Source organism: Pradoshia sp. TA40_28, from assembly GCF_059694525.1.
On sequence record NZ_JCATZO010000008.1, the window covers coordinates 57,672 to 173,014 of the forward strand.

Consider the following 115,343-nt stretch of genomic DNA (forward strand, 5'->3'; position numbering starts at 1 on the left):
TTTCCATAGCGACCATTTGTGTGGAGTTATAAGGTCCACCAGCTGTTAAGCTTAAGTTTTGATCATATAATTTAAACGTATTGGAAAGCGTCAAGAACATACTAACGGTAAATGCCGGTGCTACGAGCGGAAATATAATTGCGCGTAGTTTTTGGAAGTAGCTCGCCCCATCAATCTCGGCAGCTTCAGTTAATTCTTCTGGAACACCCTCAAGATACGAAATATAAATGATCATGATATAACCAGCCATTTGCCAGCTCATCAGGATGACTAATCCCCAGAATCCAGTATTTGTAGTAGACAACCAGCCTTGTAACCCTTCATAACCAAGGGCCACGCCAACTGCGTCAAATGCTTTTGTGAAAATAAACTGCCAAATGAACCCTAAAATCAGTCCGCCAATCAAGTTTGGCATGAAGAAGATTGTACGTAAGATATTATTTGTTTTAATTTTTGACGTGACAATTAAGGCTAATACTAAACCGATCACATTAATTAAAATAATCGATACGACTGAAAATTTAACTGTGAACCACAAAGCGTCCATGAATTCTTTTTCTTGGAATATACCAATATAGTTTTGAAAACCAACAAAAGCGGTTGTTTGAATGCCATTCCAGTCCGTAAATGAGTAAAATATACCAAGTCCCAGTGGAACGAGGACTACAAGAAACAGCGATACTAGAACCGGTGTAAGGAATAACCAGTAGGAAAAACTGCGAGTTCGCATTATTACCCCTCCAAAATTGTGACAAAATTGTTGACCTCATCCATTATTTATGTAGCAAAACAAAGTAGCCCAACACTACTTTGTTTTGCAGTTATCACCTATACGTAAAGAATATTAGCGTGATTCAGTCCAAGATTTTTGAGATTCTTTGATAAGCTCATCCCAAGACATTTCATCACTTAAATATTTTTGGATGTTCACACCTAATTTATTTTCTCCCCAACCAGTTGGATAGCCCATAAATACCCATCCAATTGTTTTTCCTTCAGTTGCATATTCATATACTTCTCTAGAGATTGGATCTGCAATTTTACTGGAATCATATCCTTTGTAAGCAGGAATGAAGCTGAAATCTTCAAGAACGGTCTTTTTACCTTCTTCAGATGTATATAACCAATCCAAGAAATCCTTGGAAGCTTCAACAACTTTCTCATCATTGTTGCTATTTACTCCCCAGTACATTGGAATACCAACTGGTAGGGAATCTTCTTTATAACTTTCTACAGGAATTGGTAGAATGCCAACGTTTTCTTGTGCAAATTCTTCATCAATACCTGCGATGGACCCATATACCCAGTTACCTTGTTGAATCATTGCTACTTTTCCAAGAGAGAAGTTTTCTTCTACTTGTTGTGAGTAGTCAAGGCTAACAGTTGGCTGAATAGAATATTTATTGGATAAATCAATGTATGTTTTGTATTGATCTCCATATTTAAAATCAACCTTGTCAGAATTGTAGGCATTCATAATATTTTCATCAAATTCTGGAGAGATAAAGACGTTGGAAGCATGCAACCCCGTAATCCAATTCTCTTTTCCTGGTAAAGCAAATACTGCTTTAATACCGAGATCGTCTTTTTTGCTGTCGATGGTTTTAACCGCTTCTTCAAGCGCTTTCATTGTTTTGATTTCTTCTGCTTTAATACCTGCTTTTTCAAAGACTTCTTTGTTATAAAGCAAACCGTATCCTTCTTGGTTATATGGAAGCCCAAGTACTTTACTGTCTGTAGTTACACCATCGAGAGTTCCATCTAATGCTTGTTTCGAAGCTTCTGTATCGGATAAATCTGCTAAACTATCTTTCCAATCTTCAACATCCTGAGGTCCGCCAACATTATAGATAGCAGGTTCCTTACCTGAAGCAAATTTAGATTTTAAGGCTGCACCATAATCTTCTCCGCCGCCAACTGTTGTAATATTAATTTCTACGCCTGGATTTTCTTTTTCATATTGTTCAGCAACATCTTCAAATTGATCTTTGAATTCTACTTTAAACTGAAATACATCAATTGTTACTTTGTCTTTACTATCGGATGAAGAACTCTCAGATGAGCAGCCCGTTAAGACAGCTGCCGCCAATAATGAAGCTGATAAAGCACCTGCGTACCATTTTTTGCTTTTCATTCTTTTACCCTCTCTCTTTATGTTTGATTTAAGTAAACGTTTTCTATAAATATGTAAAAGACCAATGACCTTATTCTTAAAAACTACTAATTTCTACTTTACGAAAACGCTTGCATAAACCTTTCTTTTCCAATTTAACATAAGAATGTAAGTATCTCAAACCCTTTTTTTACTTTTTTTACTATTTAATCAGATAAATTTTGTTGAAAAGTCAAATAATATTCACTTTTTGCGCAAACGATTTCTTCTCTTGTGTATCAATATAGTGAGATTGAAAAAAACTCCCTACATAAAAAATTAGATTCATGCAATCTGAGTGTACAGGCCAATCAAATAGCGCTACCCCAAATAATAGAAATAGACCATCTCCAGTTTTTTATTCATTCAAATCTGTTGATTTCTGTTGTTCTAAAACGCCCTCAAGATAGCGCTTATTATGTAATACACTCGCATTATCCGGTTGATACAATCGCGCCATTTCATTGTGATAATAGGCTAAACGGTACCATTTTTTTCTATCATAACAAATACATAACTGAAGATGTGGCATAGTTTACGAGTGTTCCTGTCCTCTTAACGCGATCCACATCTGTCATCGTAGCTGCTTTATACCAATATATTGCTTTATCCATTTCATGATTAATAAAAAATAAATAGCCCAATTTACAGCAAATAGTTGCCCTCGGTGTATCATATAGAAAGGATTCATAGGCAAATTTTACAGCATCCTCCAGCTTGGACAATTGAATTAACAAATTCGTTCCCTTATCATAGGCTCCGATAATATCTTCAACCCATCCTTTTTTGGAATCAATAAATTTTCGATAATAGGCAAAAGCACGTTCAAGAAGCCCATGTTCATAGCATTCGTTCGCATAATAATATAAATCTCTTGGTGTAAATTCTACTCCTTCATTTAGTAGATTTTCGTATATTTTTAAATTCCGATCGCTCAAATGGTCCGCTTCACCCAAATGAGTGATGCATACATCACTCCGAATCAAATTTCCATAAACATCCAAATATTCATGCACTGCACCTATCCACTGGTATTGCCTGGATCTTTTAACTAGTCTATTCCGCACTAAACTATTTGTCGCTTTTCCCTTCTTATCCAGTGAAAGGATATAACTCATTTGAACTGAATCAATTTCCACCTTCAATTTTTTCTTTAATGCAAGAAATTTTTCATTATCCTCTGGTAAAATCACATCGTCCGCGTCTAACCATAAAATATAGTCTTTTGTAGCCTTACTGAATGAATAATTCCTTACTTTCGCAAAATGATCGACCCATTTAAAATGATAGATATGATTTGTATATTCTTTACAAATCTCTACAGTCTGATCGGTAGAACCTGTATCAATCAAGATGATTTCATCCACTAGGTTTTTTACGCTTTCCAAGCAACAAGCAATTACTTTTTCCTCATCTTTAAGTATCATGCATAAGCTAATGGATACCACTATAGATCCCTCCATTTCATATAGGTAAAAACCTTAATTACATTTCCTATATAGATGGAAAAAGACGTTGATAGGAATTTTACATCTTTCATTTCAAGTTATGCCAGTCAGAAGGTGGATATGTTAACGTCAGATTTCTTGTTTGTATTCTACATATATCTTCGTTTAGCTAGGAAAACCTCAATTCAAAACAGTCCCATGTACAATTAACTTAAGCTGTACTCCACCTAAATCTATGAAATGATTTACCATTATATTTTCAACAATGCAGGTCTAGTATTTCTCCAAAAAAATAGCCGTTCAGTCAACAGGATCATTGATCAGAACGGACTATTTTTTATATACTTTTTTCTCGATGGCATAGCCATATTCGGTTGACGGCTTTATTTCAATAACTGTACACTCCTTTACGTTCCTCATCATTTTTGATGATTGTCTGTATTTTTCTGCACGATATTTGGCTTTGTCCATAATATAATCAGTCAATCTAAAAATCACCTCTCCACTATTTCACATACCGTATCATAGTTTGCATTTTTTTCTATCCATACAGCATATTCTATATTCTCCAAACGATCTGATAGGGCATGGTGCAAAATATACATGCATTGCTGATCAATGGCATCAAACTCATGAGTATAACTCCACAGCACTGTTACGAGGGTCGTATCAAAATGTTGATACGTATAAATCAAGGAATTTTTATGCGATCCATGACCAGGTTCTTGCTTATTATTTCTTATACAAGGCTTAGCTTTATCAGCTGAAATATAAGCCTGATGTCTCCATTCTTCCGGCAGTGACTGCCATTCATATAAACCCCAATTAATTCCTATCTTCACCTGTTCCCAATATTCTTCCGTCATTATTTCCAAATAGAAGGCCAGCGCCTCTTTGTAATTCGCTAAACCACTTTGTTGATTATAGAAACGGTACAGGCTCATTTTATTATTTTCGGTATATATATTCGATATGATTTTTAATCGGGCATACTGGAAGATCTCAACTGGAATTTGTTCCTCTGGTGGATCTTCATCCTCCAACTCTATTTCAAACTGAAATAATCTGAAACTCTTTAAACTCCTCGTAGCTAAGGGCACAAATAGAAATAATAATATCCAAATCATCAACAACAACAAACCTCTGCCAATAATCCGATTTGCATCCGAGGTTACCATATTGGTCATCAATGCTACAAACCAACCTTTATCAAGATTAGACAATTCCGTTACCATTAAAAGCTGGATTGGATTCATCAACACTTCATGATACGCCATTACTAAACTTGCCAAAGTCCAACCGGCAATACTAACTAGTCCCACTTGATAAACATATAACATTCCTTTCTTGGCCATCGAGCGAAATAACTCTACGCATCCTTTCATTCGAAACCATTTTTTCATCATCATCAATTCCTTTATAAGGATTTTACTAATGGCAACTTACTAAAGGGAGATTGTAATGGGTTACTTATTGTGATTGATTTGCTATATCACTGTCAGCTTGTTTTCCTCTTACCCGCTCCTTTTTATGCTCCGTCGGCTGGATTCTCCTCTACTTTGGCTGGATTTTCTCTTAGATCGGCTGAATTCCTTTCCAGATCGGCCGGATTCTCTGTAAATTTAGCTCTTTCTCCTAAAGTTCACTCTTTTTTAGGCTATTATGACGGAAATCACTCCCCTCATTGCTAGAAGTTTTACAGATTATGCCTCAATTCCAGTTAAAAGATATCCTTTTCTTTAATTACTTCCTTTAGAATTCAGCCTCCCAAACATCGGGAGGCTGACTCATACTTTTTATTATTGTACTCTAGCAAAACCGAATCCAGATGCGTAATCATCACCTGTCGCTGCTCCAGTTCCACCTTTAATGTCATATAATTTCGCTCGTCTTTGTAATTCAGCACGCAGCTGTGTATGAGAGTATCCTGTATTGGAAGCCCAGATTTTTGCGGCTAGTCCAGATACATGTGGGGTAGCCATGGAAGTTCCACTGATTGTATTATATCCGCCCGTATACCAGGTTGATTCTACAGCAGAGCCAGGAGCTGATATTTCAATATCCTTTACGCCAATTACATAATCTCCATCAGTAGATGGATTCCCTCTGGATGAATAATTAGCCACACGATAGGTTCCATTTTGCTGGACATTTTCGAGTGCTGCTACAGCTACTACATTCGCCAAGGCACCTGGATACCCGATTGTATTAGCAGAAGACCCACTATTACCAGCTGCTGCAATAATCAAAACACCTTTACCATAGGCATACGTTACGGCACTACTTATGAGAGAGTTATTAGAGCTTGAACCAAGTGACATAGAAATAATTACTTTTGAACCTGTTGAGGATGCCTGGTCTGCCGCGTGTCTGATTGCTGCAGCTATATCATCTGAATAACCAGACCCATCGTCACCCAACACTTTGTACGCCCATACTTTAGATTGAGGTGCAACGCCATATACACCAGATCCGCCACCATTACCAGCCACTGTTCCAGCTACATGTGTACCATGGCCATTCGCATCGGCACATGATCCATTTACAACAGTGCTGCTTGTTTGGGTGAAATCTTTACATTGTTCGATGTTGGAGGAAAGACTTGCATGTGTTTTTAAAACACCTGTGTCCAATACTGCTACTTTAATTCCACTGCCACCTGTTGTAGATGTGAGAGAGCTATTATTATAGATTGCTTTAATCCCCCACGGTACACGTGTAGAAGGAGCAGAAGTAGCTTTCTCTATACTGGTAGCAGCTATTTTAAATTCCGGTACTTTTTCTACTTTGATATTCTTATTTTTCAGTAGTTTATTGTATTCTTCTTCAGAAACATCTGTCGTAAATCCCTGACTGTTAAAGTCTCGGTGCGCTCCCATATTCTTCTTAACTTTCGTCTTTTCCGACTGAGATCCCTGAATTAAAACACGATAAGTTTTGTCAGAACTGACATCTTTCGCACTTGATTTAACCTCAGCATTTGTTCCTGAGCTAAAAGAAAATGCCATTGATACACTTAGGACAACTCCAGCAACGATCCTTCTCTTCCTCATCTTTTTAGTCTCCTCTCAATTATTAATTTTTTGTGAACATTTCTAGGTGTATCGTTATTATAGAAGCTTTTTTTTTCATTGAAAATGGAACAAATTAACTATAAATTCTGAATTTTCTCTTTTTAATTTGTCAGATTTGAAAACTTTCCCAAGTTATTTGGTTGATGTTTCTGACATTTTGTTACATTTTCTGTCCTATTTATTATAAAAAAGAGTTTATTCATAATTACAGAGACCTACATGCCTTAAAATCCAAACAGGCGTTTGGACTCATCTCTGTTATATTTTCCCAACAAAATTTATATACTAAATGAATCATTATTAATGCTGCTAGTTTTTTGGCTATAAACAGAAAATAAAAAAGAACCGATTGATAGCACAATCAGTTCTTTTGTTCCTCTAGGTACAATATTCTTTACACGATGGGTGGCAATATCGGTGCTTTTCTATTCATATCTTTTCCCCCTTAACTAGTAGTCTGTATAAATATATTGCAAAGCTTTCTGAAACTTGCCTGATTTCTTATAATAGTCAGCCAAAATTTTACTGGCACTTCGTATGTCATTATAATGGGATTCTCCATTATACAAATAGGGCAGGGTATACTCTTCTAAATAATTGATAGCTTTCTCTTCCTCCCCCTCAATCATATATAAAAAATAGTTGGGCAGCATTTGATATATTTTGGATCCAGTTTCATGTGCTTTCTTCTTGATCGTAAGTAAATACTCTTTTGCTTCTTCCCATTCCCCCAAATAATACGAGGTCTCTGCCAAAGCACAAAGGCTGACCATATAAGAATGAGGATTACCTGCTTCACAGTTTATAGCTTTATAATAATAATCTCTTGCTTCACTCAACTCTCCTATCTTTTGCTTTAAATAACCAATATTATGATAGGCAATGGATAAAGTCGTTGGTTCATTAAGAATCTCAGCATTTCTTTTCAAGTGTTTATAACATTCAGCTGCCACCTCATAAATACCTGTATCGGTATAACTGATTCCAAGGATGACCAATGTGTGCATAATTCTCTTCGTATTATATTGAGCAGTAAATGCACTTAAGGCTTCGTTTGCATAGAAGATGGCATGCCCATGTTGTTCCATATGGCATTTAGCTAGGGCTAGATGATAATAGACATCCGCGGAAACACTCATCCCATCTCTGCTCGTGGAAACTAACTCCTCCAATATTTCATTAGCCTGCCTATATTTATTCTGTAAAAGTAAACAGATTGCATGATAATAATGCAACAAATACATTTCCTGATAATTCAAGTTTTTCTTCTGTTTTTCAAGCCACTTATATTGCTGGATTGCTTGATCCGCTTCTTGAATAAATAATAAATAGCGCATTTTGTATAGTTCAAATAAAAACAAGTGAGGTGTATAGGCAATAAAATCTACTAATTCATTCAACTGCCGATCTATTTCTTTTGCCTCTTCAATCTGAAAATAATTTATATATTCAATCCATTCATCCAGCAATCTTTTTACTGTATTATTTTGTTCATAGACCTTCGTTAAATCTGCACCCAAGCGTTGTAATAATAAATTAATGGTTTGATCATTGGCTTCCTTTTCATTATGTTCAATTTTACTTAGATGAGGTACAGAACATATGCCTTCGACCAGCTCACTTTGAGTTAATCCCTGCTTAGTTCGATAATATTTAATTAAGGAACCCACTTTCATGTCCCCACCCTCTTTCATAGGTTTCCAATATTATACAGTTAATTAGCTGATTCTAACATACTTCCAGAAACCTATTTTCACTATTTTCTTTCTTGTTTTTTCTCCATATAACGACAATCATACACATAATGGTCCCATTAAAGGATGGATTTAACTCTAAATGGATAAAAATAAAACCTGGCTAAATGCCAGGTTCGGTTTATCATAATGAAAGACCTCTGTAAACAAAATACATTAAGCATATGGCTTCGCATCTATACCAACATGCAGCATTCTATGCCAAAATCAATTTAATAACAAAAAATCCACCTTGTCCATTATGGCAAGGTGGATCAATGATTATCTTCAGTTTCTTACTTTTGTTTCTTCCTTCTCACTTGTTCCTGTACTTCCTGTATACGCACTCGTTTATTTTCCCAGCATTTTGGGCTTAAATCAACTGGGTATTTTTCCGGATTAAGGAATCGTTTGTATTCATCCCATAACAAGTCTAGATTATCCTTCGAAAATTGTTGAATATCCTTTAAGGCTGGTGTTTCATATACTAATTGTCCGTCCATAAAGATATTTTCGTGCAATGGCACCGCATCAAAATTTGTTACTTCCTTGCAAATGAATGTATGAACTGGGTGAAACATCGTTAAGGATTCCTCAGCAGCAGGATTTTCATGTTCGAGAGTAATATAATCGCCCTCTGATTTCTTTGTTTCTCTATTAATAATCCGGTATACATTCTTCATGCCAGGAGTGGTTACTTTTTCGGGATTTGCACTAATTTTGATGGTATCTACCATTGTGCCATCTTCGCCCTCAATGCTAACCATTTTATAGACGGCCCCTAAAGCTGGCTGATCATAGGCTGTTATCAGCTTCGTGCCGACTCCCCACATATCAATTTTGGCCCCTTGTGCCTTAAGGTTTAGGATGGTAGCCTCATCCAGATCATTGGAGGCTGTTATCAGCGTATTAGTAAAGCCTGCTTCATCCAGCATAACTCGCGCTTTCTTCGATAAGTAAGCCAGATCTCCGCTGTCCAAACGAATGGCTTTAAAATTAATTTTATCGCCCATTTCCTTCGCCACTTGTATAGCAGTCGGTACACCTGACTTAAGTGTATCAAATGTATCAACAAGGAATGTACATTCATAATGTGATTCTGCATATTTACGGAAGGCTGTGTATTCATCTCGATAAGCCTGAACAAGTGCATGCGCATGCGTTCCCACTACCGGAATGCCAAATTTCTTCCCGGCTCTGACATTACTGGTTGCCTGAAATCCACCGATATACGCGGCTCTTGTTCCCCAAATAGCTGCTTCTGTTTCTTGGGCTCTTCTTGTACCGAATTCAAACAGCAATTCACCCTCCGTTACTACATTTAAGCGGGATGCCTTTGTGGCAATAAGCGTTTGATAATTAATGATATTAAGAATAGCTGTTTCAACTAGTTGAGCTTCCGCAAGCGGTGCTTCAATTCGCATCAGCGGTTCATTTTCGAAAACGAGCTCGCCTTCTTTCATGCTCCTGATGGTCCCTGTAAAACGAAGTTCCTTTAAATAATTCAGGAACTCTTCATCGTACTTTAGCTCTTCCCTTAAATATTCAATATCACTTTCGGTAAATTTTAATTCTTTAATATATGTAATGACTCGTTCAAGCCCCGCAAATATGGCATATCCATTATTAAATGGATTACGCCTAAAATAGACATCAAATACTGCCTTTTTATTATGGATTCCATCTTTAAAATAGGTTTCCATCATATTAATTTGGTATAGATCTGTATGTAAAGCAAAGCTGTCATCCGGATAATGTGTCATCAAACTTCCTCCTCCAATTACAAAACACTGGCTCCCAGTGTGTGTTCAAAATGAGACAAGGCCCACTCATGGCCGGCTTCATTGAAGCTCGCCACTCCATCTTTATGTATCACAATTTTAAACCCTTTATTATAGGCATCTACCGCTGTATGTAAAACGCAAATATCTGTACAGACTCCAACCAAATGTAACTCTGTAACACCCCGTTCACGCAATTTAATTTCTAAATCGGTTCCGGCAAAGGCAGAGTATCTTGTTTTATCAATCCATAGGAGATTCTCTTGGCTTTTATATGTATTATACACATTTTGAAGATTTCCAAATAATAAACGTCCTTCGGAACCTCGTATATTATGCGGAGGGAATAATTTGCTTTCAGGATGATAGGGATCATTTTCATCATGAACATCAACAGCAAATACAACAAGCTCTCTATCCTTAATAAATTTCTCGGTTAAAGAAACAATATATTCTTCGATTTCTCTTCCAGGTTTACCGCAAGTTAATTTGCCAGCATCCGCTACAAAATCATTTGTATAATCTATATTTATTAAAGCTTTCATGTCATCACTCCCCCTATCCTTTTTTCATAAAGTCCGTTATACGTATAGAATATCAAATTGTACTCTATATTGCCTACATGAATATTAAATAATGTAAAAAAATTGAAAAATATCATGAAAAAATTCCTTGAATATCAATTCATTTAACCTGTTCTTCAACCACCAAAGAACAATACTACCAAAGATACACCTTAGTGCCAAAGAAATAATCGTAGATAACCGACTATAACCGTATTCTAAGCACGATTCTCTTCCCATACTGTTGCTTTTAAGGAAACGAAAGGGAACCCCTAAACAATATGGGTTCCCTCTACTAGAATAAAGCTTTATTCATCCGTTCACCCACGCACTACCAGCTATTATAGGCGCTCGTGCTGAATTTACGTAATCCCAGATATCGACTAAAATCTTTAGCCTATCATTTCCCTACTATTGATTCAAAAGCTTGACTGAGATCTTGAATTAAATCATCTGTATGTTCAATCCCAACAGAATAACGCAGCAAGCAATTACATACTCCATTTTGTATGCGCACTTCCTCTGGTATATCTGCATGTGTTTGTGTTGCAGGATACGTCATCAAGCTCTCTACTCCGCCCAGACTTTCTGCAAATGAAATGATCTTGAGACTCTTTAAAAAGGGATTGACCCATTCTGCTGATTTGAGTCGGAATGATATCATCCCTCCTTTACCAGGATAAAGGACATCCGTCACTTCTTCTCGCTCTCTTAAAAATCGACTGATTTTCTTGGCATTATCCTCATGTTGCTTCATCCGTAAGCTTAATGTTTTCATTCCCCTCATTACAAGCCAGGAATCAAAGGGTGAAAGCACAGCTCCCGTTGCATTTTGGTATTCTTCAAGGCGTGTGCCAATATCCGCACTCTTTGCGACAATCAAACCGGCCAATACATCATTATGTCCCGCTAAATATTTTGTGGCGCTATGGACAATAATATCTGCTCCTTGCTCAAGCGGCCTTTGCAGAATAGGTGTATAAAATGTATTATCAACGATCAATAATAGTTCATTTGCACGCGTCAGTTGAGCAATCTCACTTATGTCCATTTCCTGCATAAGCGGGTTTGTTGGGGTTTCAATAAAAAAGGCCTTCGTACGTTCCGTAATGGATTCAACAAAATCCGAATAGGTTTGGCATGATTTGATTTTGATTCCATATGTCTTCCATATTTGTTCGAATAATCGGTATGTCCCCCCATAAAGATCAGCAGAGACGGCGATCTCATCCCCTGGAGAAAATAAACAAAGCAATGAGTGAATAGCCGCCATACCTGAACTATAAGCAAAGCCCTGCTTGCCCCCCTCAAGCTCAGCAATTCCCTCCTCCAATAATTTTCTGGTTGGGTTACCTGTCCTAATGTAATCAAACCCGGTTGATTGTCCTATTCCATCGTGACGATAAGCGGTGGAAAAATAGACTGGTGGATTAACCGTACCTGTCTGTGTTTCGCTTCGATTGCCTATTTGAGCTAAGAGTGTTTCGATTTTAACTGTTGTCATATATATGACTCCTCTCTCATCATTAAACCCTAACACGTATGTTTGACATACCTTTCCTGCTCTTTTTAATTGCTCCCAACATTAATCCTTCATTTTGTTTATAGAATATGGCTGGCTTTCATTTTGTACACGAACGCAGAAGCTAACAGATACTATAAACAAAAAAAGTCTTCAAGAAGAAGACTTTAGTTCAAGTAGGCTTCTTCTTATCGGTCAAGACAAAATGATGTCCTGCAGGATTTAGCACCTTTCCATGATTGGCGGTTGCTGAGACTTCATAGGGCCAGTTCCCTCCGTCTCTCTTGATAAGATTTATCAGAATATTTATTTAACTATAAATGTACAATTCAAAGCTTCGAAATGCAAGTTGTTTTTACTTTTTTGTCCAACTTTTTAACAGTGATATAATACATTTATACATAGTAAGGAGTGATTAGGAATCATGAAAGCTAATGGTCAAGAAATTTATCAATATATAAAAGAACTGGTATCCATCCCAAGTCCAAGCGGATATACAACAGAAGTAATCAATCATGTTGCACAGTTTTTGCAATCCACAGGTGTGACGACAATTAAAACAAACAAAGGGGCCTTATTGGCAACCTTCAAGGGGCGTGATGATTCAAAACATCGCTTCCTTACAGCCCACGTTGACACATTAGGTGCTATGGTTAAAGAAATCAAGCCTAGCGGACGCTTAAAACTATCGATGGTAGGTGGATTTCGCTGGAATGCTGTTGAAGGAGAATACTGCAAAATCCATACAGCTGATGGGAAAACATTTACAGGGACGATTCTCCTCAATCAAACATCTGTCCATGTGTATCATAATATGGGGGACATTAAACGCGAGGATGCGACCATGGAAGTACGAATTGACGCTGTCACAAAAAGCAAGAAGGATACAGAAAACCTGGGTATATCAGTCGGCGACTTCGTTTCCTTCGAACCGCGTGTTGAACTGACAGACAACGAATTTATTAAATCACGTCATTTGGATGATAAAGCCAGCGTTGGTATTCTGATGTATATCATTAAAAAGTTGAAAGAAGAAGACATTACTCTACCTTATACCACCCACTTCTTAATATCTAATAATGAAGAAATTGGCTATGGCGGCAACTCCAATATTCCAGCAAAAACAGTTGAATACCTGGCTGTAGATATGGGGGCAATCGGGGAAGGACAGGCAACGGATGAATACAGCGTCTCCATTTGTGCGAAAGACTCAAGCGGTCCCTATCATTATGGCTTGCGTCAGCATCTTGTCGAGTTATCAAAGAAACATCAGGTGGATTATCGCGTAGATATCTATCCTTATTACGGTTCTGATGCCTCAGCTGCTATTCGTGCCGGCTATGACATTATTCATGGGTTGATTGGTCCCGGGATTGACGCTTCCCATGCTTTCGAAAGAACCCATATCAGTTCCATTGAACATACTACTACTTTAATTTGGCACTATTTGCAATCAGAATTAGTACAGCCATAAACATTCAAACAACAACCCATCACAAAGTGATGGGTTGTTATTATAGTAGCTTTTTTATTTTTCTATAAGCAGCCTTTGCTTCTGCATATCCTTGATTGTACAGCTTTTTCAGCTTTTCCGGGTTACGTTCAATTCGACTGACATCTGATCTTTTAATCGGACGGATCAGGACTACATTCCCCTTTTCTTCCTGTTCCTCTAAATAACGTACCGTGTCATTGTAAAGAATATGCCGATCACGGAGTGCCTTTAATAACCCTTCATAGTTCTTATATTTTCTTTTTGCAAACCAATTAAACGATGAACCTTTCATATATCCTTTATTTCCGGTAAGCACAACTATATTTTTTGTATTCCCATCTGCTTCAGATTTTTGAATCGGAATTGGATCCGCAATTCCCCCATCAAGCAGCATTCTTCCATCATAAGCGATTTCCGGAGCAAAAAAAGGTATGGAACTAGATGCGCGGAGGATCGTTATAATATCTTTTGTTTGGTGCTCTTTACTGTAGTATACGGCTTCCCCTGTGAGACAATCTGTCACGCCAATGACAAACTGTTCCTTAGCTTCACAAAATGCCTTCATATCAAATGGAACCAGTTCATTTGGAATTTTATCAAAAATAAAATCCATTCCAAATAATTCTCGTTTCTTCAGAAAACGTTTAAAGGAGATGTATTCCGGATGGGAAACATATTCAATATTCGCTGAATAATTACGGTCTATTTGCCGAGCGATGTAGGAAGAGCCATTGCATGCCCCGGCTGAAACACCAATTGTATAGGGGATATAAATATCATGTTCCATCAAATATCTTAGTACTCCAGCTGTATATAACCCTCTCATTCCACCACCCTCTAAAACAAGGCCTGTATTCTGCATGATAAGTAAACTCCTTCTCCAGAGTATCCTTCCTAGTTTGCCATTCCCTTTATAAACAATTACTTGTTTCAAAAACCTTTTAAGGATTTTTTTTACTTTTTATTGACAGTCTTGGTGTATTACCTGTATAGTACACATATTAAGTGTATGAACCGCATAGTACACACACCAAAAATTGGATACAAGCCATAGGAGATGAAAAAATGAACATCATCTTTAATAACCGGGATCCCGTTTATTTACAAGTTGTCCGTTACTTCAAAGAACAAATAGCGACCGGCCGGCTTGCAGGCGGAGAGGAAATTCCTTCTCGACGTGAGCTTGCAAGTCTTCTAAAAATAAACCCTAATACCGCTCAAAAAGCGTATAAGGAAATGGAGGAACAGGGATTGATTCACACTGAAAGAAATTTCCCAAGCCGGATCACAACGGATAAGAACATATTGTCGAGCGTCCGCCAAGAGCTCATTCATGAAGCTGTAGATACCTTTGTTCAGGCAATTAAACCAATCCAATTACCGGTAGATGAACTATTGAGTATCGTCAAAGACAAATACAACTCGGAACAAGAGTAGGGAGGGATATCATGTTAGAGGTAAAAAAGTTGACGAAGAAATTCGGCAGAAAAAAAGTATTGGATGAGGTTAGTTTTACAGCAAACAAAGGGGAAATTACTTGTTTGATTGGTATAAATGGTGTTGGTAAAACCACAGTTATGAAATCCATCATGGGTCTTACCCCCGTTAATGGAGGGGAAATTTTAATAAATGGAGCCAAACGAACAAAGGAATCATACGAAAAGATTACATTTATTCCTGATTCTTTAACGATGCTTTCCCATTTCACCATTGTAGAAGCTATGGATTTTATGAATGATTTTTATGAAAGCTGGAATCAGGAACGTGCTGACGAATTATTAAGCTTTTTTAAGCTAGATGAAAATGTACGGATTTCAACTTTATCAAAAGGAAATACCGCAAAGGTTAATCTGTTGTTGGGATTAGCGCAGGACGTAGATTATGTTCTAATGGATGAACCCTTTTCCGGCATCGATATTTTCAGCCGTGAACAAATAGCAGATGTTTTCACAAGCCATCTGATTGAAGATCGCGGTGTTATCATCACAACACATGAAATCAATGATATTGAGCACCTCATTGATAAAGTAGTTTTGTTAAATGACGGTGTCGTTTATAAAGAATTTAACGCAGAAGAGGTTCGGACTAATGAAGGTAAGTCTGTCGTAGATGTCATGAGAGAGGTGTATATACGATGAGTCGCTTTTTTAAGCTTGTGAATATGGAATTAAATCGGTTCTCTAAAATTTTATATGGGATGATTATCAGTGTCTTTATTATACAGGTTGCTGGTTTAATCATTCAGGCTAAAGGCTACATGGACAGGGCAAATGATTCCTTAATGAATGGAATCCCTAAAGAAATCTTTATCGAAGAAAATGGACTGTTCGGAATGGCTGACTATGTGGGTTCTATGCTATTTAATGCCCCGATTGCTTTATGTGCCGGCGCCATTTTCTTATATATTTTTCTGATTTGGTACCGTGACTGGTCCGGTAAAGGTTCATTTATCTATCGTTTATTGATGATTCCTACATCCAGAATGACCATCTATTTTTCAAAATTAACAGCTTTAATGCTGCTCGTTCTTTTATTAGTATCCGTTCAGTTGATTTTCCTTCCAATCGAGTCAAAAATTCTGGAATGGTTTGTATCCGCTGAGTATTTGAGTGGAATTTCTGTTATGAGTTTAGTAAATAAATCCTTTGTTAGAATCCTTCTTCCACAGACTTTGACACAATTTATCTTGTACTACGGTGCAGGTTTTACCTTTTTAACTTTCCTATTTACCGCTGTACTTCTTGAGCGCAGTTTTAAATGGAAAGGCATTATTCTAGCCATTGTGTACGGCGTATTTATTGTGAGTGCATTTGTATTACCTATAAGCGTAATAGAGTGGTTAGGTAAAACGGATTATTTCTATAATTCAGAAGTGGTTATGATTGAAATTGCAGTTGGCCTTATTGTTGGAGCGTTCTCCATTTTACTCAGCCGTTATTTATTAAATAAGAAAATTACTGTATAAGGAGAGGAAACAAATGAAAATATACCGAAATTCAATCGTGATTCTGCTTATTACCGTGTTATCTCTTTCTATTTTTTATGTAAATCAGGCTTTTTCCTCTTCTAACCTTCCTGATTTTTACATTAAACAAACTAATGGAGACGCCAAACTATTGGATACAGTAACCCTAGAAGCCAGTTATGAAGACCTTACATTTACAGAAGATCTCAAGGTTACTAAAGAGGGTTCCCTTTATCGGTCTGACTTATCCTTTTTTGAGCAAATGGACTATTGGAGTAAAAGAAAAGAAACAACTGAGTTGAGAGATCTAACTGATCGATATCCTTCCTTTATGAGGGGGAAAAATTCTAATATCCAGCTCTATAATGATACAAAACAAGTTATTTATGTCAACTTCAACTATGATTTTTCCTCTGAACATGGAATGTATAATTTCAGATTCAAAATTGATCAGCTAAACACAAAAACAGAGGATACAAATTCTTTCGAAGTAAAACTACCAAATCAAGGAAGTGCATCCTATATTGAGATCCTTGATACTCAAATCATTATGAATGAATTACGTGTAATGACACTCAGCGAAAGTATGGATGAATATGGAAGAAGCCAGCTTCATGAATACACGATTGACCTTAAAAAGCAGAAGTTAGTCGACGACAATTCGATCCTAATTACAGAAAAACAGACGGATCGTCAGAGCTTTTATATAACTGGCTTAATAGACATTAATCCAGCTCAATCTAATCCTAATTTTATATTCCAATTGGATAAATCAATCTCTGATGAGTTTGGGGAAAATATCCAAACGACCAATCGTGAATTATATGCTTACAACTACAAAACTGGAAAATCAGAACAAGTAAAACTTCCGGCCGATTTGGCGAAACAGCTTTTACAAGATGATGCCCATTATCTAGCTTATGATAATCGTTCTTTATATACTTCCACTATTAAAGAAGATAATGGGAACAAAGCAGTTAACATGGTTATGTATGATTTGGAGAATCAAAAAATCAAAAATAAAAATACTATTCCATTGGAACCAAATACTTTTGAACACAATATGGAATTATATCAAAATAAGATGATTATCACTTATAGAGGCGAACAAAAGCAGCCATTTATAAAAATATATAATTTCGAAGACGATACATCCATATTCGATGGCAAGATTGAGATGAAAAACAAAGATTCAAAGGTGAACTACAAGGATATCCATATTTACCAAGTAAACGGTCTATAATTCTTCCAAATTCATTAATTCATTTGTTTTGAGAATCTTAAAAAGGGAATACAACAACCAAACAATAGTTTGGAGGGATTTTCCATGTATTATGTTTATTTTGAAACGGAGCCAAGGCTTCTGCATGAAGGTACTAAATACAATGTGGAGGTTCCAACCCGAGAGCTGCAGGATGCAATCGCCAGTGATCTCGAAAAATATGGTGAAGTTTTCAACGTACAAAAGCTGGATGCTCCAGTGGATCAATTCCCAGTGCTGACAAAAGAAACATATAAGCGGAATATTTAAGATAGAAAAGGTGAATCGACTTAGAGCGATTCATCTTTTTTATCTCTTATAGGGAAGATTTATAGACTCACTGCTTTTAATCAGTTTTTCTCGCATATTTAAGTGGTACGATTACATATTCACATGTACCGACTAAATCATCCTCATCTATATAGCCAAGCCCATTACGGCTGTCCCTGCTATCCCAACGGTTATCCCCCATCACGAAATAATGATCCTCCGGAACTTTCACTGCATTAAAGTCACCTGTCCTATTAATCTTCAGTAAATCACTTTCCTCTTGTTCCTCTGGTAGATAGGGTTCATCTTTAATCTTCCCGTTGATATAGAGTGTGTCATCCTTTAGTTCAACCTTGTCGCCAGGTAACCCGATAATCCGCTTTACATAATATTTATCTTTCTCTTCATCTCGAATCACCACAATATCCTGATGGTCAACTGAACCATTAAATGCCGCCAACTTATTGACGAAGACTTTTTCATTGTTATAAAGCGTTGGTTCCATGGAGGCGCCTTCTACTATGAAAAAGGAGATGAAAAATGTTTTGACAACGTAAGCTAAGACAATGGCACATACTATAGAGATAATCCAACTTCCTATTTCAGTTTTAAATAACTTTTTCAATTGGATTCTCCTTCTTTCAGCAAATTTCCCAGTTGTACGATCCATACAAACATTATATTTTATACCCATATAATATGGTAAGATACCTACAATTCACATTACATTTTGATTACGATTAATTTACCTGGACAAAGGGAATACACTAACATCCATTCTTTCTAATTACGTGAGGTGTAAAGCTCATTATGCTGTACTTATCCAAAAATCATGATCCCAATAAAAATGCCATTCTCTTGTCCAGATGGATTCCGTTAGAGCAAACCGCTGCAAGTCTGGCAAAAGAGACCCATAGGTTACTTGAAGAGACAATAAATATGTTCCCTCCACAACCTGAGGGCAACATAAAACCTAAAAAAAACAAGAAATATATATTACCCCGTCTACTATTGACAACAAAAAGACAGCCTCCTCTTCTAAATCCTCCTGGTTGTACCATTCTGGATGGTCATCCTTATCCTGAGTGGAAAAAGAAATTGGATTTAGAATATCAACATCTTAATCAAAGTATTCAGGAACAAGTTAACGTTATGGATTATGGGGCTGTTGGTGACGGTTTGACAGACAATACGAAAGCATTTGAAATCGCTCTTGGCAAAGGGAGGAGAATGGTTTATATCCCGGAAGGTGTTTTTATTACAAAAGGTCTGAAGCTCCCTTCCTATACCTGTTTGGTCGGTGAGGGCAAAGATAAAACGATTCTTAAATTAGCCAGTGACTCTCCTAAGAAAGCTATTCTTATTACGAACGCGAACCCGATTTTAGGCAATCATCATATTCTCGTGCAGGGAATGACACTTGACTGGAACGTGGAAAGACTTCCACAGGATGTTCATACAAGCGCAGGTAACAACCGTTCCAGTTGTTTAACATATGCACACGTTACGTATGGATGGGTGAAGGATGTTGCAGCCCGTAATGCCGGCTTACACTGTTTTGATGTTTCTGCCGCCTACTATACATATTTTGGAGATGGCACACGTTCCAGATGGCCGAGCAAATATATATGGTTAGATCATCTCAATGGGCATGGTTTTGGTGATGATGGCATTACGACACACCACAGCAGCCATATTTTAATTACGAACAGCCATATGTGTGATCCAAGCGGAAGAGCGCATAAAAAGGGATTTTCTAATTCCAACGGGTTTGAAATAGATGATGGTTCTGATGATGTTTGGCTGATTAATAATTCTTCAACCAGATGTTTTGGTGGAGTTGAAATCAAAGCGCATGCAACAGCATCGGCTGCTTCAAATGTTCATATCATCGGTCATATTTCTATCCATGATAATCGCTCGTATAACTTCCGGCACATTGGACACCATCTACAAGGCGAACCGCAATCTAAATCAGCCTATAATATCACAGCAACAAATATCGTGGCGATCGCCCCTGTTTTCACTGACCTTTATAAAGGATCTACACCACGGTGCCTTGTTATATCAGCTTATCAAAATGTGATCGTTAATCACTTTACCTTGCTTGGAGATCCGAATTATGACTACAAAACTAATCCGATGATTTCTATCCAATATAAGTCCCGTCATATCACGCTTGCCAATCTAACTATCGAGAATTTCCACACCGCCGGTACAGATATAAAAGTGGTTGGCGGCAACCAGCATACTGATTACATCCATTTAAGCAATATTTCTATAAAGAACTCGGCTCCGATAGGTATAGATATAGGAAAAGGTGTCGCGAAAACAGCGATATCGAATGTTCAGGCTGAAACAAAACTTGGTGGTATTACGATTAAAACAGCCGATAGTACAGCTAAACACTGATAACATTCAAACCAAAACCTGAGGATCCAACCGTTATTTTAGCGGCTAAATAAAGTAATTAAAATTTAGGATTCAAGTAGCATACTCTTCCCCCTCTTCGCATATATATTTATGATTAATTTTTTAACTCTTTCCTGTTAAATGCGAAGAGGTGGCTAAAAAATTGTGAAGCGGATTCCAAGTGTCCTCAAACAACTTCTTTTATCAATTAAAGAATTATTAAACGATGTACTGACGTTTATCTATTATGGTGGATTGCTTTTCATCATTGGCTGGACCCTTTATCAATTGGTATGGGGAGATGTGAAACCCATCCCTTTATCAACCGCTGTACCCGCCACATGGTGGACGGAGTACGTGATGAAGCCTTTAATTTCCTCCACCTTTCTGCTCACTATCATAAAAGGGATTTTCTTATTATCAGTCTGGGTTATTTTATTTCTAATTATCCCCAGTACAACAAGACAGCTCAAACGCTTCAAGCTATTTCAAATGGAATTTGAGGTGGAAGATAAAGAAACAGCAGCTGTGGCCTTCATTGAACTGCAAAGCTCAAAAGCAACCCTCCTGTCAACGATGTATTCAGATGCCACTATTGGAAAATTATTTACATTTCTCGATGAAGAAACGATGGAAGTAGATTATTTTTCGGCTCTTGCTTACTTTTTAGAGGATTTTAAAATCAGCTATAAACAAAGATATAATATTACCTTTGAATGTGAAACCAAAGATTTTAATCGCCTTACCGGAACGGAGCTTAATTATGCCGAACTCTCAAAAGAAACAGGCGACCCAGAAGTGTTAAACTGGGATGCTCCTCTTGCTAAATTGAAGAAAAACAGGCTTGTTTTCCATTTTAACTATCGGGGAAGTGAAAAAGTAACCATATTGTCCAGCTACTCATCTCAATTTGATGTAATAGATAAACAGAATATCTTATTTTTACATTACGCCCTTATGTATCAAGCTGAAAATATTGAATATGCTCTCATGATTGAAAAAGAAGAATGGCCCTTTGTTAAAACCCCTACCTAAGGGGTTTTACTTTGTTTACTCATCAAAAAGACCCTTATTCACATGTAATAAGGTCATAGTTTCCTATTCTTTCTGTCCAGATTACTCATATAAAATGCCTGTTATTTTGAAATTGCTGTGAATATTTTTTTAACATGTCTTGAACCACCTTATTGTTGGATGCCAATTCTGATGGATCCTTTGCGCTTAGTTGGCCTAATTGCTTTTGACTAAAGGGTTTAGCAAACTTTTCTCCCTTTTTATACCGCTTATATAAATTTTGAATATTGTCCATAATGGTTCCCCTCCCATCATAGTCCTCACTTATTTATATTCAGTTCTTCCAAAATATCTCCATCTATTTGTCTAGTTAACTAGTATTTTTTTATTTAAAAAATATCTGTCATAAAACATACATATATAAAATTTATTTTTCTGTTTTAAATTTCGAGGAATTGTGATAGAGTAAAAAATTGTTGTTTGGTAAAATCCCTTAATAAAAATGTTATTTGGTTTTTTACAATGAGTTATAGTACGATGAAATTGCTATAAAAGGATATATTATAGTTAAACTAACTAATATAACAAGATGAAATGGAGATTAAATAAAAATGCAGCAAAGTAGATCTTCAATCCACTCATTCCGGCAAATATTTTACCTATACATAGGTTGTATTATTTTATTTGCGTTTTTATTGTGGATTCCCCAGTCAAATACAGGCGGGTTATCCATTATGGATTCTCTGTTTCTGTCTACAAGTGCATTAAGCGTAACAGGGCTTACTCCAATTGATGTAGGTACGGTATTAACGAGAGTTGGACAGTCCATCTTGATGGTGGAAATGCAGCTTGGCGGTATTGGGATTGTCGTATTAATCAGTTACCTATTTGTTGTAATGGATAAAAAGATTACGGTATCAAGTATGCTTCTTTTATCCAAAGACCAAAACCAATCTAAATTGAGTTCCATTACTTCTCTCGGAATTTCCGTATTAGTCATTGCGTTATTGGTTGAAACCCTTTGTTTCTTTATCTTATTCGGAGAGATTCGGCCCCGATATGATGATTTTTGGGATGCGGTATTTGTTTCTGCTTTTCATGCAGTAGCCAGTTTTACAAATTCCGGATTTGATTTATTCGGAGATAGCCTGATTTCTTTTAAACATAATCATCTCTTCCTAATTACAACAGCCATCACAATCTTTTTAGGGAGCTTAGGCTATCCGACTCTGGTTGAGTACTTCTTATCATTTAGAAGGAAGAAAAGTTTGTTTACAAAGATAAACATTCGTCTTCACTCGCTCCTCCTTTTTGTCGGTATGGCTGTATTTTTTTTATTGGAATCAAATCATACGTTTGATGGGCTATCATTTTCGGAAAAACTATCAAATTCATTGTTTTTTTCAGCTACAGCCAGAAATGGCGGGCTTACAACGATTGATGTATCCCAGATCACAATTACTACCTTTTTATTGCTAACCTTATTTATGTTTATAGGGGGAGCATCCTCAAGTACAGGAGGAGGTATACGGTTAACAACCTTTGCTGTATTGCTCTCTAAAGTATTGTCAGTAGCTAAATCACAAAAAGAGGTTGTCATTTATAAAAAAACGATTGCTCAGGAAGCAGTTGATAAATCGTTTATGGTATTCTTCACTTTTATAGCATTATTTTTTGGCTGTACCATTTTATTAACCATGCTGCAGCCACAGCCATTGGAGCCATTAATGTTTGAAGTATTATCAGCCCTGACAAATACAGGGTTATCCTTCGGCATCACAACAGAATTGACAGCTGTTTCAAAAACAGTTTTAATCACATTGATGATTATCGGCCGCATAGGTGTGTTTAGTTTTATCTATACCATTTTCAAAGTCGATAAGGTTAAATCAAGATACTTAAAAGAAGACCTAGCTGTAGGCTAAAAAGGGGACATTACTCATGAAATCATACCTAGTCATTGGAGCGGGAAGATTTGGTACAGGCATCGTAAAAGAGTTATACAGACAACATTGTGAAGTCATTGTTTCTGATCGGGAAGAAAAAAATCTAGAAAGCTTAGATGAATATTCGACTCATGCAATCGTTGGAGACTTCCGTGATCCACTTGTGCTAGATGAATTGAAAGTCGATCAATTCAATGCTGTCTTTGTCGCGATAGGCTCTGACGCCTTTTCAGCCATTCTAATTACGAAAAAGCTGAAAGAAAGAAAAGCGAAAAAAATTATCGCCAAAGCCAATAATCGAGAAATTGGAGAAATCCTAAAAAGCCTTGGTGCCGATCGTATTATCCTGCCAGAGGAAGAAGCGGGACGTAAAGTGGCTCGTCAAGAATTATTAACAGGAGTTATTGAATATATTGAAATCACGAAGGATATTTCTGCTATTGAAATGCAAGTACCTGAAATGATGCATGGAAAATCATTGAATGAATTGAACTTTTCTAGAAAATTCGATATAACAGTATCCTTGGTTCTTCGTAATGGACAACCAATATTATCTCATTTTGCAGATCTCCCATTGCAAGAAGGAGACGACTTTTTACTAATCGGTTCAAACTCCAACATTGAAAAATTTAAAAAGAAATATAAATAAAGACAGGTTGTTATGTAACGACTTTTACATTATCCTGTCTTACTTAACAAAGAGGCAGCATCCCTGTGTAGGGATGCTGCCTCTTTAATGAATGAATCCTTTTATTAAAATACCTCTGTTTTTCCAGACATTCAATCACATTTTATTCGTTTTTCTTTATAATTAATACGAATGAATGAAACAAGATTGATAAAGGAACTTTTATAGGAGTAAAAAAGAGGATAACAAACTCTTTAATAGGCAATTATCCTCTATTCGTTTAACCTAACTTAAACCTAGGATTCCTTTGGTTTTAGTTTAGTAAGCAGACCAGCCTGCATCCGCTGCCAATACAACACCATTGATGTAAGAAGATTCATTGCTTGCAAGAAATAGGGCAATATCTGCAATTTCTGCCGGCTTAGCGGCACGAGGCATCAATTTAACACCACGAGTCGCATATTGCAATCCTTCCATATCCAAACCTTCCACAGAACCGGTTAATCCAGTCTCTACCTGCGCCGGTGCAATTCCATTGCAGCGAATACCTTGTGGCCCATAGTGTGACGCGATATTTTTTGTCATACCTGTGACTGCGTGTTTAGCCGCCGTATAGGTAAATCCGCCACGACCGCCTGTTAACCCTGTAATGGAAGAAAGGTTTACAATTACACCGCTTCCCTGCTTCTGGAAGTATGGCAATACTTTACGCGTACTGCGCATTACTCCGCCCACATTAATATCCATTACGCGGCTCCAAACAGCATCTTCTACATTATGTGCGGCTTGCATTCTATCCAATACCCCGGCACAGTTCACTAAAATATCTACGCGGCCAAATGTAGCCACTGTTTCTTCTACCATTTTTTGAACATCTTCTTCAACTGCCACATTAACTTTTACACCCATTATCTCGATATCTTGCGCTTTAAATTCATTGACAGTAGCCTGTAATGCTTCTTCATTGAAGTCAGCAATTACTAGCTTTGCGCCTTCCTCTGCATAACGAGATGCAATCGATTTACCTATACCATTCGCTCCGCCTGTAATAATGGCTACTTGATCTTGTAAACGTCCCATTGTTCATCCTCCTACTTATCGTTACGTTAGTAGTAAGTAGTTTAATACAGTCTAGAATGCACTTTCCGAGCGATGAATGAAATCACCAATTTAATATTTTAATATACTAAATAAATTCATTTCTCCTACCCGACCCAATAAGTTTGGAATGCTATTTTTCTGCATTTTATACTGTCTTACCTACTTTACCTTCGAATTTGTATTTCTAATACAATTAAAACTATACAGGATAAATTTTTAAATTTCAAAACATTCATGATATATTATAATAATTATTTTTCAGATCATAGTTAGTCGGAACATGTTAAATCTTTATCATTCAAAGACTCTTTTGAGCTATTTCTTTCTCAATAGTTAAAATAGGACTGCACTTGAAAATCGCTAATAAAACCCACAGTTTGATATATTTATTGACAATTTCAAACAATATGCGCGACTATAAGTACTGTCCAGTTATTTTAGAATTGCTAACCCTACAGAAATACCTTACTATTGGCACGGTATTTCTCAGAGAAGACTTCAACAGTAGGAATCATTTTTTGACTCTCTATCTTCCCTATTGCTCAAAAAATCTATCGTATGGGTTAGAATATCTTGTTACTTTTTGCTTCTATTCAGCAATGCCTTCTGATCAACCAATCGCTTAAATTCTTTATCCAATGCTTCAAAACTGGGATCACCGGGAATTAACAAACTCAATTCACTTATTACTGCAGCTAGTTTCGTTTCAATAACCATAAGCTCTTCTTCGATATGCTTATTTACAGGTATTTGTTCAGGCCCTTTTTGATTGCTGCTTTCAACACGTCGAATGACCTTTTCCTTAATAACCAATAGCTTATTACAGAGACGTTGAATTAAATATTGATCATGCGATACGATTAACAGAGTTCCGGCATAGGTAGAAAGAGTCTCCTCCAATTGCTCTCTGCTTGGTAAATCGAGATGGTTCGTCGGTTCATCGAGAATCAGTAAATCATACCCTTCCAACAGCATTTGCACTAACTTTATTTTCATACGCTGCCCCATTGATAAGGAGGAGATTGGTTCGTCTATTTGCCTAGCTGTGAAACCGAGATTTGTAAATAACGTTTTCGCCTTGAAAATCGAATCTCTATCGTATAATCTAAGTGCTTCAATTGGTTTCATATGAACAGAAAGATCTCCTACATCCTGACTTAAGTAACCAATTTTTAAAGTAGGGCTTTTCCACAACTCTCCCCCACTGACTGGCTCTTGATCTAAAATCATCCGTATTAATGTAGTTTTTCCTGCCCCGTTGGAACCTATCAAACCAATGCATTCCCCATTCTTTACATAAAAATGACTATTGTCAAAAATTACATGATCCCTATATTGTTTTTTTAAATCTTTTGCCTCCATAATCCGTTTGCCTCGTTTGTCATTGACCTGAAATTCAAATTCAATTTTTACTTCATCAGCAGGCTTTTCTATTCTTTTTTTTGCAAGCTCCGCTTCCAGCCTATTTTTCTTGGATTTAATCTGAATATCCATCTTCTTAGCCTTAGCTCGGTAATATTCCTTTCTGCCCACTTGCTTTCTTTCTGAGCCCGTTCCATGCTTCGTTGAGTCACGATGCGCTTTTTCAGACCAATTTTTCAATTGATTCATTTGTGCTTCAATCCGCTTCTTATCTTTTTGCTGATTGTCATACTGGTGCTGTTGAATTTTTCTTTTTTCTTCTTTCTGCTTTTTATAGAAACTATAATTGCCTGTATACTTGTGCACAATCCCATTCTCTATTTCAACTATACGGCTGACTGCCTGGTCTAAAAAGTAACGATCATGAGAAATCACCATGGCAGCACCTTTATACGATGCCAGCTCTTCTATCAACCAAAGAATCCCGTCCAGGTCTAAATGGTTTGTTGGCTCATCAAGAATCAATAAATCAGGTTCAGTTGACCAAATATGTGCAAGCGCTAGCTTTAATCGCTCACCCCCGCTTAAATGTTCCAAACGTTCAGGATTCCACCCTGGAGTACCTGCCAATCCAAGCTGACTCGTCAGCGCAAACATCCCGGATTCAGCTCCCGACTCTATCATGGATTGAAAGGTACCGACTGTATATTCAATCGATTGTCGTAAATATCCAATACTGACATTCTCTTTTCCAAACTGAATATTTCCCTTATCTGCTTGAATTATTCCAGTCATGATATTGGCCAATGTTGTTTTTCCTGTTCCGTTAAAACCAATTAATCCGATTCGGTCCCGGCTGCCTATCTCCATATTAATGTTTTTTAAAATCGTTCTTTCACCATAGCTTTTCTGTATTTCCTTCAGACTGAGTATATTCATTCCAATCACCTCTTATAATAGACAACTAAAAACCCCAACAGAAGCCTGAAGGGGGTGTGTACATCGTTTATCAACAGAGGTATACAAATAAACACACGCTACTAACTGCAGCCGTATTCTTTTATACTCTATTCAACGAAAGAACGTGTTATGGACACACTAATCCAATTTTCAGGCTTCTGTTTTTATTCAAAAACATCGCGAAAATAAGATTAGATTTTCATCGTCCCACTATCAGTCCTTTACATTTATTTTTTATAGTATATTCCAGATATGCCGGAAGTGTCAATTTATTTTGAGACTACTTCGATTTTTCTGTCACCAGGGGTTGTATAATCATTTACTAGTATGAATGATTTTTTTGTCATTATACATAAGAAAGACGGCCTAAAGATCATGAATCTTTAGGCCGTCCTTTTTGTTGTTTCTTAAGATTCCATCCACTCAGTATGGAAAATACCTTCTTTATCTACACGCTCGTATGTGTGAGCGCCAAAGTAGTCTCGTTGCGCCTGTAAAAGATTTGCAGGCAATGTTTCAGCACGATAGCTGTCATAGTAAGACAGTGCTGCTGTAAAGCTTGGAACCGGAATACCAGCTTGGACAGCCGCTACAATGACTTCACGCAATGCTTCCTGGTAGCTTGTTGCAATTTCCTTGAAATAATCATCAAGAAGAAGGTTTTTAAGATTAGGGTTGCGATCATAAGCATCTTTAATCTTCTGTAGGAATTGTGCACGAATGATACAACCTCCGCGGAAGATCATCGCGATATCGCCATACTGTAGATCCCAATTAAATTCGTCAGATGCAGCTTTCATTTGTGCAAAGCCTTGTGCATACGAACAAATTTTGCTCAAATACAAAGCTTTTCGAATGGATTCGATAAATGCTGTTTTATCTCCATCAAATGCCTTCACTTGAGGACCTGTTAATACCTTGGAAGCTTCCACGCGCTCTTCTTTTAATGCAGATAAGAAACGGGCAAATACAGATTCCGTAATGATCGGAAGTGGAACGCCAAGATCGAGTGCACTTTGGCTAGTCCATTTTCCAGTTCCTTTTTGGCCTGCTTTATCAAGGATTACATCTACCATTGGTTTGCCTGTCTCTTCGTCCTTTTTCGTGAAGATATCAGCAGTAATCTCGATTAGATAGCTGTCCAGTTCGCCTTTATTCCATTCAGAGAATACTTCATGAAGTTCATCAGCGTTTAGACCAAGAATATGACGTAATAAGGAATAGGATTCGGAAATCAATTGCATGTCTCCGTACTCAATTCCATTATGGACCATTTTCACATAATGGCCCGCTCCATCCGGTCCAATATATGTACAACAAGCATCATCGCCTACTTTAGCGGAGATTGCTTTTAAGATCGGAGCTACTAGCTCGTACGCTTCCTTTTGGCCTCCAGGCATAATAGAAGGTCCCTTTAATGCACCCTCTTCACCACCTGATACACCTGTTCCAATAAAATGGAAGCCTTGCTTGCTTAATTCTTCATTACGACGTTGTGTATCTTTGAAGAATGTGTTTCCGCCATCAATTAGAATATCCCCTTTATCAAGATAAGGAGTTAATTGGGCAATGGTTGCATCAGTAGCTGCACCGGCTTTAACCATAATTAAAATTTTACGTGGTGTTTCCAAAGAGTTTACGAATTCTTCAATTGAATAGGTAGGATGGACATTTCTTCCTTCCGCCTCTTTCATCATAGCATCTGTTTTTTCAGATGAACGATTGTATACTGAAACGGAATATCCGCGGCTTTCAATATTAAATGCTAAATTCTTGCCCATTACGGCCAGACCGATTACACCGATTTGTTGTTTTTCCATCTGTAAACATTCCTTTCATTGTTTTTTCGCTATACTAAACCGTATTAACTTTAGCAATTTTACACCATTTGCGCAAGTGCGACGAATTAGTTTTCCTTGTCATTCCTGGGTTTGGGACGCTTTAAGAAGTCCTTGCTAAAACTTGTATTGGCATCTATTTGATTGCTATTTATTTCTATCCCTTTTTGGATAATTTTATCCCCGAACTTCTTAGTCAGCTTTTCCATAGCCGTACCCAATTTCACTTCTTTTTCGTCCTGAACAAACGAAAAAATATCCAATTGCTTGATTGCTTCCTGCTGCTCAACCACTTCATTTGCTGTTACGCCCAATAGCCTTACAGGATTGCCATTCCAATGCTTTGTAAAAAGATCCCGGGCATGGTTGTATAACTCTTCAGTCTTATTAATTGGATTTTCCAGAGTTTTGCCTCGTGTTATAGTCCTTCGATCCTTATAGCGAATCATAATTTGGACCTTCATAGTCAGTAGTTCCTTCTTCTTTAAACGACCAGAGACCTTTTCACTTAATCGTTGCAGCACTTCAAATAATTCATGCTGATTCGTTACATCTCTTGGAAGAGTAGTCGAATTTCCAACACTTTTAAAGTCATAAATAGATTCCGGATCTACCTCACGCCTGTCTATACCATTGGCTCTTTCTCTTAATCTGATGCCATTTATACCAAGAAGTTTTTTAAGTGCCAATTCATGCGCATTGGCTAAATCACCAATCGTATGAATATTTAATGTGGCCAGTTTTTCGGCCGTTTTTTGGCCAACTCCATGCATCTCACCAACTGGCAGGTGCCAGAGTTTAGCCTGCACTTCACGCTTTCTCAGAATCGTAATTCCCATTGGTTTCTTCATATCCGAAGCGGTTTTGGCCAGAAACTTATTTGGAGCTATACCTATACTGCATGGCAAATCCATCGTTTCCATAATTCTTTTTTGAATCGTATGAGCTATTTCTATGGGTGATTGGTTCTCACAATAATCAGTAATATCAAGATAGCCTTCGTCAATTGAAACGGGTTCTACAAGTGGTGTATACATCCGCAGCAGATCAAAAATCCCCTGTGATGCAGTGCGATATCGGTCAAAATTAGGTTCCATCAGGATAAGGCCGGGACAAAGCTTCTGTGCCTGCCAAATTGGCATTGTTGTTTTGACACCAAATTTACGTGCTTCATAACTGCATGTAACAATAATCCCTCTTCTTTCCTTCGCATTCCCGGCTATTGCCAAAGGTTTTCCTTTTAATACAGGATTATGGGCCATTTCTACAGAAGCATAAAAACTATTCATATCCACATGTAAAATGACTCTTCCGCCTTTTTTAACTTGACGTTGTTCCATCTCTTAGACCCTCTTATCCCTTATATTCACTGTTTAACTGGAGCTAAACACATTGTTTATGTAAAATTGCCACTGGACTATTCCAGTGGCATCATGCATGCTAGCATTATTTAGATGGATTTGTAACTTCTTCAATAATCGCCAATACCATTTCACCTAGTTTATTTAACTCAGCAATTGGCATTTTCTCGTTTGTTGTATGGATATCTTCGTATCCCACTGCAAGGTTTACGGTAGGAATACCATGTCCAGCGATTACGTTTGCATCACTACCTCCACCGCTGTGAAGAAGTCTTGGTTCACGGCCAATTTTCTCAGCTGCTTTTTTAGCTACTTCAACCACATGATCTCCGTGGTCATATTTGAATCCTGGGTACATAACTGTTACTTCCACTTCAGCAGAGCCACCCATTTCAGCAGCTACTGATTCAAACGCATCTTTCATTTTAGCAACCTGAGCTTCCATTTTTTCAGGTATCAAAGAGCGTGCTTCCGCAAGAATTTCTACATGATCACAAACGATATTTGTTTGTGAACCACCTTCAAAGCGGCCGATATTAGCCGTTGTTTCTTCATCAATTCTTCCAAGCGGCATTTTAGCAATAGCTTTAGCCGCAATCGTAATCGCAGAGACGCCCTTTTCCGGTGCAACGCCTGCATGCGCTGTTTTTCCTTTAATAATAGCGTTAACTTTCGCTTGTGTAGGTGCAGCAACAATGATATTGCCAACTGCTTCATCACTATCTAATGCAAAACCATATGTAGCTTTAATAAGAGAACGATCCAATACTTTTGCACCCACCAAGCCGGATTCTTCTCCAACTGTGATGATGAACTGGATTGGGCCATGTTCAATATTATTTTCTTTTAATACACGGATAACTTCAAGCATAACAGAAAGGCCCGTTTTATCGTCCGCCCCAAGAATAGTCGTACCATCAGATACTACATAACCATCTTTAATAGAAGGTTTGACACCCTTACCTGGAACGACTGTATCCATATGGGATGTAAAATAAATCGTATCCACACCTTCTTTAGTGCCTGGTAACGTACAAATTAAATTACCTGCTCCAAACCCGGTAAGTTCCTTTGCATTATCTTCATATACATCCAGGCCCAGAAGGCTGAATTTATCTTTTAGGATTTTTGCTATTTGTCCTTCATTTTTTGTCTCAGAATCAATTTGCACCAATTCTAAAAATTCTTGTAATAATCTTTCTTCATTAATCAATTGTCTTCCTCCTAACCGGGAATAAGTTACTTTATAAGTATACCGATGTTTCTTCCATAAGAAAAGAGGTCGAGCCCGGACAAAGGGTAGACAGTTTTTCCCTATATAAATATAGATTTAAAATACTTCGATACTTCCTTAATATAGACTTATTTGTTTACCATTTACTACTTAAGAATCTTTATTCAGCTTAACTTACTTTGGTATTGGTAGATAAAAGCTATTTCTATTTTTCCAAAAGACAGACAGACAAAAATAGAGCCCGAAACCGGACTCTAAAAAGTTTAAAGCGGAATATTACCATGTTTTTTGGACGGTCTTGATTCTTTCTTTGTCCGAAGCATCTCTAACGCCTGCGCCAGTTTTATTCGAGTTTCTCTTGGATCAATCACATCATCGACCATCCCTTGACTGGCCGCAACATAAGGGTTTGCAAATTTTTCACGATATTCTTCAATTTTTTGCTGACGTACTGCTTCAGGATCATCACTACTGTTAATTTCTTTAGCAAAAATGATATTAGCTGCCCCTTGAGGTCCCATCACAGCGATTTCTGCATTTGGCCAGGCATAGACAAGGTCTGCCCCAATTGATTTGCTATTTAAGGCTACATAAGCCCCTCCATAGGCTTTACGCAGAATGACTGTAAGTTTTGGAACCGTTGCTTCTGAATAAGCATATAAAATTTTGGCGCCATGTCGAATAATTCCCCCATGCTCCTGTTTGATTCCCGGGAAAAACCCCGTAACGTCCTCAAATGTAATAATCGGGATATTAAATGAATCACAGAACCGAATAAATCTTGCTGCTTTATCAGATGAATCGATGTCGAGTCCACCCGCCATATATTTTGGCTGATTACATACCAATCCGACCGTTTCACCTTTCATTCTCGCTAAACCAATCACCAGGTTCCGCGCAAAATGCTCTTGTATTTCAAAGAAAGAATCTGAATCGACTACTTCCATTACAACCTTCCTTACATCATAGGGACGAATTCCATCATAGGGTACAAGCTCAGCTATATCAGGACAATAATCATTTTCCTCATTCCATTCCCTGACAGGTGGTTTTTCTTCATTATTTAAAGGCAGATAGGAGAGAATTTTCCTTACCTTTTGTAATGTTTCTTCCTCCGTTTTTCCTTCAAAATGTGCATTGCCACTAATGGAATTATGAACTTTTGCACCACCTAAATCTTCAGAACTGATTTTTTCCCCCGTTACTGTTTCAATTACCTTTGGACCAGTAATGAACATTTGGCTCGTTTGGTCGACCATAAAGACAAAATCAGTAATTGCTGGAGAATAAACAGCCCCTCCCGCACACGGCCCCATAATAACCGATATTTGCGGGACAACTCCAGAATAGATAACATTACGATAAAAAACCTGACCATACCCATCAAGCGAGGTAACACCTTCCTGAATTCTTGCTCCACCTGAATCATTCAACCCAATGATAGGGGCTCCATTTTTGGCGGCTAAATCCATAATAGACGATATTTTTTTGGCATGCATCTCACCAAGTGCACCGCCAAAAACGGTAAAATCCTGTGAAAAAATATAGACCGGTCTGCCATCGATTTTGCCATAACCAGTTACAACCCCATCGCCTGGCCCCTTCACCTGATCAGAACCAAAGTCTTTATTGCGATGTTCGACAAAAGCATTCAGCTCGACAAAGCTATTTTTATCGACCAAAATGTCAATTCTCTCTCTGGCTGTCAGCTTCCCTTTATCATGTTGCTTCTCAATTTTATCGAATCCGCCGCCAAGCTCGATATCATGTTTTCTGTCGTACAGTTCAGTTATTTTCTCATACATATCCACTTATCTATTCCTCCCGTTTCGGCTTTTCTAGAATCTCTACTAAAACCCCTTGTACCGATTTAGGATGTATAAAAGCTACTTGTGTATGATGGGCACCGGGTCTGGGTTCTTCATCAATCATTTGAAGACCATTGTTTTTAAGTTCGTTGATTCTTTCTTTGATATCATCTACTTCAAGAGCAATATGGTGAATGCCTTCTCCTCTTTTTTCGATAAATTTAGCAACAGCACTTTTTTCATGCAAAGGCTCCAATAATTCTACCCGAGTATTGCCAGCGGATAAAAAAACGACTTTCACCCCTTGGCTTTCGACAATTTCCTCCCCTTCATTTACCATTCCAAAGATCCCTTCATATAAAGGAAGCGCTTTCGAAATGGAGCGAACAGCAATCCCAATATGGTTCATTTCCTTTTGCATACAAATCCCCCTTAATCTTCCTATTTAAATAATAGAACATTCTCAATATTCTATAAAGAAATTACACTTGAATAATGAATGATATTTTTAGACTTGAGGAGTTTTGCTAAACATAGTAGTATCAAATAGAAGAATATAAAGGGAGTGTAACTCTATGTCCAAGAAGCGTACACAAAAAATTATTGTTTATCTTATGATTATTACGATGGTAGTAGTCACTCTTCTATCAGGTCTATCAGCATTCTTATAAAATTAAAATAAACCTCATCTATACTCTCACGGAGAGTCAGATGAGGTTTTTTCGTGTATGGCATGAAATAACCTGGCGTAGGTGGATGGAGTGTCAGAATTATTATAGATATATACCCTTGTTCCAAGTGGTACTGATTCAAACAGAGTTTCGACCTCTTTATTTTTCATCCTGATACAGCCGGCAGATACATTTTTGCCAATTGAATCCTCTTGATTTGTTCCATGAATCCCGTAAATTCTCCCATTTGTTCCATGGGCATCTACACCCATCCATCTGGAACCGAGTGGATTTCTCAAATCCTTCCCCGGGATTTTCTTCTTGGTATATTCCGGGTCTTCAAACTTTGTGACAATCGTAAATAATCCCTCCGGTGTGTCTTCATTGTTTTTACCAGTTGCAATCGAAAATTGATATCTTTCCTGATTTTCAACAAAAAACACAAGCTGATTAGTCTTTTTATTAATCACTATAAATGGATCACCGGGTATGGGATTGGGGCCTAGAGGCCATATCGGTGACATTACCTGCATTACTAACCAAAGCGTCATCCATTTCATAAAAAAACCCCATCCTTTTATTGTTTAGGATGGGCTCTATGGCTAATTTTCATTCATCGCTTTGATTTGGTATTTGGCAGCGGTTTCACTGTACTTTTGATAATTAGATAGTCCTTTAATTCTTTAATAAGCTGGAAAAGGGCTGCCCGTTTTTCAAAATCCTCGAAGGTTGTCGGAATCTCTTTTTTCTTTACTTCTTCCACTAACTCCTCAAGCATATGTATGTATTCATGGGCAGTATTATGATAGTGGACATTATCACTTAAAAAACCAATGTATTCACCCAAATCATGACTGACTTCATCGCCTGATAAATCCATTTTAGCTGCTAAAGGAAGTATTCTCTTTAAAATACTCAATTGTTTTTCGCGGAGTTTAAAATAGTGATAATAAGAAGCATCATCAACTATTTTATGATTTTCTTCCTCCAGTGCTGCATAATAGACAGCTTTCCGGACTAAACTTTCTGCATCTATGATTTCTTTACCGCTCCAGACACTGTTCCCCGTAATCAAGTATTCACTGAGTTCCTTCAGAATAATGCTATAGAGCTTTTCAATTTCTTCCCGATATTTTTTCAGTTCCCGCTCCATGTTCGGCATATAAAAGTTAACCAAAAAAGCAACTGTAATCCCAATAACCACAAGTAAAAATTCATTAAGCAAGCTTGCTAATGTAATCGAGTTTGAACCGTATAAGTGTAGAATAATTACACTGCTTGTTACGATACCACCAGATATCTTTAATGCTACAGTAGTCGGAATAAAAAATAACAGCATTAATCCAATGACAGGAGGTGTATATCCGAGAAGTTCAAAAAATGCAAAGGAATAAATCATCGCTAACGAACAAGCGAAAAAACGCTCACCAGCAGCTCTGAACGACCGTTTCTTTGTTCTCTGGATACATAAAATCGTTATAATTCCTGCGGAAGCGAAACTTTGAAGCCCTATTAATTGAGCAACATAAATGGCAATTGGCGTTCCTATCGCCGTTTTAACGGTTCGATAACCGATTTTAAACATACTAGAACAACCTCTCCTGCAAATTTAATGCAAAAAAGACGCTCTGACATCAGACCATCTTTTTAAACATATCATAAACTTTTTAAAGTACTTTTTGCAAGAAGTCATTCGCACGCTCGGATTTAGGTTGAGAGAAAAACTCTGCCGGAGGAGCATCCTCCACTATTACGCCTCCATCCAAAAACAATACTCGATCGGCCACTTCTTTGGCGAATCCCATTTCATGCGTCACAATCGCCATCGTCATACCAGAAGTCGCCAGTGACTTCATAACCTCGAGAACCTCTTTTACCATTTCAGGATCGAGGGCTGAAGTCGGTTCATCAAATAACATGATTTCAGGCTTCATGGCAAGTGCTCTTGCAATCGCTACCCTTTGTTTTTGACCACCAGAGAGGCGCTCAGGGTAGACATCCGCTTTATCTTGCATGCCGACTTTCTTGAGCAGCTCCATTGCTTCCTGTTTCGCTTGCTCTTTCTTTACTTTACGAACCTTAATTGGAGCATACATAATATTTTCCAACACTGTTTTATGAGGAAACAAATAGAAGTGCTGGAATACCATTCCTACATTCTGGCGCATGGCCAAAACATTTGTTTTTGGTGCTGTAATCTCCTCATTCTTAATCCAGATTTGCCCGGAAGTCGGCTTTTCCATTAAGTTTAAACAACGGAGAAAGGTTGATTTACCAGAACCAGATGGTCCTATAACAGCAATTACTTCTCCCTCTTTTATTTCTGTGGAGATCCCTTTTAGAACGTCCAGCTTTCCAAAGCTTTTATATAGGTCTTTTACTTTAATCATCAGTGCTGCAACCTCTTTTCAAGCATTTTTCCGATCAGCGTTAAAATCATAACCAATACATAGTAAATTAAACCCGCAAAAAGAAGTGGCTCTAAATATTGGAAGGTTTGGCCCCCGACTTGGTAGGCACGTCTCATAATATCCATTACGCCAATCGTTGTGACAATCGCAGATTCCTTTGTAAGCGTGATGAATTCATTCATTAAGGCAGGTAAGATATTTTTATAGGCCTGCGGCAGGATGATGTTGGCCATCATACTACTATAAGGAACACCAAGCGCCATTGCTGCTTCTCTTTGTCCTTTGTCTACCGCAAGAACTCCCCCACGGATAATCTCAGAAATATAAGCAGCTGAGTTTAAAGAAAACGCAAGAACGGCTGCCCAATACCCTTCAATCTGAAAACCAAATAATTGCGGTGAAGCAAAATAAATAATCATTAATTGAAGAACTAAAGGAGTACCTCTAAAGATGGATGTATAAAAATCAGCCAACCAAATAAGAGGCTTAATAGTAGTAATTTTGCACAAGGCAATAATTGTTCCAAGTAAAAAACCAAACAATGCAGCCAGTGCAGCTATTTGCAATGTCGTATAAACACCTTCCAGTATATAAGGCATAGAAGGAATAATATCTGTAAAATCAAGATTCATAAACTTTCTCCTATCTAATTAATAAAAAGAAAAATTTCAGAAAGGGTCACTCCCTTTCTGAAATTTCCTTATTCAGCGTCCCCGCCAAACCATTTTAGAACTAATTCATCCAGTTCTCCATTTTCTTTCATCTTTTTAAGCTCAGCATTAAATTGATCGCGCAATTCACTGTCTTTTTTGAAGGCAATGGCTGATCCAATTTCTTCTGTATCTCCTTCAAGAAGGAATCCTGTTAAATCTTTATTCTTCTCAAGATAACCTTTTGCAACTAGATCTTCAATTATAGCAGCATCAAAACGTCCTGCTTTTATTTCCTGTACCAGTTCAGGAATCTTATCACGATTTTCAACCGTCATTTTTGTTGTTTTTGCTAATTCCTGGGCTTTTTGTTCTTGAATAGAACCCATTTGAACCCCGATTTTTTTATTTTTCAGGTCTTCAGCTGATTCGATTTTGCTTTTCTTTGAAGTAACAATCATATGGTTTGCTGTGTAATAAACATCAGAGAAATCCACATTCTTTTTACGCTCCTCAGTTGGAGTCATCCCAGCCATAACAAAATCAGCTTGTCCATTTTTCAGAGCTGTTACCAAACCACCAAAATCCATATCGACAACTTGTACTTCATAACCAAGTTTACCAGCAATCGCTTTTGCTAGATCTACATCAAAGCCAATGATTTCATCACTTTTCGCTGTATCAATATATTCGAATGGTTTGTAATCGGCTGATGTAGCCATTTTTAAAACTTTTTTATCTCCAGAATCACCACTTGATTCGTCCGAACTGCCGCAAGCTGTTAATACTGAAACAGACAATACAACTGTCAATAAACTAAGCAACCATTTTTTCATTTTCCTTTACCCCCGCTAGATTATGTTTTCATGCTGATAGTATCATTGTTATGCATGAATAAACTATCAACCTCTATGATTAAGATTTTTACTGATTATATATACAACAAATTGTATTTTAACACATAAATATAGTTTTGCAAAATATTTAATATTATATTAAAATAGTTTAAATATTTTATATAAAACGAAAAAAGAAGTATCATTAATTGATACTTCTTCGATAATATTATATTGAAATTATATATAAAATTTAATTATATTCAGTGTTTTTAAATAAAGCCTCTACATGGACTTTATTTCTTTTATTTCTTTAAACTTCTTTACAATATTCATCAAAAGCTTTTTGGAGATTCTCAATTACTTCTACTGGTTCATGCCCCTCAATCTCGTGACGCTCAACCATCTTAAGGATTTTTCCATCCTTTAATAGCGCAAATGACGGGGAGGAAGGTGGATAACCCGTAAAATATTCTCTCGCTCTGGCAGTAGCTTCTTTATCCTGGCCTGCAAAGACGGTTACCAATTGATCCGGCCTTTTGTCATAATTCACTGCATGATAGGCAGCAGGACGAGCAATACCTCCAGCACACCCACAAACAGAGTTAACCATGACCAACGTGGTTCCCTTGTTCGTAAGCGCCTCATCAACTTCTTCTATTGTCTTTAATTCTGTATAACCTGCTTTTTGTATTTCCTCACGTGCCTGGCGAACTACATCATTCATGAATAAATTAAAATTCATGCTCATTTTAACATCTTCCTTTCTAACAGAGCTATCTATATAGTATCAGAGCAGCTCCAATTTATAAAATATTCCATTTTAGGTTTAGTTAACTTGCATAGGGGAATAGTACATTTAATTAAGATGACCCCCTATACTCCTAAATTTACGGATAGCCAAACGGCTATCCATTTTTTATGTTTCATTATTCATTTTACTTATCTTTAGAGAGAAAATACAGATGAAATAATTCTGAGGCTGCCTTTGAAACAATTTCTTCTCCATTTTTGACCTTCTCTTCTATGATTGGCAGGAGTTCTTTCACCATTTTATTTGCATAAAAGTGATCAAGGACTTGCTGTTCCACTTCACTCTCAAACCACTTTGTGAGCTGCCGCTTTCTTCTATTCGAAAATTCGCCTGTTTCCCTTGTAAATTCGCAAAAATCAAGAATCGACTCCCATATTTCATTTAGTCCTTTTTTATGTAAAGCAGAGCAGGTAAATGTTTTTACTGTCCAATCCTTTGTAGACGGTGTATGGTCATGGAGGATCTGACTGTACTCTTCCTTAGCTCTCATTGCCAATCTCTCATTCTCCCCGTCTGCTTTATTCACAGCAATACCATCCACAAGCTCCAAAATTCCTTTTTTCATTCCTTGCAGTTCATCTCCGGCACCCGTTAGAGTCAGAAGGAGGAAAAAATCCACCATATCCCTTACTTCCGCCTCGCTTTGGCCAACCCCAACAGTCTCCACTAGAATCACTGAATATCCGGCAGCTTCACACATCATCATACTCTCTCGTGTTTTACGATGGACGCCGCCTAATTTCCCACCTGAAGCAGTAGGTCGAATAAAGGCATTAGGATGCTTCGATAGTTCTTCCATACGCGTTTTATCTCCAAGGATACTGCCTCCACTGATGGAAGAGCTTGGATCAATGGCTAGTACAGCTACTTTATATCCAAGCTCACATAAGTATAATCCCATATTCTCAATAAAGGTGCTTTTCCCTGCTCCCGGCACACCACTGATCCCTATTCGAATTGAATTGCCTGTATAGGGGAGAATGGCTTGCAAAACATCCTCTGCCTGTGTACGATAAACATTTCCTTTGCTTTCAACTAATGTAATTGCTTTGGATAACGCTTGTAATTGACCCGTTCGTAAGTTCTGGACAAGATCCTCTGTATTAAGGGCCTTATTGTGAACTCTCCTAAATCTTTTTTTCTTGTTTTGATTATGGTCTATCATTTTTAGACACTTCCTCATACCCAAGCCTTTTATAAATTTCATGTAAAATCGTAGTGGCTGCTTCTGGTATGATGGTTCCCGGACCAAATATGGCTGATGCGCCATGCTCGTATAAATACTCATAATCCTGTTCCGGAATAACACCCCCGGCAATGATTACAATATCTTCCCGGCCAAGTTTTTTTAACTCCATCGCCAACTGCGGCATGAGTGTTTTATGTCCTCCCGCTAAAGAGCTCATCCCTATAACATGCACATCATTTTCCACTGCCTGTTTAGCAGACTCCTCCGGCGTTTGAAACAGTGGTCCCATATCCACATCAAACCCAAGGTCTGCATAAGCAGAGGCAACTATTTTTGCACCGCGATCATGGCCATCCTGACCCATTTTTGCAATTAGAATTCGGGGACGACGTCCCTCATTAAGTAAAAATTCTTCCGTTAATTCTCTGACTTCATTTATTTTATCCGCCCCACGATAATGGGACCCATAGACTCCACTAATTGTACGAATAATAGCTCGATGACGTCCGGAAACTGCTTCAATCGCATCGGATATTTCACCTAAAGTCGCCCTCGCGATCGCTGCCTCTATAGCTAATTCCAACAGATTCCCATCTCCCGTACGCGCTGCTTCAGTTAATGCATCAAGCGTTTTCACTACCTGTTCTTGGTTCCGCTTACCTTTGATAGTCTCAAGCCTCTTAATTTGCTGTTCGCGAACCTTGGAATTATCAATTTCAAGGATATCGAATTGTTCTTTTTCGTCTGTTCTAAATTGATTGATACCGATAATGACTTCTTCTCCTGAATCAATTTTTGCTTGCCTGCGTGCGGCTGCTTCTTCAATTCTTAGTTTAGGGAGGCCAGATTCGATTGCCTTTGCCATACCGCCAAGTTCTTCGATTTCTTCTAAGTGGCTCCATGCTTTCTCAATTAACTGATTCGTCAAAGATTCAACATAATAAGATCCGCCCCATGGATCAATAACATTCGTGATTCCTGTTTCCTCTTGCAAAAATAACTGGGTATTTCTGGCAATACTGGCTGAGAACTCTGTTGGTAACGCAATCGCTTCATCAAAAGCATTCGTATGTAAAGACTGTGTATGTCCAAGAGCAGCTGCATGCGCCTCTATTAAGGTTCTGGCAATATTATTAAAAGGGTCCTGCTCCGCAAGGCTCCAACCCGATGTCTGAGAATGCGTTCTGAGAGCCAGCGATTTTTCATTTTGCGGATCAAATTGCTTCATAAGTTTTGCCCATAAAAACCGTGCCGCTCTAAGTTTAGCCACTTCCATAAAATAGTTCATACCGATTCCCCAGAAAAACGATAAGCGCGGAGCAAATGTGTCAATAGGTATGCCTGCTTCTAAACCCGTTTTCACGTACTCTATTCCATCTGCCAATGTGTAGGCAAGCTCCAAATCTGCAGGTGCTCCCGCCTCCTGCATATGATATCCGGAGATGGAAATACTGTTGAATTTGGGAATATAGGCGGAAGTATATTCAAAAATATCCGCTATAATTTTCATAGACATTTGAGGTGGATAAATATACGTATTCCGTACCATATATTCTTTTAAAATATCATTTTGAATAGTACCAGTGAGCTTAGATTGTTCTACCCCCTGCTCAATTGCCGCAGCTATATAAAACGCCATCACAGGCAATACAGCCCCATTCATTGTCATGGAAACGGACATTTTATCCAAAGGGATACCAGAAAACAATATTTTCATATCTTCAATAGAATCAATTGCGACGCCTGCTTTTCCAACATCCCCAACCACACGTGGGTGATCGGAATCATATCCTCGATGAGTGGCTAAATCAAATGCGACGGATAATCCTTTTTGTCCCATTTCTAAATTTCTTCTGTAAAAAGCATTCGATTCTTCAGCTGTAGAAAAACCTGCATATTGACGAACGGTCCATGGCCGGTTCACGTACATCGCTGCATATGGCCCACGGGTAAAGGGAGCAATTCCAGGGAAAGACGGAACATGCTCTACTTCCTTGATGTCCTCCCCATGATAAAGAGGCTTTAACGGTATTTGCTCATTTGATTCGAAGGTAGGAATGTCTGTAAATGTATCTGCTGTTGCAGTTACGAATTCTTCATGGACAGACTGCCATTCTATTTGTGAAAAATCTGGTTTCTTCATGCTTTTACCTCCCGCATTGATGAAAGAGTGGTTAATAAGTCGATCATATTTGTATGGCGATCAATTTTTTGCCAATTTAATTCCTTGATTGCTAAATTAAAATTCCCAACTGCATAAATATGCATAGCCTCGTTTTCTTTGTGAGTCGTTAATGGTCCATCTATATCATTCTCATCCCCACAAATTAAGATATAGTCGGCATCGCTATTTTTTATTTCTTCCTTCAACATTGCGTTGCTCATAATTTCAGTTTTTTCTGTATAACTTAGCCCGCCGGCTGCTAATAGTTCTTTTGAGAAATCTATATACGGCTTAGCTTGAGAGACTCGCCCAAGTCCAATGACCATAATTCTTATTTCACTTCCCCATGTAAGATTCATCGAACGAATCGCTTCAAATTCCGAAGCTAAACGGATTCGCTCAAGAGGGAATATTTCTTTTTCTCCCTGTTGGATGCTTGGCTTTTCTGTTAAATTTTTTATCGCATCCGGTCGTTCTTCTTTTGGATTTGCATACGTATTTATTCCGACGACCCTTTCCTTCCTAACGGCTACCGCTGATAATCTGTTTTTAGCAAGGTCTGCTAACTCTCTTTGTATTTGCCCCTTCTTCAACTCGGAGAGAATACCGCCTTTTTTCTCTAATTTAACGAACTGATCCCACGCCTGCTGGCACAGTTCATCTGTTAAAGCCTCCAAATAGTAGGACCCTCCACCTGGGTCAGCCGTTTTCATTAACATAGATTCCTCCCTAAGAATATGAGGAATATTTCTTGCCAGTCGTTTTCCTAGTGAACTATTGTTCGTGAGCATCTCATCAAACGTATTGACTGTTAGATACTGACAGTTCCCAATTATGGCTGCCAATGCTTCATTCGTTGTACGGAGGAGATTGACATGACGGTCAAAAGTCGTTTTGTTTCTTTGCGAGGTCTGTGCATGGATGTCCATCTTAAAGGTATTTTCATTCCCATACGCCTTACCGATTGCATACCAAAGCTTTCGGGCAGCACGAAGTTTGGCAATTTGCATAAAAAATACAGAATCGATAGCGAATGAAAAAACCATTTTTTCTGCCGTCTCTTTTGAAGATAGCCCTGCCTGTATCCCTTCATATACATAATGCGCACCAAGAGATAATGCATATGCAATCTCTTTGGCAGCATCTGCTCCCGATTCATGATACGGCTTACTATTAATGAGGATTGTTTTTATAGTTGGGGATGATAAATTCCATTCTTTTATTTGATGAAACCATTTAGATAAGCTACTAGTTTCTTTAGTTGGCATGGATCCTTTTTCAGCCCAATCCGAAATAGGATCTCGCGCCACTATTCCTTGTTGGTTAGTTAGGCCTTTACCCAGCTTTTCCATAAGGATTTCCTGTCGGTCACCAGGCAACAGAAATAAAGGATGCTCCTGAATTGGCAGATGATTCAATAGATTATTCAAATCTTCATCACCAAGGCCATTGACATCAAAAGAGATGGTATTTTGTCCATTTGCAAGGGACTCGATAATTGTTTCCTTAAGATTTTCCCCTCTTGCTACTTGGCAAATTTTTAATGGGTGGTGGAGATAGCCAGATTCATAGATTCCTCTCGTATAGGGAGGTTTTCCAGGTACTTCGTCTTTTTCAGGGCTTTTAAAATAAAGCGGTTTCAAAATAATTTTTTCAAATGTTTCGGTCTGTAACATATCTAATTCTTTACCCTTTAGGGATTTTAAGACTGCTTTCTCCCATTGCTCTTCTGTTGCTTGTTTAAATTGATCATTTCTAGCATCCTTTATATTCATAGCTCGCTTTCTTAAAAAGAAAGCTCCCTCCCCTCGCTAATTAACAAAATAGTTAGTAAATTTATAGTATCACGCTTATACCCAATTTCTCCAATAAAAGGTAAATAATCCTCACTAGAGTACTAAGTGATTTATTTCTGGATCTCAATACGCCCTATCACCAATACTTCTCCATTAATGAACTTGACCAGCTGGGTTGTGAAACTTTTCCTTTCGGCAAAAATTCATTCATAACAGGTTTTATATCAATGACCGGTGTACCATCCAACGCATCTAATCCTTTTACAATAAGCTGTCTATGCCTAACCTCCATCAGTTCAACCGTAGTAACCCCAATCTTATTTGGCCGGTTTTTACCTCGCTGAGAGAAGATACCTACCTTAGGAAATTGTTTGTTATTTCTTGGGTATCTTGCTTCATACTGAATCTTCTGATCATCCACTTTATCAAAATAAAAAATGATCTCTAAATGAGAAAATTCGTGTATCCCTTCCATTGACGAATCATGTATATTCTCCGCCAGTTCAATGAACGAAATAATATCGCCCCAATTATCATCTGTAATTTCTTTCCTGCTATTTTGCACAAAGGCTACAGGTTCTATTGTGTACTTCATGCCCTAATCCCCCTTTTAAACTATAATTTCTTCACCTACTTGTATATCTCCTTTTAATAAGGAAAGAAAAATAAAATTTCCTACTCACTCCCATTGTTGTCGATTCTTTCATTTCCGTTACTCACCTTAAATTAGTCGTTTATTTCTCGGGAAATGTTCTAAAAAAAGACACACATACTGTGCGCCTTCCATTATCCGATTAATAAATCGGTGTATGATCGCTTGTGATGTTTTCCAGGATTTCTTTCACTCTGGCCAGAAATCTTCCACAAACCAATCCATCAAGAACACGATGATCCAACGATAGACATAGATTTACTCGATCACGGATAGCAATCATATTTCCATCCATCACAACTGGTTTTTTTACAATCGATTCGACTTGAAGTATCGCAGCCTGTGGGTGATTAATAATCCCCATCGATTGGATGGAACCGAATGAGCCGGTATTATTAACCGTAAATGTCCCACCCTGCATATCTTCAGACTTCAATTTACCGGAACGGACCTTTTTGGCCAATTCATTAATTTCACGTGCAATTCCCTTAATTGTTTTTTCATCCGCGTGCTTAATAACAGGAACAAATAAGGCCTCGTCTGTAGCTACAGCTATCGAAATATTAATATCTTTCTTTTGGACAATCTTATCCCCGGCCCACATTGAATTGACTTCAGGAAATTCCTTTAATGCTTGTGCAACTGCTTTTACAAAAAAGGCGAAATAAGTTAGGTTATAGCCTTCTCTTTTCTTAAATTCATCTTTTAAAGAATCTCGGTATTGAACCAGATTGGTTACATCTGCTTCAATCATTGTCCATGCATGTGGAATTTCATGCTTGGAACGCAGCATATTTTGTGCGATTGCTTTCCTGATTCCTGTTAGCGGGATGGCTAAATCTCCGTTTTCTACAGCCGAATCATTCGTGCTTGGTTCCTGCTTCTTGATCGTTTCAGAGGAGACCGCAGACTTCAGTGACTGCTGAATAGGAGTTTTCGGTTCATCTTTTTCAGTGGCACTTGGATTTTGAATATCCGTACCTGTTTCAATCACTTTTAAAATATCTTTACGGGTAATGCGGCCTCCAGCACCGCTTCCGGTTACGCTACCCAGGTTAATTCCATGTTCCTGGGATAGTTTTAATACAGCTGGTGAATACCGTCTTCTATTGGAATGGTCGTTCTGGGCGGATGTTTCACCTTTAGCTACAGATTCCGTCTTTGCTTTCTTCGTTGTCTCTTTGGATCCACTATCCGATCCTTCGATTTGAATGCTGCACATCACTTCTCCTACCGGAAGGGTTTGTCCCTCTTCTGCAATCAGTTCTTCAATCACTCCCGTAAAAGAGGACGGAACTTCAGCATTTACTTTATCCGTCATAACTTCAGCAATCGGATCATATTTATTTACTCTATCACCTGGCTTTACGAGCCAGCTTGAGATTGTCCCCTCTGTTACACTTTCCCCGAGTTGAGGCATATTCATCTGCTCGATTGGCATACAGATCAAGTCTCCTTCCTCACTTTAGTTTAATAGTCTGCTAATTCTCTCATTGCTTTTTCTACCTTTTCGGGATTGACCATAAAATACTTTTCCATAGTTGGTGCATACGGCATCGCCGGAACATTCGGACTTGCCAAACGTTTAATCGGGGCATCTAAATCAAAAAGGCAGTTCTCTGCTATAATGGCTGCAACCTCGCTGACAATACTGCCTTCCTTCGTATCCTCCGTAATTAAAAGAACTTTACCAGTTTTAGAGGCAGCCTCAATGATCGCTTCCTTATCAAGTGGATAGACCGTTCTTAAATCAAGAACATGGACGGAGATTCCATCCTTAGCCAATTTTTCTGCTGCCTGAAGGGCAAAGTGGACACACAATCCATAAGTGATGACTGTAATGTCTTCACCATCTCTTTTTACATCTGCTTTGCCAATCGGCAATACATAGTCATCGCCGGGTACCTCTCCTTTAATCAGACGATAGGCTCGTTTATGTTCAAAGAAAAGAACTGGGTCTTCATCACGAATCGCTGCTTTTAAAAGTCCTTTTGCATCATAGGGAGTAGAAGGCATAACAATTTTTAATCCAGGCTGATTAGCAAAGATAGCCTCTACTGATTGAGAATGATATAACGCCCCATGTACTCCTCCACCGTAGGGAGCACGAATGACAATCGGACAATGCCAGTCATTATTAGAACGGTATCGTATTTTTGCTGCCTCAGAGATGATTTGGTTTACTGCCGGCATAATAAAATCAGCAAATTGCATTTCCGCAATCGGCCGCATACCATACATAGCTGCTCCGATTCCCACACCTGCAATAGCTGACTCCGCCAAAGGAGTGTCCAGCACACGCTCTTCGCCAAATTGTTCATACAGTCCATTTGTTGCCTTAAAAACGCCCCCTTTTCTCCCTACATCTTCACCTAAAATAAAAACTTTTTCATCGCGTTCCATTTCTTCTCTCATCGCCATGGTTATCGCATCAATATATGAAATGACAGGCATCTTTTACTCTCCTCTCGACTCAGCATACACATATTTCAGAGTGTCCTCTGCTTTTGCATATGGAGCATTTTCAGCGTAATCTGTTGCTTCATTCACCATTTCCATGATTCGATCATTGATTTCTGCCTCTTTCTCATCATCCATAAGGCCAATCTCCTTCAAATAAGCCCCAAATGTAATAATCGGGTCATTTGTTTTGGCTTTAGCCACCTCATCTGGCGCACGGTAGCTGCGATCATCATCATCACTTGAATGTGGAGTGAGACGATAGGAGATGGTTTCAATTAAAGTAGGGCCTTCACCGCGTCTGGCACGATCTGCAGCCTCTTTGACAACTTTATATACTTCAATTGGGTCATTTCCATCTACAGTAACACCGGGCATGCCATACCCAATCGCACGATCAGATACCTTTTCACAGGCTAATTGTTTTTCAATCGGAACAGAAATCGCATATTTATTATTTTCGACCATGAATATTACAGGAAGTTTATGTACACCAGCAAAATTGGCTCCCTCATGGAAATCTCCCTGATTCGATGAACCTTCACCAAAGGTAACAAATGTCACTAAATCTTTCTTTTCCATCTTTCCAGCTAGGGCAATTCCGACTGCATGCGGAACTTGAGTGGTAACTGGAGACGACCCAGTTACAATCCGATTTTTCTTCTGACCAAAATGGCCTGGCATTTGCCTGCCGCCAGAGTTTGGATCCTCCTCTTTTGCAAATCCTGAGAGCATTAATTCAGTGGGTGTCATCCCAAATGTAAGAACAACCCCCATATCACGATAATAGGGCAGTACATAATCCTTATTCGTATCTAGCGCAAACGCTGCTCCTACCTGGGCTGCTTCCTGTCCTTGACAAGAAATAACAAAAGGAATTTTACCAGAGCGGTTTAATAGCCACATTCTTTCATCTATTCGTCGTGCCATCAGCATTGTTTCATACATTTTCAATACCGTTTCGTCTGTTAAACCAAGGACATCAAGCCTGTTTTTACTCATTGAATAAACCTCCTCTTTGTTCGCACTTTAGTATTTAAGAATGAATTGCATTGCCATCAACGGCCAACGCGGCTTCCCCAATAGCTTCTGCTAATGATGGATGTGGATGAATAGCCTGTGCTACCTCCCAAGCCGTTGCATTTAAAATCAGAGCCAATCCAGCCTCAGATATCATATCTGTAACATGCGGACCAATCATATGTACGCCTAATAAATCATCCGTTTCTTCATCAGAAATCATTTTTACAAAGCCGTCCGATTCCCCGTAAACCAATGCCTTGCCAATCGCCTTGAAGGAAAATTTCCCTACCTTTATCTTATGACCACGCTGAATAGCCTCATCTTCTGTAATCCCTACACTTGCTGCTTCAGGACTGCTGTAAATACATCTTGTGATTAAATCATATTGAAGCGGTTGCGGGTTTTCATTTGCGATATGTTCTACAGCTGTGATTCCCTCATGGCTTGCCACATGAGCCAATTGCAACCCACCTATAACATCACCAATGGCATAAATATGCGATTCCTCTGTTTGATAAACCTCATTAACCGCTATTACACCCTTTTCAATTTTAATATCTGTGTTTTGTAACCCAATACCTTCTACATTTGCTTGTCTACCAACAGAAACAAGAATTTTTTCCGCCTCATATTCTTCCATTTTTCCATTCCGTACGGCAGAGATGAATACCTTCTGTTCGGTTCGCAATGTTTCAGGCTTCACCTGTGCATTGGTAATAATCTTAATCCCTTTTTTCTTTAACAGGCTGTGCATCTCTTTTGATATATCTCGATCCTCTGTTGGGATGATGCGGTCTGCATACTCTAGAATCGTTACATTTACTCCAAAATCCGCCATCATGGAGGCCCACTCAACACCGATCACTCCACCCCCGATAATAAGTAAGGAAGATGGTAATTCGGTTAACTGTAAAGCTTCATCTGAAGACATAACAAGATCACCATCTATCTTTAAACCCGGTAAGGATTTTGGTCTTGATCCTGTCGCAATTAGGACATTTTTCGGAAGTAACATTTCATTCTCTGTTCCATTATTCATCTCTACGGAGATGGTACCCGGCATCGGAGAAAAAATGGAAGGTCCAAGGATTCGGCCGTGCCCTTCATATAAATCAATTTTTCCTTGTTTAATTAGATAGTGCACGCCCTTATGGAGCTGTTCTACGATTCTTTCTTTTCGTTCCTGTGCTTTAAGGAAATTTATACGCGGCTCTGATACCTCCACTCCAAACTCAGCTGCATGTTTAACCGTTTGATAGACCTCTGCACTACGTAATAGTGCTTTGGAAGGTATGCATCCTGCATGCAGGCATGTTCCGCCTACTTTGCCTTTTTCTACAATCGCTGTTTTTAAACCAAGCTGAGAAGCTCGTATGGCCGCTACATAACCGCCTGTCCCGCCTCCCAATATGACCAAATCATATTCAATTGCCATTATTCATTCACATCCCAACTTCTTCTATTCAATCATTTTATATATTTTGATTTCTCTATAGAAAACGGTTCTTTTAACGCTTCTTTATATCTTCAACTGGTCTTACCACCAGGTAGATTTAAGGAAAAAATCATATCAAAACACACTGATGGAACCCCGCCACTATCATGAACTTTTTTTAAAGTAATCAAGAGTCCGCTCATAGACAAAAATACGGACTCTCTTTCCTTGTTTGGTTAACGACGACGGTTTAAAATATGACGGCCGTTTAATAAAAATTGGCTTCTAGATTGTTTTAATTTTTCAATTCTCTCCTCAGCCATACGGTCCGCAGCAACATACGTTGGAATTCCGTCTCTTTTAGCAATCTCGATTACTTTTTCAATATTGCTATAGATACCTTCTACTTTTTTCAAAGCCCGTTCCTGGTTATACCCATATAATTCATCCGCGACATTTATAACACCACCGGCATTAATCACATAATCAGGGGCATAAATAATACCCATTTCGTGAATAGCATCACCATGGCGTGTTTCTTTTAATTGATTATTAGCTGCTCCTGCAATAACCTTCGCTTTTATTTGATGTATCGTTTCATCATTAATTGTCGCACCAAGCGCACACGGTGCATAAATATCACAGTCTACACTATAAATATCGGCAGGATCTACTGCTTTTGCCCCAAAATCCTCGACTGCCCGATTCACTGATTCTCTATTAATATCTGTCACTATCAATTGCGCACCTTCTTCATGAAGATGCTTACAAAGATTATAGGCTACATTTCCGACTCCCTGAATAGCGATCACTTTTCCTTCGAGTGAATCGGTTCCAAAAGCTTCTTTTGCTGCTGCCTTCATCCCCCTGTATACACCGTAAGCGGTTACGGGAGAGGGGTTACCTGATGAACCAAAGGCAGGTGAAATTCCCGTTACATAATCTGTTTCCTCATGGATAATATCCATATCAGCTACTGTTGTCCCAACATCTTCTGCCGTGATGTATCTTCCATTCAATCCCTGAATATAACGCCCAAATGCTCGGAACATTTCTTCATTTTTATCTTTTCGTGGATCACCGATAATAACTGTTTTACCTCCGCCAAGGTTCAGGCCGGCAGCTGCATTTTTATATGTCATGCCTTTCGCTAATCGAAGAGCATCTTCAATCGCAGCTTCCTCTGTGTCATAAGTCCACATTCTTGTGCCACCAAGTGCAGGGCCGAGGGTAGTATCATGTATAGCAATAATCGCTTTTAATCCAGATTGTTTATCCTGTACAAAAAGCAATTGTTCATAATCATACTGCTCCATATATTTAAAAATTTCCATTTTCCCATTTCCCCTCTCTACTATCTGTCCATCGTTACATTTCACTTGTTTTAATTACCTACAAAGATAAAGAATGAAGCTGATCAGCTAAGGCTGAATGATATAAAGGTTCATACTAGGTGACCAGACCGTATGAATGATGAAGATCGCATGAGCACCAAGGAATTACATCAAAAGACTGTTCACTGCATAATTGTTAGAAAACGAAAGATAACCGCATTTGGCTATTTTGCCTTATCATTTTTGTAGATAATTACTCACTAATAATCATTTAAATTCAATTGAGAGATTTTCTCTTCCCTAGCTGGTCTGCCCATTTACATTTGATGCAAGAATCATGCCAACCTGAATTCACCGCATGATCAGCATTGCAACTTGTTTTTTCTTCTATAAATCCCTGCAAATATTTGCAGAGACGCAAAACTTTGCATGCTATTTTATTCAAGATTAAACTTTTGCAATTTATAATAAAAATTGCGAATCGATAAACCTAAATCACGGCTGGCAGCTGTTTTATTCCCTTTATGCTCTTCTAATGCATACCTAATAATCTGTTTTTCCACTTCATATAATTGATCGGCCAAACTCTGTTTCTCATTCAAGGGTAACCTATTTTCCAATATTTTGCTCGAAAAAACCTCGGCCGTTTTTAATAATTTTTCCGTCAAATGACTCTTTTGTATAATTTTCTCATTCATTTCCATAAAAATAATAGCCCGGCTCAGTATATTTTCCAACTCTCTCACATTACCAGGCCAGTCATATTCTTGAAGCATAATTAGAGCTTCTCCACTTATATCTTCAATATTACGACCATACTCCAAATTCAACTTTTTGATTAAGTGAGCACATAATGGGGGAATATCTTCTTTCCGTTCCTTTAATGGCTCAATAAATATAGGCATCTTATTAATGCGGTAATATAAATCCTCCCTGAAAGTTCCGTTCGCAATGGCCCTTTCAAGGTTCACATTGGTTGCTGTTATCACACGGACATTTATTAATACAGGCTTTGTGCCACCAACACGGACTATTTCATTCTCCTGCAATACCCGAAGCAGCTTTGCTTGCATACTTTGAGATAGCTCCCCGATCTCATCTAGAAATATGCTTCCATTATTCGCTTCCTCAAATAACCCGATTTTCTCGCCTCTCTTTGCACCCGAAAAGGCTCCTTCATCATAGCCGAATAACTCACTTTCCAAGAGAGATTCCGATATAGCGGCACAATTTACACGAATAAATTTATTATATTTTCGATCGCTTGCGTTATGAATGGCATGAGCAAAAAGTTCTTTTCCCGTTCCTGATTCACCTCTCAGCAATACAGTTACAGGTGTACGGGCGCATAAACGAGCCTGTTCAATAGCCCATTTCATCTCTTTTGATTGACCAATAATATCATCAAATGTGTATTTAGCTTCCAAGTTCCTTATGATCTGTCTGGCTCTTTTTAGTTCCTGTGTTAAGCTTTGTATTTCAGAAAGATCATGAATAACACCAACGCTTCCCTTTAAATCTCCATTTACCATGATTGGTGCCACGTTGACCACCACATCCCGATTTGAAGACCCAACCTTCATTCGAACGCCACGAACGGGCTGTTTAGTCCTTAATACCTGCATATGCATACTTTTTCCCTCTGCTATATCTGCCGTAGCAGGTTTGCCGAGGACATTTTCTTTTGTTAACCCGGTAATTCGGGTATAGGCAGGATTAATTAAAAGGCCGTTTCCATCTTCATCTACTACTGATATTGCATCCTCACTCGAGTGAATAATTGCCTCAAGCATGTTTTGAATATGCTTTAAATTTGTAATTTCCTCCGCAAGACTAGTAAATTCTGTAATCCCTTTAAACACGGCTAGAGCACCAAGCAATTCGCCTTCTGCATTGAATATAGGCATTCTCGTTGTAACGACCTCTAGTTCTTTTCTGAGTTGAAACCGTTGATTACTCTCCGTTTTTCCTGTTTTGAGGACATCAGGAAGACGAGAAGCAGGAATCACCTTATATATGTGTCGGCCGATTGCCTGACCCCTGACGATACCAGTAATTGATGCAGCAGCCTGATTGTAAAAAATAATTCTCTCTTCTGGATCAATAAGCACCATGCCATTATCCGTCGCATTCAAAACTAGCTCATGCAAATAAGCCTCTTTTTTTGATTTCTTAATCAGATTTTCTTTTTCCTGGATAAGATTGGCTAACAGGAAGGCAATTTGCCCATGAACCAAAAGCGTTTTATTCCTTTTATATTGAGCTATTTCCCCAAAGATCCGCTCATCTCCCGTCACATCAAAAACGATATCCGGGTTATCATCTATAAAACCAATCCAGTCATTGCCGGTTTTTATTCGATTTTGTAATGCCAATTGAAGCCCTGCAGCGTTCGTGTCACGGTCGACCACTCCAATTACCTGATAGTCTTTTGACTGAAGTAAAATTTTTAAGATGGATGACCCACCCATACCAGCTCCAATAATCACGACTGTTTGCAAGGCAATATCCTCCTTCCAAGAGAGAGTTCAGAATCATGCAAATGTTTTCATGGTTTCTATTATCATAAATTATTTGAATAAACTTGACAAATTTTCTATATTTTATAAAGTTGAAGGTAGGAAATACCTAATCGGGACGTGATGAATTGCAACGAATTATCGCCTTTGCGCTCTTGTTGATACCAGGCCTTCTAACAGCACTAGGAATAAAATGGATGAGAGATATGATTTTTGGTAGGCTCAGTCCTATGCTTCCTGCCCTCTGGGTTCAATTTTTACTGGGCTTACTCTTATTTATTGGTGGACTTTCTTTTATTGCCGGATTCATTTTTTACCGTGATCGAAAACGTAATAAGGTCCAGGAACGTTTTAATGGAAAATCTGTACGTAAGTAAATGGAGATAAGCAAAAAGGCAGCACATCATAATGTGCTGCCTTGTTTATTTACCTTCTTCCACATACTTTCTTTATGCCTCTGCCACTTTGTCTTTCCTTGGCATATGTGAAGATAGATGATTATGTATTCTGTTTATGAGATATAGCCCTCTGACCAAACATCCTAATAAAATACCAAAAGCGATTATGCTGCCAGCGGCCTCCCCAAAGAACATCATTAAGGCAAATCCTAATCAAGTACTACCAATTATGCACAATAGCAGTATCATTTTATCCTCTCCATCTCATCATATGGATAGTTATACCATAATAATAAAGGAAGGTTGATGAAATTATTGATACTGTTTTCTAAGCTGAATAGCCTTATCCGGATCATCCGTAATAAAAGCCGTACAACCTACCTTAAACAATCGCTTCATATCTGCTTTGCGATTGACTGTATAAGGCCTGACAGCTATCCCTGCTTTCATGGATTCCTCGATGATTTCATTCGCTGCTGCCTTGTATTTAGGATGAATTCCTTTTGCTTTTATTGAGCTTGCATAAACCCAGGGCATAAATAGCCCATCTGAGTATAGTGGGGCTGTTTCAATCTCTGGAGCTAAGCGATGACAATATACCATACTATAATGATTAAACGAGGACAGAATCGTTCTTCCTTCCATACCATACTCTCGAATCATTTCGACTACTTTCTCTTCCATCCCAGGATAAGAAACTGACCCATTTTTTAATTCGATATTTAACAACAAACGATTCGTAGCTAACCAATCCATTACTTCTCGAAGAGTCGGTATACTAGCAAATTCCATTGTTTTGGAATTATTAGCTGCATTAAATTTCTTAATCTCTTCAAGAGTAAAATCACGGACATATCCTTCTGAGTCCGTCGTACGGTCAACAGTTTCATCATGAATCACAACAAGTTCTCCATCAGATGTTAATTGTACATCTAATTCGATTCCATCTGCACCTGCATTACAGGCTTCTATAAAAGAAATCATGGTGTTCTCCGGATATACGGCAGCATACCCTCTGTGTCCAAAAATTAATGTCAATCTTCATACCTCCGATTCGTTTATATAGAGATACCTATTCCCTATATTAGCTTATTTAAAGCATCCATTATTTAAGACAACATTCGGCAGGCGATTCGTTTAAACAGTAGTATTTTTTCTCAAGGACCTCAACACATATTAATTGCTGTTCTTTACATTATCAATGGATATTGGGCATTGTATTAGATAATTGCAACCGTCTGATAGACCACGGCAGTTCATTGAGGTGATCACATTCACATAATGAAGAGAGGGGCTAATGATAGGAAAAAAAGAAGTATCCATGAGGATGTCATTCCACAGATACCTCTTTCATGATTATGAAGTGAATAATCCGGATCGTAATCCTTATGCTATGAAAATTCTTAGAACCTTCACAACAAACTAAAAGCTAAAAGCTATTAAGAAGCTTTATGCTCGAGACGCAGCTTATCAGCAACCATCGCAATGAACTCGCTGTTTGTCGGTTTAGCTTTTGTCATACTTACCGTGTAACCGAATAAGGAAGAAATGGATTCAATATTTCCTCTGCTCCATGCCACCTCAATCGCATGTCGAATAGCACGTTCTACACGGCTCGCAGTCGTGTTGAATTTTTTGGCTATATCCGGATAAAGGACCTTTGTAATCGAACCAAGCAGTTCAATGTCGTTATAAACCATAGAAATAGCTTCACGCAAATACATATAGCCTTTAATATGTGCAGGTACACCAATCTCGTGAATGATACTAGTGATACTTGCATCCAGGTTAACAGGCTTTGATTCAGAATGCTGACGCGGTGTGTATGTACTTGATCTTGCTATGCCGGCACCTTTTTCACCTGTTTGTCTGATATGATTGACAAGATGATCCATATCAAATGGTTTAAGAATAAAATAGGAAGCTCCAAGCTCAACCGCTTTTTTTGTAACATCTTCCTGGCCAAAAGCAGTTAACATGATGACATTCGGAACACTCGTTCCTTTTTGGGAATCTTTAATGCGCTCCAAAACGGCCAGTCCATCCAAATGCGGCATAATGATATCAAGTACTAAAACATCCGGAGTTTGTTGTTCGAGCATGCTTAAACAATCCTGCCCATTATGCGCAACACCGATAATCTCCATATCCGGCTGTTCTGATATATACTCTTCCAATAAAACAACAAGTTCACGATTGTCATCAACGATACATACTTTTATTTTTTTCAACCAGATATCCTCCTCAGACATTTCCTTTATTTTCTAGTATTTCTATTCTTTATTCTAACCGAGAAATTCGACATTGCAATATAAAAAGCAGCGAAAAATTAAAAAATGCTTAAAATTATTAATTAATACAAGTTTTGCTCCTGATTACTCTCCATTTCGACTGTTTTCATCTTATAATTCATGTTTTACACCTGAATTGTCGAAAATCCTGTATGTATTTTTCATTTTACACCTAATAAAAAAGGAAAAAGCAGGTTAATTACCCTGCTTTTTGATCCTTTTGATAGATATCAATTCCTGCTTCATTGAGCATCCATTCAATATGAACTCCATATCCGCTTGTTGGATCATTAACAAAAACATGAGTGACAGCACCGATAACCTTTCCATTTTGAATAATAGGGCTTCCACTCATCCCTTGTACAATGCCACCTGTTTTACTTAATAACTCTTTATCAGTGACTTTGAGGACCATTCCTTTTGTAGCCGGAAACTTTTGTGGTATAGTGCTGATTATTTCAATATCAAACTTCTCTACCTTATTTCCATTCACCACAGTGTAGATTTGGGCTGGCCCTTCTTCTACTTCATTCGATAACGCAATTGGCAACAGTGAATTATTTAATCCATTGTCCACTTGCCGATTTAGCCTTCCAAAAATACCAAATGGAGAATTTCGGTTAATGTTCCCGATAATTTCCCGATCCGCTGCAAAACGAGCTAACTTTTCGCCTGGATTTCCGTTGCTGCCTTTTTCAATTGATGTTACGGTTGATCTTACAATCTGACCATCCTTCACAACAATTGGCTTTTTCGTATCCATATCTGAAATTACATGACCTAATGCTCCATATTTTCTTGTTTGAGGATGATAAAAGGTCATGGTACCTATACCCGCTGCTGAATCTCGAATATAAAGACCCAATTTAAAAACCTTTTCATTTTTATCTTTCAAAGGGGATAATTGTTTCGTCAGCTTCACATTATCGCGGAATAGATCTACCATTAATGGTTTATTATTCTTCTCAAATTCTTGAACAAAAGGAGAGACATCTTGCATTTTTGTAATCGATTTACCATTGATGGCCGTTATGATATCACCAACCTGTACCCCGGAAATTTCACCAGGTGAAAGATTGCCTTTCTCAGTGGCTATTTGATGATGCCCAACGACAAGAACTCCTAAAGTATTTAATTTAACACCAATGGATTGTCCTCCCGGTATCACTTTAAAATCCTTTAATACTTCAACATCAACCTTTTTGACAGGAATCCCTGCAACATTAAAAACGACTTGATTATAGCCATTTTTTGAGCCCTTAATATTCAGAGCTGTGGAACGATTATCAATTAAAACCCCAGAGTTTGCAGAGACCACTTCTGCGTTTAGAAACTGGCTTTTTTCAAAAGATTTATTTTGTCCTTCAAATAAAGTAAGTTGGGTGGGAATTTCAAAATATTTTTGCATTGGGTGGCTAAAAATAATGGCTAACAGCGAAACAAGGAGAACTACACCGAAGTATTTTCTTATTGAGATCGATTTCATCCATTCACTCTCCTCGCTTCTATGGCTACTACTATAATTTTGCCGAGAGCGATTGACTTTATAACAAGAGAACAAAATAAAAAGCTACCCATAATGGATAGTGTTAACAATCTTTTTAGATGAATACGGAACCAGGCAAAATTTTTACATAAAATAACTTTACTGGTGAGACAATATAATTAAATAGTATTGAAAAAAACTGAGAATAGTTATCCTCAGTTTGCTCCAATAGTAGTTTTAATTTGATCGGCCTGATCCAACATTTCTTTTACATGTTCTTCTGTTAAGGCCGTTAATTCTTTACCCGAAATCATTCTTCCTATTTCTTTTACTCGTTCCTCTTTTTCAAGCGGTGTCACATTTGTTTTTGTTCGGCCTCCTGTAATCTCTTTAGAGATAAACAAATGAATATCTGCCATTGCTGCCACTTGCGGCAAATGACTAATACATAAGACCTGTGAATCTTCTGATACGCGATAAATTTTTTCTGCTATAGCCTGTGCAACACGTCCGCTTACACCTGTATCAACTTCGTCGAAAATAATCGAAGTAATCCCCTGATGCTGAGAAAAAATATTCTTAATCGCAAGCATAATCCGTGACAATTCTCCACCTGAGGCCGTTTTAGAAAGTGGTTTAACAGGCTCACCAGGATTGGCAGAAATATAAAATTCCACTTGATCCAGCCCATTCTCCCCAATTATTTCGGATTGATCTTGTCCGGAGTGATGGAAATACACTTCAAATACAGCTTTATCCATATACAGCTCTTTAAGTTCACGATGGATTGCATCTGTTAAAAGACGTGCATATTTCCCTCTTAGCTCTGATAAATTCTGCCCTTCCAGGATAACTTCTTTCTCCAAGGAGGAAAGTTGGCCCTTTAATTTTTCGAGATGAGTTTCCCGATTTAAGATGGTATCGATCTCCTCTTCAATTGCGGCACTATACTCTAAAATTTCACTTATGGATTTACCATATTTCCGTTTTAAGTGATTTATTTCATTCAGTCTGGCATCTATATCGTGTAGTCTTTCTGGATCATACTCCAGTAGATCTAATTGTGAACGGATTGAAGTTTTAGCGTCCTCTAATATATAAAATGCGTTTTTAACGGAATCAGATAACTCTTTATAATTTTCATCGAGATTTTCAATTCCTTCCAGGTCAGTCATCGCACTCCCGACCCAATCGAGTCCCCCGTTTTCATTATTTAAGGACATATAGGAATTATGTAAACTTTGATGAACTTTTTCAAAGTTACTCAGCTTTTGCTTTTCTTCCACTAATCTCTCTTCTTCGTCCAACTCGAGTTCAGCTTTTTGAATTTCATCAAATTGAAATTGGATTAAATCAAGCCTATGTGCCATTTGTTGCTCATTTTCGCTTAATTTCTTCATTTGTTGGCGTGTTTCATTATATTGTTTATAAAGCTTTCGATATTCTATCAGTGATTGTTTAATATCCTTTTCACCGAATTGGTCTAATAAAGGAAGATGAAAATCTGGATCCATTAGCTCTTGATGTTCATGCTGCCCGTGGATATCAATTAATTTTCTCCCTACCTCTCGTAAGGTAGAGATCGTGACCATTTTACCGTTAATCCGGCACACACTTTTCCCAGAAGTATACATATCTCTTCTGATGATGATTGTATTTTCATCCGTTTCGATTCCAAATTCCTTTGCTTTCTCTATGGCTGGATGCAAGGAGTGAGGCAGCTGAAACAATCCTTCCAGTTCAGCCTTCTCTTCACCATGCCTGATAAATTCAGATGATCCGCGTCCTCCGGCCAATAACTGCACTGCATCGATAATAATGGATTTACCGGCACCTGTTTCACCGGTAAGTACTGTCAGTCCTTTATCCAATGAAAGTGTCTGTGATTCTATAATGGCGAAATTACGTATGGAGAGTTCCAATAACATCTTTTCATCCCAACTTTCTTAAAGCATATCCAGAAAACGCTTTGATATGATTTCAGCATCTTTTTCATCTTTGCAAATAATTAAACATGTATCATCTCCACAAATCGTACCCAGTATCTCTTCCCAATCGAGATTATCCATTAAAACACCAATAGCCTGAGCATTGCCTGGCAATGTTTTCATGACTAATAGATTATTGGCTGAATCAATTCGTACAAAAGCATCTACTAATGCTCGTTTAAGCTTTTGAAAAGGATTAAAACGTTGATCTGCCGGCAGACTGTATTTATAACGGCCATCCTGCATCGGTACTTTTGCCAAGTGCAGTTCTTTTATGTCTCTAGAAACAGTCGCCTGCGTAACATTAACTCCTTCCGCTCTTAAAATATCCACTAAATCATCTTGTGTTTCAATATTATTATTTGTAATTATTTCACGTATTTTTATATGTCTTTGTCCTTTATTCATTGACTGACACCCCTCAATATAATACCTTGCATTCATAATGTTAGCGGATTTTGTCGTAAAAGTACATGTATTTTTATGCAAAGATTGCATAATAAATAATCCCCCAAAGCAATAGCTTACACGGGGGATTTATAAGGTTAATTCTCTTCACCTTTATTGGTTTTTAATGCTTTGTGTGCCTCTTCCACAACTTGCTCAAGATTCACATCACTAAACGGTTCACCAGCGGAATCTTCACCCGGCCAGTATAGATGGAATAAAAACTCTATATTGCCATCTCCGCCTGTTATAGGGCTATAGGTGGCCTCCTTCAGAATAAAGCCTTCTCGAACAGCAAAATCTCTCATCTGTTCAACCACTTGAAGATGAACCTTTTTATCGCGAATGATTCCTTTTTTACCAACCTGGTCGCGTCCGGCTTCAAATTGCGGCTTAACTAGGCTGACAACATCACTGCCAGGTACCAGAATGCGTTTTAAAGCAGGCAGGATCAGTTTCAAAGATATAAAGGATACATCAATAGTAGCGAATTCAGGTAACCCCTCCGTAAAATCTTCAGGTACGGAGTGACGGAAATTCGTTCTTTCCATTACAACTACTCGTGGATCCTGTCGCAATTTCCAGGCTAATTGATTATATCCGACATCTACAGCATACGATTTTTTTGCACCATTTTGAAGGGCACAATCTGTAAATCCTCCTGTAGATGATCCAATATCAATCATCAGTTTATCCTTAACAGAAATATCGAATGTCTCCATCGCTTTTTCTAACTTATATCCGCCTCTTGATACATAGGGCATCATTTGACCCTTTATGGTAAGCGGTGCATCTATTGCAATTTTTTCACCAGCCTTGTCCATTCGCAAATCATTTGAATAAACAATTCCAGCCATTACTGCGCGTTTTGCTTTTTCTCTTGTTTCTGCTAATCCACGTTCAACCAATAATACATCAACACGTTCTTTTTTCATGTTCAATACGCCTTTTTCGTTACTTTATAGGTCATCTTAGATAGTTTTTCTACAACATCATCTGTCGTTAGATTAATATCATGTAGCAATTTACCGACACTTCCGTGTTCTACAAATTCATCAGGGATTCCAATTCTTTCGATATAGGCATTATGAAATCCATTTTCCTCAGCATATTCTAATACGGCACTGCCAAAGCCACCCTGCAGAACTGCTTCTTCAATTGTTAGGATTGGCAAATTGGAGGACATTAATTCAGAAAGCATTGCCTCATCCAATGGCTTTATAAAACGAGCATTGACAACCTTTACATGAATATTATCCTTCTGGAGCCTTTCAGCTGCTTCCATTGCCATTGGTATCGTTGTACCAAATGTTAATATAACAGCATCATTTCCCTCACGTAAGACTTCCCATGAGCCAATCGGGATGGTTTTTAACTCTTCATCCATTGGAACTCCCAATCCATTTCCTCTTGGAAAACGCATGGCAATCGGACCTTCATTATATTGGATAGCCGTATTGACCATATGTTGCCCTTCATTTTCATCCTTAGGCATCATGATAACCATATTAGGCATTGGACGCAGGAAGGTAATATCAAATACACCTTGATGGGTTTCTCCATCAGCTCCCACTAGTCCTGCCCGATCTATTCCAATAAAGACATTTAACTTTTGTCGGCATATATCGTGAAGAACTTGGTCATAAGCACGTTGCAGGAATGTAGAATAAATCGCTAAGAATGGTTTCATACCCTGCGTGGCAAGTCCTGCAGCAACAGTAGTCGCATGCTGTTCCGCGATTCCGACATCGAACATTCGATCAGGGAATTCAGAAGCAAAACCGAGCAGTTTGGAACCGACAGGCATTGCCGGAGTAATCGCTACAATACGCTCGTCTTCTCTGGCTAATCTTCTCACCGTCTCGCTGACAAGTGCACTCCATGCCTGAGGTGCATTTAATTCCTTGATTATATCGCCTGTTTCAATTTTATATGGACCCGTACCATGCCATGTACCAATTGCATCTGTTTCTGCAGGCTTATAACCTTTTCCTTTTTTGGTAATGACATGCAAAAGAACAGGACCTTTTGTTTTTTTAGCATATTTAAGGTTTTCAGACAAATCTTCAAAGTCGTGTCCATCAACCGGACCTAAATAAGTAAAGCCCAGTTCTTCAAAAAACATTCCAGAGACAACCAGATACTTCAAACTGTCTTTTATACGTTCAGCTGTATTAGCAAGCTTGCCACCCACAGCCGGTATTTTCTTAAGCAGTTGTTCCAACTCATCTTTAACATAATTATATTTGCCTCCAGTCCGCATTCTTCCGAGAATAGAATGCAGGGCACCTACGTTGGGAGCAATGGACATCTCGTTATCGTTTAAAATAACGATCATATCTTTTTTTTCATGCCCTATATGGTTTAATGCTTCAAGGGCCATACCACCTGTTAAAGCACCATCACCGATAATAGGAATAATAAAACTTTTTTCTTTTTTCAAGTCACGAGCAATCGCCATACCCATTGCAGCTGACAAAGAAGTTGAGCTGTGACCTGTCTCCCAAACATCATGCTCGCTTTCATTCATCTTTGGAAATCCACACAGCCCTTTGTATTGACGGAGAGTTTCAAACTGACATGCCCGGCCTGTCAATATTTTATGAACATAGGATTGATGTCCAACATCCCATAAAAATTTATCCTTGGGGCTATTAAACTCCTTATGTAAAGCGAGTGTTAGTTCCACTACACCTAAGTTGGGGCCAATGTGTCCACCAGTAACAGATAGCTTATTTATTAAGAATTCTCTTATATCCTGTGACAAAGACTCCAATTCCGTATTGGACATCTTTTTAAGAAAAGAGGGGTCTTTTATGGATAACAAATCCATCAGGATCACTCACTTTCATTTCGTTTTCTTTTGGGACGTTTTCCCTTATTTTCTTTTATTATAACAATCTGGAAATGTTCCTCAAGGAAGTATAATAATTTGCCCACTGCAAATATAATATCCTTTGAATACCGAATAGCAAGGGTTTTCCCCATTGCTTTGCCGCCGACTGTCAGGGCTGCAATCAAACTGGTTAGAATAATCGAGCCTGCGCTTTCAGCCAGGGAGGCTTCTTCCCAATTAAAGCTGATTGATAATTGCACAATCACAATAGCAGTCGCTGTCCCACTGACGATCCCCGATATATCACCGATGACATCGTTACAAAAGCTTGCAAATCGATCAGCATTTCGAATAATGCGTATAGAATGCTTCGCTCCATGAATTCGATTGGAAGCCATAGCATGAAACGGGACTTCATCAGCAGCAGTCGCTGCAATACCAATCATATCAAAGAAGATACCAATAAGTACAATGCTAAGAACGATTGCTAAGCCACTTACCCATCCAACTCCATTTAAAGCAACAGTAGAAATGACAGTGAAGATGGCAGCAAGCATAAACGTAATAACAGTTATGATCATCGTCCATCTCGCTGATTGCTTCAATATTTTTTTCATAAAATGTATGTCAACCCATCCTATATGCAAAATAAAGCCTGCTTAGCAGCAAGCTTTTTCACGTGTTTTTATATGAGTGGTCATATATGAAGTTAATTTTACGGCTTAGGTCCAGTAGGATTTCCCAGTCAGTTACCGAATGTCGCCATATCGGCGGTTTCCCTTTAAACCCGACTCAATTGCGTTTCCGTCAATTGGACTGGATTGCCACTTAGTCCGTACCTTAATCCTTCATATATGTCAAAGAACAGTCTAGGGGATTTCCCCGGCAGCCCTTAACCGATTCTTTAGCCTCTTTTGCAAAATCGATTTCATGCGATAGCAGTAGATATATCAATGGCCAACTGATGTATATACGCTTCTTTCACAATCCCCTCAAACTTCACTCAAGGCAGGCTACGCTGCACACAGTTTCCTGTTTATGCAGGTTTTCCAATATTCTACTCTTTAATGTTAGAATAAAGCCTCCGCGGAACCAGGGTCAACGCCCACATGCCATTGTGGATCGCCCTAATTCCTTACTCCCTGAATTGACCCAAGGCTGGGCGCCCCGAGCCAATCCAAGAACCATCATCGATGTGCCCTTTAGTGAATTTTTAGGCTCACTCTCCAGAACGGTAGACCGACTAGAATACTGCACCACTCTTAGATATCAAAAAGTATAGCATACATCATAATTCTAGGTAAGTGGATTTGGATGGAAAACGATCCAAATCAATGGTCACGCTTCCCTACCAATTCAACGAATTGGACTAATAAGGACTCATCAAACTCAATTTCGGAAAGTAATGTTCTTGCCGAATGAATATGTTGATCTAGCATAATTTTAGCCTTGTCCATTGTTAAAAGGGAAGGATATGTACTCTTATGATTCGTAACATCGCTTCCAACCGGCTTGCCTATTACACTTTCTGAGCCTTCGACATCAAGGATATCATCGCGGATTTGGAAAGCCAAACCAAGATGGCGGGAGAATTCCCTTAACTTCTCTTTCTGTTCCGTGCTTGCCCCGGCAAGTATTGCTCCCGCCATAATGCTGTATCCCAGCAATTTACCCGTTTTGTTTTCGTGGATATATTCAAGTCCCTGTAAGTCAACGCCAATTTTTTCTCCTTCTATATCAGCAACTTGGCCACCGACCATTCCCTCAGCCCCGGCTGCTCTCGCCAGTTCCAGGACCAATTCAAGATTAACGGCTGGGTCTATTTCAGTTTTGGATTGATTGGCAATGACTTCAAACGCGAGGGTTAGAAGGGCATCCCCTGCCAGGACAGCCAACCCTTCACCAAATATTTTATGGTTCGTCGGCTTCCCTCTTCTTAAATCATCATCATCCATACATGGAAGATCATCATGGATTAAAGAATACGTATGAATCATTTCAATCGCACAGGCCGTATCAAGTCCAATTTGTTCTTTTTTGCCAAAAGCCTGTAAAACGGCCATTACCAATAAAGGCCTAAGCCTTTTTCCACCGGCTTCCAATGAATAAGCCATCGCCTTTTTCAGAGTGGTCGGTGTTTTTAAATTGGATACTATCTCGTCCATTCTAGACTCAATTTTATGTTTATTATCATTTAAGAAGGAAGCAAATTCTGTCATACTACTCCTCCTCATCAATAGTAAACGGTTTAAAAGAATCTTCTTTCATAATCAGTGTTAATTGCTCTTCAGCTGTTTTAAGCTTATCATGGCACCATTTGGATAGTTCCATACCTTCTTTGTAAAGGTTAATTGATTCTTCCAAAGGTACTTCTCCATCCTCCAGGCGTTCCACAATTCCTTCCAGCTTCTTCATTGCTTCTTCAAACGTAATAGCAACCTCTTCCTTTTTACTCATATCATTCACTCTCCCTAATATCATTAACCGTACAATCGATTTCACCATCTTGTACAATTACTTTCAATCGATCGCCCACTTTTACAGACTCAGTTGATTTAATTAGATTTTCTTCGTCATTATAAACAAGTCCAAATCCTTTTTCCATAATCTTTAAAGGACTGACTGCCTCCAGAAGCGTAACCGTATTAAGATAATCCCGCTGCTTACTTTTAACTGTTTGGACAGCCGCACGAGTCATTCGTGTCTCTATTTGTTCGATTTCACGTATTTTTCTTGCAATGCTAGTTAACGGAATATTACGCTCAACCGCCTTGGTAAGTGCCAGCAATTGATCTTGTTTACGTTCGAAATAAAGCTTACTGTTTCTAGAGATACGCTCGGTCACTCTATCCAGCTGCTCTAATTTTTGCTGATATAATAAGTGTGGATATCTAAAAGCATACGATTTATGAATAGATGATAACCGATTCTTTTCCGACTCAATGCGCTGATGGGAATAACGAATTAACTTGGTTTCCATCATAGATATTCGTTCTGCTATATCACTTACTCTTGGTGCTGCCATTTCAGCTGCTCCAGTAGGTGTAGGCGCTCTTAAGTCCGCAACAAAATCACTGATGGTTGTATCTGTCTCATGGCCAACCGCTGAAATGATCGGTATTTTGGAAGCAAATATCGCCCTTGCGACAATTTCTTCATTAAATGCCCATAATTCCTCTATGGAGCCTCCACCTCTACCGACAATCAAAACATCAATGGGATACTCATTGGCTTGTTCAATTGCCTTTACGATAGAAGGTGCTGCCTGTTTCCCTTGAACCAAAGCAGGAAAAATTAAAATTTCTCCAATTGGATATCGCCTTTTTAAGGTTGTGATAATATCACGAATTGCCGCTCCTGTAGGAGATGTAATAACGCCGATTTTAGCTGGAAACAAAGGGATGGGCTGCTTATGCGTTCTCTCGAAGAGACCTTCATGCTCAAGCTTTTTCTTTAGCTGTTCAAATGCAATAAACAGTTCTCCGATTCCATCAGGCATCATTTCTTTTATATACATTTGATAGCCGCCTGTAGGCTCATAAACACGGATTTCGCCTCGCAATAAAACCTTCATCCCATTCTCAGGTATGAACGCAAGCGATTGAGCTGACTTAGCAAACATTACCGCATTAATCCTTGATTGATCATCCTTTAACGTCAAGTACATATGCCCGCTGGAGTGCTTTTTAAAATTTGAAATTTCACCCTTCACATAGATATCTGCCAGATTAGGATCTGCATCAAATTTGCGTTTTATATACTTGGTTAAGGCGGCCACAGTTAAATATTGATTTTTCTCCATTTTAGATATGGCCTCCCTCTTCACATTATTTGTTCACAAATAAAAAAGCTGCCGTAAATGTTATTATAGCAATTTTCGGCAGCTTAATATAATATTCCTTCTTTAACTTTTTAACAAAGAATTTTTTGCAGCTTGGAGAGTATTATGCATGAGCATAGTAATGGTCATAGGGCCAACACCGCCGGGAACAGGTGTGATAAAAGAAGTTTTATGCATGACATCATCAAAATCGACATCCCCACATAATTTATTCGATTCATCTCTATTCATACCGACATCGATCACTATGGCTCCTTCTTTAACATCATCAGCTTTGATCATTTTAGCGATTCCCACTGCCGCGATCAGAATATCTGCTTGTTTCGTATAATGTCTAAGATCCACTGTTTTCGAATGACAATAGGTTACCGTTGCATTTTCGTTTAAAAATAGTTGTCCAACAGGTTTGCCGACAATATTACTTCTGCCGATAACCACCACATGTTTACCAGAAATATCAATCCCTGTGTTTTGAACCATTTTTAAGATTCCAAATGGTGTACACGGCAACAGTGCTTCCTGCTTTGTCATCATTCTGCCAATATTAATTGGATGAAAACCATCTACATCCTTTGCTGGATCTATCGTTTCAATCACACGTTTTTCATCAATATGCTTCGGCAGGGGTAACTGAACTAAAATCCCGTGTATATCTGATCGATGATTTAATTCTACAAGCTTTTCAAGGAGTTCATCCTCGGAAATAGATGCAGGATATACGATTATTTCCGATTTCATCGCCAACTGTTTACATGCTTTCTCTTTATTTCGCACGTATGTTTGAGATGCTTGGTCATTCCCAACCAGGATAACAGCAAGACCTGGGGTAATGCCTTCTTCCTTTAATAATTCTACGTCCTTGGCAATCTTTTCTCGGATGGTTGCTGATATCAATTTTCCGTTAAGTATCTGTGCCGGCATGACAATAGCTCCCCCTTAAAAATTTTCTTCTTGTCTATTTTTATAATGATTCTTTAATTTTGGATAATACTGCATTAACAAATTTCGGAGATTCATCATCTCCAAATAGCTTAGCCAATTCTATCGCTTCATTAATGGCTGCGTTCTGTGGAACCTCTTCGTTGAATAATAATTCGTACGATGTCAGTCTTAAAATATTGCGATCAATATTTGGAAGTCGGCTCAATTTCCAGTTTTCAAGATTAGATTCAATAAGCGTATCAATTTTTTCTAATTCATCTGTCGTTCCATATACTAATTTAATTAAATATGGATCTGCATCGATCTCATCTACTACATGCTCTATTGCTTGGTCTCTTTCAACTTTCCCAACATCTATTTGAAAAAGAGCTTGAAGAGCTTTTTCTCTTGCCTCTCTGCGTTTCATGAATAATTCTTACTCCTTTACTTCGAAAAGTGCACTAAACTTTGTGCACTTCGCATCATATATGAAATCATAACACATCCTTACAAGTAAAGGTAGTATAGTAGCATCATTTAAAGTTGTTGATTTACTGATTCTACTGTCCACTACCCAAAAGACACGAATGACATCTCAGTCACCCATTATCTCCCTCTTCATGCGCTATATACATGGCTGTCTTTTGTTGTTGATTCTCCAATTCCATGTTATAGACAAATAATAAAAGCACTCAGCAATTTGGAACTACCCCTTAAAGTTAGAGGACTGTCTAACTTTTAACGGCAGTTCATTTAGTAGCTGAGTGCTTTTATTGCCAGTGCCTAAAAATCACTTACTCCTTAAGCACTGGTATTTAGATTACTTTAAATAGTATCCAGGTAATCTGATTCAACTTTTGCTGTTTCAAATTGTATACCAACAATATGAACATTCACTTCAGTTGCTTCAAGAGCCGTCATGTTCATTAATGTTTGGCGAATATTTTCCTGTGCTTCCTGCGCTACCTTAGGAATAGATACACCAAACTTTACAAGGCAGTATACATCAATCTTAATGCTATCTTCATTAAGTTCAACTTTTACACCTTTACCATGATTTTTTTTACCAAGCTTCTCAACAACACCTGAGGCGAAATTCCCTCTCATTTGGGCAATTCCCTCTACTTCGCTTGCTGCTATACCAGTAATCACCTCAATGACTTCAGGGGCAATTTCAACTTTCCCTAAACCATCATAGTTTTCTAAATCTACAGTTTGATTTTCCTCCATGTCATACACCTCCAAATCTTCTACCTCTATTATGGATTCATAACGTCATAAGTTTCAAGAAATTTTGTGTTAAAATCTCCAGAAACAAAAACATCATGGTTCATTAACTTTAAATGAAAGGGTATGGTTGTTTCAATACCTTCGACTACAAATTCTGATAGTGCACGTTTCATTTTCCGCACAGCTTCATCCCTTGTTGGTGCATGGACAATCAATTTCGCTACCATAGAGTCATAATAAGGCGGAATAAAATAGCCTGTATAGGCTGCCGAGTCAACCCTTACACCAAACCCGCCAGGAGGAAGATACATTTCAACCTTGCCCGCTGATGGCATGAAATTTTTATTCGGATTTTCAGCATTGATTCGGCATTCAATCGCCCATCCATTAAATTGAACATCTCTTTGTTCAACCAATAATTTTTCACCGGAAGCCACTCTGATTTGTTCTTTAATTAGATCTATTCCAGTTACCATTTCAGTAACAGGATGTTCCACCTGGATTCTAGTATTCATCTCCATGAAATAAAACTTCCGATCGCGATGATCGTAAATAAATTCAACCGTTCCGGCTCCTGTATAATCAACAGCTTTTGCTGCAGTGACTGCAGCTTCACCCATTTCTTCTCTCATTTCACTATCAATAGCAGGCGACGGTGTTTCCTCTACTAGTTTTTGGAGCCTTCTTTGGATCGAACAATCTCTTTCACCCAGGTGGATCACATGGCCATGGCTATCCCCTAAAACCTGAATTTCCACATGACGGAAATCTTCAATGAATTTTTCAATATACACACCCGGATTCCCAAAAGCCGTCAGGGCTTCCTGACGGGTTATTCGGAGACCTTTTAGCAGTTCAGCTTCATCTCTAGCTATGCGAATTCCTTTACCGCCACCACCGGCTGTTGCTTTAATAATAACTGGATAACCGATGTCCGAAGCAACTTGAATGGCCGCCTCTTCATCCTCTACAATACCTCTTGAACCAGGCACTACCGGTACACCGGCAGCGCGCATCGTTTCCCTAGCAACATCCTTTGTACCCATTTTTGAAATAGCCTCTGCTGATGGGCCGATAAAAATCAAATGGCACTCCTTACACATCTCAGCAAAATCAGCATTTTCGGCTAGGAAACCGTAGCCTGGATGAATGGCATCGCAACCAGTTAATTTTGCTAAACTAATAATGTTGGCTATATTTAAATAACTGTCCTTAGAAGCTGTAGGTCCTATACAATAGGCTTCATCCGCAATTTGTACATGCAGAGCTGTTTTGTCGGCTTCTGAATAAACAGCAACTGATTCAATATCTAATTCCTTGCAAGCCCGGATAATCCGAACAGCAATCTCGCCACGGTTTGCAATCAAAATTTTCTTTATCATAATCCGGCTCCTCCTATTCGGCTTTTACTAAAAACAGAGGTTGTCCGTATTCAACCAATTGACCATTTTCTACTAATATTTCTACAATCTCACCTGAAACTTCCGCTTCAATTTCATTAAATAATTTCATTGCCTCCACTATGCAGACAATTGTCTCTTTATTCACTTTATCACCAAGTTTTATGAAAGGATCTTCCTCAGGAGATGAGGATACATAAAATGTACCTACCATCGGAGAAGTAATTTTATGAAGATTCGTTGGTTGTTCTGTTTCTTGTCCTATTACCGGCTGTCTATTTTCCTTTACCACCGGTTGAACTTCCTGTTGATGTATTGTTTGAGCCGCTGGCGTCACAAGTACTGGTACCTCTGTCGGTATTATAGCGCTATCAGATTCAGTACCTTTAATTATTTTTATTTTTGTACCCTCTTGTTCAAACTCAAACTCTTTAATACCTGTTTGATTAATTAATTTTATAATTTCTCTGATTTCCTGTACTTTCATCAGGAACCACCCCTCCTATTTATGACCAGATACTAATATGATACTATAATATCTGGTAGAAATACAATTTTGATAATTTCATATCACTCTACGTATATTTCTAGTTTGCGGGTTAAACAGGTCCTATCGAAAAAACCAATACTTAGACATTCCTACTCTTCGTTTCTGTACCTAACTAAACCGTCTATATTTGTTTACATAGAATAGAGGATTATTTACAAATTCGCTAAAAGAACCTAACTATCCTTTTTTTATTATATATAAAATTATCACCCATTACCAAAATATGACACAAATATATGTAATGGATTCATAAATAAATGAACTTAATCAACAGGTGATATAAAATAAACAGCTGGCAGTTTTCAACATAGCAAAGGCAATACCGGCTGCTCACCGATATTGCCTTTCCTGGTAGATCTTATTTTTCCGGTTGGAATTCAACCGCAACCGCATTTGTTTTGCCTATTTCTTTTGTAACCATTTGAATAATTTTGTTTGCTGCGCCTGCATCCTTTTTATCAGACTTTACGGTAATCTGAATTTGATCTCCCTCAGCACGTACCAATGCGTCTTTATAACCCAGAGCAATAATCATAGTCTCTAGCATGTCCTCTTTTGTTGACATTTCAGCCAATGCTTCTATCTGCTCATGTGCTTCTACTCTTTCTTCTTCCGATAAATCACTAGAAGCAACCTTATTGGTCAGTTCCTCTTTCTGTCTGCTTCTTTCATCATTCAAATCTATGCGCATCGCTTCAAAAACAGAGTCACTTGATTCATTTGTCACAACTGTAGAAGATTCATCACTTTCTGTTGACTCTTTAGAAGAATTTGTATTTGTTTTTTCTTTCGGAGTTTCCTGATTTACAGCTGTATCCTGAGGAGTTGTAATATAGTATACACTTAGCACCGCTACCAAACTTAACATCGTTAATAACCAAACCGTTTGTTTTCTTAATAACACTTTATTTCCTCCTTAAAAATCCTTATTTTTTCGCCGATACGGCTACACGGTGACTCGGTACATCCAACACTCTTGTCACTGCTTCAATGATTTCTTTTTTGACTCGAACATCATCGGCTCCTTTTGCAACGATCAATACACCACGGATTGCCGGCTTTTTCGTCTCTCTAACAAGGGGTACTTCTTTATCCCCTTCCCGGATAATGACAATCTTTTCATCAGTAGAAAAGTCCTCAACTTTTCTCTCTCCGCCTTCACGATCTGTTTCTTCGGTAGTCTGACGCTGAGCAACAGAATTCTTTTCATATACTTTTGTTTCAGTTGCATCAATATTAACGATCACGGATACATTTGATACTCCTTGCATCGTTTCCAAGGTATCCTTTAATTCACTTTCATACATTTTTTCAATATCTCCAATGGTTCCAGACTTTTTTGGTGAAGATGATTTCCATGTAGTGACCGTTTCCTCGTTTTGTTTATCTTGGGTTGAACCAGTTTGAAAAACGGTATTTGTTTGGTTTGTATCTGAAGTTGGTTTATTCGTAAACATGCTGGCTGCCATCAATAATATACCGGCTAACAAGATGATTGCGATATACCGGTACTTTTTGTTTGGTTTACCTTCCTCGTCTTCTTTGGCGAACATGTCCTTAATTTTTTGAATCCAATCCTTTATCAAAGTCCATCACCCCCTTCAATTAATCCGATTACAATTTTACTTGGATCGATCCCCCATATCTTAGATAGTATTGTTGTTAGTTCGGATGATGGTGTATTCTCTATTTCGGTTTGCTTTTCATCAATGGTAACCTCTATTTTTTTTACTGGCTGCACTTCTTCTGAGCTGGACTCCTGGCTTTCTGCCACAAATACCTGTATGGTTTCAATGTTTTCTGCATTCATTTCTCCGTTCTTATCCATAAGTGTGATTTCAATGTCTTGAATGGCATAATTACTTTCGTCCATCAGCTCCTTTTCTGCTTCGTTTTTTAATTGGACAGCCATATGTTCCAATATATATGCCTGTTGGCTCTCTTCTATTTCCTTTTTCTTGCTTTCAAGCGAATTTTCTAATTTCGGATTACTCCCTGTACTGCTTTGCATGAGTTTCTCCTGCATTTCACTAGTAAAGTTTTTATTAAATATGGATAGAATGGGCGTAATAAAAACAGCAATCAAGAGTAATCCCACAACAAGTTTCGTATATTTCTGCATGGTCGAGCTAGGGAGGAGCATGTCCAATATGATGGCGAACAGAATAAAAACGATAATATTGGTAACCCATTCCGTTAGAATACTCATCAAACTTCTCCTCCTATCGAACCATCATCGTAATATTTCCTGCTGCCACGATGACTGTAACGGTCAGAAAGAACATAAGACTAACAATTGCCAGTGCCGCAAAAACATAGATAATATTTTTACTGATGATATCGAGACACTTAATCATTGCCCCAGCCCCAAGTGGTTGCAGAATAGCCGCAGCCACCTTATAAACCAAAGCGATTAATAATATCTTCAAAGCTGGAAAGGCAGTCATAATCAGTAAAATCACCACACCTGCAATCCCGACTGTATTTTTTAATATGAGCGAAGCCCCTATCACCGTGTCTGCTGCATCTGTAAACATCCTTCCAACTACAGGGATAAAATTCCCAGTCACAAATTTTGCCGTTCGGATCCCAATTCCGTCTGCTACAGCAGTGGATACTCCCTGTACAGAAATCACTCCAAGAAATACAGTCATGAAAATACCAAGCAATCCCACACTCCAGGTTCTTAATAATCCAGCAAGCTGAGTGACCTTGTAGTGCTCCGACAGCATGCTCACTATACTGAGCATGGTTGATAAAAATAACAGAGGTAAAACAATATACTCAATTAACGCTCCGCTTGTATTCATTAAAAACAAGAGCATCGGATGAAAAAAAGCAGAAGATAATACACCGCCTGAGCTAGCGATCAGAGCCAGCAGTAAAGGGATTAAGGCAATCATAAAATCTGTGATAGCAGCGATTGTATCCTTTGCATAATCAACTGCTACATAAAAGCTATTCAGTGCTATAATCATCAGAACCATAAACACGATCGCGTTCGCCACTTTACTGACAGATGTTTTTTCAAAGGTGCTTTGCAAGGTTTGAAGAAATACACTGAATACTGTTAACAAAATGAGGGTGCCCAATAATTTCCCATTCGCAATGATTTCATGGAAAATGAATTGGAGAATCCCGCTAAGCCATTCTTTTAAGGTGAACTTTTTTTCACCGCTTATGAAATCTACAAAACTTCCTTTTTGTGACTCTGGTAAAAAACCTCCATATTGGTCATAAACGGAATCCCAAAATTGTTTAAGATCATCAAGAGGAATATCATCCACATTAAACGTTTCAACAGCCTGTGTTTCTTCTGGCAAATCAGTAGAGTTGGGGGAGGCTTGACTTGTTTGACCATTGCTTAAGCTAAGAATCAGAAATAGAACGACGATACTTGTCCACTTTACTTGCTTCATTTATCCTTCAGCCCCTTTAAACCTTTCACCACAATGATTAATTAGGAATCATTTGAATAACACTCTCAATAATGACCGTTAAGATTGGAATGGCCATTGTGAGAATCATAATTTTTCCTGCCAATTCAATTTTTGATGCAATTGCTCCCTGCCCGGCATCTTTAGTAATTTGCGAGGTAAATTCAGCAATATAGGCTATTCCAATGATTTTTAAAACAGTTGATAAGTAGACCATATTCACATTTGCATTAACGGCCAATTGCTGAATCATTTGAATTATTTCGTAGATTTTATCTATCAGGAATAGGAATATAGAGCTTCCGACAAATACAACAAGTAAGAAAGCTAGATTTGGCTTTTGTTCCTTGATGATCATTGCCAGAAATGCTCCAACCAGCGCAACACCCGTTATCTGCAACATTTCAATGGCTCATCACCCCAAAATTTCTATTGAAATAAAAACACGGATTTAATTCGATCAATTAATTGACCTACCACCTGTGCCACGTTAAATAAAATGTAAATAAAGCTTACCAATATGACCCACTGCGAATATTCTTTCTTACCTACCTGATCGAGAATCGTATGAATAAACGCGACAATTAGTCCAACTCCTGCTATTTTAAAAATAATATCGATATCAATCCCCATTACCTGCTATCCCCCTCCCCCTACATCAATAAAATGGCTATAAGCAGACCTGCAAAGAAACCCAGACTTCTCGCCATCTTGTCGTACTTCAACTGTTTTTCAGCCGCATCTGCTTCTTCCCTTTCAAGGTGAACCAATGCCAGTTGAATTTGTTTTTGCTGACTCTCTCGATCATGCTTTCCTAATGTTTCTCCAAATTGAAGAAGGATATCTATTTCTTTCTGCTGTAATTCTGATTGCTTTCTTGCGATTTTAAGACTTTCCTGCCAGGCAGATGATACCGACTGATTGTCTGTACCGAGCCTTCTCGCAAAATCTGAAAATAAAATCGATATAGGGGCAGGTATTTGTTTTGCCAATGTTAAAACAGCTTCCTTTAGAGGAGAATGTCCATACATAATTTCTGCTTCTAATATTTGAAGTGCCGCTCGTAAATCACGGATATGCTTAGGTCTGGCAATCAACTTCTTAGAAACCTCAAACCCAATAAGGGACGTAGCCATAATAATTAAAACTGCACCCAATATTTTAATCATGTTCTCACTCTTTCCCCATCAAATAACACTTTGCCTGTACGATCCTTTATTTTGGATATACTCCCTGGTTTATCAGTTCGCCTCAATTCCACGATTCTTTCAAAATTAACTTCCTGTACGATATTTTTCATAATCGGCCTGGCTAATATATCATTAAGTGAATGTCCGTGCGCCGTTATAAATAGCGTAATACCGGCATTAACCGCTTCCATCATGGCTTCTGAATCTTCTCTTCTTCCAATCTCATCAGCTACAATAATTTCGGGACTCATGGACCGGATCATCATCATCATTCCTTCTGCCTTTGGGCAGCCATCGAGAACATCTACTCTGATTCCAAATTCCATTTGTGGTACCCCTTGAACACAACCGGCAATTTCTGATCGTTCATCTACAATACCAACTTTCATTGCAGGTATATGATTGGAATGATTCCCAAAAGAAGCATAGCGGGCTAAATCTCTCAAAAATGTTGTTTTGCCTGTTTGCGGTGGACCAATAATCAGGGTCGATAGCCAGCGATTATGATATAAATAGGGCACCCATTCATTGACCATCCCCTTCTTTTGTCTGGCAATCCGAATATTGAAAAACGTAATATCCCGTAATCCTTTCACTCTGCCATTTTCCAGAATGACTCTCCCGGCCAGACCAACACGATGTCCTCCCTCAACCGTAATATAACCGCGCTTTAATTCTTCCTCGAGCATATAAAAGGAGTACTGACTGACTTTATTAAGAAATAAATCTGCCTCTTCCCTTAACACAGGCTTTTGTCCATACCTGATATCTTTACCTGACATCACTTCAAGCGGCCTTCCAACTCTTATTCTAATTTCTTCTATATCCTCCGGCTTAATGACTATTTCTTTTAACTGAGCACCTATAGTCGGAGGTAATAATTCAATAATAGAATCCATATCTCTCCCTCGCCTGGTCTGTCATTATTTAAAATGTATTCATGGACAGGCCATTTATGACATCATCCAAACAAAAAAGATGGCTATTTATACGTAATCTTCAACTGAATCTCTTAAAAAAAATGCTTGATTAAAACTGAATCGAGATGGAAGAGGTATGACCGAGTTTGTAAAATGGGGATATGAGAAAGAGTGGTACCTTTAAAAGGATGGATCAAGAAGCTAATTCTATTTGTAGGAAGACAAAAAAACTCCCGGACAGTTCTCCGGGAGTTTTAAACCTACCTATTATCCTCTTGATACGTAAGAAGCATCAGAAGTATTAATGATTAATTTGTCACCTTCATTAACAAAGAAAGGAACTTGAACCGTCAGGCCAGTTTCCACAGTAGCTGGCTTTGTTCCGCCTGAAGCTGTGTCACCTTTGATACCTGGTTCTGTTTCAGTTACTACCAATGTAACTGTTGTTGGAAGTTGAACACCAAGTGTTTCTGTTTGGAACATCATGATAGACACTTCCATGTTTTCTTTCAAGAATTTCAATTCGTATTCGATTTGCTTAGATGATAATTCGATTTGGTCATATGTTTCATTATCCATAAACACATGATTATCACCGCTCGCATATAAGTATTGCATTTTACGATTTTCGATATGTGCTTTGGCAACTTTTTCACCGGCACGGAACGTTTTCTCCTGGATTGCACCTGTACGAAGGTTACGTAATTTAGAACGTACAAACGCAGCTCCTTTACCTGGTTTTACGTGTTGGAATTCAATTACTTGCCAGATACCGCCATCTACTTCGATTGTTAAACCAGTTTTAAAATCATTAACAGAAATCATACAATATAGCCTCCTACAGCCTTATAAAATAAGTAAATCTTTTGTTGAATGAGTAAAGGTTTCGTTGGAATCCTCCGTAATCAGGAGATCATCCTCTATTCTTACTCCTCCAACTCCAGGTAAATAAATACCAGGTTCACAAGTGATAGTCATGCCTTTTTCTAAAATAATATCAGATTTAGCAGAAAGCCCAGGACCTTCGTGCACTTCTAGTCCAATCCCATGTCCAAGGGAATGACCGAAATATTCTCCATATCCATTGGCAGCTATGATATCTCTAGCAAGAGCATCTGCTTCGCGACCTGTCATACCCGGTTTAATATGCTCCATTGCATATAACTGAGCTTCCAGGGTAACATCATAGATTTTCTTTAATTCATCAGTTGGATCACCGACCGCCACTGTACGTGTAATATCGGATATATACCCATTATAAAGGGCACCGTAATCCATTGTGACAAAATCGCCGTTTTCTATTACTTTTTCCGTTGCAACACCGTGCGGCAATGCCGAACGTGCACCAGAAGCGACAATGATATCAAATGATGATGAAGTAGCCCCTGCTTTACGCATAAAGAATTCTAATTCATTCGATACTTCTATTTCCGTTAAACCTGGACGAATATACTCAATAATATGTTTAAATGCAGCATCTGCTATGTCTGCTGCTTCCTTTAATATCTTAATCTCTTGTGGTGTCTTAATCAAGCGCAATTTTTCAACAACATTTGATAAGGGGATCAGTTCACCTTCTACAATGGATTCATATGATTTATAGGTAGAGAAAGTAAGATCATCCTGTTCAAATCCTATTCTTTTAGCACCCATTTCTTTTAATTGGGCCGCCACTTCATTTTGAATCGGTCCGCTGTGTTTGACAATCTCATAACCAATCGCTTGTTTGCTCGCTTGTTCCATATATCTAAAATCAGTAATAAACTTTGCAGCACTTTGCGAGATAACAACTACACCCGCAGTACCAGTGAAATTAGAGATATATCTACGGTTATATGGATTTGTAATGATGATAGCATCTATATTTTCCTGACTTAATCTTTCACGCAATCTCTGAATTTTTTCCATTGATTAGACCTCTCCCTTTTCATTAAGTAGTCAATAAAGCACGCAGCGCCAATTCATAGCCATTCAGTCCAAGTCCTACAATTTGACCCTTTGTCACAGGGGCAGTAACGGATTGATGACGAAAAGATTCTCTGGCATGGACATTTGAAATATGTACTTCTATCACTGGAACTGAAATAGAGGCTATCGCATCTCGAATAGCATAACTATAATGTGTAAATGCTCCCGGATTTAAAATAATCCCCATAGCCGAGTTTTCATCTGCTTCGTATAGTCTATCAATAATAGCTCCCTCATAATTAGATTGGAAGCATACCAGTCGAGCTCCGAGCTTTACGGACTGATTCGATAACCACTCTTCCAATTCTGTCAGAGTTGTTTTGCCATAAATCTCGGGCTCTCGCTTGCCCAGATAATTTAAATTTGGACCGTTGATTAAATAAATTTGTTTATCCATAACCGAGGCTCCCGTGTTTTAAAGTGATATTAACAATTTTAACACAAGAGTGAAAAATACCTCTATAGAATTACTGAACTGGTTCGACTTTTTCTTTCTTTCCTTCCTTGGCTTCCAAATCCCTTTCATGATATTCAAAACTGATTGAATATCCAACAAAGAGTCCATATAAAATGAAAATGCATAGTGTCGTCGTAATTGTATCTTTAGATAGTTCCCAAACCGTTTTCATCCCTGGAAATAAAGGCCTTAAAACTAGAAAAGCAATCGCCCAAAGCACAATCCCATAGATGATCCCAATCCAATAAGAAGTCAGTTTACGAAAAATAAAAGAGTAGACATAGGCAAAAATGATAGAAATAATACATAGGCATAATATTGATAGCACTACTCCCATCCACCCTTTTACGAAATCCGCTTTCACCCATGTACGAAGTAGGAAGGTTGGCCCTATTTCTGTAAAATGAAAATAGTGACAGATTTGAAATATTACACCCCAAAGCAGTCCTCCAAAAAATCCAACTGAATTAATGACACCATAATAGCCCATCGGCTTTTTTAGCTTTTCTTCCGCTGTTTCCATATTCCAATCACCTCATAAGTGTTAGTATGTGCCAAACAGGCAAAGTTCATAAGAGAAATGGAAACAATCACTAGTGAAAACGAGAAAAATTCTGTAGAATAGATATCAAATATAACTTAACTATTATGGAGTGATGAAAAAATTGGATAACAAGCCAATCTACGGCGGACAGGCTGTAGTGGAAGGTGTTATGTTTGGCGGCAAACATTGTACCGTAACGACCATTAAGCGAAAAGATGGATCACTAGAATCCTATGCACTGCCAAAAACCAGCCATCCCCTACTGATAAAATTAAAAAAAATTCCGTTTCTGCGTGGAATTGTGGCCTTATTGGAATCCAGTGCTGTCGGCTCCAAACATTTATCTTTCTCAACAGATCGATACGATGTTGACCCAGCAGATGACCATACGATCCAAGAAGAAGAAACATCCAAACTGGGACTGATTCTAGGTGTTGCAGGCATCGGGATTTTATCCTTTATTCTTAGTAAATTAATTTTTACTGTAGTACCAATATTTTTGGCTGTCATCTTTAAGAGCATAGCTCCCGGAGAAACAGTCCAAGTATTATTGGAAGGATTTTTCAAACTCACATTATTGCTCCTATATATTTATATTGTATCCTTGACTCCACTCGTAAAAAGAGTTTTTCAATACCATGGGGCTGAACATAAAGTTATCAATGCATTTGAAAGCAACAAGGAGCTAACAGTCGAGAATGTTCGTAACGCTTCTAGACTGCATTATCGATGCGGAAGCAGTTTTATATTGTTCACCGTGTTTGTTGGTGTGTTTGTCTATATGTTTGTTCCTTCAGATGTACTTTATATCCGTATTTTAAACCGGATTGCCTTAATTCCAGTCGTTCTCGGCCTTTCTTTTGAAGTATTGCAGTTAACGAATAAAGTCCGTAACCTTCCTGTTTTACGCTTTTTAGGTTATCCCGGACTATGGCTTCAGTTACTAACAACTAAAGAACCTAATGATGAACAAATTGAAGTCGCAATCGCTTCCTTTAACAAAATGCTAGATACGGAAAATAGCTATAAACAAGGTTTAATAGAAGAAAAAATAGTGTAAAGAATATTATAAGGAAAAATAAACTTTTTCTGATTGTTTATTTTTTCCTAAATATGCCAATGATACTCTTAAAGGAGGTGCTTTCTGTGAATCATAAGAAATCGATGATTTTTGTTTATATCCTTCTTGGTTTCGCAGCTTTGGGGCTAATTTCCAGCTTAATAAATGATCCGTTCCAACTTATTAAAAATGTCCTCATTGGAGTCGTTGTTGTTGGTTTAATGTATTTTATTTTTACACGATTCAGGAAAGTTAACTCGGGCGGAGAGTATCAGGCATATAGCAAGGCAGCCCGAAAAACAGCGAAAAACAAACGTAAACACGAAATGATCAAAACAAAAAGAAGCAGACATAATCGACACGGATTAACCGTTATTTCTAAAGAACAACGGATTAACAGACCTAAGAAAAAGTCAGATGTCAAACTGACTGTCATAGAAGGCAAGAAAACAAGGAAAAAAAACCGCGCCCTTTTTTAAAGAGCACGGTTTTTTATTTTTGTATCGTTATCTGTAGATATGAATGATCTTATTTATTGAATAAAATACGTAAATAGGATGACCCTATTTGTGGATATTTGGTCTATTAATAAGGATGATATTACGCTTTTTTAAATTCCCCACGGTATAACCAAGGAAAAAGACCATCTAAAAATCGTTCGGTTGCCGGCATAAAATAGGAGCCATAATGATAGTCTGGATCGAGTGTCGTAATAATCCAGGTACCTTTCGTTGATTTTTCATCAATGTATAGCACGGAACCTCCATCTTCTGTAGCGATAAGAGTCGTTGCATGCTCAGGCGGCCAAAATACTCCATGTTGATGCCATGTTGAATCCTCCAACGTAATATAATTAAAAAATTCATGATGATCATTTTTAGTAACTAAGCCACTGCTAGCATTCTCCTCAAGCCACCACCAGAAATTTGTTGGGCGTTCTTCCCATTTTTGTTGCGGAAGCCATTCCCATGGTTGTGGACCCATTGCTACTATGATGCCGCCTTGATTGGCAAATTCATAAAATTTATCTTTATTATCAAGCAGTATTTGACCATTTAATTGGGAGGGAATGATCAGTACATCGAATCCAGTTAGATCAGTATCTTTTAATTCTCTTTGATAAATAAGAGAATCGATAAACTGCGCATATTTCGGTTCATGAAATGTTCTATAATGGGGGGCATGTCCACCGTAAATCACTGCTATTTTTCTCATTATGCTTCACCTCCTCCTACTTCTTTCTTTAGAACCTCGATAAATTGAGAAGTAATCCGATTAGTTGTGTTTTTCCGTTGTTCATATCCAAATAAATTCCGGCCAGCATGTACAATAACTGTCCCGTTCGTTGTTTCACGATCAATATACGTAATGACCTTTCCATCTGTAAAGGTTAGGCAAATTTCCGCATTTTTCGGAGGTAAATAATAACCTCTTGCAAAGAACCCGGCAACCCCCTTCGTATAAACCATATCTTCTACACTCACACCTTTAAAAATAGGTGAATTTTCAGGTACCTTTACGAGGTAATCCTGATGCCCGCGGATCTTTTTGGGCATCATTGGCATACACCCTGGCAGCCATTTTCTAAACAAGTGTCCACAAAAGACAACAACCTTTCCATCATTTAAGAATTGCTCAATTTTTTCTTTATGTTTATACAAATATTCCTGATCTGCAAAATCCGTAACAACCAAGACATCATATGAATCTAATAGAATGTTAGCAAACTCGTATTCCGCTATTTTAGTATGTGGTCCGGATGATAATTCGGTGTTATAACCAAACGCATGATTCGGACATAACTCCAAGATGTTAATTTCCATTGATTTCTCCTCCTGTTTAATCTAGCTTCAACGGCTAGAAACTCAGGACATAAGCATAGTCTCTGAGGGGAAAGAACACCCCCTTCGAGCCTCTGTCTTATGCTCCTCACTTCTGAGCAAGCCGTTTCAGCTTTTTAGTTAATCTAGCTTCAACTCCTAACTCCTCGAGACATAAGTGTAGCCACTGCAGGAGGGAAGAACGCCTCCCTACGTGCCTCCTCTTATGCTTGTCGGAGCTGGGCAGTCGTTTCAGCTTTTTGTATAATCCAGCTTCGACTCCTAGGAGTTCGAGTCATAAGCAAATACTCTTCGGAGGGCAACAGGACGTTGATCACAAAGACGTTGCAACATGACGTGGCGTTCTTAGTCTTTGATCCTTAATACTTTCCCTTCGAGTATTCGTCTTATGCTCTTCTCAGGCCTACAGGATGTAGGTCACGAAGACGTTGCCACACGATGTGGCGTTCTTAGTTTTCGTCCCTTAACTCAGTCGTCTCAGCTTTTTGTTTAATCCAGCTTCGGGGCCTAGGAGTTCGGGACATAAGGTAGCTGCTCGCTCCTACCCAAGGCCCCTCAGCTTTTTGTTTGTCCTATTTTCAAAGTAGAAGCAGGCTTCTACTAGTTTTTTCGTATATGGGTGTTTGGAGTGGTATAGTATTTGGGACGCAGGTCCACTTTCTACAATTGTTCCTTCTTCAAGCACCATCATTCGATCTGCTATATTACTGACCGACTGAATTCGGTGCGTAATATATAAAACAGACATATGAAATTCCATCTGAAATTTCTTTAAAAGATTAATGATTAGCTTTTCTGATTGTGGATCAAGTGCCGAGGTGATTTCATCGGCTATTAAAAGCTTAGGATTCATTAATAATGCTCTTATTATAGCCAACCGTTGTTTTTGCCCTCCGGAACATTGACTTGGTTTTTTCGCTAATAAATCCATCGGTAAATCTGCTTTTCCCATTAATTCTTCTATTTTCTGTTTGATTGATTCTGGTTTTTCTTTTTTAAGAATAAGCGGCTCCATTAAACTTTTCCCCATTGTCCAATAGGGATTAAAGGACCGTTCAGGGTTTTGATAAATGTATTGGATCGTGCAACAATGTTCCTTTTCAACCACTCCGCTTGTCGGTAACTGAATTCCCATGATAATTTCAGCGGTTGTAGATTTACCGGATCCTGATTCTCCAATTAAACACACGAATTCATTGCACAAAATCTCAAAATTAACTTCCTTAAGCACTGTTTGATTCTGGTAGCTTTTATTTACATCATGAACCCTTAACATCTATTGCACTTCCTTCATGAGCTTTTTATCAGCTAAACTAAAAATCCGATCCGAAATTGCATAGGCCACATCCAAATCATGCGTGATAAATAATAGACTGATTCCATGTGATCGAACTTGATCCTCCAAGAGTTCCACTATTTCCTTTTTCAATATGGGGTCCAATGCACTTGTGCATTCATCCGCTATCACAAACGCAGGTTTATGTACTAAAGAGAGCGCGATTAAAGCCCGGCTCAACATGCCTCCAGAACATTCATGCGGATATTTATTCAAAATGTCCTTATTCAAAGCGACTTCTTCTAGACTTTTTTCAGCTTGTTCAAGGCTTATACCGGTTTCTAGAAACTGTTCTCTTAATTTCAAAACAGGATTAAAAGCCGCTCTGGCATCCTGATAGATAAATGAACATGTCTTCCAGTAATGCTTTTCCTTAAAGTCTTCGTTCTTAACCGACTCGCCGTCATACGTAACATCACCCTTCCAGTTCTGCGCCGGCAATAAGCCGTAACAGGCCCGGGCTATCGTTGTTTTTCCACTGCCGGACGGACCGATTAAACTGACAATCTCTCCTCTTTTAATCGTAAAGTCGATATTCTCAACAATTGTTTTCTCATCATATGAAACAGACTCCAAATGACAGGATAAATCTTGAGACTTCTCAACAGTAGCTAAAGGTACTCTATGTTTTTTCGCTTTGTGTGGGTTTTTCTGCTTCTCTTCTAATAAAAAAGCAAGTGAAACCGTTGTGATGAGCAGCATAACCACTGGCGGCAAAACAATCCAAGTCCATTGACCGGTTAAGAAAATAGATGTCTGTGAAAAGGCTGAATTCAACATGCTGCCCCACGATATCACATTCGGATCACCCAAACCTAAGAACGCTAGACCCGCTTCTGTTAGAACAGCAGATTGAAACGTCATGATGAATTTTGTTTTAATGATAGGCTGCAATTGTGGCAGAATATGAGATTTCAACACATAAAAAGAACTGCCGCCAAATAAAGCTGATGCTTTTACAAATTCTCTTTCTTTTAACGTCAACACAGAGGAACGGATAATTCTCATATAGCCTGGCCATGATAATAAGCTTAAAATGACAACAAGCTGAACAACACCGGCACCTGTAAACGCGACAACCAATAAAATCAAGAGCAGATTGGGAAGAACTAATAGGATATTAGCCAATCCATTAATGAACTTGTCGACTTTTGGTAAATACCCTGCTGCCAGTCCCAGCAATACACTTAATGCCGTGGAACACAGAGCAATACAAAGTCCAATTAAGACACTCGTGCGTGTACCATATACTAATTGGCTGGCTATATCCTGGCCTAATCGATTCGTCCCCAGCCAATGATGAGCTGAGGGCTTTTCAAACATCCCACCGCTATAATCTATGGCAGAATAGGGTGAAAATAAGGGTCCAAGGAATGCCAGTAATGCAACAAAGGCTAAACATACTAAGGGGAGCTTATACAGGCTTTTCAACATAATCTCCCCCTTTGACTCGCGGATCTAATTTTGGATAAAGAGCATCAGCCAACGCATTGCAAAGCAAGATCATGAAAGCAAATAGTAAAAACAGCCCATGCATCAATGGGTAATCACGTGATAGGATTGACTCCTTTAATAATTGCCCAATACCAGGATAAGAGAATAATGTTTCTACAAAGATTGCTCCTGTAAAGGTAAAGCCAATTCTAATCATAATAAGTGTAAAAATCGGTATTAAAACATTTTTAAAGGTATGTTTGTAAATTAATCTGAACTCCTTGACGCCTTTCATCTTGGCAAATTCGATGAAAGGGGCAGAAGCTACCTGAATGGTTTCATTGCGAACAAGAAAATAAATTCTTGTCATATTTACTGCTGTAAGTGTGACAATTGGTAAAATGGCATGACGTATTGTATCAGCCGCCTTAGCCCACCCGGATTCACTATCTAAAAATGGTGTATGGGCTCCACTCATAGGAAGGACATCAAACGTCACAGCAAACACGATCAGCAAAAGCATTCCAAATAAAAATTCTGGTATTGCTCCTATTGCCAGCATAGTGGACATTAATGATTTATCGCCTTTCTGATGATGAACCCAGCCCGATAGTAATCCTAAAGTTACTCCAATCAAAATTGATAGAATAGAAGAAATCCCCACAATCCATAGTGTGTATGATATATGACCCGTTATGATATCCGTAACAGGCATTTTATACGTATAGGAATAGCCAAAATCAAGCTGAACAATACCAACTATATAATCTATAAATTGTTCAGCCATTGAATCATTTAAGCCATAATAGTCAATCATTGTATTTTTTTGTTGCTCTGTTAAGGTTGCACCACTTTCCTGACCCTCCAAGTATTCAAGAGGGCCTCCTGGCATAAGCCGAGGGAGACAGAAATTTAACAGGATCAATATAAGCAGGATCGAACCATACAGCTTAAAAATTTTAATCATAATCAATAAACGCTGCCTTGTTATCTGTCAATGGTATACCGTCCGATATCCCACCATATGTGTTAAACCAGCCATCAAATACGTTGGCATCATACACAAAATAGAATGGACGATGGTAGAGAACTAATGTCGGCAGCTCTTCAGCTAAAATATCCTGCATCGAATCTACGGTTTCTTTACGCTCTTTTCCGTCTTGGGACAATTGTAAGGAATCCAGTTTGTTAAATTCTTCATGATTGAATACTGCATTGCCTGCATAAGCATTACTTGCCTGACCTGAGAACCATAGACGAAGGAAATCTGGGTCCCCGCTTAATCCGATATGTCCTGTAATAGCCATATCATATTTGCCCTCACTCATAGCAGTTGTAAAAGTAGCTGTGTCCACTGTTTCAATATCTAATTTAATCCCTACGTCTGCCAGCATCGATTTCATTAACTCGGCTTCCTGAGGTGTAGTAGATACCAAAATTTTCATACTCAACTCTTCCCGAACACCTTCTTTGTTTTCTTCGTATCCCAGAGAATCCAGCATCTTATTTGCTCGATCCACATTATAGTCATATTGTTTTACATCTTCATTAAACCATTCCGAATCTGGAGGAATCACACCACCACTGCCACTTAAAGTATCGGAATTCCCTAATACTTTTTCTGCTATTTCCCCGCGATTAAGTGCATAGGCGATGGATTGTCGGAGCCTTTTATCACTTAATTGTTCATTATCCAAATTGAATACGATTCGGACAGCGCTGCCAGTCGGAGTACTTTGAAGCGCTTTATATCCCTGGTCTTCCATCTGCTTCACTTCGGTGTAATTAAAGGTCATGCCACCGGTAATTTCACCCTTTTGCAGGGATAGCATTTTATTCTCTACGTTTAAATATTGAACTTCATCAACTGTTACATCACCTTTAAAATAATCATCATAAGCTACGTAACGATAATTCCCTGTAGAGCTTTTATAGCTATCAAGAATATAGGGACCTGTCCCTATTAATGCATCATCTTCTGTATATTCCATTGGATTTTCAACTTCCGACCAGATATGTTCTGGAAGAATTGGTAGAATACCAGCGATTTCAGTTATAAATGGGGAATATTCCTCCGTTAACGTAATCGCAACTTGATGGTCAGAAATTTTCTTAAGAGAAGCTATTTTGGACATATCTGCATTCCATTGGAAGGCATGTTTTTTAAAGTAGTTATATGAAAATATCACGTCATCCGCGGTTAATGATTCCCCATCATGAAAATGTACATTTTCTTCTAGATTAAACGTATACGTTAAACGATCTTCAGATATTTCCCAGGATGAAGCCAGCCATGGAATTACACCAGTCTCATCTTTCCATGTAAGTGAATCGAAAATAAAGCTGCTGCGTAAATAACCTCCGGGTCCATTCGATGTGAATGTGAAGGGAGATGGGAAACCGCTATCTGCCCACGCAATCTTAACAACTTTATGATCTTCAGCTTCCTTTGAATCTGTATGATTATTCGATGAAGAATCGTCACCAGAACAGCCAGCAAGCAAAAGAATTAATGATATGAGTAACAATGAAATCCTTTTCATTCATACAACGTCCTTTCAACTATCAGTTGATTATTATCATATATCAACTGATAATGATTATCAATATCATTATTGTAAAAGATTATAAAGTTAAAAAAAATATGAATAATGCCCTACTAAATAAGCCCTAATTAGTAGAAAAGTATGACAATAAAAGTATATTACTTGAAAAATAGCTGATTCTTATCCTATCATTCAATTTAAAAATTATTATATCAGCATACCCTATTCTATTCTAAATATCAGACTCACTCCTTTTGAGGACAAAAAAAGCACCCTGCCAGTTTGCAGGTGCTACGAATTGTCATTATTTTATCCGATATACCCAGTCTTTCAAGAAGTGAGTGGCCGCTTTACTTCCTTGTTCAATTAACTTTATTCTTTGTTCATCCGACAAAGAAAATTCTAAAAATCCTGTTTCTTTTATCGGAATAAACATAATATTACTCACAAATTTTCTGGATATATATCTGGAATCATGCGCATTTCTCATCGTTTCAAATAAGGATGTGAAAAGTTCAATCGCATTATCAATCTTACGTTCTTGAACTAATGTTTGTTGATTTTCAGGTACAAGCCTTAATCCTAACACTGGCCTTTCTGGAATGACGTTTTCCTGATCGAATAGCCAAATCGGAAAATTACTTAAGACGCCTCCATCTACTACAATTTTTTTCTCTCCAACCGTTTGCAATACAATCGGTTGAAAGAAAAAAGGAACAGAGCAGCTCATACGGATTGCTCTCGCAACTGAAAATTGATTGGGATCTATATTGTAATTAGGCAGATCATCTGGTAGAACCATCAATCTTGCATTAGTTAGATCTGAAGCAATAATCCTCAATTGCTTATCAGGAAGGTCTCCAAATGTTCTGATATTCTTTTTTTCCAATACTTCCTTAATCCACAACTCCAGACCGTCTCCTTTGTAGATTCCCATACTCCAATATAATTTAAGCCACCTGGCAAGCGGAAACCATTTCCTTTTATTCGATTCCAATAGCTTCGTTAGTTTCACACTTTCCATAATTTTCTCAATTTCACGTCCTGAATACCCAGCGGCGATAAACCCCGCGATGATTGCTCCTGCACTTGTTCCCGCCATCCTTTTGAATTTATATCCCCGCTCTTCTAACTCTATAACGGCACCAATTAACGCAAATCCTTTTATACCTCCACCGGAAAAAACTCCATCTATAAACAACAAATAAACCCCTCCCTCGGATTTATCGTCTTTACACATTACTAAGCCGAGGGAGAGAATTTTAGAACATATTAGGTAAAGTATTGAATTTCTGCATTCGGAAAAAACTCATAGATTGAGTTTTGAATGTGGGTTTTTAAAGCATTTGCCTCTTCATCAGGATATACATACTTTCCTATGCCGTATTTCCCCCACTTATATTTCCGCTTGGTTTCATCCATTTCAAGCTTAGTTTTAGGATATCGAGCCTGTATAACTTTTTTCGCTGGTTTCGTAAAGCGGTGTTGGATGAGTTCAAAACTAATATTCTTCATTGATAACTCATCACCTAGTGAATGCTTTAATCGTTCAAATAATTCATAATAGCCATCTTCCCAATCCTCGTGCATATAGATTGGCGCCACAATAAAACCAAGATGGTAACCAGCTCCGGCAACTTTTCGCGCTGCCTCCAGCCGTTCATCAAACGAAGAAGTTCCCGGCTCAAAATTCTTTATCACATAACGCGAGTTTATGGAAAATCGAAAACTTGTTTTCCCATTATGCCTTGCATCAAGTAAATGGTCGACATGATGAAATTTTGTTACAAAACGTAATCTTCCATATTCAGTGCCACCAATAAAATTAATCGTTTCTTTCAAGGAATGTGTGAGATGGTCAATTCCTACTATGTCAGATGTACATGCAGCTTCAAATCGAGTGATCTCAGGCGCTCTTTGTTCCATATATTTACTTGCTTGATCAAATATTTCTTCTAGATTCACATAAACCCTGATATAAGGCTTGCTGCCAAGCGTCGTTTGTAAATAACAGTAATGACAATGTCCCATACACCCTGTAGCAAGCGGTATGGCATACTCCGCAGATGGCTTTGATGTATCAAATTTCAGTGTTTTTCTTAATCCAACCACCATGGTAGATTTGGCGATTCGATATTTTTGTAATTCATTATCACCCGGTAAATCCCGAATTTGATTATGGGAAGTTGTTTGTCTAATCTCAACAGGCAGGCTCTGAAATTTTTCATATAGTGCCTTTCCCAAAGGATATTCCAATGCTTTTGGTTCAAAATAAACTAATTGAGGAATAAATGGTTTCATTTTTTCACCTACTTTAAAGCTAGTATGTACAAAAATGAAAAAAAGGATGGCGTCAATCATTGCCATCCAACTTCCAATAATATAGATATTTGGAATAAAGTTTGTTCTTACCTTTTTGCTATACAAACTTATTCTATTGAATAATAAAAGATTTTCCTAATCCCACTGATCACCTGAACATCTTGAAATAACAAAAGAAGAAACCTCAATAGATATATTGGCAGGATGCTTTATCTTTTGAAAAGTTTTGTCTTAAACTCAAAATGCTCCTAATTTTCGTCTAGAACAAGGTAGGTTGATGTGCCATGCATCCGCCATCTAAATACATCGTATGACCTGTCATATAACCTGACTCATCACTTGCCAAGTAAAGAACCGCATTGGCAATATCAGACGGGGATCCTAAGCGTGGAACAGCATTTGTTTTCAAATAAGCTGCACGCACTTCGTCACTAAAAGCTGTTTGTGTAGCAGGTGTTTCAACTACACTTGGCGCAATGGCATTGCAACGAATATTATTCCCCCCTTCTTGAGTTGCTACATATTTGGTTAAATTCACTACACCCGCTTTAGCTATCCCATACGCACTATAAGTATGGTCTCCTAAAAGACCTGACATCGAAGCGGTATTAATAATACTGCCGCCACCACTTTCACGCATAGCTAACACACCATATTTGCATCCCCATAGGACGGCGGTCAAATTAAGGCCCATTGCAAAATCCCATGTTTCTTGTGTCATGCTTGCTATATCACCATCGGTTGGTTTCGAACCACCTGCATTATTATGTAAAATATCTAATCTGCCATACGTCTGAACGGCATAATCCACCATGCTTTTGACGCTTTCTTCGACTGTTGCATTTACAAACACATGTGAAGCAACATCGCCTTCTGCTACGATGCTGTCTGCCATTTCTTTTGCTCCTGCTTCATTAAAATCAGCCACGATCACACTCGCACCATGCTTTGCTAATGTACGTACGGTTTCCGCTCCAATTCCCGAAGCCCCACCTGTTACAATAGCTACTTTACCTTCTAAACGACGCATTTAGTTTCCCCCTTTATAAAATAACAAGACATATAAAACGCACTCACTTTATGAACGTACTACCATATTTAGGGTATTTAAATTCTGATTCCACAAAATATATTTTTTATCCTGCCTGTACCAATCCTCCTTTAGAACTCCCGGAGAAATCCAGAGCAATCCCCTTAGGATTTAGAAATTAACACCTTTAAAACCAGTCCTATTTAAAAATACTTAATAAGTTTCAATTTTATTCCTTTTTAACATATGAATGGCGACATTTTTTAAAAAGTCTAGACTCTAAAGCCTGTTTTAACCTGCATATCACCTTTAACATAGGTTCCATTCACTTATTTTGTTTTATATGTTCTTTTACTTATTGACATAAAAAACACCCCTATAGAATCTATAGGGGCTAAACGGTTAAATTCAACTCTACATGCTTTTATAAACAGTTAACTTACAATCCACATTTAAGCTGAGCACCACAGTTCGTACATGTGTTGCAGCCACCAAGCTCTTCTACTTTCCCTTGACGGCAAACCGGGCATGTATTTCCTACTTCGCTGCCAATTGTTACGCTTGTTGATTCGAGCGCATCAATTGTATCAACTAGAACAACATGCTGTTTTGTATGTTTCGGTTGAGTTGATTGATCTGTATCTGCTTCAGCGCCTTTCAAGGTCAATACTTGCGTATCACGGCTTCCATCTACATAAACCGTACCACCTTTGGCTCCGCCTTTGTATAGACGTTCGTAGACTCTCTCGACCTGCTCAACCGTATATCCTTTTGGAGCATTTACTGTTTTACTGATAGAACTATCGATCCAACGCTGGATGATGCATTGTACATCAGCATGTTTCTCAGGTGTTAAGTCCATTGCAGAAATAAACCAAGATGGAAGATTATTGCTGTCTGCCTCAGGATTGCGGCGTAGATATTCTTCCACAATATCTGCTTTTACCTCAATAAATTTACCAAGACGTCCACTTCTGAAATAAGTGAATGAGAAGTATGGCTCAAGTCCAGTCGAAACGCCAACCATTGTTCCCGTGCTTCCAGTAGGAGCGACGGTTAATAAGTGGGAGTTGCGGATTCCATATTTCATGATACCTTCACGAATATGTTCAGGCATTTTTTTCATATAACCAGTCTGAACAAATCGAGTACGTAATTCTTTTGTTTCTTCCTCAGATTCGCCAATTAAGAATGGGAAGCTGCCTTTTTCTTTCGCAATCTCAATGGATTCCTCATATGCTGCTGTCGCAATTGCCTCAAACACAGAATCTATCAGTTTATTTCCTTCTTCAGATCCATATTCTTTTTCACAATAAATAAGCATATCATGAAGACCCATTACTCCAAGGCCTACGCGTCTTTCTCCCAATGCCTGTTTTTTATTGGCCTCAAGGAAGTATGGAGTCGCATTAATGACATTATCCTGCATACGTACGCCGACTTTTACTGTTTGCTGCAGCTTTTCCATATCAACTTGTTTACGATCTTTATCTGTCATTTCAGCCAGGTTTACAGCGGCCAAGTTACATACAGAATATGGTGCCAATGGTTGTTCTCCGCAAGGATTTGTCGCCACGACTTTTTGGCCATATGCTTTGGCATTTGTCATATCATTTGCATTATCTATAAAGAATATGCCCGGCTCTGCAGAATAAGTCGCGCAGATATTTATTAAATTCCAAAGTTCGCGCGCTTTAATTTTACGGTATACTCGAACAGCATATCCAAGTTTTTCCCATTCACGCACATCGCCGCAGTCTGCCCATTTTTCGTTATAGGCTTTCATTTCTTCTTTACTATAAGACTCTACATCTGGGAAACGAAGTTCATATTCCGCATCATTTTCAACGGCATCCATAAATTCTTTGGTTAAACACACAGATATATTGGCCCCTGTTAAGAAGTCAGGATTATGAACGGCGTCATTTCCACCAGCAGCAAGTTTCGCTTCTGCTTCCTTAATGATTGATTCATTAAATCCACCATAACCCGGGATAGATTTGTAGTTTAAAATGCCCTGATACATAGCTTCTTCTTGCATCGTTAATGGAGTAAACTTCAATTTTTCAGATGCATGTTTACGAATTTCTTCATCCTTGCTGACTTCCATTAGGAAACGCAAAATTTTTGGATTTTGCATTTTTGAAATGATAAATTCAACGATGTCTGGATGCCAATCAGATAGCATAATCATTTGGGCGCCTCGGCGGGAACCGCCCTGTTCAACTAAATGAGTTAATTTTGCTATATCATCGAGCCAGGAAACGGCTCCGGAGGATTTACCATTTACACCACGAGCCAGCGTATTTCTTGGACGCAGGGTAGAACCGTTTGTTCCGACACCGCCTCCGCGACTCATGATTTCCATTACTTGTTTGCGGTGCTCAGAAATTCCTTCACGGCTATCATTGATAAATGGCATAACATAGCAGTTAAAATAGGTTACTTCTGTTTCGGAGCCCGCACCATAAAGAACACGTCCTGCTGGAATGAAATTTGTTTGGACCAATTCATTATAGAATTTATCAAACCATTCCTTACGTTTTTCTTCACTTTTTTCAACTTGTGCCAAACCGCGTGCATTACGTTTAGCAATCTGTTCATAATAAATTTCAAGCGGTTTTTCAATTACGTCCAATGATTTACAAATTAAACCAGTTTTAATTTCATCATGCTTGTCCAAGGAAGAACGGAATTCTTCTTCAACCAATACATGTGCTTTCTTCGCTTCCCAATCTATATGTTGGATATAGCCAAGACCACGTGCGGGAAACTTAGGATCTTCTTTAATCGTTAGTACTACAAAATCTCCATCAGTAAGTGTAACCTTTTCAGTGTCTTTGAAGGAATAACGATCTATCATCACAAGCCTTGAAACACCCTTATACGTCTTATTCATGTCTGGAGTAATTGGAAATACTTGCGGAAATTGAGCGATATCTTTATTTAATCTTTCGACATTAATAGACAACTTGCGATTTGTAACTGTAGACAATTCGATCTCCCCTTCAACCAATAATATAATCTCGTATTTTTACCTGTTCTTGTTTAGTTCTAAATTCAATATCTGTTCTTAAATTCAATATCTCTACGTTATCATAGGCAACATTTTAATTCAACATATAGTGTTCTTGTTTTCGAGAAGCATACCACATATAGTGTTTGAGCATTTTATTCCTAAAATGTCAATCAATAAAATCTTATAAAAAACCAAGAAAACATGGGATTAAATCTGATTTTTACCTATTTTTGAACCTAATCAGGCAAAATCTAAAGCTTGCATATTCTGAAAATTAATTTGGCCTTATATAACAACGTTTTTTTTAATTTCGACATTAATTTTTTCTCAACCAGATTTTTTTCAGGAGAGGTCCATCATTTTCTTAGTCATTTGTAAATATACCATCTAATCTAATGAAGCTACAGTAAGATGATTGATATTCAGCTATTCAAAAACCTCTATTACTAACCTGTATAGATAGCCCTGGAGTATGTGGTTCCTATTAAAAAAATCATTATCCTATTACCAGAAAAAATTTTTGCCAGAAAAATATACGGACTGTATAATAGAAAAGTGAACAGAAAGAGAAAGTGGGGATTTTATTGCCAACATCACTAATTGTTTTAATAGTTTTGGTTGTGTTAATTATTGGATATTCAGTTTACAGCTATTTTTCCACCAAAAAAATGGTTACGACATTGTCCCAAGAGGAATTTAAAGCTGGCTATCGAAAAGCACAGTTAATAGATGTTCGTGAGCAAAAAGAATTTGAGGGCGGACATATTTTGGGTGCCCGCAACATACCTTCTACACAATTGAAAATGCGAATGAAGGAACTTCGTAAAGACAAGCCCGTTTATCTTTATTGTCAAAGTGGCATGAGAAGCACACGTGCTGCCCAAATGCTGTATAAAAAAGGCTATCATGATCTTTATCAACTTGAAGGCGGCTTCAAGCAATGGAAGGGCAAAATTAAAACAAAATAAACAAGAGGAGCCAATGCAAATCCGCATTGGCTCTATATAGTTAAAAGGATATTAAGTTGTTATGATTTCGGTTTATTACTGGCTATAAATTCATCCACTAAATTTTCAGCTGCTTTTTTATACAATTGGCTCATATGAGAAAGTGAAGCGATCAATAGGAATTTTTCAAAATACTCCATGTCGCATCCTTCTACATCGCCACCTAATTGTCTGCCTTCATCATTTGCCTCAGCTACACTCTCTAAAATGTCTTCTTTAAATTTAAGAGCATTCTGATCAGTCAGGCGCAAAAAGCTCGCATACAAAGCATCAATGTTTAAATCCTCTTCCATGATCTGAGTGTTCAAAGGACCAAGAATGGTCTTTATGTCATTTATAGACAAAGTCCCCTTCAACTGATAAATAAAGCTGATTAAGATCAAATGTCGCTTAGAATATTTTTTGTTTTTTATTGGGTAAAACACTTTTCCCTTAGCATAATTATTAATCATCGTTTTTGTTAAAACTTTCTCATCATCATTACGCTTAGACATTTTAAATTTGCTCTCGAACAATTGAATCACTTGATCCATATATAAATCTATATCTGGTATATCCTCTAATGTAATTTTATCTTCCAATCCTAGCTGATTGATAAATTCTTCATTGTTTTTCATTTTGTAACCCCTGTTTAATAATAGTATCTTTTATTATACCCTACCCATTAAAATATCTGTTAGGCTAAACAATTTTTTCGCGCCTTTTACCCCTTGTGGTAACCCATTACAACTTCCTCCATCTCATAGGATGAGATTATATGTACCCCGCTTTTTTCCTGAATCGCATACAAATACATGGCTTCTGCAACGGTACTACCTTCAATAGGCTTATATCTCTTAAAAGGTCCCTTAAATAAAAATGGTAATGCTCTGCTAGCAAATGCAGCCAATTCCTCTCCAAACCTGAATTCCTGCCTTTTACCCAATAAAAGGGACGGTTTAAAGATGGTCAGACTATTTAATTGAAGCTGTTTTAATGCGATCTCCAATTGTCCTTTTGTCTGGCTGTAAAATACACGGGAAGATTCGTCTGCCCCCATGGCTGAAATGATCAAAAATTGAGGAATCTGATGTTTCTTAGCATTCTCTGCCAGCATTAAGGGATAGTTGTAATCCACCATCCTAAATGCCTCTTTCGTCTTTGCTTTCTTAATGGTTGTTCCCAAACAACAAAAGATACAATCCACTTCATCGGGTATAGGCTCATGATCCAATTGTTCAAAGTCCGGAAAACACTCCTGAAACTTTGGATTCTGGATACCCATGGTAGTCCTTACCCATACAAATACCTCCGCAAATTCCGGAGAATCCAAAAGCGTAGTAACTAGTTCCTTCCCAACTAACCCGGTTGCACCGATTACTAATCCTACTTTACCAGCCATTTTACTTTCCTCCATCAACCTTATTTCCATTTCCTCTATTATAATCTATTTTGGCATGCATGAATTCCATTAAGGTTTGAGAAAATAACGATAGCACGATAAAAAGGGAGGATGTATATGAAAGAAGAAACTACCCATGAATATGTAGAACATCTGCATGAAAAGCAACAAAAAGCAGAAAAGAATCAAGCTAAGCAAGGCTATGGGCGTCCAAGCAAAAAACTTCCAAATAAACAGCATTAAGTCCATGAACCGAAGCCATGAGTTGTTTTCTCATGGCTTTTACTAGAGCGTCGTTATTTCTATCCCGTTTTATTTAGTCAGAGTTTTTTTTAATTTACAACTGTCATAAGAATTTACTAGAATCAGAGTATAAGTATTTCGTTAGTAAAATGTTTATAACAGGATCATTTTTAGTGGAAATGATTCGAACCTAATACATATATGATTGGAAATTGGGGGATTCATTATGCAGATTCGTGAAATTAAAGAAACGGACAATAGAACAATGGAACAAATAATCAAGCGCTCATTGGAATCATTTGAATTAAATATCCCAGGAACAGCCTATTTTGATCCCCAACTGGGAAATCTAGCCCAATTTTACAAGCAACAATCCAATGCAAAGTATTGGGTAGTGGTAAATGAACAAGATGAGGTAGTAGGCGGTGTCGGTATTGCTCCCTATGGGCTAAATTCGGATATTTGCGAGTTGCAAAAACTCTATATTAAACCCGAAGCTCAAGGTTTGGGTCTCTCAAAAAAACTGATGGAAATAGCACTCATATTCGCTATGGAACATTATACATACTGTTACTTAGAAACAGTAAAGAAACTTAAGACTGCTAATCTCCTTTACACCAAATTAGGTTTCCGGCAGCTTGAAAAACCGCTAGATGGCTCCGATCATAATGCAATGGATGCTTGGTATATAAAAAAATTACTATAAACACCTAGAACAATGATTAATTAATATAATGACAAAAAAAAGAGGGAGGAAATAAATATCGCCCCCCTCTATTCACCTGTCTCTTTTTTCTCTAAAGTAGCAAGAGCTCACTCTATTCCGCCTTCATATCAACTACGTGTGTTTTTCCTTCCAGGATATCTAGACTCAATTGAACCGACTCACCGATGGCTTTGTCAATATCATCCGGTTGTACACCAAAGTGATCAACAATGGTCTTTTTATCAATGAAAAGATTTTTCGTAAAAATCTTTGCGAATTCAGCCGTATCCAAGCCGAGCTCTATTCCGGCACTTTTTTGTTGTTCTGCTTTCGTCTTCATCGCTTCCGTATAATCCGCGGCAGGAATTGTTATGATATTTTTGTCCGGAGTTCCCATGTATTTGTGGAAAATACTCAACATCTCTTTCCATTCCATATTGTAATAGCCAACCGGATAATTACCGGTCTTCCCATTTAATAAGGCACCTGAGATACATTCCCCGATTTGCTTCACAGTCACCATGGTTGTTCCACCTACAGGATACAGGACAGCTTCTTTCATATTTCGAATCTGTTCTACAAGGAAAACCCAAACAGGTTTACGCCCCGGCTGACTTCCAAAGACATAGGGTACCTCTAAGACTACCACACTCATATTCTCGTCAGCGAAGGATAAGGCCATATCAGCCTGATCTACACGACTCCTTATATATGGATGATGGTTCGTTAATTCATATTCAGGTAATTCCCTATTAAAATAAGAAAAATATGATCCTAGTACAACTGAATGTTTCACTCCACATTCCTTTGCTATTTTTAACAGCCTTTCTAATGGCTTAATATTATATTTTTCGAAAAAGGAATAGATTGGTGACGGAGCTTCTATTCTTTCATCTACACCTGCTGCAAAAACAAACCCATCGCAACCTGTTAAATATTCGCGAATTTCTTCGTCTGTCAGCGTTAAATAATTTCCCAATGTAATCTTCATTTCTTCAGGAAGGTTACTGCCTTTAGGGATGGGTGGCAGGGATAATGTTACTACTTCATGCCCTTGTTCAATTAATACCCTTGCTCCTTCTGCCCCCAATAAACCCGTACCGCCAATCATAAATACTTTCATACTGGTTGCCTCCTCCGGTTATTCCTTTAAATCTTATCACCCCAAGAATAAAAAATATTTACCTAAAATTGTATTTTATGTGAAATGTATACAACTACATTTTCCCTTAGCCTCTTACCAGTAAACAAAAAAAGCTCACAGGAAAACCTGCAAGCTTATTCTTCAATCTCCTGAAGCATGACACTCTCGACATAATTGACAAAGCGGCGTAAATCCTGGGCGAGTTCACGGTTAATTTGTCCCTCTTCATACATGCGCTGGATCTCAGCACGTTCTGCCTCAATTGCTTTAAAACGCAATTCCTCTTTTTGCTGATCCATCATTACATTATTAGATCGGACAACAACCGGTTGCTTCAGTCTGTCAATCATTCTTCGATACTCATAAATGATAGATGAAACATGGGGATTATTTGTTTCTTCCCCATACGCTTCTAATTTCTGAATGGCACATTTCGTCGCCTGAATCTGAATATCACGCATATCATTTAACAGTACAGCCGCCTTTTCATTATCCTTAGATTTTCTGCGCCTATATTGTTTATATTTTCTTACTAATTGACCAAGCAATGTTGTTATTTTAGAGAGGAAATTTTCTGTAAGCAAATTTTCTCTGATATCCAAAGACTTCTCGAGTCTTTTCACAATCTCTTCACTAACAGAACCATTGGCCGCAGTCTCTTGGATATACCGCCTCTCTGCTCTTAAACCAACCAAACGGGCTTCAATCCTTTGTTTTTGTGACTCTTTAATAAATTCAAGATCTTTATTTTCGTAGCGAATTTGTTCAATCATTTTTTTATATTCACCAATCAGCTCATACCCGGCCGATTGATTCTCCGGCTCGATTTCTTCTTCAATACGCTTTATGGCAGTCCGCAATATTTTTAATTTCATTTGCGCATCAAGAAATTCTTTTTCCTCCTCATTTTCTGGCTCAATGGATTTTTTACTGATTAAGGGCAGTATAAAAGTCGCAGCCAACAGGGTAAATAAGATAACCCCTCCTGCTATAAATACAATCAAAGAACGCTCAGGAAATAAGTCTCCCGATGCTACAAAATAGGGCATAGACAATACTCCTGCCATTGTAATGGCACCCCGCACACCGGTTAAACCAGTCAGAAGAGCTACTTTCCAGCTAGGCTTTGATTGTTCCTTTCGCTTAGTTATGTAATATCCTATACTTAAAAAACAATACGACCATACAATTCTGATGACCATGATAGCCAATCCAATTGCCAGAACATAACCAAGGACTAGCCAATTGCTGATTAAAGGATTTTCTACCGTTGCTCTCATCGAGGACGGCAAACTTAAACCCAATAATAAGAAAACCACACCATTGAGAACAAATAGAATAATGGACCACATATTTTCAGCAACTACTTGTTCCTCAGCACTTTTCATCCCTGTTCGCTCACTTAAACTGGAATGAATAATACCAGCAGCTACCACGGCAATCACACCTGAAGCGTGCAGTACTTCTTCTGAAATTATATAAACTATAAATGGAGTTACAAACTGAAGCAATGAATAAAATGTAACATCCTGGATGCCTTGCCTTCTTAACGAATAGCGAATAAGAATCGCTAGTAGTCCAAGAATAATTCCTGCGATTGCTCCAACAATGACAACATAAATAAAGTCCGTTGTTGCCTCACGAAGGGAAAAATAGCCCGTTACAACCGCAGCAATCGCATAATTAAACGCGATTAAACCAGACGCATCATTGATTAAAGATTCTCCCCGAACTAGACGTAAAATAATGGTCGGCAAATAAATTCTCTCGGCAATCCCATTCACTGCTACTGGATCCGTTGGAGATAGAATAGCCGCTAAAGCAAATGCAGCTGCCAGCGGAATGCTGGGAATTAACCAGTTAATAAAATAACCGCCTATTATAGTCGTTAAGAATACAAGGATAAAGGCATTTGCCAATATAGGCCAGCGCATCTTCCATAGATCCTCTCTTGGAAACCGGCGGCCATCATTGTACAAAAGCGGGGCTATAAATAGAAGTAAAAACCATTCTGTTTTTAATTCAAATGATAAATCCTTGACAAATAAGGCAAATAAAATCCCCAATGCTATCTGAGTTAAAGCGGTGGGGATGGAAGGAATATAGTGGCTAATCACATTAGATATTAAAAGCATGACTAAAAGTAATATAATTGATAAAAGTAAATCCATTTTTCTCCCTCTAACACTGTATAAATAATTAATTTTTATAGTCTGCCACAAACAGACGCTAGTTATTACCATTACCTATTTAGCTAGGTATGAAACTTCCTCGAACAATATAGTATATTCTTTTTTCTTAATCAAATTCCTAAAAGGTACCCGTAATCGCTGAAGGTAACGCTAGAATTCCACCTCCCTTTTTAAATTACTTCATCAGCATGTTGACCTGTCATTTAATTATAGGGTAAATTTACAGAAAAATCTCACTCCACCTTCTAAATTGGACGGCAGAAGGATTTACTCGTTCCTTGCAGAATACCTACAATAAAGTAATTAAAAAACAGGGGTCCAAGGATGTGAAGCGGTAGTGAAAGATTCTATCTGTCAAATAATGAATCAAATACCTAAGCTAAAACAGGGCCAAAGATACATTCTTGGAATTGATGGGCTAAGTCGTTCCGGGAAAACCACTTTTATGAAACAAGTGGAACTGCAATTAAAAAAAATGAGCATTCCATTTTGCCTTTTTCACATCGATGATCTTATTGTAGAAAAAGAAAAGCGGTATCATACGGGGTATGAAGAATGGTACGAATATTATCAGTTGCAATGGGATCCACAATGGTTAAAAAAGCATTTCTTTGCAAAGCTAAGGGAGTGTGAAGAGTTACTCCTCCCCTTTTATAATAGCATTTCCGATACACAAGAATGGCAGGTGACCAAGCTCCCCCCTTCTTGCTTGATTATCATTGAGGGAGTATTCCTTCAGCGCAAAGAATGGCGACCATTTTATGATTGTCTAATATACTTGGATTGTACAAGAGAAACGAGATTCAGCCGTGAGACCATAGCCACACAGCAGAATATCGAAAAATTCCAAAACCGATACTGGATAGCGGAAGAGTATTATATGAAGACCGTTAACCCAGTAGCACTAGCAGATTTGGTGATCAAAAATGAAGGATAAACTGCCGATTGGACATTTCCCTCATATAAAAAGCCCTTCCGTAGAGTCGGAAGGGCAGTTCTATAGGCAACTATTTTGTCAAATGCTTTGAATAGAGGATTACTAGTTAATGAGGGTATTGGATATAAGCCATATCGCAAAATTCCAAGCCATCAATGTGATTATTCGAATGCCTCATATACTTTTAATTTTTTCCCTTTTATGGTTTTACTCTTCATAGCATCTAACACTTTGGGCCCTTTTCCATTCAGAATCTCAACAAACGTAGCCTGGTCCTGAATGGTAATAATCCCAATGTCTTCTGCTGATACACCATCAATTTTGGCAATTGTCCCAACAAAATCGACTGCTCTCAATTTCTTTTTCTTGCCTCCGTTAAAAAACAGTTTCATAATTCCACTGTTTATTCCGGCTGATTTATCTTTCTTAATCTCCGTTGCAAACATTTTTTCTAAGAAATCAGGTTTACATTTATCTACCTCTGCCTCAGAAGGCTTCGCTTTTGCCTGTAAAGTAAAACCTATATACTCTTCAGTCTCCCTCAGCAATTCTTCATCCCTCGGGCTTACAAAAGAAATGGCCACTCCTTTATGGCCAGCACGGCCCGTTCTTCCTGTCCTATGGACATAGGCTTCCTTTTCAACTGGAAAATCGTAATTAATAACATGCGTAATATTATCTATATCAATTCCGCGAGCCGCAACATCGGTTGCGATTAAGTATCGGAACTCGCCTCGCTTAAATTCATTCATAACATCGAAACGATCTTCCTGATACATTCCGCCATGAATTTTACCGCATGAATACTCCCATTTAACTAATTGATCAAATAGTCGATCTACCTGCTCCTGAGTACGGCAAAAAATGATGCAGCTATCCGCATTTGCTATAGTCGTAACTTTTTTCAGCATTTCCGGTTTGTCATCCTGGTGCACCTTATAATAAAAGTGATCGATTAAATCCGTTGTTAATTCTTTCTTATTAACCTCAATAATAGTTGGTTCTTTCATAAATTGATTGGATAAATTTTGAATATCTTCTGGTAATGTTGCCGAAAAGAGCATGCTGGTTCGGTTTTTAGGCAATTCATTTATAATCGCTTCTACCTGCTCAATAAAGCCCATATTCAACATTTCATCTGCTTCATCAATCACCAAATAACGTAGCTCATCTATCTTTAACGTTCCTTTTTGGATATGATCCAATACTCTTCCAGGCGTTCCAACAACAATATGATTTTTTTGCTTAAGTTCCAGCTTCTGCTTGGCAAATGGTTGCTTTCCATAAACAGCCGTTGCTTTAATACGCTTAAACCGGCCAATATTCGTCAAATCTTCTTTCACCTGTGCAGCCAATTCTCTGGTTGGTGTTAAAATAAGTGCCTGCGGTTTATTTTCGATCCACTCTATATGATGACAAATCGGGATTCCGTAAGCAGCTGTTTTTCCACTGCCCGTTTGCGCTTTAACAATAAGGTCTCGATTTTCCAGCGCGCTTGGAATTACTTTCTGCTGTACCTCTGTCGGTTGACGATAATTCATACCACTTAATGCCCGTACAATCTCGGGACTGATGTTAAAATCCTTGAAGCTCTGTTTGCTCATGTATGTTCCTCTTTTTCGGTTACTTAGTTCTTTCTCTTTCTTCTAGAGATTCTTTTATCTATTATACCTGAAAGGTACAAAATAAACGAAATTGAATTGTTAGTAGACAACTCTCTCAATCTAAAAAAGATACTTCATAATGAAGCCTCTCCTTATCTGGTTTGTGACCTGCTAGTCCACTCGTGTTCCAACACACTATAAAGCAACGAATCACGCCACCCACTCTTTAGTAACAAATCATCACGAATTTGCCCTTCCCTGGTCATTCCAACTTTCTCCAACACTTTTGATGAAGCTATGTTTCTTGGATCACAGGTTGCAAATATACGATGCAGGCGCAATTTCTTAAACCCGAAATCAATTAACAAAGAAGCGACTTCAGTTGCTATTCCTTTTCTCCAATAGTCTGGGTGAAGAATATAACCGATTTCTCCAGCTTTATTCGTAAAATCCCGGATATTAAACTCTCCAGCTCCAATCATCCTTTCCTTATAATGTATGGCATAAACAAACCTTGTCCGTGGCTTTTCCGTTGAATCATCAACCACTTCTTCCACAAATCTCTTCGATTCCGCTTCTGTATTCGGTCCCCAGGGCTGATATTGGCTTACGATCTCTTGGGAAGCATATTTATGTACATAAATCCAATCACTACTAACCATTTCTCTAAGATATAGCCTTTCATTTGAGAGGCTAATATTTTCATTTCCGATTTTCATCCCCTCCACTTCCTGACCTATACGCCATTTCTGAACATACCTGTTTTAAAGAAGCAGCTACCTGAAAACAAGGTAGCTGCTTAAGTCACTCCATTAATGTTGATATTTCAATACAGGCTTCCGTGCAGCCAGTGCTTCATCCAAGCGGCTGATTACAGTAGTATAAGGTGCTTCCTGGACTATTTCTGGATTTTCCTCTGCTTCCTTCGCAATTTGAATCATGGCATCAATAAAGCCATCCAATGTTTCCTTAGACTCTGTTTCAGTCGGCTCAATCATCATGCATTCCTCCACATTCAGAGGGAAATAGATGGTTGGTGGATGATAGCCAAAATCCAACAATCTCTTGGCAATATCAAGGGCTCGAACACCTAGCTTCTTCTGACGTTTACCACTGATAACAAATTCATGCTTACAGTGCTTATCGTATGGAAGATCGTAGTACTCTGCCAATCTTCGCATCATATAGTTGGCATTTAAAACGGCATACTCTGTTACAGCCTTCAATCCGTCTGGACCCATTGAACGAATATACGTATAGGCACGGACATTGATTCCAAAGTTACCATAGAACGGTTTTACGCGGCCGATTGATTGCGGTCGATCATAATCAAGTCGATAACCGCTCTCTTCTTTGACAACAAGTGGTTTTGGTAAAAACGGAATTAATTCTTTTTTCACCCCAACTGGCCCTGATCCCGGTCCGCCACCGCCATGTGGTCCAGTAAATGTTTTATGCAAATTCAGATGAACAACGTCAAAGCCCATATCACCCGGCCGAGCTTTTGACAAAACAGCATTCAGATTGGCACCGTCATAGTACAGTTTTCCACCGGCATCATGAATAATTTCGGCCATTTCAACTATCTGCTCTTCAAAAAGTCCTAAAGTGTTCGGATTTGTAAGCATTAAGGCCGCTGTATCCTTACCTACTACTCTCTTCAAATCTTCCAGATCTACTAATCCATCCGGACCGGATTTCACCGTAATAGTTTGTAATCCGGCTACTGTTGCCGATGCAGGATTCGTACCATGTGCAGAATCAGGAACAATTACTTTTACACGATCGAAATCCCCATTAGCTTCATGGTAAGCACGAATGAGCATTAATCCCGTCCACTCTCCATGCGCACCAGCTGCAGGTTGAAGAGTCACTTCATCCATGCCTGTAATTTCCGTCAGATTTTGCTGCAAATCATACATTAACTCTAAGGATCCCTGCACAGTTTCTGCATCCTGGAGTGGATGAACATGAGCAAATCCATTTAGTCTGGCAACACTTTCATTTATTTTTGGATTGTACTTCATTGTACAAGAACCGAGTGGATAAAAACCGGAATCAACCCCATGGTTTCTTCGCGATAGTGCAGTATAATGGCGCATAATATCCAATTCAGATACTTCCGGAAGCTTTGGTTCCTCTGTGCGAATGTACTCCTCAGGTAAAAGCTCCGTTAATGCTGCCTCCGGAACATCCATTTCCGGCAAAGAATAGCCGATCCGCCCTGGCTTGGTTTGTTCAAATATTAAAGGCTGATCCTGTTTATTCATGAAAATCCCCCACTTCCATAACAAATCTATCAATCTCTTCTTTCGTGCGCATTTCTGTGACAGCCACAAGCATATGATTGGTTAGTGCAGGATAATCCCTTGCTAGGTCATAACCACCAATAATCCCTTTCTGTAAGAGCTTTTTATTAGCTGAAGCCACGGAGCCTTTTAATATAACGACAAATTCATTGAATGAAGGGCCTTCAAAGGCAATATCAAGTCCTCTTGCTTTCAGTTGTTCCTTTGCATAATGCGCTTTTTGAAGATTTTGAAAGGCCATTTCTTGCACACCTTTCTTCCCTAAGGCAGTCATGGCAACAGAAGCTGCAAGTGCATTTAACGCCTGGTTAGAACAAATATTAGAAGTAGCTTTATCTCGGCGAATATGCTGCTCCCTTGCCTGCAAGGTTAATACAAACCCTCTCTTGCCTTCCTGATCAACTGTTTGACCGACCAAACGTCCTGGTACCTTTCTCATCAGCTTATTCGTGACAGCAAAATATCCACAATGCGGTCCGCCAAATGCAGCTGGTATTCCAAATGGCTGAGCATCTCCTACGACAATATCCGCACCGAATTCACCAGGAGGCTTCAGAACCCCAAGTGATAGCGGATTACTTGAAACAATGAACATTCCTTTATGTTCATGAACAATTTTTTCAATTTGAGATAAATTTTCAATTCGACCAAAAAAGTTTGGATATTGTGTGATAAAACCGGCTGTATCATCAGTCATCATGATCGCCAATTCATCTATATCTGTCACCCCACCTTTGCAAGGGACGACTTTAAGCTCAAGATACTGGCCTTTTGCATAAGTAGATAATACCGCTCGTGATTCCGGATGTACTGCTTCTGATACGAGCAATTTTTTACGGCGTGTATGAGCTGCTGACAGCATAGCTGCTTCAGCTAAAGCAGTGCCTCCATCATACATGGACGAGTTCGCTACATCCATTCCAGTCAATTCACAAATCATTGTTTGGAATTCGAAAATAGCCTGTAATTCCCCTTGGGAAATCTCCGGTTGGTACGGTGTATAAGCCGTATAGAATTCTGATCTTGAAATGACGTGATCAACAATGACAGGCATATAGTGGTCATATACTCCCGCTCCAAGAAAGGAACTGTGCGTTCTAAGATTGGCATTTTTATCAGCAAGCGTTGTTAATTCCTTCAACAAAGACGTTTCGGACTTTGCCTTTTTTATCTTGTATTCTCCTTTAAATCTTACTTTTTCGGGTATATCAGAAAATAAGTCATCAATTGATTCTGCACCAATCGTTTTTAACATTTCTTCAGCATCCTGGGCTGTCATTGGTAAGTAACGATGCATCATTTTTTTACTCCTCCTGCCTGAGTGCGTTTATAAAATGGGGTACTGACGATCTTCGCTTTCACTCTTTTTCCTCGGATTTCTATCTCTACTTCCTCATCAAGGACTGCAAATTCAGCTTTAATCAGAACAAGGCCAACATTCTTCTTTAAAGTTGGGGATTGTGTCCCAGTAGTTACTTCACCTATTTCTTCATCTTTATTAATAACCCGATACCCATGTCTTGGTATGCCGCGATCAATCATTTCGATTCCAACAAGCTTCCGAGGCGAACCATTTTCCTTCTGCTCCTTTAATACTTCCAACCCAATAAAATGTTCTTTATCCGTTTTGACAGCAAAACCAATCCCCGCTTCAATCGGTGTGATGGAAGCAGATAATTCCTGGCCATATAAAGGCAGCTTTGCCTCAAAGCGAAGCGTATCCCTTGCCCCAAGACCACATGGAACCAGCCCCTTATCCGTGCCAAAAGCTAAAAGGTCATTCCATAACTTGATTACATCTTCGCTCTTACAATACAATTCAAATCCATCTTCACCCGTGTAACCTGTTCTGGAAACAAGTACACGAATACCATTAATCATGACATTTTCACGAAAAGAAAAGAATCCGATACTGTCCAGGTCAACATCCTTTGTAAGCCCCTGTAAAATATCTGCAGCAAGCGGACCCTGTAAAGCCAATTGACCTATCTGTTCAGATATATTTCTAAGATCCACATCTTCGCCAGCATATTTTTGCAGCCATTCAAAATCTTTATCAATATTAGAGGCATTCACCACTAATAAATAATCATCTTCATCTTTTTTATAAACAAGTAAGTCATCAACCGTACCGCCATCTTCATAACACATCGCGGTGTACTGCGCGCGCCCAGATTTTAGCTTACTGACATCATTTGTCATCATCTTTTGTAGAAATGGTAAAGAACCATTTCCCCTAACAGTGAATTCCCCCATATGTGATACGTCAAAAAGACCAGCTTTTGTACGCACTGCTTCATGTTCTTGTTTAATGCCTGAAAATTGAACAGGCAATTCCCAACCGCCAAAGTCAATTGTTTTTCCACCGTATTCTTTGTATACGCTGATAAGCGGGGTCTGCTTTAATTCTCCCATCCTAATCCTCCTAAAAAGTTCGTTTTATATGGTCCCTCTTGCATGCTAAATATTGTGATTTTTTAAAGTAATGAGCATTACACTAACAATTGTTCGAATCTGAGAGTATTAATTAGAAAATAAACAAGCAAAAAAGGACAGAAACCTCCCTCATATGGGAAGTCTCTGTCCTGATACCTGAAAGTTTACCGCCGACAAATCATACTTCGGCGTTTCCTCTTGGGTGGCTTTTCAAACAAGAAAGCGCTCTCCAGAGATGCGTCCAGCAAGCGTCTGTTTACCTGAGAGATTCATGGATTATCCATTTGCTCCTTCGGTGCCGCATGTTGCGGTCTCTCCCCTTGCCTTCATTCGCTCATATTTTTATGTAATTTGGTCATACTAAACAAAAAGCAAGAGGTAAGCCATTTTCAAAATAATCTATACATTTATATCCTACCATCATCAATTATCAGGTGGCAACCCTTACGTTATAGGAATGAATGATTAGGAAACTAGGATTTTTTTAATTCAACTATACATTTCTCTAAGTAGCTTAAATAAAGAAAGTTGGGATTTGCATTGAGTTTGACACCAAAGATCTATTTCGATGAAGAGTGGGAAAAGGAGCTTGAGGAAAAGATAAATGGGGACGGTCCCTGGTGCAATTATTCTCTTTTTAAACTCGGATTGGAGGCTGAAAAGCATAATTTGATCCCGGAATTTAATGGACTCCTCGGTCCAAAGCATTTATCAGGATTCACACCTTTAGCCCATCAGCTGGAAGCAGCTACGGAAGTCATCGAAAGAATGAATGGCAAAGCGATATTAGCTGATGAAGTCGGTCTTGGTAAAACAATTGAGGCCGGCCTGATTTTAAAGGAATATATGATCCGCGGTTTAGTAAGCAAAGTTTTGATTATTGTTCCGGCTTCCCTCGTTTCCCAGTGGGCAAAAGAGCTGAATCAAAAGTTCCATATCCCTGCTGTCATCTATAGGAAAGGATATGGATGGGATTCAGAATGTATCATCACATCCATAGATACCGCTAAACGGGAGCCACATCGTTCAGCCATCTTGGAACAAACCTATGACATTGTCATCATTGATGAGGCTCATAAGTTAAAAAACAATAAAACCAAAAACTATGAATTTGCACAAAAAATTCAGAAGAAATTTTGCTTACTATTAACGGCAACGCCTATTCAGAACAAGCTTGAAGAGATATTTTATCTCGTTTCATTACTTAAGCCAGGTCATCTTGGGAGCTATGCTACATTTAACGATCGGTTTTCTGCCAAGAAACGTTCAGGGAAAGATGATGCCTATTTAAAAGAATTAGTGAATATGGTCATGATTCGGAATAAACGCCAGGATACTGGAATTGAATGGACCAGCAGAAAGGTAGAAACAATTTTTATTAATTTCACCGAAAAAGAACAAGCCCTTTATGATGGTGTTTCTTCATTTAGAAAAGAATTGCCTGATGGAATTGGAAGTACATTTTCCTCCTTAACCCTGCAACGGGAAGCATGCAGCAGTAGAGAAGCGGTTTACTTTACGCTAAAAAATATGCTGGATCGAAATCCAGATGCCGGACCAAGTTATACGCAAGCCATACATAATCTGATCAACCAGGTGGAATTAGTTGATTGTAATTCCAAAGCAAAAAAAGCGCTTGAATTGATTCACTCCATCAAGGATAAGGTGATCATTTTTACCGAGTACCGAGCCACTCAATTATATTTGCAATGGTTTCTGAAGCAAAATGGGATTACTTCTGTCCCATTCCGTGGCGGATTTAAACGGAGTAAGAAAGATTGGATGAAGGAATTATTTGAAAAGCAAGCACAGGTCTTAATTGCTACAGAAGCAGGTGGGGAAGGAATTAATCTCCAATTTTGTCATCATATTATTAACTTTGATTTACCGTGGAATCCGATGCGTCTGGAACAAAGAATCGGCCGAATTCACAGGCTTGGACAAACAGAAGATGTCCGCATTTATAATTTTGCTACCAAGAATACGATTGAAGAACATATTATGAAAATCTTATATGAAAAAATACAACTATTTGAGCGAGTGGTTGGAGAACTTGATGATATTTTAACCAGACTGGAGGTTAAGAATCTTGAAGAACATCTAACCGACATCGTCAGCAAATCAAAAACAGAGGGGGAGATGAAAATTAAAATGGATAACCTCACTTCCCTAATTGAACTTGCCCAAGATATTAAAAAGGAGATGCCTTCCCATGCAGCAACAGGAAATTCATGAGTTTCTCGTTCAATTTTTCACAACTAATCATTGTGAAATCATCAATCAGGGACCAGCCCACCTTACTGTGCAATTGACGATTGATATGGATAAAGAATTAATGAATCGTCCTTTTTACTGGCATTATCTCGAGAAGATAGGCGGGGTACCCAATCCGATGAGTTTGACCCTTATCCTTGATAAAGAGGCTGCCCCTCCTGATTTAAAAGGAGAATTCATTCATTTTGGATCACCACGGCTCCACCAAATATTTTCATCCGCCCAAAAATTGTCTAAGCATATTCGTTTATTTGAGGAGATTACAGTGACAAGCGGCCAAATGCCCTTATTCCCGTGGTTAGTTGTGAATGTAAATGTCTCCTATGAATGTGATCGGAAAAAGGACTTATTTTATTCAATAGGACTGAACTTGATTAACGGTGTTTTCACAGAAAATTTTATGGACTCGGTGGATAAACTCTCGCTGACACCTAAAATATCTGATTATACATTTACACTGACACCTATCATTCGTTATCAAAGCGGATTGAATCGCCTAAAAGCGTATATTCAAAATAAAATTAATCACGATGACCATCAATGGGCTGACGATGCTTGTGTACGCTGGAATAAAGATCTAAATTTGCTAAAGCATTTTTATGAGGATAAAAAAGAGGAGGAAAGTAACACCTATGAACTCGAAAAAGAGGCATTGCGGCTGCAATATGAGCCCCGGATCCGTGTCAATATCATAAATGGGGGACTCTTTTATCTTACCGGTAAGGCTATCTGAATAACAAATAGTCTTTTACGATGTGACTAAAAGGTCCTCAGAGATTCAACTAATACACCATTCCAATTTCACCTATCTAAGATTTTAGAATATGACTTAAAAAAATATCATATATAGAATACTGAGTGTTAACAAGAATGGATTGGAGGTCGTTTATGTTTTATTTAATCGTTGTCTCTCTTTATGTCTTATTTTTTATCTCCTTAATTTCTCTCTTTTCAACCATCACGAAAGAAAGCAAGGCCGTACGTTACCTTATCACAGTTATTTATTCTGCTACAGGTATACTATTCACGTTTTTAGTAGTTGCCGAGATTGTATCTCCATCAGAAGATGCCAATATTGGCTTAGGTTTATCTATTTGGCTAACCGGTTTGATTAGTATTATGGGCATTATTATCGCGTTATTCCATTATTTAAGCACGAAAGCAACAAATCGTAACCTCTGAAGACACCTAACGCATTCTTCAAGAAAGAAAGAACAACAACAATCTGCATCTTGTTAACTAACAGCATAACTTAGAACATACACAGGAAAAATGGGTACAAAAAAAGCAGTGGTTTTTGAATCCGAACCCACTGCTTTACTCACCACGTGCTATTTAAAGAGTCTTGCGCTTAAAGAGCATACCAATTGATAACGGAATAATACCGAACCAATTGCTCAGGAATGGCGGCCGGTCATCTTTATGATGGCGACGCTGCTCTTTACGTTGTTCCTTTGGCTGGTTCATATACACTAACCATTGGACCGTCAAAAATTTTACATAATCATTTGTTTTCATCACTATTCACCCATCAGCAGTATATCCACGTTTCCTGCACTCTATTCACGGATTTCCTCAACAGACAGCTAGTTTACTGTGATGTTCATTAAAATCTCCTCGATAATATCAGTTATTGTTTTCCCATCTGTTCGTACTTGAAATTCAGAAGCTTGCTTATACAGCTCCATCCTCTTTTGATACAGCTGTTCAATTTGTTCCTTTTTATTGCTGGTCAATAAGGGACGTGATGAATCATTTTTAAGCCTTTTCATAATTTCCGCGGGACTGGCATCAAGCCAAATGACCGTACCATTCTCATTCATATACTTCCGATTGGTCTCCCTCAGGATCATTCCACCGCCTGTTGCAATGATGCAATTTTCAGTAGGCAATGATTGCAATGCCTTCTGTTCTAAATCTCTAAATCCCTTCTCACCTACTTCATCAAAGAGCTGTGAGATAGATTTTCCGGTTATTTCAACCACTGTCTGGTCACTATCATAAAAGGGATAGTGCCATTTTTCAGCAAGCCGCATTCCCACGGTCGTTTTCCCGGCTCCCATAAATCCGATTAAATATATAACAGTCATGCTGCTCCCCCTAACTATCTGTCCATTTCACTACTTTTTCTGCCTCTGTTGAATACGTGATGGTTTCCCGTCTTATTGTATGCTCCGTTTGAATGACAAGTAAGATTTGATAGAAACCTTTCTCCAGGGGCTTTAAATGATAGGTTATTCTTCCATTATAATAAACCCATTCCCCTTTTGTCTCTAGGATATCCCCATCATCAAGCATTGAGATCGCAGCACTGGTCCCCACATCACCTAGATAGGAAGTTTTCAGCCATTCCATTTGAAACTTATGATAGTTTACTTCCTGTGCCATTTTTCCAATCGAATAAAAACAGACAAGAAATATAACTGAAAAGAATAATAGTGCTACTGGCAAAAATATCCCTCGTTCATTTTTAAGAGGGTTCAAATTTATATCGCTTAAAAAGCTTTTTTTCATATTTTTCACCATTTATAAGCATCACTGTTATCGTCAATAATTTTTCCTCTTTTTTTAAATGGATGCTCTTAATATTTTGGAGGACCATTTCATGACCTGCCCCATTTACTCGCCTTCTTACCATATTGTTGTAAGTCTCATATGTTATTTCTTCTCCCTCTTTACTCAGTAAAAGGACATTGCTTTTTGGAACTTCCAAGTCTTTTGACTTTTGAATTTCCCTTTCTAATTGGCGGATGAAGATATTCCATTCCATCCTTGAATTCGTATTCACATCTTCAATATGCCAGTCGGTGACACTTGCGAGCGCACTTGTCATAAACACGGATAATAAAGAGAATAACCCTAGTGCGAACAACATCTCAACCATTGTAAAGCCAGCATTATTCAGGCAGCTTTTCATATACTTTTTGTAATTCATTCTTTGAGTTGCTATATTCCGCAAAATAAACGTCCCCTTCAAGATAAAAAGTGTAGGTCTTCCCTTCGATATCTGCTTGTCCGATATATAGCGGCCGGCCGTTTATTTGGTACTCATTCAAGTGTTCAAATAACCTATTTGAGGCAACTTCCTCCATTCTATAGTCATTCTTTTGCGCCATACTTACCATATAGGCTGGCAATAATAAACAGCAGCTTACGATCAGTATTCCAAATGAAATCAGGAGATCCAACATGATATACCCTCGCTCTTTATACTTCGGATATATAAAATCTCCCCCTCCCTAATTGAAAAACCAGCTTATAAATCGTCTTTCCACTTTTATCCGTTAGATGAATTGTTGTCGGACCTTCAATATTGCCGGATGATGTATAGGTAACCGTCACATTCCCCACTTTTTTAAATCTTAGCGAGTCTGCCTTCTGTATCGTTAAGATCGTATGATTCGTATACGAGTACGCTGAATATTCATTTTGACCAGTAGAAAATCTAAGTGTGACATGTGTTTTATTTTCAATAGCATAGGCTTGCGCATAGTAAATATCCTTTTCGAGCTGGTTTAAAAACACCTTTTGTTCATACGTTTCAAACATCTTCCATGTAATGGTATTTACGATAGTCAGCATTAAAGTTAGACATCCAAGTACAATTAACACCTCTACTAAAGTAAATCCATCTTCTTTCTCTTCCATTTTTATTCATCCAGAAGACTTACAGTACCATCATCTGCTATAACAGCCGTTTTCCCCTCTGGACATTTCACATCCTCTTTTAAAAATCCTGAAGAGATAAGATTTTCCATGGAGGGCATACTGCCTTCCTTTAATTTATACGCTTGTACCTGCCCCTCAACCATCTTCACATAAGCATCGCATCCTTTGCTATTAACCGCTTCCTGATTTTTCATTACATTTGGTACCGTAATAATTAATAAAACAGAGATAACCAGCATGACAATCAACATTTCAATCAATGTAAATCCCTGTTCATTTTTAACATATTTCATCAAATTCACCGTCCTAAATCGTATTCATTAATGAAATCATGGGCATTAAGATAGCCAGGTAAAGCAGAATCACAAGTATGGCTACCATACCAAACATTAATGGCTGAACCACCTTTATATATTTTTCTGTCAGCATTTCCATTTCATTCAACAGCATCCTGCTGTAGTAAAGAAGCTCTTCCCCCAATAGACTATTTTTTTGCCCATGGCTGACCACTCTTTCGAAATCTCTCATATAAATTTTTAAATCACCGCAAATGTTATCGAGCGTATCTCCCTCTTGTAAACGCTCTATCATTTGAAGAGCTATTTCCCTTACCAGTTTTTTAGGATCTTGTTGACTCATAATGGTTAAAGCATCAATAATAGAAACTCCACCCTTCAATAATGAACCAAGCTGCATGGAGAAATAATACGTGGTTGAAAGTCTTCTAAATGTACGTAGTAAGGGGATTTTAATCATAAGTAATTCCTGGTTTATTTTTGATAATTTGTTCAAAAAATAGTGGTAAATGAGTGAGAAAATGGTGAGAAGCAGAATGATAATAAGAGGAAGATTATTAATGAAGGTAGCGAGTAAGACGGATAGTTTTAAAAATATATTGGATTCTTGTCCTACTCCCTGATACATTTCTGAGAATTTGGGCAATAAGTAATTTGTGAATGCTTGCAGCAAAGCAAATGTAAAAACAAGCAAGAAAATGGGATAGTATAACAAATTTTTTAATTTTGCACGATCTTCACTTTTCTTTAACCAAATCTTTCCCCCATCCT

The 115,343-nt window shown here is 38.3% G+C and carries 111 protein-coding genes, 1 pseudogene and 3 riboswitches (2 of these 115 cut by a window edge); of the genes and pseudogenes, 21 read left to right on the forward strand and 91 right to left on the reverse strand.

What is annotated here, in order from left to right; translation table 11 throughout:
* The 10 genes and pseudogenes from AC58NB_RS12150 to AC58NB_RS12195 all read right to left on the reverse strand — a co-directional run.
* Positions 1-730: the 5' portion of a carbohydrate ABC transporter permease gene (locus AC58NB_RS12150; RefSeq protein WP_497427102.1), read on the reverse strand. The gene continues 131 nt to the left of window position 1, outside the view; only the first 730 of its 861 coding nucleotides appear in the window; the start codon lies at positions 728-730; its stop codon lies off the left edge, out of view.
* Between the two features lie 114 nt (positions 731-844).
* Complete coding sequence (locus AC58NB_RS12155) at positions 845-2,134, reverse strand: ABC transporter substrate-binding protein (RefSeq protein WP_497427103.1); 1,290 nt, start codon at positions 2,132-2,134, stop codon at positions 845-847.
* A 376-nt stretch (positions 2,135-2,510) separates the two neighbouring features.
* Positions 2,511-3,615, reverse strand: a pseudogene (locus AC58NB_RS12160) (glycosyltransferase).
* A 315-nt stretch (positions 3,616-3,930) separates the two neighbouring features.
* The gene (locus AC58NB_RS12165; RefSeq protein ID WP_497427104.1) at positions 3,931-4,086 is read right to left on the reverse strand and encodes a hypothetical protein; all 156 of its coding nucleotides are present in this window, start codon (positions 4,084-4,086) and stop codon (positions 3,931-3,933) included.
* Between the two features lie 8 nt (positions 4,087-4,094).
* Complete coding sequence (locus AC58NB_RS12170) at positions 4,095-5,003, reverse strand: hypothetical protein (protein WP_497427105.1); 909 nt, start codon at positions 5,001-5,003, stop codon at positions 4,095-4,097.
* Positions 5,004-5,399: 396 nt separating this feature from the next.
* Positions 5,400-6,653 carry a S8 family peptidase gene (locus AC58NB_RS12175; RefSeq protein ID WP_497427106.1) on the reverse strand — a complete coding sequence of 418 codons (1,254 nt, stop codon included), beginning with the start codon at positions 6,651-6,653 and terminating at the stop codon, positions 5,400-5,402.
* A gap of 470 nt (positions 6,654-7,123) precedes the next feature.
* Complete coding sequence (locus tag AC58NB_RS12180) at positions 7,124-8,350, reverse strand: helix-turn-helix domain-containing protein (RefSeq protein ID WP_497427107.1); 1,227 nt, start codon at positions 8,348-8,350, stop codon at positions 7,124-7,126.
* Between the two features lie 353 nt (positions 8,351-8,703).
* Entirely contained in the window at positions 8,704-10,170 is a 1,467-nt protein-coding gene (locus tag AC58NB_RS12185; RefSeq protein WP_497427108.1) for a nicotinate phosphoribosyltransferase, read from the reverse strand.
* A gap of 17 nt (positions 10,171-10,187) precedes the next feature.
* On the reverse strand, positions 10,188-10,733 hold the full coding sequence (locus AC58NB_RS12190; protein WP_497427109.1) for a cysteine hydrolase family protein: 546 nt from the start codon (positions 10,731-10,733) through the stop codon (positions 10,188-10,190).
* A 418-nt stretch (positions 10,734-11,151) separates the two neighbouring features.
* Positions 11,152-12,255: a methionine biosynthesis PLP-dependent protein gene (locus tag AC58NB_RS12195; protein ID WP_497427110.1), complete on the reverse strand. Its 1,104-nt coding sequence runs from the start codon at positions 12,253-12,255 to the stop codon at positions 11,152-11,154.
* Between the two features lie 203 nt (positions 12,256-12,458).
* A riboswitch (SAM riboswitch) is annotated at positions 12,459-12,567 on the reverse strand.
* Between the two features lie 130 nt (positions 12,568-12,697).
* Here AC58NB_RS12195 and AC58NB_RS12200 point away from each other — a divergent pair.
* On the forward strand, positions 12,698-13,747 hold the full coding sequence (locus tag AC58NB_RS12200; RefSeq protein WP_497427111.1) for a M42 family metallopeptidase: 1,050 nt from the start codon (positions 12,698-12,700) through the stop codon (positions 13,745-13,747).
* 40 nt (positions 13,748-13,787) lie between these two features.
* Here the strand turns inward: AC58NB_RS12200 and AC58NB_RS12205 are convergent, their stop codons facing one another.
* A complete protein-coding gene (locus tag AC58NB_RS12205; RefSeq protein WP_497427112.1) occupies positions 13,788-14,630 on the reverse strand; it encodes a patatin-like phospholipase family protein in 843 nt (280 codons plus the stop codon).
* Positions 14,631-14,833: 203 nt separating this feature from the next.
* Here AC58NB_RS12205 and AC58NB_RS12210 point away from each other — a divergent pair, with 203 nt between their 5' ends.
* From AC58NB_RS12210 to AC58NB_RS12230, 5 genes are all read left to right on the forward strand, one after another.
* Entirely contained in the window at positions 14,834-15,205 is a 372-nt protein-coding gene (locus tag AC58NB_RS12210; RefSeq protein WP_497427113.1) for a GntR family transcriptional regulator, read from the forward strand.
* Positions 15,206-15,216: 11 nt separating this feature from the next.
* A complete protein-coding gene (locus AC58NB_RS12215) occupies positions 15,217-15,906 on the forward strand; it encodes an ABC transporter ATP-binding protein (protein WP_497427114.1) in 690 nt (229 codons plus the stop codon).
* On the forward strand, positions 15,903-16,733 hold the full coding sequence (locus AC58NB_RS12220; protein ID WP_497427115.1) for a hypothetical protein: 831 nt from the start codon (positions 15,903-15,905) through the stop codon (positions 16,731-16,733). The genes AC58NB_RS12215 and AC58NB_RS12220 overlap by 4 nt, the downstream gene beginning before the upstream one ends.
* Positions 16,734-16,746: 13 nt before the next feature.
* Positions 16,747-17,976: a hypothetical protein gene (locus tag AC58NB_RS12225; protein ID WP_497427116.1), complete on the forward strand. Its 1,230-nt coding sequence runs from the start codon at positions 16,747-16,749 to the stop codon at positions 17,974-17,976.
* 84 nt (positions 17,977-18,060) lie between these two features.
* Positions 18,061-18,264 carry a hypothetical protein gene (locus AC58NB_RS12230; RefSeq protein ID WP_497427117.1) on the forward strand — a complete coding sequence of 68 codons (204 nt, stop codon included), beginning with the start codon at positions 18,061-18,063 and terminating at the stop codon, positions 18,262-18,264.
* Positions 18,265-18,340: 76 nt separating this feature from the next.
* Here AC58NB_RS12230 and lepB read toward each other — a convergent pair whose 3' ends face one another.
* Positions 18,341-18,934, reverse strand: coding sequence for a signal peptidase I (gene lepB, locus AC58NB_RS12235; protein WP_497427212.1), 594 nt, complete (start codon positions 18,932-18,934; stop codon positions 18,341-18,343).
* Positions 18,935-19,074: 140 nt separating this feature from the next.
* On the opposite strand from lepB, the gene AC58NB_RS12240 reads away from it, so the two are divergent.
* Positions 19,075-20,676, forward strand: a complete 1,602-nt coding sequence (locus tag AC58NB_RS12240) for a glycosyl hydrolase family 28-related protein (RefSeq protein ID WP_497427118.1) — start codon at positions 19,075-19,077, stop codon at positions 20,674-20,676.
* A gap of 165 nt (positions 20,677-20,841) precedes the next feature.
* Positions 20,842-21,711 (forward strand): hypothetical protein, encoded by an 870-nt coding sequence (locus tag AC58NB_RS12245; protein ID WP_497427119.1) that lies wholly within the window; start codon positions 20,842-20,844, stop codon positions 21,709-21,711.
* 85 nt (positions 21,712-21,796) lie between these two features.
* On the opposite strand, the gene AC58NB_RS12250 is transcribed toward AC58NB_RS12245, so the two are convergent.
* Positions 21,797-21,985: a hypothetical protein gene (locus AC58NB_RS12250; protein WP_497427120.1), complete on the reverse strand. Its 189-nt coding sequence runs from the start codon at positions 21,983-21,985 to the stop codon at positions 21,797-21,799.
* Positions 21,986-22,301: 316 nt separating this feature from the next.
* On the opposite strand from AC58NB_RS12250, the gene AC58NB_RS12255 reads away from it, so the two are divergent.
* A complete protein-coding gene (locus AC58NB_RS12255) occupies positions 22,302-23,615 on the forward strand; it encodes a TrkH family potassium uptake protein (protein WP_497427121.1) in 1,314 nt (437 codons plus the stop codon).
* Between the two features lie 16 nt (positions 23,616-23,631).
* Positions 23,632-24,285, forward strand: coding sequence for a potassium channel family protein (locus AC58NB_RS12260; RefSeq protein WP_497427122.1), 654 nt, complete (start codon positions 23,632-23,634; stop codon positions 24,283-24,285).
* 297 nt (positions 24,286-24,582) lie between these two features.
* Here AC58NB_RS12260 and AC58NB_RS12265 read toward each other — a convergent pair whose 3' ends face one another.
* The 7 genes from AC58NB_RS12265 to mce form a co-directional block, all read right to left on the reverse strand.
* Complete coding sequence (locus AC58NB_RS12265; protein WP_497427123.1) at positions 24,583-25,344, reverse strand: glucose 1-dehydrogenase; 762 nt, start codon at positions 25,342-25,344, stop codon at positions 24,583-24,585.
* Between the two features lie 597 nt (positions 25,345-25,941).
* On the reverse strand, positions 25,942-27,666 hold the full coding sequence (gene abc-f / locus AC58NB_RS12270) for a ribosomal protection-like ABC-F family protein (RefSeq protein WP_497427124.1): 1,725 nt from the start codon (positions 27,664-27,666) through the stop codon (positions 25,942-25,944).
* 428 nt (positions 27,667-28,094) lie between these two features.
* On the reverse strand, positions 28,095-29,507 hold the full coding sequence (gnd, locus tag AC58NB_RS12275) for an NADP-dependent phosphogluconate dehydrogenase (RefSeq protein ID WP_497427125.1): 1,413 nt from the start codon (positions 29,505-29,507) through the stop codon (positions 28,095-28,097).
* Positions 29,508-29,593: 86 nt separating this feature from the next.
* Positions 29,594-30,865, reverse strand: coding sequence for a DNA polymerase IV (locus AC58NB_RS12280; protein WP_497427126.1), 1,272 nt, complete (start codon positions 30,863-30,865; stop codon positions 29,594-29,596).
* 106 nt (positions 30,866-30,971) lie between these two features.
* Positions 30,972-32,099 (reverse strand): M20/M25/M40 family metallo-hydrolase, encoded by a 1,128-nt coding sequence (locus AC58NB_RS12285; RefSeq protein ID WP_497427127.1) that lies wholly within the window; start codon positions 32,097-32,099, stop codon positions 30,972-30,974.
* Between the two features lie 284 nt (positions 32,100-32,383).
* The gene (locus AC58NB_RS12290) at positions 32,384-33,925 is read right to left on the reverse strand and encodes an acyl-CoA carboxylase subunit beta (protein ID WP_497427213.1); all 1,542 of its coding nucleotides are present in this window, start codon (positions 33,923-33,925) and stop codon (positions 32,384-32,386) included.
* A 10-nt stretch (positions 33,926-33,935) separates the two neighbouring features.
* On the reverse strand, positions 33,936-34,349 hold the full coding sequence (gene mce / locus AC58NB_RS12295; protein WP_497427128.1) for a methylmalonyl-CoA epimerase: 414 nt from the start codon (positions 34,347-34,349) through the stop codon (positions 33,936-33,938).
* Between the two features lie 154 nt (positions 34,350-34,503).
* Between mce and prli42 the strand changes: the two genes are divergently transcribed.
* Positions 34,504-34,599 (forward strand): stressosome-associated protein Prli42, encoded by a 96-nt coding sequence (prli42, locus tag AC58NB_RS12300; RefSeq protein WP_497427129.1) that lies wholly within the window; start codon positions 34,504-34,506, stop codon positions 34,597-34,599.
* A gap of 26 nt (positions 34,600-34,625) precedes the next feature.
* Here prli42 and AC58NB_RS12305 read toward each other — a convergent pair whose 3' ends face one another.
* The 16 genes from AC58NB_RS12305 to AC58NB_RS12380 form a co-directional block, all read right to left on the reverse strand.
* Positions 34,626-35,159: a L,D-transpeptidase gene (locus AC58NB_RS12305; RefSeq protein WP_497427130.1), complete on the reverse strand. Its 534-nt coding sequence runs from the start codon at positions 35,157-35,159 to the stop codon at positions 34,626-34,628.
* Between the two features lie 53 nt (positions 35,160-35,212).
* Positions 35,213-36,184 carry an aromatic acid exporter family protein gene (locus AC58NB_RS12310; protein WP_497427131.1) on the reverse strand — a complete coding sequence of 324 codons (972 nt, stop codon included), beginning with the start codon at positions 36,182-36,184 and terminating at the stop codon, positions 35,213-35,215.
* Positions 36,185-36,266: 82 nt separating this feature from the next.
* Positions 36,267-36,989, reverse strand: coding sequence for an amino acid ABC transporter ATP-binding protein (locus tag AC58NB_RS12315; protein WP_497427132.1), 723 nt, complete (start codon positions 36,987-36,989; stop codon positions 36,267-36,269).
* Positions 36,989-37,642 (reverse strand): amino acid ABC transporter permease, encoded by a 654-nt coding sequence (locus tag AC58NB_RS12320; RefSeq protein ID WP_497427133.1) that lies wholly within the window; start codon positions 37,640-37,642, stop codon positions 36,989-36,991. The genes AC58NB_RS12315 and AC58NB_RS12320 overlap by 1 nt, the downstream gene beginning before the upstream one ends.
* A gap of 68 nt (positions 37,643-37,710) precedes the next feature.
* The gene (locus AC58NB_RS12325) at positions 37,711-38,496 is read right to left on the reverse strand and encodes a transporter substrate-binding domain-containing protein (RefSeq protein ID WP_497427134.1); all 786 of its coding nucleotides are present in this window, start codon (positions 38,494-38,496) and stop codon (positions 37,711-37,713) included.
* 313 nt (positions 38,497-38,809) lie between these two features.
* Positions 38,810-39,247 carry a BrxA/BrxB family bacilliredoxin gene (locus AC58NB_RS12330; protein ID WP_497427135.1) on the reverse strand — a complete coding sequence of 146 codons (438 nt, stop codon included), beginning with the start codon at positions 39,245-39,247 and terminating at the stop codon, positions 38,810-38,812.
* A 187-nt stretch (positions 39,248-39,434) separates the two neighbouring features.
* Positions 39,435-40,475, reverse strand: coding sequence for a methylmalonyl Co-A mutase-associated GTPase MeaB (meaB, locus tag AC58NB_RS12335; protein WP_497427136.1), 1,041 nt, complete (start codon positions 40,473-40,475; stop codon positions 39,435-39,437).
* Positions 40,462-42,642, reverse strand: a complete 2,181-nt coding sequence (gene scpA, locus AC58NB_RS12340) for a methylmalonyl-CoA mutase (protein ID WP_497427137.1) — start codon at positions 42,640-42,642, stop codon at positions 40,462-40,464. The genes meaB and scpA overlap by 14 nt, the downstream gene beginning before the upstream one ends.
* On the reverse strand, positions 42,639-44,438 hold the full coding sequence (locus AC58NB_RS12345) for a methylmalonyl-CoA mutase family protein (protein WP_497427138.1): 1,800 nt from the start codon (positions 44,436-44,438) through the stop codon (positions 42,639-42,641). Before AC58NB_RS12345 ends, scpA begins: the two co-directional genes overlap by 4 nt.
* Positions 44,439-44,595: 157 nt before the next feature.
* Positions 44,596-45,054: an SAM-dependent methyltransferase gene (locus tag AC58NB_RS12350; RefSeq protein ID WP_497427139.1), complete on the reverse strand. Its 459-nt coding sequence runs from the start codon at positions 45,052-45,054 to the stop codon at positions 44,596-44,598.
* A gap of 199 nt (positions 45,055-45,253) precedes the next feature.
* A complete protein-coding gene (locus AC58NB_RS12355) occupies positions 45,254-46,552 on the reverse strand; it encodes a dihydrolipoamide acetyltransferase family protein (protein WP_497427140.1) in 1,299 nt (432 codons plus the stop codon).
* Between the two features lie 29 nt (positions 46,553-46,581).
* Positions 46,582-47,565 carry an alpha-ketoacid dehydrogenase subunit beta gene (locus tag AC58NB_RS12360; protein WP_497427141.1) on the reverse strand — a complete coding sequence of 328 codons (984 nt, stop codon included), beginning with the start codon at positions 47,563-47,565 and terminating at the stop codon, positions 46,582-46,584.
* 3 nt (positions 47,566-47,568) lie between these two features.
* Complete coding sequence (locus AC58NB_RS12365; RefSeq protein WP_497427142.1) at positions 47,569-48,573, reverse strand: thiamine pyrophosphate-dependent dehydrogenase E1 component subunit alpha; 1,005 nt, start codon at positions 48,571-48,573, stop codon at positions 47,569-47,571.
* Between the two features lie 34 nt (positions 48,574-48,607).
* A complete protein-coding gene (lpdA, locus tag AC58NB_RS12370; RefSeq protein ID WP_497427143.1) occupies positions 48,608-50,029 on the reverse strand; it encodes a dihydrolipoyl dehydrogenase in 1,422 nt (473 codons plus the stop codon).
* Between the two features lie 236 nt (positions 50,030-50,265).
* Entirely contained in the window at positions 50,266-51,363 is a 1,098-nt protein-coding gene (bcd, locus tag AC58NB_RS12375; protein WP_497427144.1) for a branched-chain amino acid dehydrogenase, read from the reverse strand.
* 437 nt (positions 51,364-51,800) lie between these two features.
* Complete coding sequence (locus AC58NB_RS12380; protein ID WP_497427145.1) at positions 51,801-53,864, reverse strand: sigma-54 interaction domain-containing protein; 2,064 nt, start codon at positions 53,862-53,864, stop codon at positions 51,801-51,803.
* Positions 53,865-54,010: 146 nt separating this feature from the next.
* On the opposite strand from AC58NB_RS12380, the gene AC58NB_RS12385 reads away from it, so the two are divergent.
* On the forward strand, positions 54,011-54,259 hold the full coding sequence (locus tag AC58NB_RS12385) for a DUF2627 domain-containing protein (RefSeq protein WP_497427146.1): 249 nt from the start codon (positions 54,011-54,013) through the stop codon (positions 54,257-54,259).
* A 333-nt stretch (positions 54,260-54,592) separates the two neighbouring features.
* On the opposite strand, the gene AC58NB_RS12390 is transcribed toward AC58NB_RS12385, so the two are convergent.
* The 28 genes from AC58NB_RS12390 to AC58NB_RS12525 form a co-directional block, all read right to left on the reverse strand.
* The gene (locus tag AC58NB_RS12390; RefSeq protein WP_497427147.1) at positions 54,593-55,318 is read right to left on the reverse strand and encodes a glycerophosphodiester phosphodiesterase; all 726 of its coding nucleotides are present in this window, start codon (positions 55,316-55,318) and stop codon (positions 54,593-54,595) included.
* A gap of 401 nt (positions 55,319-55,719) precedes the next feature.
* Positions 55,720-56,511 (reverse strand): sporulation transcription factor Spo0A, encoded by a 792-nt coding sequence (gene spo0A, locus AC58NB_RS12395; protein ID WP_497427148.1) that lies wholly within the window; start codon positions 56,509-56,511, stop codon positions 55,720-55,722.
* Between the two features lie 259 nt (positions 56,512-56,770).
* Entirely contained in the window at positions 56,771-58,057 is a 1,287-nt protein-coding gene (gene spoIVB, locus AC58NB_RS12400) for a SpoIVB peptidase (protein ID WP_497427149.1), read from the reverse strand.
* Positions 58,058-58,272: 215 nt separating this feature from the next.
* Positions 58,273-59,985, reverse strand: a complete 1,713-nt coding sequence (gene recN, locus AC58NB_RS12405; protein ID WP_497427150.1) for a DNA repair protein RecN — start codon at positions 59,983-59,985, stop codon at positions 58,273-58,275.
* Positions 59,986-60,003: 18 nt separating this feature from the next.
* On the reverse strand, positions 60,004-60,453 hold the full coding sequence (gene ahrC, locus AC58NB_RS12410) for a transcriptional regulator AhrC/ArgR (RefSeq protein WP_497427151.1): 450 nt from the start codon (positions 60,451-60,453) through the stop codon (positions 60,004-60,006).
* Positions 60,454-60,590: 137 nt separating this feature from the next.
* Positions 60,591-61,433, reverse strand: coding sequence for a TlyA family RNA methyltransferase (locus AC58NB_RS12415; RefSeq protein ID WP_497427152.1), 843 nt, complete (start codon positions 61,431-61,433; stop codon positions 60,591-60,593).
* Complete coding sequence (gene dxs, locus AC58NB_RS12420; protein WP_497427153.1) at positions 61,430-63,325, reverse strand: 1-deoxy-D-xylulose-5-phosphate synthase; 1,896 nt, start codon at positions 63,323-63,325, stop codon at positions 61,430-61,432. Before dxs ends, AC58NB_RS12415 begins: the two co-directional genes overlap by 4 nt.
* Before the next feature lie 5 nt (positions 63,326-63,330).
* On the reverse strand, positions 63,331-63,945 hold the full coding sequence (locus AC58NB_RS12425; RefSeq protein ID WP_497427154.1) for a hypothetical protein: 615 nt from the start codon (positions 63,943-63,945) through the stop codon (positions 63,331-63,333).
* A 714-nt stretch (positions 63,946-64,659) separates the two neighbouring features.
* Positions 64,660-65,547, reverse strand: coding sequence for a polyprenyl synthetase family protein (locus tag AC58NB_RS12430; protein WP_497427155.1), 888 nt, complete (start codon positions 65,545-65,547; stop codon positions 64,660-64,662).
* A 1-nt stretch (position 65,548) separates the two neighbouring features.
* Complete coding sequence (gene xseB / locus AC58NB_RS12435; RefSeq protein WP_497427156.1) at positions 65,549-65,785, reverse strand: exodeoxyribonuclease VII small subunit; 237 nt, start codon at positions 65,783-65,785, stop codon at positions 65,549-65,551.
* Position 65,786: 1 nt separating this feature from the next.
* Positions 65,787-67,130, reverse strand: coding sequence for an exodeoxyribonuclease VII large subunit (gene xseA, locus AC58NB_RS12440; RefSeq protein WP_497427157.1), 1,344 nt, complete (start codon positions 67,128-67,130; stop codon positions 65,787-65,789).
* Between the two features lie 102 nt (positions 67,131-67,232).
* Positions 67,233-68,090: a bifunctional methylenetetrahydrofolate dehydrogenase/methenyltetrahydrofolate cyclohydrolase FolD gene (gene folD, locus AC58NB_RS12445; protein ID WP_497427158.1), complete on the reverse strand. Its 858-nt coding sequence runs from the start codon at positions 68,088-68,090 to the stop codon at positions 67,233-67,235.
* Positions 68,091-68,130: 40 nt separating this feature from the next.
* On the reverse strand, positions 68,131-68,517 hold the full coding sequence (nusB, locus tag AC58NB_RS12450) for a transcription antitermination factor NusB (RefSeq protein ID WP_497427159.1): 387 nt from the start codon (positions 68,515-68,517) through the stop codon (positions 68,131-68,133).
* A 398-nt stretch (positions 68,518-68,915) separates the two neighbouring features.
* Positions 68,916-69,320, reverse strand: a complete 405-nt coding sequence (locus tag AC58NB_RS12455) for an Asp23/Gls24 family envelope stress response protein (protein ID WP_497427160.1) — start codon at positions 69,318-69,320, stop codon at positions 68,916-68,918.
* A gap of 29 nt (positions 69,321-69,349) precedes the next feature.
* Positions 69,350-70,702, reverse strand: coding sequence for an acetyl-CoA carboxylase biotin carboxylase subunit (gene accC / locus AC58NB_RS12460; protein WP_497427161.1), 1,353 nt, complete (start codon positions 70,700-70,702; stop codon positions 69,350-69,352).
* A gap of 13 nt (positions 70,703-70,715) precedes the next feature.
* On the reverse strand, positions 70,716-71,210 hold the full coding sequence (accB, locus tag AC58NB_RS12465; protein WP_497427214.1) for an acetyl-CoA carboxylase biotin carboxyl carrier protein: 495 nt from the start codon (positions 71,208-71,210) through the stop codon (positions 70,716-70,718).
* Positions 71,211-71,628: 418 nt separating this feature from the next.
* The gene (locus tag AC58NB_RS12470; protein WP_497427162.1) at positions 71,629-72,174 is read right to left on the reverse strand and encodes a SpoIIIAH-like family protein; all 546 of its coding nucleotides are present in this window, start codon (positions 72,172-72,174) and stop codon (positions 71,629-71,631) included.
* Between the two features lie 22 nt (positions 72,175-72,196).
* Entirely contained in the window at positions 72,197-72,856 is a 660-nt protein-coding gene (gene spoIIIAG / locus AC58NB_RS12475) for a stage III sporulation protein AG (RefSeq protein ID WP_497427163.1), read from the reverse strand.
* Positions 72,853-73,479, reverse strand: coding sequence for a stage III sporulation protein AF (gene spoIIIAF / locus AC58NB_RS12480; RefSeq protein ID WP_497427164.1), 627 nt, complete (start codon positions 73,477-73,479; stop codon positions 72,853-72,855). The genes spoIIIAG and spoIIIAF overlap by 4 nt, the downstream gene beginning before the upstream one ends.
* Before the next feature lie 13 nt (positions 73,480-73,492).
* Positions 73,493-74,689 carry a stage III sporulation protein AE gene (gene spoIIIAE / locus AC58NB_RS12485; RefSeq protein WP_497427165.1) on the reverse strand — a complete coding sequence of 399 codons (1,197 nt, stop codon included), beginning with the start codon at positions 74,687-74,689 and terminating at the stop codon, positions 73,493-73,495.
* Positions 74,690-74,726: 37 nt separating this feature from the next.
* A complete protein-coding gene (gene spoIIIAD / locus AC58NB_RS12490; protein WP_497427166.1) occupies positions 74,727-75,110 on the reverse strand; it encodes a stage III sporulation protein AD in 384 nt (127 codons plus the stop codon).
* A gap of 26 nt (positions 75,111-75,136) precedes the next feature.
* Complete coding sequence (gene spoIIIAC, locus AC58NB_RS12495) at positions 75,137-75,340, reverse strand: stage III sporulation protein AC (protein WP_049670184.1); 204 nt, start codon at positions 75,338-75,340, stop codon at positions 75,137-75,139.
* A 20-nt stretch (positions 75,341-75,360) separates the two neighbouring features.
* Complete coding sequence (gene spoIIIAB / locus AC58NB_RS12500; RefSeq protein ID WP_497427167.1) at positions 75,361-75,876, reverse strand: stage III sporulation protein SpoIIIAB; 516 nt, start codon at positions 75,874-75,876, stop codon at positions 75,361-75,363.
* Entirely contained in the window at positions 75,873-76,796 is a 924-nt protein-coding gene (gene spoIIIAA, locus AC58NB_RS12505; RefSeq protein WP_497427168.1) for a stage III sporulation protein AA, read from the reverse strand. Before spoIIIAA ends, spoIIIAB begins: the two co-directional genes overlap by 4 nt.
* Before the next feature lie 288 nt (positions 76,797-77,084).
* A complete protein-coding gene (gene efp, locus AC58NB_RS12510; protein ID WP_066104976.1) occupies positions 77,085-77,642 on the reverse strand; it encodes an elongation factor P in 558 nt (185 codons plus the stop codon).
* Positions 77,643-77,663: 21 nt separating this feature from the next.
* Positions 77,664-78,725, reverse strand: coding sequence for a M24 family metallopeptidase (locus AC58NB_RS12515; RefSeq protein ID WP_497427169.1), 1,062 nt, complete (start codon positions 78,723-78,725; stop codon positions 77,664-77,666).
* A 22-nt stretch (positions 78,726-78,747) separates the two neighbouring features.
* Entirely contained in the window at positions 78,748-79,182 is a 435-nt protein-coding gene (gene aroQ, locus AC58NB_RS12520; RefSeq protein ID WP_497427170.1) for a type II 3-dehydroquinate dehydratase, read from the reverse strand.
* 70 nt (positions 79,183-79,252) lie between these two features.
* The gene (locus AC58NB_RS12525) at positions 79,253-79,765 is read right to left on the reverse strand and encodes a YqhR family membrane protein (protein ID WP_497427171.1); all 513 of its coding nucleotides are present in this window, start codon (positions 79,763-79,765) and stop codon (positions 79,253-79,255) included.
* A gap of 133 nt (positions 79,766-79,898) precedes the next feature.
* On the opposite strand from AC58NB_RS12525, the gene AC58NB_RS12530 reads away from it, so the two are divergent.
* Both AC58NB_RS12530 and AC58NB_RS12535 read left to right on the forward strand, forming a co-directional pair.
* Positions 79,899-80,846 carry a DUF1385 domain-containing protein gene (locus AC58NB_RS12530; RefSeq protein WP_497427172.1) on the forward strand — a complete coding sequence of 316 codons (948 nt, stop codon included), beginning with the start codon at positions 79,899-79,901 and terminating at the stop codon, positions 80,844-80,846.
* 86 nt (positions 80,847-80,932) lie between these two features.
* Positions 80,933-81,325, forward strand: a complete 393-nt coding sequence (locus AC58NB_RS12535; protein ID WP_497427173.1) for an SA1362 family protein — start codon at positions 80,933-80,935, stop codon at positions 81,323-81,325.
* Between the two features lie 121 nt (positions 81,326-81,446).
* Here AC58NB_RS12535 and AC58NB_RS12540 read toward each other — a convergent pair whose 3' ends face one another.
* The 10 genes from AC58NB_RS12540 to AC58NB_RS12585 form a co-directional block, all read right to left on the reverse strand.
* Positions 81,447-82,061 carry a hypothetical protein gene (locus tag AC58NB_RS12540; protein WP_497427174.1) on the reverse strand — a complete coding sequence of 205 codons (615 nt, stop codon included), beginning with the start codon at positions 82,059-82,061 and terminating at the stop codon, positions 81,447-81,449.
* On the reverse strand, positions 82,061-82,669 hold the full coding sequence (locus AC58NB_RS12545; RefSeq protein ID WP_497427175.1) for a phosphate starvation-inducible protein PhoH: 609 nt from the start codon (positions 82,667-82,669) through the stop codon (positions 82,061-82,063). The genes AC58NB_RS12540 and AC58NB_RS12545 overlap by 1 nt, the downstream gene beginning before the upstream one ends.
* Positions 82,670-83,228: 559 nt before the next feature.
* Positions 83,229-83,963, reverse strand: coding sequence for an ABC transporter ATP-binding protein (locus tag AC58NB_RS12550; protein ID WP_497427176.1), 735 nt, complete (start codon positions 83,961-83,963; stop codon positions 83,229-83,231).
* Complete coding sequence (locus tag AC58NB_RS12555; protein WP_497427177.1) at positions 83,964-85,457, reverse strand: ATP-binding cassette domain-containing protein; 1,494 nt, start codon at positions 85,455-85,457, stop codon at positions 83,964-83,966.
* Positions 85,438-86,325, reverse strand: a complete 888-nt coding sequence (locus tag AC58NB_RS12560) for an ABC transporter permease (RefSeq protein ID WP_497427178.1) — start codon at positions 86,323-86,325, stop codon at positions 85,438-85,440. The genes AC58NB_RS12555 and AC58NB_RS12560 overlap by 20 nt, the downstream gene beginning before the upstream one ends.
* A gap of 91 nt (positions 86,326-86,416) precedes the next feature.
* Positions 86,417-88,000 carry an ABC transporter substrate-binding protein gene (locus AC58NB_RS12565; protein WP_497427179.1) on the reverse strand — a complete coding sequence of 528 codons (1,584 nt, stop codon included), beginning with the start codon at positions 87,998-88,000 and terminating at the stop codon, positions 86,417-86,419.
* 307 nt (positions 88,001-88,307) lie between these two features.
* The gene (locus AC58NB_RS12570; RefSeq protein ID WP_497427180.1) at positions 88,308-89,207 is read right to left on the reverse strand and encodes a patatin-like phospholipase family protein; all 900 of its coding nucleotides are present in this window, start codon (positions 89,205-89,207) and stop codon (positions 88,308-88,310) included.
* Positions 89,208-89,275: 68 nt separating this feature from the next.
* A complete protein-coding gene (splB, locus tag AC58NB_RS12575; RefSeq protein ID WP_497427181.1) occupies positions 89,276-90,304 on the reverse strand; it encodes a spore photoproduct lyase in 1,029 nt (342 codons plus the stop codon).
* Positions 90,305-90,584: 280 nt separating this feature from the next.
* Entirely contained in the window at positions 90,585-91,355 is a 771-nt protein-coding gene (locus AC58NB_RS12580; protein ID WP_497427182.1) for an SDR family NAD(P)-dependent oxidoreductase, read from the reverse strand.
* Positions 91,356-91,794: 439 nt separating this feature from the next.
* Complete coding sequence (locus tag AC58NB_RS12585; protein ID WP_497427183.1) at positions 91,795-94,350, reverse strand: vitamin B12-dependent ribonucleotide reductase; 2,556 nt, start codon at positions 94,348-94,350, stop codon at positions 91,795-91,797.
* Positions 94,351-94,958: 608 nt separating this feature from the next.
* Here AC58NB_RS12585 and AC58NB_RS12590 point away from each other — a divergent pair.
* Positions 94,959-95,342, forward strand: coding sequence for a rhodanese-like domain-containing protein (locus AC58NB_RS12590; protein WP_497427184.1), 384 nt, complete (start codon positions 94,959-94,961; stop codon positions 95,340-95,342).
* 59 nt (positions 95,343-95,401) lie between these two features.
* On the opposite strand, the gene AC58NB_RS12595 is transcribed toward AC58NB_RS12590, so the two are convergent.
* Both AC58NB_RS12595 and AC58NB_RS12600 read right to left on the reverse strand, forming a co-directional pair.
* Complete coding sequence (locus AC58NB_RS12595) at positions 95,402-95,998, reverse strand: DUF1836 domain-containing protein (RefSeq protein WP_497427185.1); 597 nt, start codon at positions 95,996-95,998, stop codon at positions 95,402-95,404.
* An 86-nt stretch (positions 95,999-96,084) separates the two neighbouring features.
* On the reverse strand, positions 96,085-96,762 hold the full coding sequence (locus tag AC58NB_RS12600) for an NAD-dependent epimerase/dehydratase family protein (protein ID WP_497427186.1): 678 nt from the start codon (positions 96,760-96,762) through the stop codon (positions 96,085-96,087).
* Positions 96,763-96,879: 117 nt separating this feature from the next.
* Between AC58NB_RS12600 and AC58NB_RS12605 the strand changes: the two genes are divergently transcribed.
* Positions 96,880-97,005 (forward strand): DUF4023 family protein, encoded by a 126-nt coding sequence (locus AC58NB_RS12605; RefSeq protein WP_491132433.1) that lies wholly within the window; start codon positions 96,880-96,882, stop codon positions 97,003-97,005.
* A 226-nt stretch (positions 97,006-97,231) separates the two neighbouring features.
* The gene (locus AC58NB_RS12610; RefSeq protein WP_497427187.1) at positions 97,232-97,711 is read left to right on the forward strand and encodes a GNAT family N-acetyltransferase; all 480 of its coding nucleotides are present in this window, start codon (positions 97,232-97,234) and stop codon (positions 97,709-97,711) included.
* Positions 97,712-97,823: 112 nt separating this feature from the next.
* Here AC58NB_RS12610 and AC58NB_RS12615 read toward each other — a convergent pair whose 3' ends face one another.
* Together AC58NB_RS12615 and AC58NB_RS12620 are read right to left on the reverse strand one after the other, a co-directional pair.
* On the reverse strand, positions 97,824-98,834 hold the full coding sequence (locus AC58NB_RS12615) for an NAD-dependent epimerase/dehydratase family protein (protein ID WP_497427188.1): 1,011 nt from the start codon (positions 98,832-98,834) through the stop codon (positions 97,824-97,826).
* A 155-nt stretch (positions 98,835-98,989) separates the two neighbouring features.
* Positions 98,990-101,026: a Na+/H+ antiporter gene (locus tag AC58NB_RS12620; protein WP_497427189.1), complete on the reverse strand. Its 2,037-nt coding sequence runs from the start codon at positions 101,024-101,026 to the stop codon at positions 98,990-98,992.
* Between the two features lie 358 nt (positions 101,027-101,384).
* On the opposite strand from AC58NB_RS12620, the gene AC58NB_RS12625 reads away from it, so the two are divergent.
* A complete protein-coding gene (locus AC58NB_RS12625; protein ID WP_497427190.1) occupies positions 101,385-101,984 on the forward strand; it encodes a kinase in 600 nt (199 codons plus the stop codon).
* A gap of 161 nt (positions 101,985-102,145) precedes the next feature.
* Here AC58NB_RS12625 and AC58NB_RS12630 read toward each other — a convergent pair whose 3' ends face one another.
* The 5 genes from AC58NB_RS12630 to gcvT all read right to left on the reverse strand — a co-directional run bounded on the left by AC58NB_RS12630 (position 102,146) and on the right by gcvT (position 108,312).
* Positions 102,146-103,588 (reverse strand): DEAD/DEAH box helicase, encoded by a 1,443-nt coding sequence (locus AC58NB_RS12630; protein WP_497427191.1) that lies wholly within the window; start codon positions 103,586-103,588, stop codon positions 102,146-102,148.
* A 152-nt stretch (positions 103,589-103,740) separates the two neighbouring features.
* Positions 103,741-104,307 carry a GNAT family N-acetyltransferase gene (locus AC58NB_RS12635; RefSeq protein WP_497427192.1) on the reverse strand — a complete coding sequence of 189 codons (567 nt, stop codon included), beginning with the start codon at positions 104,305-104,307 and terminating at the stop codon, positions 103,741-103,743.
* A gap of 93 nt (positions 104,308-104,400) precedes the next feature.
* On the reverse strand, positions 104,401-105,858 hold the full coding sequence (gcvPB, locus tag AC58NB_RS12640; RefSeq protein WP_497427193.1) for an aminomethyl-transferring glycine dehydrogenase subunit GcvPB: 1,458 nt from the start codon (positions 105,856-105,858) through the stop codon (positions 104,401-104,403).
* Entirely contained in the window at positions 105,851-107,197 is a 1,347-nt protein-coding gene (gcvPA, locus tag AC58NB_RS12645) for an aminomethyl-transferring glycine dehydrogenase subunit GcvPA (protein ID WP_497427194.1), read from the reverse strand. Before gcvPA ends, gcvPB begins: the two co-directional genes overlap by 8 nt.
* Positions 107,194-108,312, reverse strand: coding sequence for a glycine cleavage system aminomethyltransferase GcvT (gene gcvT / locus AC58NB_RS12650; protein WP_497427195.1), 1,119 nt, complete (start codon positions 108,310-108,312; stop codon positions 107,194-107,196). Before gcvT ends, gcvPA begins: the two co-directional genes overlap by 4 nt.
* A gap of 162 nt (positions 108,313-108,474) precedes the next feature.
* Positions 108,475-108,569, reverse strand: a riboswitch (glycine riboswitch).
* A 2-nt stretch (positions 108,570-108,571) separates the two neighbouring features.
* Positions 108,572-108,663: riboswitch (glycine riboswitch) on the reverse strand.
* A 216-nt stretch (positions 108,664-108,879) separates the two neighbouring features.
* On the opposite strand from gcvT, the gene AC58NB_RS12655 reads away from it, so the two are divergent.
* From AC58NB_RS12655 to AC58NB_RS12665, 3 genes are all read left to right on the forward strand, one after another.
* Positions 108,880-110,568, forward strand: coding sequence for a DEAD/DEAH box helicase (locus AC58NB_RS12655; RefSeq protein ID WP_497427196.1), 1,689 nt, complete (start codon positions 108,880-108,882; stop codon positions 110,566-110,568).
* Positions 110,546-111,340 carry a YqhG family protein gene (locus AC58NB_RS12660; RefSeq protein ID WP_497427197.1) on the forward strand — a complete coding sequence of 265 codons (795 nt, stop codon included), beginning with the start codon at positions 110,546-110,548 and terminating at the stop codon, positions 111,338-111,340. Before AC58NB_RS12655 ends, AC58NB_RS12660 begins: the two co-directional genes overlap by 23 nt.
* Positions 111,341-111,495: 155 nt before the next feature.
* Positions 111,496-111,789: a hypothetical protein gene (locus tag AC58NB_RS12665; RefSeq protein WP_497427198.1), complete on the forward strand. Its 294-nt coding sequence runs from the start codon at positions 111,496-111,498 to the stop codon at positions 111,787-111,789.
* Positions 111,790-111,942: 153 nt separating this feature from the next.
* Here AC58NB_RS12665 and AC58NB_RS12670 read toward each other — a convergent pair whose 3' ends face one another.
* From AC58NB_RS12670 to comGB, 8 genes are all read right to left on the reverse strand, one after another.
* Positions 111,943-112,125 (reverse strand): YqzE family protein, encoded by a 183-nt coding sequence (locus tag AC58NB_RS12670; protein WP_497427199.1) that lies wholly within the window; start codon positions 112,123-112,125, stop codon positions 111,943-111,945.
* 68 nt (positions 112,126-112,193) lie between these two features.
* A complete protein-coding gene (locus tag AC58NB_RS12675) occupies positions 112,194-112,697 on the reverse strand; it encodes a shikimate kinase (protein WP_497427200.1) in 504 nt (167 codons plus the stop codon).
* A 10-nt stretch (positions 112,698-112,707) separates the two neighbouring features.
* Positions 112,708-113,058, reverse strand: a complete 351-nt coding sequence (locus tag AC58NB_RS12680; RefSeq protein ID WP_497427201.1) for a hypothetical protein — start codon at positions 113,056-113,058, stop codon at positions 112,708-112,710.
* Between the two features lie 19 nt (positions 113,059-113,077).
* Positions 113,078-113,542 carry a competence type IV pilus minor pilin ComGF gene (gene comGF / locus AC58NB_RS12685; protein ID WP_497427202.1) on the reverse strand — a complete coding sequence of 155 codons (465 nt, stop codon included), beginning with the start codon at positions 113,540-113,542 and terminating at the stop codon, positions 113,078-113,080.
* Positions 113,505-113,798, reverse strand: a complete 294-nt coding sequence (locus AC58NB_RS12690; protein WP_497427203.1) for a hypothetical protein — start codon at positions 113,796-113,798, stop codon at positions 113,505-113,507. The genes comGF and AC58NB_RS12690 overlap by 38 nt, the downstream gene beginning before the upstream one ends.
* A gap of 16 nt (positions 113,799-113,814) precedes the next feature.
* Positions 113,815-114,255 (reverse strand): competence type IV pilus minor pilin ComGD, encoded by a 441-nt coding sequence (comGD, locus tag AC58NB_RS12695; protein ID WP_497427204.1) that lies wholly within the window; start codon positions 114,253-114,255, stop codon positions 113,815-113,817.
* A gap of 2 nt (positions 114,256-114,257) precedes the next feature.
* Positions 114,258-114,569 carry a competence type IV pilus major pilin ComGC gene (comGC, locus tag AC58NB_RS12700; protein WP_497427205.1) on the reverse strand — a complete coding sequence of 104 codons (312 nt, stop codon included), beginning with the start codon at positions 114,567-114,569 and terminating at the stop codon, positions 114,258-114,260.
* Positions 114,570-114,582: 13 nt separating this feature from the next.
* On the reverse strand, positions 114,583-115,343 hold the 3' portion of the coding sequence (gene comGB / locus AC58NB_RS12705) for a competence type IV pilus assembly protein ComGB (RefSeq protein WP_497427206.1). It continues 280 nt past the right edge of the window; only the last 761 of its 1,041 coding nucleotides appear in the window; the start codon falls outside the window, past its right edge — the gene reads right to left on this strand; it ends in the stop codon at positions 114,583-114,585.

What these genes read in the sequence shown, in the direction of transcription:
- AC58NB_RS12595 (WP_497427185.1), bottom strand. Translation starts at nt 95,998, where the DNA reads ATGAAAAACAATGAAGAATTTATCAATCAGCTAGGATTGGAAGATAAA.
- comGC (WP_497427205.1), bottom strand. Translation starts at nt 114,569, where the DNA reads ATGAAATATGTTAAAAATGAACAGGGATTTACATTGATTGAAATGTTG.
- AC58NB_RS12670 (WP_497427199.1), bottom strand. Translation starts at nt 112,125, where the DNA reads ATGAAAACAAATGATTATGTAAAATTTTTGACGGTCCAATGGTTAGTG.
- AC58NB_RS12190 (WP_497427109.1), bottom strand. Translation starts at nt 10,733, where the DNA reads ATGAAAGCTTTAATAAATATAGATTATACAAATGATTTTGTAGCGGAT.
- AC58NB_RS12350 (WP_497427139.1), bottom strand. Translation starts at nt 45,054, where the DNA reads ATGAAGTACACAATAGAACCTGTAGCCTTTGTGCAAAATAGCAGGAAA.
- AC58NB_RS12620 (WP_497427189.1), bottom strand. Translation starts at nt 101,026, where the DNA reads ATGGATTTACTTTTATCAATTATATTACTTTTAGTCATGCTTTTAATA.
- AC58NB_RS12665 (WP_497427198.1), top strand. Translation starts at nt 111,496, where the DNA reads ATGTTTTATTTAATCGTTGTCTCTCTTTATGTCTTATTTTTTATCTCC.
- spoIIIAC (WP_049670184.1), bottom strand. Translation starts at nt 75,340, where the DNA reads ATGGGGATTGATATCGATATTATTTTTAAAATAGCAGGAGTTGGACTA.
- AC58NB_RS12260 (WP_497427122.1), top strand. Translation starts at nt 23,632, where the DNA reads ATGAAATCATACCTAGTCATTGGAGCGGGAAGATTTGGTACAGGCATC.
- AC58NB_RS12290 (WP_497427213.1), bottom strand. Translation starts at nt 33,925, where the DNA reads ATGTATGAGAAAATAACTGAACTGTACGACAGAAAACATGATATCGAG.
- aroQ (WP_497427170.1), bottom strand. Translation starts at nt 79,182, where the DNA reads ATGGATAAACAAATTTATTTAATCAACGGTCCAAATTTAAATTATCTG.
- recN (WP_497427150.1), bottom strand. Translation starts at nt 59,985, where the DNA reads ATGTTATTGGAACTCTCCATACGTAATTTCGCCATTATAGAATCACAG.
- gnd (WP_497427125.1), bottom strand. Translation starts at nt 29,507, where the DNA reads ATGGAAAAACAACAAATCGGTGTAATCGGTCTGGCCGTAATGGGCAAG.
- AC58NB_RS12195 (WP_497427110.1), bottom strand. Translation starts at nt 12,255, where the DNA reads ATGACAACAGTTAAAATCGAAACACTCTTAGCTCAAATAGGCAATCGA.
- folD (WP_497427158.1), bottom strand. Translation starts at nt 68,090, where the DNA reads ATGCCGGCACAGATACTTAACGGAAAATTGATATCAGCAACCATCCGA.
- AC58NB_RS12255 (WP_497427121.1), top strand. Translation starts at nt 22,302, where the DNA reads ATGCAGCAAAGTAGATCTTCAATCCACTCATTCCGGCAAATATTTTAC.
- AC58NB_RS12660 (WP_497427197.1), top strand. Translation starts at nt 110,546, where the DNA reads ATGCAGCAACAGGAAATTCATGAGTTTCTCGTTCAATTTTTCACAACT.
- AC58NB_RS12205 (WP_497427112.1), bottom strand. Translation starts at nt 14,630, where the DNA reads ATGCAGAATACAGGCCTTGTTTTAGAGGGTGGTGGAATGAGAGGGTTA.
- prli42 (WP_497427129.1), top strand. Translation starts at nt 34,504, where the DNA reads ATGTCCAAGAAGCGTACACAAAAAATTATTGTTTATCTTATGATTATT.
- AC58NB_RS12515 (WP_497427169.1), bottom strand. Translation starts at nt 78,725, where the DNA reads ATGGAAAAAATTCAGAGATTGCGTGAAAGATTAAGTCAGGAAAATATA.
- dxs (WP_497427153.1), bottom strand. Translation starts at nt 63,325, where the DNA reads ATGGATTTGTTATCCATAAAAGACCCCTCTTTTCTTAAAAAGATGTCC.
- comGF (WP_497427202.1), bottom strand. Translation starts at nt 113,542, where the DNA reads ATGAATTACAAAAAGTATATGAAAAGCTGCCTGAATAATGCTGGCTTT.
- mce (WP_497427128.1), bottom strand. Translation starts at nt 34,349, where the DNA reads ATGCAAAAGGAAATGAACCATATTGGGATTGCTGTTCGCTCCATTTCG.
- AC58NB_RS12225 (WP_497427116.1), top strand. Translation starts at nt 16,747, where the DNA reads ATGAAAATATACCGAAATTCAATCGTGATTCTGCTTATTACCGTGTTA.
- AC58NB_RS12345 (WP_497427138.1), bottom strand. Translation starts at nt 44,438, where the DNA reads ATGAATATAAAGGATGCTAGAAATGATCAATTTAAACAAGCAACAGAA.
- lepB (WP_497427212.1), bottom strand. Translation starts at nt 18,934, where the DNA reads ATGGATCGTACAACTGGGAAATTTGCTGAAAGAAGGAGAATCCAATTG.
- AC58NB_RS12240 (WP_497427118.1), top strand. Translation starts at nt 19,075, where the DNA reads ATGCTGTACTTATCCAAAAATCATGATCCCAATAAAAATGCCATTCTC.
- AC58NB_RS12425 (WP_497427154.1), bottom strand. Translation starts at nt 63,945, where the DNA reads ATGAAAAAAATATTGAAGCAATCAGCGAGATGGACGATGATCATAACT.
- AC58NB_RS12215 (WP_497427114.1), top strand. Translation starts at nt 15,217, where the DNA reads ATGTTAGAGGTAAAAAAGTTGACGAAGAAATTCGGCAGAAAAAAAGTA.
- AC58NB_RS12635 (WP_497427192.1), bottom strand. Translation starts at nt 104,307, where the DNA reads ATGAAAATCGGAAATGAAAATATTAGCCTCTCAAATGAAAGGCTATAT.
- spoIIIAA (WP_497427168.1), bottom strand. Translation starts at nt 76,796, where the DNA reads ATGGATTCTATTATTGAATTATTACCTCCGACTATAGGTGCTCAGTTA.
- gcvPA (WP_497427194.1), bottom strand. Translation starts at nt 107,197, where the DNA reads ATGATGCATCGTTACTTACCAATGACAGCCCAGGATGCTGAAGAAATG.
- AC58NB_RS12455 (WP_497427160.1), bottom strand. Translation starts at nt 69,320, where the DNA reads ATGGAGGAAAATCAAACTGTAGATTTAGAAAACTATGATGGTTTAGGG.
- AC58NB_RS12555 (WP_497427177.1), bottom strand. Translation starts at nt 85,457, where the DNA reads ATGTTGAAAAGCCTGTATAAGCTCCCCTTAGTATGTTTAGCCTTTGTT.
- AC58NB_RS12250 (WP_497427120.1), bottom strand. Translation starts at nt 21,985, where the DNA reads ATGGACAATATTCAAAATTTATATAAGCGGTATAAAAAGGGAGAAAAG.
- spoIIIAB (WP_497427167.1), bottom strand. Translation starts at nt 75,876, where the DNA reads ATGATTAAAATATTGGGTGCAGTTTTAATTATTATGGCTACGTCCCTT.
- AC58NB_RS12540 (WP_497427174.1), bottom strand. Translation starts at nt 82,061, where the DNA reads ATGAGAAAAATAGCAGTGATTTACGGTGGACATGCCCCCCATTATAGA.
- spoIIIAF (WP_497427164.1), bottom strand. Translation starts at nt 73,479, where the DNA reads ATGAGTATTCTAACGGAATGGGTTACCAATATTATCGTTTTTATTCTG.
- AC58NB_RS12315 (WP_497427132.1), bottom strand. Translation starts at nt 36,989, where the DNA reads ATGATTAAAGTAAAAGACCTATATAAAAGCTTTGGAAAGCTGGACGTT.
- AC58NB_RS12675 (WP_497427200.1), bottom strand. Translation starts at nt 112,697, where the DNA reads ATGACTGTTATATATTTAATCGGATTTATGGGAGCCGGGAAAACGACC.
- AC58NB_RS12310 (WP_497427131.1), bottom strand. Translation starts at nt 36,184, where the DNA reads ATGTTTAAAATCGGTTATCGAACCGTTAAAACGGCGATAGGAACGCCA.
- AC58NB_RS12320 (WP_497427133.1), bottom strand. Translation starts at nt 37,642, where the DNA reads ATGAATCTTGATTTTACAGATATTATTCCTTCTATGCCTTATATACTG.
- spoIIIAD (WP_497427166.1), bottom strand. Translation starts at nt 75,110, where the DNA reads ATGTTGCAGATAACGGGTGTTGCGCTGGTTGGAGCATTTCTGGCAATG.
- AC58NB_RS12210 (WP_497427113.1), top strand. Translation starts at nt 14,834, where the DNA reads ATGAACATCATCTTTAATAACCGGGATCCCGTTTATTTACAAGTTGTC.
- AC58NB_RS12565 (WP_497427179.1), bottom strand. Translation starts at nt 88,000, where the DNA reads ATGAAAAGGATTTCATTGTTACTCATATCATTAATTCTTTTGCTTGCT.
- gcvT (WP_497427195.1), bottom strand. Translation starts at nt 108,312, where the DNA reads ATGGGAGAATTAAAGCAGACCCCGCTTATCAGCGTATACAAAGAATAC.
- AC58NB_RS12530 (WP_497427172.1), top strand. Translation starts at nt 79,899, where the DNA reads ATGAAAAAATTGGATAACAAGCCAATCTACGGCGGACAGGCTGTAGTG.
- comGD (WP_497427204.1), bottom strand. Translation starts at nt 114,255, where the DNA reads ATGGAAGAGAAAGAAGATGGATTTACTTTAGTAGAGGTGTTAATTGTA.
- AC58NB_RS12330 (WP_497427135.1), bottom strand. Translation starts at nt 39,247, where the DNA reads ATGAGCATGAATTTTAATTTATTCATGAATGATGTAGTTCGCCAGGCA.
- splB (WP_497427181.1), bottom strand. Translation starts at nt 90,304, where the DNA reads ATGAAACCATTTATTCCTCAATTAGTTTATTTTGAACCAAAAGCATTG.
- abc-f (WP_497427124.1), bottom strand. Translation starts at nt 27,666, where the DNA reads ATGAATATACTCAGTCTGAAGGAAATACAGAAAAGCTATGGTGAAAGA.
- accC (WP_497427161.1), bottom strand. Translation starts at nt 70,702, where the DNA reads ATGATAAAGAAAATTTTGATTGCAAACCGTGGCGAGATTGCTGTTCGG.
- AC58NB_RS12605 (WP_491132433.1), top strand. Translation starts at nt 96,880, where the DNA reads ATGAAAGAAGAAACTACCCATGAATATGTAGAACATCTGCATGAAAAG.
- AC58NB_RS12230 (WP_497427117.1), top strand. Translation starts at nt 18,061, where the DNA reads ATGTATTATGTTTATTTTGAAACGGAGCCAAGGCTTCTGCATGAAGGT.
- spoIVB (WP_497427149.1), bottom strand. Translation starts at nt 58,057, where the DNA reads ATGAAATCGATCTCAATAAGAAAATACTTCGGTGTAGTTCTCCTTGTT.
- AC58NB_RS12360 (WP_497427141.1), bottom strand. Translation starts at nt 47,565, where the DNA reads ATGCCTGTCATTTCATATATTGATGCGATAACCATGGCGATGAGAGAA.
- AC58NB_RS12610 (WP_497427187.1), top strand. Translation starts at nt 97,232, where the DNA reads ATGCAGATTCGTGAAATTAAAGAAACGGACAATAGAACAATGGAACAA.
- AC58NB_RS12600 (WP_497427186.1), bottom strand. Translation starts at nt 96,762, where the DNA reads ATGGCTGGTAAAGTAGGATTAGTAATCGGTGCAACCGGGTTAGTTGGG.
- AC58NB_RS12580 (WP_497427182.1), bottom strand. Translation starts at nt 91,355, where the DNA reads ATGCGTCGTTTAGAAGGTAAAGTAGCTATTGTAACAGGTGGGGCTTCG.
- bcd (WP_497427144.1), bottom strand. Translation starts at nt 51,363, where the DNA reads ATGGAAATTTTTAAATATATGGAGCAGTATGATTATGAACAATTGCTT.
- AC58NB_RS12630 (WP_497427191.1), bottom strand. Translation starts at nt 103,588, where the DNA reads ATGAGCAAACAGAGCTTCAAGGATTTTAACATCAGTCCCGAGATTGTA.
- AC58NB_RS12545 (WP_497427175.1), bottom strand. Translation starts at nt 82,669, where the DNA reads ATGGAAATTAACATCTTGGAGTTATGTCCGAATCATGCGTTTGGTTAT.
- gcvPB (WP_497427193.1), bottom strand. Translation starts at nt 105,858, where the DNA reads ATGAATAAACAGGATCAGCCTTTAATATTTGAACAAACCAAGCCAGGG.
- AC58NB_RS12200 (WP_497427111.1), top strand. Translation starts at nt 12,698, where the DNA reads ATGAAAGCTAATGGTCAAGAAATTTATCAATATATAAAAGAACTGGTA.
- AC58NB_RS12175 (WP_497427106.1), bottom strand. Translation starts at nt 6,653, where the DNA reads ATGAGGAAGAGAAGGATCGTTGCTGGAGTTGTCCTAAGTGTATCAATG.
- AC58NB_RS12325 (WP_497427134.1), bottom strand. Translation starts at nt 38,496, where the DNA reads ATGAAAAAATGGTTGCTTAGTTTATTGACAGTTGTATTGTCTGTTTCA.
- AC58NB_RS12525 (WP_497427171.1), bottom strand. Translation starts at nt 79,765, where the DNA reads ATGGAAACAGCGGAAGAAAAGCTAAAAAAGCCGATGGGCTATTATGGT.
- AC58NB_RS12220 (WP_497427115.1), top strand. Translation starts at nt 15,903, where the DNA reads ATGAGTCGCTTTTTTAAGCTTGTGAATATGGAATTAAATCGGTTCTCT.
- spoIIIAE (WP_497427165.1), bottom strand. Translation starts at nt 74,689, where the DNA reads ATGAAGCAAGTAAAGTGGACAAGTATCGTCGTTCTATTTCTGATTCTT.
- AC58NB_RS12185 (WP_497427108.1), bottom strand. Translation starts at nt 10,170, where the DNA reads ATGACACATTATCCGGATGACAGCTTTGCTTTACATACAGATCTATAC.
- AC58NB_RS12180 (WP_497427107.1), bottom strand. Translation starts at nt 8,350, where the DNA reads ATGAAAGTGGGTTCCTTAATTAAATATTATCGAACTAAGCAGGGATTA.
- AC58NB_RS12430 (WP_497427155.1), bottom strand. Translation starts at nt 65,547, where the DNA reads ATGACAGAATTTGCTTCCTTCTTAAATGATAATAAACATAAAATTGAG.
- AC58NB_RS12615 (WP_497427188.1), bottom strand. Translation starts at nt 98,834, where the DNA reads ATGAAAGTATTTATGATTGGCGGTACGGGTTTATTGGGGGCAGAAGGA.
- AC58NB_RS12280 (WP_497427126.1), bottom strand. Translation starts at nt 30,865, where the DNA reads ATGGAACAACGTCAAGTTAAAAAAGGCGGAAGAGTCATTTTACATGTG.
- nusB (WP_497427159.1), bottom strand. Translation starts at nt 68,517, where the DNA reads ATGAAACGCAGAGAGGCAAGAGAAAAAGCTCTTCAAGCTCTTTTTCAA.
- AC58NB_RS12690 (WP_497427203.1), bottom strand. Translation starts at nt 113,798, where the DNA reads ATGTTGGATCTCCTGATTTCATTTGGAATACTGATCGTAAGCTGCTGT.
- AC58NB_RS12305 (WP_497427130.1), bottom strand. Translation starts at nt 35,159, where the DNA reads ATGAAATGGATGACGCTTTGGTTAGTAATGCAGGTAATGTCACCGATA.
- xseA (WP_497427157.1), bottom strand. Translation starts at nt 67,130, where the DNA reads ATGGAGAAAAATCAATATTTAACTGTGGCCGCCTTAACCAAGTATATA.
- AC58NB_RS12550 (WP_497427176.1), bottom strand. Translation starts at nt 83,963, where the DNA reads ATGTTAAGGGTTCATGATGTAAATAAAAGCTACCAGAATCAAACAGTG.
- AC58NB_RS12170 (WP_497427105.1), bottom strand. Translation starts at nt 5,003, where the DNA reads ATGAAAAAATGGTTTCGAATGAAAGGATGCGTAGAGTTATTTCGCTCG.
- AC58NB_RS12365 (WP_497427142.1), bottom strand. Translation starts at nt 48,573, where the DNA reads ATGAGTAAAAACAGGCTTGATGTCCTTGGTTTAACAGACGAAACGGTA.
- AC58NB_RS12355 (WP_497427140.1), bottom strand. Translation starts at nt 46,552, where the DNA reads ATGCCAATCGAGCAGATGAATATGCCTCAACTCGGGGAAAGTGTAACA.
- efp (WP_066104976.1), bottom strand. Translation starts at nt 77,642, where the DNA reads ATGATTTCTGTTAATGATTTTAAAACTGGTTTAACAATCGAAGTAGAT.
- ahrC (WP_497427151.1), bottom strand. Translation starts at nt 60,453, where the DNA reads ATGAATAAAGGACAAAGACATATAAAAATACGTGAAATAATTACAAAT.
- meaB (WP_497427136.1), bottom strand. Translation starts at nt 40,475, where the DNA reads ATGATAGACCATAATCAAAACAAGAAAAAAAGATTTAGGAGAGTTCAC.
- AC58NB_RS12155 (WP_497427103.1), bottom strand. Translation starts at nt 2,134, where the DNA reads ATGAAAAGCAAAAAATGGTACGCAGGTGCTTTATCAGCTTCATTATTG.
- AC58NB_RS12265 (WP_497427123.1), bottom strand. Translation starts at nt 25,344, where the DNA reads ATGGGACGTTTACAAGATCAAGTAGCCATTATTACAGGCGGAGCGAAT.
- xseB (WP_497427156.1), bottom strand. Translation starts at nt 65,785, where the DNA reads ATGAGTAAAAAGGAAGAGGTTGCTATTACGTTTGAAGAAGCAATGAAG.
- lpdA (WP_497427143.1), bottom strand. Translation starts at nt 50,029, where the DNA reads ATGGCAATTGAATATGATTTGGTCATATTGGGAGGCGGGACAGGCGGT.
- scpA (WP_497427137.1), bottom strand. Translation starts at nt 42,642, where the DNA reads ATGAAGAAACCAGATTTTTCACAAATAGAATGGCAGTCTGTCCATGAA.